This window comes from Streptomyces sp. NPDC008079, from assembly GCF_042957385.1.
Lineage (GTDB): Bacteria > Actinomycetota > Actinomycetes > Streptomycetales > Streptomycetaceae > Actinacidiphila.
Map to the genome: position 1 here is coordinate 56,661 of NZ_JBIBIC010000015.1, position 115,343 is coordinate 172,003.

Sequence of the window (115,343 nt, forward strand, 5' to 3'; positions counted from 1 at the left end):
CCGTGTCGTCCGCGACGCCCATCACCTCGCCCTGACCCCATTTGTCGTGCAGGACCCGGACGCCGGGCGCGTACCGGCCGTGCGAAGCGGCCGCGGCCCCGGCGTCCGGCCGTCCGCGGTCGCGGCGCCAGATACGTGCCCGGCTCCCGCCCCGCGCGGCTGCCGCGGCTGACTCCCGGCCGCCGGAACCGCACTCCGCGTCCTGTCGGGAGTCGCCCCGCGAGCCCGTACCGCGCAGGACACCCGCGTGACGGTCCCTTCCGGAGGCCGGGGCGCCGGGTCCGGTCGCCGAACCGCACGTGTCGCAGTTGCCGCAGCCTCCGGGGAGCGCCTCGCCGAAGTAACCCAGCAGGAACGCCCGCCGACAGCCGTCGGTCTCCGCGAAGCCGCGCATCATGTCCACGCGGGACTGCTCCAACTGCCGGTGGCTGTCGGCGGTTTCCAGCGCCCGCTCCACAGCGGCCTTCCGCGCCGCGGCCGTCGCGCACTCCGGCGTCAGCGACACCTTCCCGTCCGCCGCCGTACGGACCGCGCCCGCCTGCCCCAGCAGATTGAGGACACCCGTCAACCGGCTCGCCGTCAGGCCGGTGTCGCCGCGCAACGCCGTCACGGAGACCGCGGCGGGCTCCTCGGCCGCCTTCTTCCCGGCCGCCTTGCCCGTCGTCTGCTCGGCCGACCGCTCGGCGAGCTGGTCCGCGACCAGGGTGAGGGCGTCGGCGTCCGGGCGGCCGGAGGAGAAGAACCGCCGCAGCCCCAAGTCCTGCGGCCGGTAGGCCATGTACGCCCGCGCCGGTTCCCCGTCGCGGCCCGCGCGGCCGATCTCCTGGTAGTACGCGTCGAGCGATCCCGGCACCGAGGCGTGCACCACGAACCGCACATCGGGCTTGTCTATGCCCATGCCGAACGCCGAGGTGGCCACGACGACCGCCAACTCCCCGCGCTGGAAACGGTCCTGGACGGACGACCGCTCCGCGGCGCGCAACCCCGCGTGGTACGCGGCGGCGGACACCCCCGCCTCCCGCAACTCCTCGGCGTACGACTCGGATTCGCGCCGGGTCGCCGTATAGACGATGCCGGAGCCGGCCTCGGCGCCGACGCGGTCGAGGACCGCGCGCCGCTTGGCCTTCTCCTCCTGAAAGTAGCCGACCGCCAGGTGGATGTTGGGCCGGTCGAACCCGGCGATGACCTCCTGGGCGCCGCGCATGCCCAGCAGTTGAAGGATCTCCGCGCGGACCGGCGCCGCCGCGCTCGCGGTGAGTGCCAGGACCGGCGGGCGGCCGATCCGTTCGCGTACGGCGCCCAACCGCAGGTAATCAGGGCGGAAGTCGTGGCCCCAGGAGGAGACGCAGTGCGCCTCGTCCACCACGAACAGCGCGGGACGGGCCTGCTTCAGCCGCAGGATGACGTCCTCCCTGGCCAGTTGCTCGGGCGCGAGGAAGATGAAGTCCAGGTCGCCGCTCTCCACCCGGTCCCAGGTCTGCGCGTTCTCCGCGTCGCGGTGCGTGGAATTGACCGATGCCGCGCCCGGTCCTTCGCGCTTGAGCAGCCCCTCGACCTGGTCGCGCTGGAGGGCGATCAGCGGGGACACCACGACCGTCGGCCCCTTCAGCAGGACGCCCGGCACCTGGTAGACCGCCGACTTCCCGGCACCGGTCGGCATCACGACCATGACGTCCTGGTGCCGCATCACCGCCTTCATCGCCTCCAGTTGCGGCGGGCGCAGGCTCGGCCAGCCGAACACGTCACGTGCGCAACGCCGTAGCCGACGGGCGGTCGATCCGAACATGCTGCTCCCTGCGGTCGTGGTGGTTGAGGCGGTCGGTCGATGAAGGTCGGGCGTTGGAGGGGGAGGGCGCCGGGGCGGTGTGGTGGGTGCGGGTGACCGTCGGCGGCGCGATCGGGCAGACGGAAGGCGCCCTTCCCGGGGTCGGGTTCCATGCGGAACTCCTCGAGGAAAGGCGCCTGCGTTCATATCATCCGGATGCCGGGTGTGGCCGGGACCAGGACTCATGGATCACCGACGGCGCGGGCTCGACCTGTCGAGAGCGGCGATACCGACAGCGGCCAGACCGATCTGGATGAGCCACTCGATCCAGTCGACTCCGCTGGTGTCGTCGACGTTGAGACCGTGGGCGATGGCGGCTCCGATGACGGCCGCCACGATGCCGATCAGGATGGTCCAGATGACGCCGATGTGCTGACGGCCGGGGACCACGAGCCGACCGAGCACGCCAATGATAATGCCGATGATGATGGCGCTGATGATGCCGGAGATCTCCATGACGTCCCTTCTTGTCGTACGTGGCCACCCACGTGCGTTCTCGGGGGTCGTCTGCCCTTGAAGGACACGAACACGCACTCGGCCCCGGGCGAGGGGGAGTTGGGCCCAAAGGGGTGCTTCGCGCGGCCGGGGCCGAGGAGTGCGGGCCCGCGGCCTCCCGGCGTGAAGCGTTCTGGCGTGCGGTGTTCCGGCAGGGAGCGTCCCGGCATGGAGCGTCCCGGCCGCCGGCCCTTGCGGGCGGCGACCGGGACGGGGTGCTCAGGAAGCGGTCCGACTACTTGCAGTCGTCCTTGGCCTCGGGGTGCCAGACGTGACCCTCGTGGCCCCAGTGGCCCATGCCGTCGTGGTTCGCGCCGTCCCAGCCGGCGCTCTCGTGGTGACCGCCGCCGTTGTAACAGGTGTTGCCGAAGGCGGGGTTCAGCGCGCCGATCAGGTTGATCGAGTTGCCGCAGGCGTTGATCGGCACGTCGATCGGGACCTGGATCAGGTTGCCCGACAGGACGCCGGGCGAGCCGATGGCCGCGCCGGTGGCGTCGGCGTCAGCGGCGGCGACGCCGCCACCGGCAAGCACGATCCCGCCGACGAGCGCGGCCAGGACGGCGCCGTTGCGCATGAGCTTCATGGGTACTCCTTTGGTGCTGGTGGTCTGCACTGAGCCCACCGGCATGCGGAGTGTGATCATCCGCCTTACCGGTGTCCGCACTCAGAGTTCGCCACCCGTCGTCGGCCCGGTGGCTGCCGCGCCCGCAAGTCACTCGTCCGGACGGCAGCGAACACCGCTCCCCGAGTGAGCCCGCGGCTCGACTGCGCCGGACGGCTCTACCGAACCCCTCTGCCGAACGCCTCTGCCGTATCGAACGGGCGGAACCCCTCGGCCCGGGGCCTCGGCGGTATCGAACGGTCGGAACGCGGGCGGACGGCGACGGTTCAGGAGTCGTCGGGGTGAGGCGGTGTCAGCTGGGCAGACGAGCCGACAGGCCAACCACCGGAGGACATCATGCCGCTGACGTTCCGTAAGTCGTTCCACATATTTCCCGGCGTACGTATCAACGTGAACCGGAAGTCGCTGTCCCTCACGCTCGGACGCAGAGGCGGCGCGCACCGCACCTGGTCGACCACGGGACGGCGGACGACCTCCGCGGACCTGCCGGGCCCCTTCGGCTACCGGCACACCGACCGGCGCAAGTGACCGGCGCGGGCGACCCGCCCCGCCGGTCTCGGAGACCCGTCTCAGAGACCGGAATCCCGCACGAGGGCTCGCGGCGCCTGGCAACGCCAGGCGCCGACGAGCAGCTCCCGCAGCTCGTCCTCGGCGACGGCCTTGAGCCGTACGAGCACGGCGGGGAATCCGTTGTAATGCGGCTCGGTGAAGAACTTCGCCGGGTCTGAGGCGAGGAGCGCCTCCTTCTCCTCCTGGCCCGCGACCCGGACGGCCACCACGTCGGTCCGCGGGACGCGGGCCTGCTTCGGGTCGGTCCGCTCCAGCCACACCCAGGCGAATTTCTTGTGCCTGCCGCCGTTCGGCACCGATACGGACATCCCGTCGTCCGCCGCCACCGCCTCCGGCAGGGTCAACGCGATCCGGCGCACATCGTGATGATCAGCCATCTCCGCATCCTCCATGGAATGCGGGTGCCCGCGCCCGTGGTGGCCATGCCCCGCCGGGAAATCCGCCGGGCGGCGTACCGGCGGCCGGTATGTGAGCGGCATGTGATCCGCGGGCGGGGGCACACGGAGCCTCAGAGGTCGAGGACCTGTCCGGTAGTACCGCCACCGGCCGCGTCCCGTCGTTCGGCGAAAAGAGACTCGATGCCCGACTCCTGCTGCCACGCGGTGACGGCGTCGATGCCGCTGCCCAGCGGCCACCGGCTGCGGATTCCGACGTGGATGGCCTACGACCCGCAGGACTGCCTCGCCGTGCGGATGACCTTCGGCCTCGGCGGCCCCGAGACCGCCACCTGGATCTTCGCCTGGGACCTGCTGGCCAGGGGCCTGACCGGAGCCGTCGGCCTCGGCGACGTCCGGGTCACGCCCTCGGCCGGAACCGGCTCCCGGCTGCTGATCCGCCTCGGCCGTCTCGGCCAGGACGCCCGCGTCGAACTGGACGCCGCCCCCGTGCGCCGCTTCGTCTCCTTCGCCCGGGAGCGCGCCCCGCTCGACACCCGGACCGTCCGGTCCGCCCTGGACGCCGAGCTCTCCCGCATCGTCGAACGCGCCTAGGGCCTGTCCAGCGGTCAGGTCTGGCGCAGCGGCACGTAGGCGTCGGCGGTCAGGCCGAACGTCCAGGCCACGCCCTCCTTCGCCGTGGTGGTGCCGGGCGGCACCCGCAGCCAGTACGTCCGGCTCGTGCCGTCCGGCTCCGGCGTGGAGTTGACGACCTCGACCATCGTCACGTCCTCGTCCCCGGTCAGCGCGATCCGCCAGAGGATGCCGGTCTCGTCCCGGTGCACGGGGACCGCGCCCGACTCGGTCAGATAGCGGTCGTAGCCGTAGTGCTCCAGCATGACGCGGCGCAGCTCCGCGTTCTCCTCGCCGCGTATCCGCTCCGGCGTGAGGGTGCCCAGCTCACGCAGGAACTCGGCGGGGACCGGCATGCCGCGCCAGGCGTGCAGCGCGAAGCCGTCGGGGAAGGCGAGCGCGGGACCGTCGGCCCGGTCGAGGCGGCCCGCCTCGTCGCGGTGCAGCTCGGCGGGGCGCTCGCAGACGATCGCGACCCGCTCGTACGGCCACCACCAGCCCGCCGAGCGGGCGACCGCCGCCAGCCCGTCCAGCGGGGAGCCCTCCCACGTGTCGAACGCGCACAGCCAGGCCGCCTCGTGCTGACCGAGGACCGCGTCGAGCAGCAGCAACCGGATCTCCGGCTCCTCCTTCCGCCCCCGCGCCAAATCCTCGACCACACCGGCCCTGATCCGGCCCGCCAGCGCCTGCGTCCCCTCCCACAGCCGCGCCCCGGTCGCGTTCCACCGCTCGCTCCAGCCCGCGGGGCCGAGCGCCGCGTGCAGCCGGGCCCGCTCCGCGGCCCACGGCCGTCCGCGCACCTCGTCCCGCACGCTGTGACCCTTGCCGCGCGTCCCCTGAAGCGCGGCCTCCGCGCGCAGCATCGCCACGGCCGCGCGCGGCGATCCGGCCCAACGGACGCGCTCCGGCTCCGCGAGACCCGCGCGCCGGTACGCCAGCCGCACCCCCGCCTCGGCCGCCGCGCGGTCCGCGGATCCGGTGGCCACGGCGGCCTGCCTCCACTGCTCGACGGTCGACATGCCGTCCCCTCCCATGAGTTCTGCTCCCTGCCCTCGACGTGCTGTCCTGCCGTGCCCGCGTGCCCGGACCCCGGGCGCCACCGCGGGACGCTCAGTCGGCGACCACGCGGACCGAGCCCGGTACGTACTCCCGCTGCCGCACCACGCGGTACCAGCCCTTGGGCAGCGATATCGCCGCGTGCTCCTCGTGCACGACCCGTCCGCCGTCCGGCAGATGCAGCAGCATCGGCGCGAACGGGGCCGGCGGGCTGAAGAGCCGTCCCGGTCCCATGACGGCGTGCGCGTGACCTGTCACCTCGCCCAGCGCGAGGACGAGCCGGCCGCGCGCGTCCCGCGGCTCCTGCGGCGCGTCGTCCATGTGCGGCGGCAGCGCCGACTCCTCGGTCGGCGCGATGAGCACATCACCCTGCCGGTACATCGCTCTCCCTCCGCGCGGCGCTCCGTGCACCGCGTCGACACCGACCGTAGGCGCGGGGTCTGACAACGGCTCAGAGTCGGCCCGGCCGCAGCCGTTGTCAGTGCGGCTTGGTAGAACTTGCTCACACATCGGCCGGTGATCGCCGCGGCCGAATTCGTACGGCCGTCGAATGTCGAACGTCAGGAGCAGGCGGACATGACCATCGGGAACCACATGCGGGAGCTGCACGGCCTGCCCGCCTTCGACTTCCCCGGACCCGACGACAAGGGCACCGACCTGCCGGAAGCGGACGCCGCCGCCTGGCGGATCGGCGTCGACTCCTACGACAGCGAGGAGAAGTGGGAGGACGCCTTCGCCCGGTTCACCCAGGCCGTCGACATCACGCGGGTGCGCGCGCTGATCGTCGGTTCCTGGAGCGACGCCTACGAGAGCGGACCGGAACCGCTGATCGCGGCCATCTTGTCCGTGAAGGACCGACTGCCCGCGCTGCGGGCCCTGTTCCTCGGCGACATCGTGGGCGAGGAGTGCGAGATCTCCTGGATCAACCAGGGCGATGTCACCCCGCTGCTCGACGGCTTCCCCGAACTGGAGTCGTTCGGGGTACGCGGCGGACAGGACCTGGCCTTCCCCGCCGTGACGCACGCCCGGCTGCGCTCGCTCACCGTCGAGACCGGCGGCATGCCCGCGCAGGCCGTCCGCGGCATCGCCGCCAGCGACCTGCCCGCGCTGGAACACCTCGACCTGTGGCTCGGCACCTCCGAGTACGGCGGGGACAGCGAGATCACCGACCTGGCGCCCTTCCTCACCGGCGCGCTGCTGCCCAAGCTCCGCTCGCTGGCCCTGCGCAACAGCGAGATGCAGGACGAGATCGCCGCGGCCCTCGCCTCCGCGCCCGTCGTGGCCCGGCTGGAGACCCTCGACCTGTCGATGGGCGTGCTGACCGACGAGGGCGCCACGGCGCTGCTCGCGGGCCAGCCCCTCACCCACCTCAAGACCCTCGACCTGCACCACAACTACCTCACCTCGCCGGTCGCCCGGCGCCTGCGGGAAGCCCTCGAACCGTCAGGCGTCCACGTCGAACTGGACCGCGACGACGCCGACGAGGAGGTCGATGACGACGACGAGACCGTGTGGCGTTTCGTCGCCGTCGGCGAGTAGCCGGTCGTTCCGTCAGCCGTCCAGCCGGTCGCCGACCGGCCGATGACCACCGCCGGGCGGCGGACCGGTGACCGGTGACCGTCCATCAGCGCCGGGCACGTGGGCGACCAGGGGAGAGGGGGAAGGTGACGTGAGAGACGAACCGCGCTTCGCGGTCGTCGGCAACCCGGAGAACCGGCGGGTCGGTCTCTTCGCGCGCGCCGCGACCGAGGCCGGGCTGCCCGCGCCCCGCGTCGTGCCCTGGCGCGACGTCCTGCGCGAGGGCGGCGCGACCTTCGCGGCGGACGAGGTCGTACGGCTCGACTCGCCCGGTGAGGACGCCGAAGTGGACCGCGCGCTGCGGGACATGGACGACCCCACGCGGGTGGAGGGCAGCGCCCGCTGGTACGCCCGATTCAACGCCGTCGTCCGCACCCTGGACGGCGGCAGGCGGCTGGACGACCCGGACGAACTGGCGGTGCTGTTCGACAAGCGGCGCTGCCACCGGAGGCTGGCCGAGGCCGGGGTGCCCGTGCCCGCCTCGCCCACCTCGGGTCGCGCCGCCCCCGCGGTGCGCGGCTGGGCCGACGTACGGGCGCTGATGCGCGAGCACGCCATGCCGCGCGCCTTCGTCAAACTCGCGCACGGATCGTCGGCCTCCGGGGTGCTCGCCGTGGAGACGGCGGGCGGCGGGCGCGTCCAGGCCACCACGTCCGTCGAGTCGGCGGACGGACGCCTGCACAATTCGCTGCGGGTGCGCCGTATCACCCGCGAGACCGAGATCGCCGCGCTGGTCGACGCGCTCGCACCGGACGGCCTGCACATCGAGCGCTGGCTGCCCAAGGCGTCGCTGCACGGGCGCGTCGCCGACCTGCGGATCGTGGTCGTCGACGGCCGCGCCACGCACGCCGTGGTGCGCACCAGCCGCTCGCCGCTCACCAACCTCCACCTGGGCGGCGCGCGCGGCGACCTCGGCGCCGCGATCGAGGCCGCGGGCGTCCGGTGGGAGCAGGCGCTGGAGATCTGCGAGCGGGCCGCCGCCTGCTTCCCCGGCACGCTGTGCGTCGGCGTCGACCTGCTCCCCGCGATCGGCTGGCGGCGCTTCGCGGTCGGCGAGGTCAACGCCTTCGGCGACCTGCTGCCGAGGCTCACCGGACTGCCGGGCAGCGGAGCGGAGGGCCTGGACACCTACGCCGCCCAGATCGCCGCCGTACGCGCCCGCGCCGCGTCGCCGACCGGAGTCCGACCGCCGTACGCACCGGTCGCGTACGCACCGGTCGCGTACGAACGGAGCGCGTACGAACGGACCGCGGACGAACCGGCCGCCGATGCATCCGCCGCGCCCGTACCGGCGCCGCACGAACCAGCCCCACCCGTACCGGCACCGCGCGGCGCGGCGCGGCACGTACCAGCAGGCCACGAACCGTCGCACCACCAAGCGCCGAGGACCCGACATGCGACCCTCTGACGCGTCCGCGCCCGCCCTCCTGGACGGCGGAGGCCCGGACATGAACGAGGTCGTGGGCCGCGACGACCTCCTCCTGATCACCCTCGACACGCTCCGCCACGACGTCGCGGCCGAGTTGGCCGCGGCCGGCCGCATCCCGCATCTGGCGCGCCATCTGCCGGGCGGGCGCTGGGAGCAGCGGCACGCGCCCGGCAGCTTCACCTACGCCTCGCACCAGGCGATCTTCGCCGGATTCCTGCCGACCCCGGCGGCGCCCGGACCACACCCCCGGCTGTTCGCCGCGCGCTTCGCCGGGAGCGAGACCACCGAGGCGGGCACGTACGTCTTCGACACGCCCGACCTGGTGTCCGGGCTCGCGGCGGCCGGATACCGCACCGTATGCATTGGCGGCGTCGGTTTCTTCAACAAGCGCGGCGCGTTGGGCGACGTCCTGCCGGGACTGTTCCAGGAGAGCCACTGGGAGCCGGAGTTCGGCGTCGCCTCGCCCACCTCCTTCGAGGCGCAGGTCGCGCGCGCGGAGCAGGTCGTCGCCGAACTGCCCGCCGACCAGCGGCTGTTCCTCTTCCTCAACGCGTCCGCGCTGCACCAGCCCAACTGGTTCCACACACCGGGCGCCACCCGCGAGGCCGGTGACACCCGCGCCACGCACGCGGCGGCGCTGGAGTACATCGACCGGCACATCGGACGTCTCTTCCACGCCATGGCGGCCCGCCGCCGCTGCTTCGCCATCGTCTGCTCCGACCACGGCACCACCTACGGAGACGACGGCTACACAGGTCACCGCCTCGGCCACGAGGCGGTCTGGACGGTGCCCTACGCCCACTTCTTCCTGGAGCCGTCCTCATGAACGCGCCGATCACCACGACCACACCGACCACCACGACCACCACGACCACACCGACCAGTACGACTACACCGACCGGCACGACCACACCGGTCTCCACGGCCACGCCCGCCGACGCGCCGTCCCCCGACCAGCCCGCGCCCCCCGCCGACAGTCCCTACCAGAGCTACGTCTACGCGTATCCGCACAAGACCGCCTACCGCCCGCTGCCCGACCGGCCCGCGCTGAGCGGACTGTGGCAGGCGGAGCCCAAGGACGCGCTCTCGCTCTATCTGCACATCCCGTTCTGCGAGGTCCGCTGCGGATTCTGCAACCTCTTCACCCGCATCGGCGCGCCCGGCGAGCTGACCACCCGCTATCTCGACGCGCTCGACCGGCAGGCCACCGCCGTCCGGGACGCGCTCGGCGACACCGAGCCGCTACGGTTCGCCACCGCGGCCTTCGGCGGCGGCACCCCCACCTTCCTGACGGCCGCCGAACTGGAACGGCTCTGCGACATCGCCGAGCGCCGGATGGGCGCCGACCTGCGCGCGATCCCGCTCTCCGTCGAGGCGTCGCCCGCGACCGCCACCGCCGACCGGCTCGCCGTCCTCGCCGACCGCGGCGCCACCCGGCTCAGCCTCGGTGTCCAGAGCTTCGTGGACGACGAGGCGAAAGCCGCCGTACGGCCCCAGCGCCGCGCCGACGTCGAAGCCGCGCTCGCCCGCGTCCGCGACGCCGGTATCCCGGTCCTCAACATCGACCTCATCTACGGCATCGACGGCCAGACCCCGGCCAGTTGGCGCACCTCGCTGGAGGCCGCGCTGCGCTGGCGGCCGGAGGAGCTGTACCTCTACCCGCTGTACGTACGGCCGAAGACCGGCCTGGAGAGCCGCACCGCCGTCAGCGACCCGGCCTGGGACGAGCAGCGGCTGCGGCTGTACCGACAGGGCCGCGACCACCTCCTGACGCACGGCTACGAGCAGGTCTCCATGCGGATGTTCCGCCGGGCCGACGCCGCGCCCCAAGGGCCCGACGACCACGCCTGCCAGACCGACGGCATGATCGGCCTCGGCTGCGGCGCCCGCTCCTACACCTCCACGCTGCACTACTCCTTCGACTACGCCGTCGACATGCGCGAGATCCGCGCGATCATCGACGAGTACACCACCACCGACGACTTCACCCGCGCCGCCCACGGCCGCCGGGTCGACGCCGACGAGGCCCGCCGCAGGCACCTGCTCCAGTCGCTGCTGCAAGCCGACGGCATGCCCCTGGCCGACTACCGCGACCGCTTCGGCACCGACGCCCACGCCGACTTCGCCGCCGAGATCGACCGCTTCGCGGCCCGAGGCTGGCTCGACGACGAGGCCCCCGCGACCGGCCGCATACGGCTGTCCCCCGAGGGACTCGCCCACTCCGACGCGCTCGGCCCCGAACTGTTCTCACCCCGGGTCCGGGCGGCGATGGCCGCGTACGAGCTGAAGTGAGGACGCCGCCATGGATCTGACACTGCTCTACCGCGGCCCGCTCGCCTCCTGCGACTACGACTGCCCGTACTGCCCCTTCGCCAAGCGCCGCGACAGCCCCGCGCAACTGCGCGCCGACCGCGCCGCGCTCGCCCGCTTCGCGCACTGGGCGCGAGAGCAGCGGGGCGACCGGCTGTCCGTGCTGTTCACCCCGTGGGGCGAGGGCCTGGTCCGCTCCTGGTACCGGAACACCCTGGCCGAGCTGTCGCACGAGCCGCACATCGACCGGGTCGCCATCCAGACGAATCTGAGCTGCCGCACCGACTGGCTCGCGGACGCCGACCCCGGCACCCTCGCTCTGTGGTGCACCTACCACCCCGGCCAGACCCCGTACGACCGCTTCCTGCGCAAGACCCGCGAAGTGGCCGACCGCGGCGTCCGGTTCAGCGTCGGCGTCGTCGGGCTGCCGGAACACCTCGCGGACGCCGCTCGGCTGCGCGCCGCGCTGCCCGGCCACGTCTACCTGTGGGTGAACGCCGCCGAGGGCCACACCTACACCGACGCGGAAGCCGACGCCTGGACGGCCCTCGACCCGCTCTTCCCCTACAGCCGCCACCCGCACCGCTCGGCCGGCCTGCCCTGCCGCACCGGCGAGTCCGTCCTGTCGGTGGACGGCGACGGCACGGTCCGCCGCTGCCACTTCGTCCGCGCCGAACTGGGCAATCTCTACGACGGCTCCTACCGGACCGCCCTGGCCCCCCGCCCCTGCCCGCTGGCCGTCTGCGACTGCCACATCGGCTATGTCCACCTGGAGTCGCTGCCGCTCTACGACGTCTTCGCGGGCGGAGTCCTGGAGCGTGTCCCCGCGGACCACCGCACGGCCACCGTGCCGGAAGCGGGCGCCGCGGGCGGCAGGGCCCTGCTGCCGCTGGTCTGACCCGCCGTCACCCTCGGAGGCCGCGGGGGACGGCGGCGGACCCACGGGGAGAACGGGCAGGTGGGCCGCGCGCCGGATAGTCTTGGGCGGTGGGCAGCGAACCGAGACCGCAGGCCGGAACGGCCGCTGAGCTGATGAAGGCCATGACCCGGCTCCGGGCCCGGCTCCGGGCCGAGTCGGCGACGGACGACATGCGGTGGACCTGGTCGCAGATCACCACGCTGGGGCGCATCGTGGACGAGGGCCCCACCACGGCGAGCGATCTGGCCGCGGCCGAACACGTACGGCGGCAGTCGATGGCCGAGACGCTCGCGGCGCTGCGCGACGGCGGGCTGATCACCTCGGGCAAGGACCCCGCCGACGGCCGCAAGACGCTCCTGCACGCGACGGCCGAGGGCCGGGCGCTGGTCGAGACCATCCCCGCCGTCCGGGAAGCCTGGCTGGAGGCGGCGGTACGCGATCTGCTCCGGGCCGACGAGCGCAGGACGCTGCTGAAGGCGGCCGAGATCATGAACCGCCTGGCGGACACCGACCGTTGACCCGCCGCCGGAGTCCGGCTCCTACAGCACGGCCCCCATGCGCCACGGCACGATCTCCTCGGCCCCGAAGCCGAGCGCCTCGGACTTGCTCGGCGCGCCGGAGGCCATGTCCACCAGCGTCTCGAAGAGCCGGGTGCCGTACCGCACGTGCTCGTCGCGGGACATCGCCGGGCCGGCGTCGAAGTCCATGTCGCCGCTCATGTGCTGGTAGAGCCGACTGGTGGTGCTGATCTTCAGACAGGGCACGGGCCGTGAGCCGAACAGCGAGCCGCGACCGGTGGTGAAGGCCAGCAGATTCGCCCCGCCCGCGACCATGCCGGTGGCCGACACGGGGTCGTATCCGGGCGTGTCCATGAACGTCAGACCGGGCGCCGTGACCGGCTCCGCGTAGCCGACGACTCCGTTGAGCGGGCTGCTCCCGCTCTTGAGCACCGCACCGAGCGACTTCTCCCAGATGGTGGTGATGCCCCCGGCCCTGTTGCCCTTGGAGGGATTGTTGTCCAGCGCGGCGCCGTGCCGGGTGACGTACCGCTGCCACCACGCGATCAACTCGTCGAGCCGTTCGGCGATCGCGGGCGTGGCGGCGCGGTCGCGCAGCAGGTGCTCGGCGCCGTAGATCTCCGGGGTCTCGCCCAGGACGACCCGCCCGCCCGCGGCGGCCAGCAGATCGGCGGCGACGCCCAGCGTCGGATTGGCCGTCAGCCCCGAATAGGCGTCGCTGCCGCCGCACTGGAGTCCGAGGGTGAGTTCGTGCAGGCCGACCGGCTCGCGGGCCAGCGTCGCCAGGCCCCCGACCATCTCGGCGACGCGGTCGAGCGCGGCGTTCACGGTCGCCGCGGTGCCGCCGAGCGCCTGGATGGTGAGCGTGCGCACGGCCGGATCGTCGCCGAAGACGTTCTCCGGCTGGTTCACCTCGCAGCCGAGACTGACCGTCAGCACACCGGCGATGTTCACATGGCGCGCGTAGCCGCGCAGGGTGCGCCGCAGCAGGTCGTCGCCCTCGGTGCCCTCGGCCATGCCGCAGCCGAGGTCGTGGGTCAGGGCGATGACGCCGTCCAGGCCCGGCGCCCCGGCGTGGCGGTCGTTGGCTGCCTGGGCGATCATCCGGGCCACGGTCGCCGAGCAGTTCACCGTCGGGAGCACGGCCAGGTAATTGCGGGTGGCGGCACGGCCGTCGGCGCGCCGGTAACCGAGGAAGTGGTCGCGGGTGGCCTCGGCCGGGGGCCGCCAGGCCGGGGGAGCGGGCCGCGGCGCCCCGGCGCGGGCGGTGGCGTCGCCGAGGCCGAGATTGTGGACGTGTACGTGTTCGCCGGGCCGGATGTCGCGGGCGGCGACACCGATGACCTCCCCGTACTTGCGGACCTCGGCGCCCGCGGCGATGGGGGAGACGGCCACCTTGTGGCCCGCGGCGATGTCGTCGGCGGCGGGGACCACACCCCGCGCGACCCGTACGGGCGTGCCCGCCGCCACGTCCGTCCGCACCAGCCCGATGTTGTCAATGCCGGGCCGTGCGACCAGCGGGACGGCCGGTTCACCGGCCGTCCGCGCGGGCGCCGCCGCGCCGGTGTCCGTTCCGCGCACGTTCGTCATGCGCACACCGGCCGGACGGAGTTCGGAAGGAGACCCGCGCCGGATTCCGGCGGGAGATCCCCGAACACCGAGGGAAAGCTCACCCACTCATCCGCTGTGTGCGCTGATTCAGGGTCCCGTTCCGTGAATCCACCGCGGCGGATTTCCGGCAACTCTTCAATTGCGCACAGGGGACTGGAAAGTGGGATGTCCATACCTCAGGACGATACGTGCGCACCGCGGCGACAGTGAAGCGTGGATGTCGGAACAGCCCTATTCGGAAAGCGGATCGGCCCAGTTCAGAGCCAGGAGGCGGGGCACTGCCCGGACAACACCGCCGACCCGTATCGCATATGGGCCCGATCCGATTTCCGGATACCGACTTCACGTCGGGAGCGGGGGCTCAAGCCTGCTTGCCGAGCGCGGACAGATCATCGGTGGTGATGACGTCCGCCTGGCTCGGGAACACCTTCTCGGTCAGCACGCGGTGGACCTCCGGATCGGGGTCGCCGGTCGCGTCCTTGAGGACATAGAGCCGGTAGTCCTCGTCGGCGGCGTGCCGCACGGTCGAGAGCACCACGCCCGAGGTGGAGAGCCCGGCGAGGACGAGCGTGTCGATCTCCTGGCCGAGCAGCGTCGGGTGGAGTCCGGTGGCGGCGGAGAACGCGCCGACCCTGACCTTGCGCACCACGATGTCGCCCTCCCGTACGTCGAGCGCGTCGTGCAGGTCCGCCTCCGGGCTGCCGTCGGCGAGGAATCCGTGCCGGGCGACGGGGGCGAAGGACTTGTTGCGGTCGGGCACGGCGGCGAAGTCCTCCGGTGCGAAGGCGACGCGGACGTGGACGACGCGGATGTCCAGCGAACGTGCCCAGGCCAGGGCCTGTTGGGCGCGGGCGAGCACGGCCTCGCCGTCGGGAACGGCGGCCAGGACCGCGGGCTGGAAGTCCATCAGCAACAGGGCGGTACGGGAGGCGACGACGGGCTGGGCGGGGGTGGTCATGTCGGTACTTTCTGAGAGACGCGGATCACCTGAGCGGTGCGGTTCAGCGGTGTGGTCGTGTGGGGCGGGGGGATCGACCGCCGCCGCGGAGCCCTGTCGGACACCGGCCAGGTGGCGGTCGAAGACGGTCATGAGGAGGACGACGGCGCCGATGGCGACCAGCGACCACGAGATGCGGTGCAGGCCGGTGTCGTCGACGCGGCTGTGGAAGGCGATCCCGGTGATGGCCGCCGAGGCGATCGAGCCGATGTACCCGAAGGTGCGCAGCAGCCCCGAGGCCGTGCCGACGCTCTCGGGCGGGGACTCGCGGTAGAGGACCGTCTGGTTGGCCACGGTGCTCGCCCCCGAGGTGAGGCCGAACAGCGCGGTGACGGCGACGACGGCGGCGACCGGTGTGTGCGCCGTGAGCGGCAGGGCGGCCGCCGCGCCGAGCAGCAGCAGGACCGCGGAGCCGATCAGCACGCCCCGCACCGATGTGCGGCGCGAGGCGATCCGGGCCGTGACGGCCGACAGGGCGCCCATCGGGACGAGGACCAGGCCCGCCTGGTACGCGGACAGCCCGTGCGCGGCCTCCAGCCACTGGGTCAGACCGTAGAGGATCACATAGGTGCCCATCAGAGTCAGCCCGTTGCGCAGATACGTGCGGGTCAGCGCGGGCTTCGAGGCGAGCAGCCGCACATCGAGGAACGGACGGGCGGCCCGCAGTTCCCAGGCGACGAGTGCTCCCGCCAGGACGATCGCGGTCGCCAGCGCGGTCCAGTCCGGCGTGGGCAGCCCGGTCAGGAAGACCAGGAGCGAGGTGAGGGCGCCCGCGAAGCCCGCCATGCCGACGACGTCGATGCGTACGGCCAGCTCGCGCGGTGAGCGGCCCCCGGCGCGGGCGGGGTCCTTGTCGATCCACAGCAGCGCCATCGCGAAGGCGGCACCGGCGGCCGGGACGTTGACCAGGAACGCGGTCTGCCACCCGAGCCCGCCGACGAGCAGCCCGCCCACGGCCGGGCCGATCGCCACGGTGGCCGCACCGGCGACCGCCAGACCGCCGAGGACGTTGCCCGGCGGATCCTGGAGACCGACCGCGGTCGCCCGGCGGCGGATCAGCAGCATCGCGGAAGGGTAGGCGGCGGACGTGCCCGCGCCGATCAGGACGCGGGAGAGCACCAGGACGGGCAGATTCCAGGCGATCGCGCCGATCACGCCCGCGGCGAGCACGATGAGCGTGCCGGTCAGGAACACCCGGCGCGGGCCGAACACCTCCGCCAGCCGTCCGGCCGCGGGCTGCGCTATCGCACTGGTCAGATAGAGGCTCGAAATCAGGATCGCGGTCCGCCCGACCGGTATGTCCAGCGAGGCGGCGATGGGGACCAGAGCCGTCGCGATCACCGAGCTGTTGACCGGATTGAGCGCGGCCCCCATGTACAGCGGGGTCACGAAGCGCGCGCCGAAGGGCTTTACCCGCCCGTCGCCGTGCGCCCCGCTGACGGGTACCGGTACGGCACCGCGTGCGATGACCTTCACCGCGTGACTCCTCTCGCTTCCCGCGCCCGCCGGTCCCCTGCCGCCCGCGTTCGGGCGTGGTCCAGGGCGGATCACAGCGGCCCCGAATAGGCAGGCTGCCTGTCGAATAGATTAGCAGGTTGCCTGCCTATCTGTGAGGGGTCCCCGTGCAGGGTCCTGCTCGGGTTCTCGTGCGAGGTCCCCGTGCGGGCTCAGGACCTGGTGAGGGCCTCGGTGGCATTCCGAACGGCCGCTGGGCGCGGCGGCCCGCGCCTTCATCAGGGCGGTGCTGCACGCACCCCGGCCGGAGGGACTCCTTCCCACCGCTGTGAATTGGGCCGTGCGCGACCACGGGAAACGGCCCATTCGCAGCCCGGATCCCCACTATCCGCTATCCGCCGTTGACAGTGGCCACAGCCGCGGGCGAGGTTGTCCGGCAGGGGCCGCCGCGACCGCCCGGAACAGCACGCAGAAGAGCACGCGGCCGAAGAACACGCGGGAAAACGTGGACGTCACGCGGAAACGGAGTCGTCATGGGCAGTGTGCGGACCTACACCGATCTGGATGTCGCGGTGCGCAGCGACACCTCCGAGGTGGGGGAGGGCCCTGTCTTCGACCCCAGGACCGGCAGGCTGGTGTGGGTCGACATCTACGGCGGCACGGTCTACGAGGACGACCTGGCCACCGGGCGGCAGACCGTGACGGAGGTCGGTGTCATGGTGGGCGCGGTCGCGCCGCGGGCCCACGACGACGGGTTCGCCGCCGCCGTGGCCGGCGGATTCGGCTTCCTCGTCGACGGCGTGACCACCGTCGTCGACCCGGTCCTGCCGGAGCCGAACCTGCGGATGAACGACGGCAAGGTGGACGCCCGCGGACGGTTCTGGGCGGGCAGCAACGACATGCGGTTCGCTTCCGGCCAGGGACGGCTCCACCGCTGGGACGCAGACGCCCCGAGCGTCGTCGTCGCGGACGGGCTGGTCCTGCCGAACGGACTGGGCTGGAACGCCGACAACACCGTGATGTACCTGGCCGACAGCTACGCCCGACTGCTCTACCGCAGCGCGTTCGACGCCGACTCCGGGGAACTGGGCGGCCTTGAGGTCCTGACGAAGACCGAGGGCTCCGGGGTCCCCGACGGCCTGGCGGTCGACGTCGACGGCTGCTTCTGGACAGCCATGCACGGCGGCGCCGAGGTACGGCGCTACGACCCGGCGGGCCGCGTGACCGGACGCGTACCGGTGCCCGTCCCGCAGCCCACGAGCTGTGCCTTCGGCGCCGACGGCAGGCTGTACGTCACCTCGGCCCGCGAGGGCCTGTCCGCCGAGGATCTGGAGCGCTCCCCGCTGTCCGGCTCCGTCTTCGTCGTCGCCACGGACACGCGCGGCGTCCCCGTGGCGGCCTTCCGCGGCTGAGACGGGAAGGCCGCTCCGGGCGCGTACGGCGGCGGCGTCCGGGCGACCGGCTCAGGCCGTCGGCGGAAGGGGCCGTACGCTCGCCGGGAGCGGCGTGCGGCCCTGCGCGTTGAGAAAGGCGCAGACGGCCGCGTTGCTCGAACGCCGGCGGGGCCAGAACAGCGCGACGTCCCGGTGGGCGGTGGGCGACTCGATACGGCGGACGGTGAGACCGTCCGTCGTCGTTGTCTCCACGGCCAGTTGGTTGATGATCCCGATGCCGAACGCCGACCGGACAAGGGCGATGAGCGTGGCGGGATGATCGGTGAGATAGGCGATGTCCGCCTTCGACTCGTACTCCCCGAGCATGTGCCGCAGGTCGTAGCCGCCGCCCTCCTCCTCGGAACCGGCCGGATTGCCGATGAGGGGCCGGGAGAGGATGTCGTCCACGCGGACGGTCGCCTTGGTCGCCAGCGGATCGTTGTCCCGCATGACCGCGACGATGTCCTCCCGCCAGATCGTCCGGTGGCACAGCGTGGGCTCGCGCATCTTCGGCAGCGTCGGCCGGAAGGCGATGTCGACCGTGCCCGTCGCGACGGCCTCCTCCAACGTGGCCGCGGTCCCTTCCCAGAGCTCGACGGTGAGACCGGGATGGTCGGCCTTGAGGACCTGGAGGAGCGTCGGGAGATAGGTGGAGCTGACCGACGGGTAGCTGGCCACGGTGAGGTGGGCGACGATCTGGTCCTGCGTACTGCGGGCGGCGTCGACACCGCGCTGGAGTTCCTGGAGCGCCGCCCGCGCGTGACCGTAGAAGAGGTCACCCGCCTGCGTGGTGCAGACCGGGCGGGCCTTGCGGTCGAAGAGCGTGACCCCCAGGGCGTGTTCCAGCGCCGCTATGTGCGCGCTGACCCGCGACTGCGAAAGGTGCAGAGTATGCGTGGCGGTGCCGAATCCGCCCCGGTCGGCGACCGCGAGGAAGCTGCGCAGCCACGCTGTCTGCAGAGACATCGCGTCGCGGGGAACCGTGGTCCCCTGCTCGGACGGGACGTCGTTGTCACCTGTGGACAGGGTCACTGACGGTTCCTTTCGTGTGCGGCCAAATTACCCGATCGCCCCCCGGGCCACTACGGGCGTGCAGGACATCAATGCCTGATCAGCGCGGTCCGGCCGGGTACCGGGGCCGCCTCTCTCGGACGGCGTCGTCCGCGAGAGGCGGCCCCGGCGGACCCCGGACCGTCACTCCCCGGCGTACGGCCGGTCCCCTTCCGAGGACGGCTCACGCCGCGGTCAGGCCGCCGTCGACGATCAGCGCCGCGCCATTGATGAAGCGGCCGTCCGGGCCCGCGACGAAGGCGATCGTGGCGGCGATCTCCTCGGGCGAGCCGAGCCGTCCGTCCAGTTGGCGGGCGGCCATCGCCTGCCGGGCCGCGAGCGGATCGGGGGCGTTCGCGACGATCTTGTCGATCCACTCGGTTGCGACGGTGCCGGGGCAGACCGCGACGCACCGGATGCCGTCCTTGGCGTGGTCCACCGCGATGGCCCGGGTCAGCCCGACCAGCCCCGCCTTGGAGGCGCAGTACGCGGCCCGCCGGGCGAGGCCGACCTGGCCCGCGACCGAGGCGACGTTGACGACCACGCCACCGCCGTTGTCGAGCATGAGCGGCAGCATCGCGCGGGTGGTGAGGAAGGGCCCGGTGAGATTGACCGACAGGACGCGGTCCCAGTCCTCGTCGCTGGTCTCCAGCACCGTCGCGGCGAGTCCGGTGCCCGCGACATTCACCAGCAGCGCGGGCGTCCCCAGCGTGACGGCGACTTCCCTGGTGACCGAGCCGACCGCGTCGGGATCGCGCAGGTCGACGGGGAAGGCGCGGGCCGTACCCCCCGCCTTCTCGATCTCCGCGCAGGTCCGCGCCAGCCCGTCGGCGTCGATGTCCAGCACCGCGAGGTCGTATCCGGTGTCCGCCAACCGGAGCGCCGTGGCCCGGCCGATGCCGGACGCAGCCCCGGTGACCACCGCGACCCGCGGCTCCCGGGCGCTCACGAGTACGCCAATCCGGGAAGCGCGCCGTCCATCGCGTACCCTCCGTCGACATCGAGACCGGCTCCGGTGGTGTAGCACGCCTCGTCGGACGCCAGGTAGCAGATGGCCGCCGCGATCCACTCGGGCGGCGCGATGCCCAGCGGCACGCGGGACTCCAGCGCCCGCTCGACGGCGGGTGTGTAGATCGGGTCGCTCATGCCGGTACGCACCGGCCCCGGCCGTACGCAGTTGACCGTGATGCCGTGCGGGGCGAGTTCGGACGCCATGGTCCGCGTCATCGCCTCGAGACCGCCCTTGGTCGCGGTGTACGGCGCGGCGCCCGGTTCGGAGACGACGGCGTGCACCGACGAGACGTTGACGACGCGTCCGGGAGTCTTCGTGTCGACCATCATCCGCGCCACCGCCTGGGCGAGGAAGAACGGCGCCGTCAGGTTCACCGCGAGGACGCGGTCCCAGTCGGCGCGGCTCACGTCGAGGAAGGGCGCGATGCGCAGGATGCCCGCCACATTGGCGAGCACGTCGACGCGCCCGAAGCGCGACCGCAGGGTGTCGGTCAGGACGTCGGCGGCGTCCGCCGCCGCGACATCGAGGGTGAGCGTGCTCAGCCGGTCGCGGTCGGGCTCGGGCCACGGTGCGTCGTGGCGGAGGTCGACCGCGAGCACCTGGGCGCCTTCGGCCAGCAGCCGCACGGCGGTGGCCCGGCCGATACCGGAGTTGGCGCCGGTGACCACCGCGACTTTGTGGGTGAATCTCATTGATCGCCTGCTTCTTCGTCCATGGGTCGAGTTGTTGAGTGAGGTACGGCGGCTGTGACGGCGGCGGTCAGGCGGTGGCCGATCGTGGGCGTACCCAGCGCACCAGACCGTCCCCGCAAGCGGCGACGAAGATGAGCGCGCCGGTCACCATCTGCTGGTCGTAGGAGGCCAGTCCGAGCAGGCTCATGCCGTTGGAGAGGAAGCCGAGGAACAGCACCCCTGTCGCGGTGCGCAGCAGGCTGCCCCGACCGCCGAACAGACTGGTGCCGCCGAGGACCACGCCGCCGACGACGTTGAGCAGCAGGGGGCTGCCCATGCTCGCTCCCGCCCCGGCCAGTTCCGAGGTCAGCACGACACCGGCCAGCGCCGAGAACAGACCGGCCACCGCGTACACGCTGGTCTTCATGAGGGGGACGTTGACCCCGTTGATCCGGGCGACCTCCTCGCTGGCTCCCAGCAGCAGGACCCGGCGGCCCCACGCCGTCCGCGTCAGGGCGACCTGTGCGACCACGTACAGCCCGACCGTCATCCACACGGCGTACGGCACACCGCCGGGCCCGTCGATGCTGAAGTCGACGAAACCGGTCGGGACGGGGGCGATCGTCCTGCCGTGGCTGAGCAGCGTCGTGGCGCCGCTGACGACGTACAGCGCCGCGAGCGTCACCGCGAACGGCACGACGGGCAGCCTGGCGACCAGCAGTCCGACCAGCACACCGATGGCCGCCCCGGTCAGCAGCGCGAACGTGATGCCCGCCGCGACGCTGTCGGTCGTGGTGATGACCCACGCCCCCGCGACGCCGCTGGCGCCGATCACGCTCCCGGTGGACAGGTCGATGCCGCCGGTGAGGATCACGAAGGTCGCGCCGATGGCGGCGATCGCGACGACGGCCGACTGGCTGAACACATTGGTGATGTTCGACGACGTCAGCAGGCCGTCGGTGGTCAGGCTCAGGACGGCGATCAGCACGGCGAGGGCCGGCAGCATCGACAGATCGCCGAACCAGGCGGGACGACGGGCCGGATCACGCAGCCACGACAGGCGGCCCGGACGCGATCCGGTGTCGGCGGTCTCAGGCACCGCAACCCCACACCTGGGAGCTGACGGCCGCGAAGTTGGCCTGGTCGAGGGTCACGCCCGCGCTCTGGACCGTCTTGGGGTTGACGGTCTGCTTGGCCAGCGCCGTGGCGATCGACGCGACGGCCTCCTTGCCGAACTGGTCGACGCGGGTGGCTATGTCGGCGTCGAGGGTCTTGTCCTTGATGGCCTTGCAGCCGTTCTCGTCACCGTCGATCGTCACCAGGAACACATGCTTGGGGTCGCCGACCGGAGCGAGCCGCTTGGCGGTGGTGAGCGCCGACTGCACCGACGGCAGAAGGAAGTCCGACGGAACGAAGATCGCGTTGATGCCGGAGTCCTTCTGCAGCGCGTTGGAGGTGCCGTCCAGCGCCTGGGACGGGTCCCAGTTGGTGGGGACCCGGCTGACCACCGTGACGTCGGGGTTGCCGTCAAGTGTGTGGTCGAAGCCGTCCCTGCGGCCGATCGCGTTCTGGTCGGTGAGCGCGCCCACCAGCTCCAGCACCTTCAACGGCTTGGACTTGGCCGCCGCGGCGAACTCGTCCGCCGCCAGCTTGCCGTCCGCCTTGGGGTCGCCGGTGATCTGGAACGTGATGTCCTGTTCGTCGGCGACCGCCCGGTCGATGGTCACGAAGGGAACGCGACGGGCCTTGGCCAGGCTGATCGAGGAGGCGATCTGCTTCCCGTCCTGCGCGATGACGATGAGCGCGTCGACCTTGCGGGTCTGGATCAGATCCTGGATCTGCGACGCCTGCTTCTGCGCGTCCTGGTCCGCGACGGAGAAGACGACCTTGTAACCGGCCGCTGCCGCCGCCTTCTCGATGGAGACCTTCTCCGAGGTGCGGATCGCGTTGAGCAGATCGAAACTGACCCCGATCGTGCCGTGCTTGCCCCCGGACGTCGATCCCGCCCCGGATTTCGAGGACGAGCCACAGGCCGTCAGCGCCAGGCAGGCCACGGCCGCGACGGCCGCGCATCTTGTGATCAGGTTCGGCTTCATCTGAGCTCCTTCAGTTTCGTTGCGCCGGCCTCCGCGGGCACGGTCCGGGGGCCGTCCGACGGAGAGGTACGGGTCGGACCGAACAGCCGGACCGGATTGCGCCACCGGACGGCGGCGGCGAGAACAGCGACGAGTAGAACGGCGCCCCGGACGATGTCGAAGACATAGGGAGAGGCCCCGGAGAACACCAGTCCGGTCTGCGCGGTCGTGAGGACGAGGGCGCCCAGGACGGTGCCGGTGATGCTGCCGCGGCCACCGAACAGACTCGTCCCGCCGAGGACGACGGCCGTGATGACCGTCAGTTCGTAGCCCTGGCCGATGGACGGCTGAACGGCGCCGAGGCGGCCGGTCTGGGTGAGGGACGCGAGCGCGGCCAGCAGCCCGGCCAGCGCGTACGCCCCGACGGTCACCCATTTCACCGGCAGGCCCGCGTTGACGGCGGCGTCGCGGTGGGAACCCACCGCCTGGAGATACCGGCCGAACAGCGTGCGGCTGAACACCCAGCCCCCGCCGAGCGCCGCGGCCGCGGCCAGCCAGACCGGCGCGGGAACCCCCAGCACCGCCGATGTGCCGATGTGCCGGAGATTCGCCGGGAGGTTGATGTTCTGCTGGCCGGTGATATGACCCCCGGCGCCGCGGAACACCTGGAGAGTGGCGAGGGTGACGATGAGGGCGGGCACCCGGCTCGTCGCGACCGCGGCGCCGTTGAGCAGCCCCATGCACACCCCCGCCGCGGCGACGGCGAGGAACACCACGCCCGCGGGCCTGCCGATCAGGGCGTCGCTGGACTCGACGGCGGCGGCCAGGAACAGCATCGAGCCGACGGACAGGTCGATTCCCGACGTGATGACCACGTAGGTCGCGCCGACCGCGGCGATGGTCAGGGGACTCGCCTGTACGGCGATGTTGCGGAAGTTCGCCGTACCGGCGAAGCCGTCGTAGGACACCGACAGAACGATCAGCAGCACCGCCAGCACGGGCAGCAGCGGCTGTCGCCGCACCAGCGCGCGGGGGCCGTCGTACAGCCACGAAGGGGTTCTCATCGGACGCCGCCCGTGGCGAGCCTGATCACCGTTTCCTGAGTGGCCTGGGGCCTGTCGAGAATGTCAACCAATCTGCCGTCGTGCATGACCCCGACGCGGTGGCTGAGGCCGAGCACTTCCTCCATTTCCGAACTGATGAGCAGGATGGACGATCCGCTGTCGGCCAGGTCGATGAGAAGACGGTAGATTTCCGCCTTGGCGCCGACGTCGATTCCCCGGGTCGGCTCGTCCAGAATGATCAGACGTGGTTTCCTGGCAAGCCACTTGCCGATGACGACTTTCTGCTGGTTTCCGCCGCTGAGTGAATTCCCGCCGGATTCCAGGCCGCCGCGGGCGACGAGCCCGACCTTGGCGGCGAGTTCCTGGGCCAGACGCCGTTCGGCCCGGTGGTCCAGCCAGCCGCCCTTTCGCGCGGCGGAGACCGAGCCGAGGTCGACATGGGAGAGACTTTCCCGAATGGGCCGCTCCAGAAAGAGCCCTTCGTGCGCGCGGTCCTCGGTGACGAACGCGATTCCGGCAGCGATGGCCGCGCGGACGTCGCCGCGGCGCAGCGGCTGCCCCGCGATCTCGATGCGCCCGGTCCTGCCGCCGAGCCCGAAGACGGCCCTGGCGACCTCGGTGCGACCGGAGCCCATCAGCCCCGCGAGCCCGAAGATCTCGCCCTTGGCGATGTCGAACGAGACCCCGCTGACGCGTGCGTCGTCGTCGAGGTCCCGCACCGAGAGCATGGTCTCGGACCGCGGACGCGGAAGCGCCGGGTATCCCCGGGCGAGTTCGCGTCCCACCATGAGGGCTTCGAGCGCGCTGCGGTCCAGTTCGCTCGTCGGGCGGTCGCCGACGACCTGTCCGTCCCGCATCACCACGATGCGCTGGCTGAGCCGCGCGATCTCCTCCAGATAGTGCGAGATGTAGAGAACCGCCACTCCGTCGGCGCGCAACTGCTCGATGATCCGCATGATCAGTTCGCGTTCCGCGAGGTTGAGCGAAGCGGTCGGCTCGTCGAAGACGATGGCCCGCGGTTCGGTGGCCAGCGCCTTGGCGATCTCCACCAACTGCCGCTGCCCGGCGGACAGGTCCCGTACGAGCGCCTCCGGGCCGAAGCGCGCGCCGACGCGGTGCAGGACGGGCGCCGCGAGCCGCTTGAGGTGTCCTGGCCTGACGGTCAGCGAGCGGCCGTCGCGCAGCCGGCCGATGAGGATGTTCTCGGCGACCGTGAGATCCGGGAAGAGACTGGTCTCCTGGTGCACCGTGGCAACACCTGAGCGCTTTCTCGCAGCGCCCGTTCCGGCACCGCCCGTCCCGCCCGCCGCACCCGCCTTGTCGGCGTCGGCGCCGGGCCCGCCGAAGTCGACCCGCCCGGTGTCGGGACGCAGGATTCCGCCGATGATGTTCTTCACCGTGGATTTCCCCGCGCCGTTTTCACCCGCCAATGCGACGACTTCGCCGCCCGATACGGTGAAGGACACATTCTGGACCGCCGCGACACCGTCGAACGTTTTCGACACATTGCGCACCACGATCGCCGGCGCCCCGCCCGTCATCCTCGGCTCGCAATTCCGGCAGACATGTTTCCTCCGTGAAGTGATGGGGACGTCCCGGTACACCTGATCTGACGCCCCGGTACACCTGATCTCCGGACGCCGTATATCGGCCTGTCAGGATGCGGATGACGCTAAGGCCAAGAGTCGTGCGTGTGAAGTTCGTGTTTCGGGAGGCGTCAATCCGTTAAGCGAATGGCCCGGAGCGGCGGCTTCCGCCGCCTCCTGCACGGTGCCGCCGCCCGCCGACTCGGCGAGCGCCGCCGGCCGCGGGGTGGAGTCTCCGCGACCGGCGGCGCATGTGCCCGGCAGGCGTCCTCGTCACAGGAGCTGCCATTTCTGGTTGGTGCCGTTCCCGCAGGACCAGAGCTGGACGTTCTGGGCGCTGTAGAGGTCGGCGTCCAGGCAGAGGTGCGAGTCGACGCCGCGGACCGTGCCGTCGGAGAAGAACAGCCACTGCTGGTTGGCGGTGCCCAGACAGTCATGGCTGATGACATGAGTGCCGTTGGTCTTGCCGAAGCCCTGGGCGTCCAGGCACTTCGTCCCGTTGTAGACGCTGATCGCGCCGTTGGACTGGCGTGTCCACTGCTGGTTGTCGCCGGCGCCGCAGCCCGCCACCTGGAGCTGGACGTCATTGACGTGGGACGCGCCGGGGACGTCGAGGCACGCGGTGTACCCGACATCGCGCAGCCGGGTCGTGCTCGCGCCGGACGCGCCCCAGGCGTATTCGAGGCGGTTGACGGCCGTCTGGTTCGGGACCCACAGCGGCAGATTCTGGGTGCCGCCGCCGTACGCGCTGTAGAGCCTGAGGATGTTCAGCGAGTCGTGGTCGGAACTGGTGGTCCTGCCGCCGATGCCGTGGCACCAGATCGTGCCCAGGTTGTACTGGCGGGCGACATCGGTGACGGCCCGCAGGAAGGCGACTTCCTTGGGCGTGGTGCTGCTGGGCGTGGCGTCGTAGTTGATGCCGTTGTCGGCGTCGGCGCCGAACTCCTCGATGACGGTGCGCGAGGAGCAGTTGCCCATGTAGGTCTTGATGTCGTTGACCCAGTCGCTGTACGACCGCGCGCCGTAAGGGAAGGCGTAGCGGTGCATCGCGAGATAGACCCCGTTGAAACGGGAGTCGTTGCACAGCGGCCTGAGGTCGCTTCCCCAGCCGCCGCCGTCGGCCTGGGCGCCCTCGATGAACATCCGGCTCCTGGGCAGCCCGGCCGCGCTCGCCCGGGCGATCCAGTTGGCGGCGAAGTCGAGCCACTGGGGAGTGGTCATGCCGACGGGCTCGTTCATCGGGTCGAAGTAGATGAGCGGATTGCTCAGATACCGGGCGATCTCCGTGTCCCACATCTGATTCCAGGTGGGCAGGTAAGCGCTGGTTATCGTGTTGCTGCCGTCCTCCGACCAGTAACAGAGAATGACCTTGAAGCCCTTGGCCGTCGCCGCGTCGATCACGGCGTTGTAGGTGTTCCAGTTGACCGTGGCGGGATTCATCGGCAGCCGCACGGTGTTGGCGCCCAGAGTGCTCTGGAACGCGGCGAACATACCGTCGGCCTTGGTCCTGGCGGAGTTGTAGTCGTCGTTGGCCGACAGGCCCTGGAGCACGAGCCTGTCGAAGGTGAAGTTGTCCCCGAGGCGCGACCAGTGCACGCCGTGGAACTGGCTGGGGTTCAGGGGGGTTTCGGCGGCGGTGGCCGATGTCGCGGCGGTCACCGTCATCAGCGGGACCACGGTGAGCATGGCCAGGGCGATCAGCACCCAGGTCAGCAGACGGCGGCTCATACGGGGTGGAGCGGGTGCGATCACCATGGGGTGGGGGGGTGGCATGACGTCCTCTCCGGCGTGGCGCGAATTGCCGAACACGGCCCGACGTGGGCGGCAACGCGCCGTCGACAAGTTGGGGATGAACGTATCGACGCCTCCCATCTGCGTCGATCGCGTCTTTCGGAAGGCGGTCATCCGCGGGACGAATAGCGGGAGTTCTCGACGGTCGGGCCGCCGATAAATCCGCACCCGTTATGCGAATGGCGGCCATTCGGAATGCGAAATGCCCGCTATTCGGCGCGACCGCATCGCGTCATCGGGGCCGTACGGGACCCGGCGGAGGGGACGCGGCGGCCCCGCGCGCGGATCTGTCCGGCGGCCCGCCGACGACACCCCCCTGGACACCCGTGCCGGGGCGCGGCGAGGATGGCCGTCGAAGATCCAGCAGCAGGAGGAAGCCCGATGACCGCTCACCCGCTGCCCGTCAGCAGCCCGGCCGCGCAAGGCGTCGACGCCCGCGGAGTCCAGGCGTTCCTCGACGCGATCGAGGCGGCGCCCGGTGTCGAACCGCACGGCCTGATGATCCTGCGGCACGGCCGCGTGGTCGCCTCCGGCTGGTGGGCTCCCTTCACCGCCGACCGGCCGCACCGGCTCTACTCGATCAGCAAGAGCTTCACCGGATCGGCCGTGGGCTTCGCCATCGAGGAGGGACTGCTGGACCTGGACGCCCGGGTCATCTCCTACTTCCCCGAATTCGACGCCGACATCACCGATCCCGGAAGCCGCGCCATGAAGGTGCGGCACATCGCCTCCATGGCCAGCGGTCACCTGTCCGAGACCGTGGTCCAGGCGCACGCGATCGACGCGGAAGAGCCCGTCCGCGGCTTCCTGCTGATCCCGCCGGACCGCGAGCCGGGCTCGGTGTTCGCGTACAACCAGCCCACCACGTACACCCTCGGCGCCATCATCCAGCGCGCCACCGGACAGACGCTGACCGAGTACCTGCGGCCCCGGCTGCTCGATCCGCTCGGCATCGGCGAGACGCTGTGGGAGCGCGACAGGGCGGGCCGCGAGCTGGGCTACAGCGGGCTGCACGCCGCCACCGACGCGGTCGCCCGACTCGGCCAGCTCTACCTCGACAAGGGCGTGTGGGAGGGCGAGCAGCTCCTTCCGGCGTCCTGGGTCGCGCAGGCGACCCGCGCGCACGTCGACAACAGCGACGGCTCGCCCGAGGCGCGGAACTCCGACTGGGCGCAGGGATACGGCTTCCAGTTCTGGATGTCGCGCCACGGCTACCGCGGTGACGGGGCGGTCGGGCAGTTCTGCGTCGTGCTGCCCGAGCAGGACGTGGTGATCGCGATCACCGCGAACACCGATCTCATGCAGTCCGTGATGGACATGATCTGGGAGCACCTGCTGCCCGCCTTCGGACCGGAGCCGGTGAGCGCCGCGGGGCAGGACGCGGCGGAGAGCGCCGAGGACGCGGCGCTGCGCGAGCGGCTGTCCCGGCTCGTCCTCCCGACGGTCGAGGGGGAGGCGGCGCCCGCCGACACCGAGGCGTGGTCCGGGGTGCGGTTCGCGCCGCGCGACGGCGAGGCCGAGGCCCAACCGAGCCTGACGGCGGTGCAGTTGACGGCCGACGGCGACGGCTGGATCCTCACGCTCGACCAGGCGAAGGACGAGGACGAGCCGCCGTTCGCGCTGCGCTTCGCAGGGACCGGCTGGGCGGTCGCCGAACGGCCCGCCGTCCCCGTACCGACCGCGGTCAGCGCGGGCTGGACCGACGCCGACACCTTCGTCGCCGAGCTGGGATTCCTGGAGACCCCGCATCACTTGACGCTCACGTGCTCGCTCGCCGCCCGCGACTTCACGGCGTCCTGGCAGGGGAAGCCCCTGCGTCCGACACCGCTCAGCTCGTTCGGCGTGCCCCGCTGACCGCGCCGCGTCCGGCCCGGCGGCGAGGCCGCGTCCTCACTCGCTGACGGCGGAGACCTTCGACGGAGGCGGGGCGGCGGGGACGGCGGGCGCGTCCGGGACGCCGCCGTCCCGCCGGTCCCACAGCGCCAGCAGCGGCGTGGCCATCACCGTGGTCACCAGCGCGACCAGGACGAGCACGGTGAACATCGACCGCGTCACCACGCCCTCCGCCAGCCCGACGTTGATGGCGATGAGCTGCATCAGCCCGCGCGCGTTCATCAGCGTGCCGACCCGCAGCGCCACGGGACCGCTCTGCCCGGCGAGCCTGGCGGCCAGCCAGCACGCGCCGAACTTCCCGACCACGGCGGCCAGCGTGCAGCCCGCGGCGAACAGCAGCAGCGTCGGGTCGGTCAGCAGACCGGTGTCGGTGTTCAGCCCGGAGTACGTGAAGAACAGCGGCAGCAGCAGGACGCGGCTGACCGGCGCCGCGGCCTCCAGCGTACGGTCGATCCTCGGCGCCCTCGGATACGCGACGCCCAGGCTGAAAGCGCCGAAGACCGCGTAGAGGCCGATCCGGTCGGTGTACCAGGCCGCCAGGCACAGCAACAGCAAGGTCACCAGCAGCAGTTGATCCGAGGGCAGCCGCTCCGCGATCCGGATCGCGGGACCGCGCAGCCGCACCAGTGCGAACAGTACCACCGCGAGACCGGCCGCGCCCGCCACCGCGAGCACGACGGGCCCGGAGGTGCCGCGCGACAGGCTGAGGACGCCCGCCAGCAGAATCCACGCGACGACGTCGTCCAGCGCGCCGGCAGCGAGCGAGATGGTGCCGAACGCCGTGTCGGTCAGGCCGCGTTCGGTGATGATCCTGGCCAGCATGGGGAACGCGGTGATCGACAGTGTGACGCCGACGAAGGGCGCGGCCACGTACATCGGCACACCGGCGGGAGCGGTGTGCACCGAATCGCGCACGGCCCACACCAGCGCGGTGCCCAGTGCCAGCGGTACGAGAATCCCGGCCGTCGAGATCAGCGCGGCGGGTCTGGCCACCGGTTTGATCCGGTCGACGCGGAATTCGTACCCCGCCTGGAACATGAAGAGCACCAGACCGAGTTGCCCGGCCACGTACAGCACGGGCCGCAGGTCGGCGGGGAAGACGGCGTGCTCCCACGAGGGGGCGACGAGGCCGAGTACGGAGGGACCGAGGAGCACGCCCGCGATCATCTCGGCCACCACGGGCGGCTGGGCGAGCGGGCGCAGCGCCCAGGCGGCGATCCGGCAGGTGAGGAGGATGACGACGACGGCGAGCAGGAAGGCGGGGCCGAGCGCGGTCGCGGACATGGCGGGCTGCCCTTCGGCGGGTGCGGATTCATGGGGGGAGGCAGTGCCTGTGACTGCCGGGGTCAGTGGGGGTGAGGACAGCGGTCCGCGGGCCCGCCGGACGCGTCGTCGTCCGGGCCGTGACCGCCCGGACGCGCGTCGGTCAGCGGGCGGCCCTGCGTGTCGTGCGCGGCGAACCACCGCTCTGTCGGCCGCTGCCGCCGCGCGTCCAGCACCATCCAGGTGCCGAAGGCCAGTTGGAGCAGACTGCGGCCGACGTCCTCCCAGCGGTCGCGGACCCGTAGGAACGCCCGGACGGCGAAGATCCGGTACCGCGGCAGCGGCCGGTCGCGGCGCACCAGCAGGCAGGGCGCGCGGTGCGGGATGGAGCGGGTGTGCGACACCGCGGTGTGCAGGGTGAAGCGGGCCAGCACCTCGCGGGTCGCGGCCCGCATGATCAGCGGGGCGAGCCGCCAGGCGGGGCAGGGCCGGTTCGCGGCCACCCCGAAGGGGATGTGGTGCGCGTGCTTGGCGGACGTCCGATTCCACCGCTCCGGGTCGAACGTGTCCGGATCGGCGTACCCCGTCGCGTGGTAGGCGGGATAGTCGAAGCACAGCACCGTGCCCGCCGGATAGCGCGCGCCGCCGCCGAGGTCGATCTCCTCGGCCGTGACGCGGTGCGCGATGCCGAACAGCGGGTACATCCGCAGCGTCTCGTTCATCACGTGGGACAGGTACCGGTCGTCCTCGGGGTGGTCCGCCAGCCGCTGCTGGACGTCGGATTCCGCGGCGAGCATCAGCAGCAGATGCGCCATCGCCTCCGACATCTGCACGACCGCGGTGTTGAAGAAGGTGCCCTGGAGGTAGTGCGCGCGGTCCTTCGGCGACGCCAACTCCGCGGGCAGCGCGTGCGGTACGTCCCCCGCGGCCAGCCTGCGCAGCAGGTAGCGGGTCAGCCGCTCGCGCCGCCGCATGTGCCGAAGGCGGGTGTTCTTCAGGGAGTTGATGACGTCCTCGGCATTGGCCACGATGAGCCGGCGCGCGTGCGGCGGGCACGGCTCGCGGAAGACCAGGCCGTAGAAGAACTCCGCCCAGACCGGCATCATCAGATCTCGCAGCCGCACCAACGCGGCGTCGCCCGGCACGAGTTCGTCCAGCACCCGCGCCGTCCGCCGGGCCGCGGCCGCGGCGAGTTCGGCGCTGGTCCCGGCGAGGATCGCGGCGGTGGTCCGGGCGACGGCGTCGTAGCGGGGCCCCGGCTCCAGATGCTCCTGGTGGACCTCGGGACCGGGGGAGAGCCAGTACCAGAACAGATCGGACAGTGCCGCGCCCTTGCTGCGACCGCTGGCGGCCGGATGCTCGTACAACTCGGTGAAGCGGTCCGCGGCCACCTCCGCGTTGGGGACGACCACGCCCTCCGGGCCGTTGATCCGGGCGAAGACCCTCACCCGCAGGGCGACGACGGTCCGCGGCAGCCAGTAGGGGACGGACAGCGCGAGCGCCGCCGCCCCGGCGCGCCTCAGCACGCCCTCGCCCCCCGCGCCACGACCTGATCGCGTGCCGGGCCGCGGCAGTCGGCGCTGCCGCAGAGCGTCAGCACATGCGCCAACTCGGCCCGCAACTCCTCCAGTACGGCGGTCACGCCCGCCTCGCCGTCCGCCGCGAGGCCCCACAGCACGGGCCTGCCGACGCCGACCGCCGCCGCGCCGAGCGCCAGCGCGACCACCACGTCGCAGCCGCCGCGCACTCCGCCGTCCAGCAGCACGGGGACGCGCCCGCCGACCGCGTCGGCCACCGCGGGCAGCGCCTCGACGGTGGCCGGTGCCGCGTCGAGCTGACGGCCGCCATGGTTGGAGACGATCAGCGCCTGTACGCCCTCGTCGACCGCGCGCCGGGCGTCGGCGGGGTGCAGAACGCCCTTCAGTACGACCGGCAGGCCGGTGACGTCCCGCAGGCGGCGCAGGTCGTCCCAGGACAGGGCCGGTGACATCGCGATGTCGCGGGTGCGGCCGGGCGGCGTGCCGGGCAGATCCCGCATGTTCTCGGCGGCCAGTCCCGGCGGCAGGTCGTGGAAGCCGTTGCGCTCGTCCCGGCCCCGGCGGCCGAAGACCGGCGAGTCCGCCGTGACCACCAGCGCCGTACAGCCCGCCTTCTCCGCGCGCCGGACGAGCGCGGCGGTGACCTCGGCCTCCGGCTGGAGATAGAGCTGGAACCACACCACGGCGTCGGACCGCACCGAGCGGGCGGCGGCGGTGACCTCGTCCACGGCGGTGGTGGCCGCCTGCGAGGTGATCAGTACGGTGTCGGCCGCCGCGGCAGCGCGCGCCGTGGCGCGTTCGCCGTCCGGATGGGCCAGCCGGTGGAAGGCGGTGGGGGAGACCACCACCGGCATCGACGCCCGGCCGCCGGGCAGCGACACGTTGGTGTCCGGGTGGCCCGTGCCGGTCAGCACCCGGGGCAGCAAGGCCAGCCGGGCGAAGGCGCGTTCGTTCTCGGCCAGGGCGGTCTCGGTGCCCGCGCCGCCCTCGTAGAAGTCCCAGTGGACCGGGTCGAGTCGGGCACGGGCCCTGTCCCGCAGCGCCGACAGCACCCCGTTCACGACGGGTCGGCGGCGGGGACGGGGGCGTCACCCGTGACGGGATGGTCCGTCAGAAAACGGACGAGCGGGGCGCGGTGGACCTCCTCGCTGTCCCACTCGTTCTCCAGATTCTCCGTGATGTGGTGCTCCGCGACCGGCTTGCCGTTCTCGAACAGCCGGACCACCGGGTGGAGATAGCGGCCGTCGAGCCCGGCAGTCGCCTGCTGCGACACCCGGCCCACGGAGATGTCGAACGGATTCACCTTGTCGTGGTCGGCGCCGTATTCGAGGGTGACCGTCAGATAGCGGCCGACGTCTCCGAAGACGCCGTCGCCGACCGCCTGGTGGAGATGGTCGACCGGCACCTCCTCGTGATAGCCGACCGATTCGCCCGACGGTCCTCGGGAGGCGATGACCGCGTCGCCGAGGAAACCGAAGAGCTGCCACAGGGCGGAGCTGCGGTTCACCCGCTCGATCACCGCTTCGGCGATCGTCCCGGGGAGTCCGGCGGGGTCGGTGCGGTCGGTGCGGTCGCCGGGACCGGCGGGATCGGCGGCCAGTTCCCGGCGCGGCCACGGCCGGTCGTGGTAACGCTGTTCCAGGATGCGGTGCAGCGCGCGGACACCGTAGCGGAAGCCGTGAATGAAACCGCTGGTGGACTTCTTGAAATCCCGCACCTGAGTGATCGTGCCGGCGAAATACAGATCGGGTACGTTCGGGGATTCCCAGGCGTCCGTCTGCGCCGGGAATCTGTCCTTGATGGTCAGTTCCGGGCGGCATTCCTCGGCGAAGACCGAGGCGTCGAAGCGGAAACCGGTGGCAAGGATAACCCGGTCGTAGGTGATCTCCTTGACCACCTCGTTCACCCGCGCGAATTTCACCGGGACCCGGTAGGGGCCGTCCTCGCCGCCCCTGGTGATGCGCATGATCTCCCCGTCGAGCAGGGCATTTTGCGACTTGAGCTGATACGTGTCCAGGAAATTGTTGTTCACCGCCCGCAGATGCCCCACGAAATGGGTCTGCCAGGCGAGCCGCAGCGAGCCGGGTCCCGCCACATGGATGACCGAGGCCGTCTCGATGAGGTTGTCGGCGGTCTCGAAGGCCGAATTGCCCCGCCCGATGATCAGTACCCGCTGCCCGGTGAACCCGGCTGGGTCGACCGGCATCAGGTCGTACCGCTCGGCCAGTTCCACGCCCTCGATGGGCGGGATGTAGGGGCGGGACACGCCGGTCGCCATGATCAGCCGCCGGGCTCTGCGGACGGTGCCGTCCTGGTCCACGGTCTCGAAGTCCCCGCGCGGGCCGCCGTCCTGCGCCGGTCGCCGGGAGATGCGGGTGATCCGCGTGCCGTAGCGGATCCGCAGGCGGTGGGTGCCGGCGAAGTCGGCGAGATAGCCGACCATGTCGTCGGCGTCGGGGAAGTACCGGGGCGTGACCGCGGTGAACAGCGGCGAACCCTCGTCGGACAGCAGTGAGTTCCAGTCGGTGCGCAGATTCAGCTCGGGATCGTCCCAGCCGGTGTGCACCTTGTTGATGGATATGAGTTTCCTGTGTCTGGGAAACCTCGTGAAGAAGGTGCCGGGAGCCGCGCCCGCCTCGACGACCAGATAGTCGCGTCCCGCGCGTTCCAGGAAATATGCCGCCTGGATTCCCGCGGGTCCCGCACCGACGACGAGGTAATCGATCCGCTCTTCTCCGGACACTGGGCCTCCCGGCTCCTGAGATGGACGGAGTCACCGTAGTTGAGAGTTAAAGGAGACATCTATAGGCAGGGATGTGATCCATATCACACCATGGTCCTTGGTCTTCGGGCGGATAATTTCAGCTTCGGCGCAAGTGCCCGACGTGTGCCGTGCGAGCCGTGCACACATATGCCCGCCGAGGTTTCCCTCCCGGCATTGCAGTTGTCCGCGGCCGAAACGCGACCCCCGTGACCGCCCCACCGGATCGGAGAGCGCCGTGAACAATCCGGCCGAATCGGTATTTCCCCAGCCACTCGTGGACGCTTTCCTGCGCGATCCGGGCACCCCGGCCTTCGAATTCCGGTCACATCCCGTCAGCCGCGGCGAGGTGCTCGACCTCGTACGCCGCTGCGTCGCGGGACTGCGGGCGGCCGGACTCGGACCCGGCGGGGGAGTGGCCGTCACCACCGCCGTCACCCCGCGCGGCTTCGCCGCCCAGATCGCCGCCCACCTGCTGGGATGCCGCGTCACAGGGCTGCGCCCCGGACTGACGCCGAGCCAGCTCGCCCATGTGCTGTCCACCGGAATCGACGCGGTCGTCGCCGACGACTCGACCGCGACCCCCGCGCTCCTGGCGGCGGCGGGCACCCGCCCCGTGCTCGACGTGGACCGCGACCTGTCGGCCGCACCGGCGGACACATCGCCCGACGCCCTGACCGCGCACGGCCGCCCCGACGACATCGGCCTCATCACCCTGACCAGCGGCAGCACCGGCCACCCCAAGGGCTGCGCCCAGACCTACCGCGCGCTCAGCGAACACTGGTCGTGGCAGCCCGCGCGGTGGAGCGCGACCACCGCCCGACTCGCCGCCGGATACCGCCGCTACCTCGTCTTCGGCACCCTCACCAGCGCCGTCATGCTCGAACACCTCTCCCTGTGTCTGCTGGACGGCGGCACCGCCGTGATCCCCGAACCCCCGCTCACCTTCCCGGAGATCTGGCAGCGCCACCGCATCACCGCGTGCCTGTGCACCGTCCCCCGGCTCTACCAGATCCTTGACACCCTGCGCACCGAGGACATCGACACCAGCAGCCTGCGCGTCCTGCTCGTCGCGGGCTCACCGCTGCCGCCGCACCGGCTCGCCGAGGCCGCCGACCGGCTCGGCCCCGCCGTCCACCAGGGGTACGGGCAGACCGAGACGGGCATGCTCGCGCTCCTCACCCCCGAGGATGTGGCCGAGCGGCCGGAGCAAGTGATGGACTCGGTCGGCCGGCCGATGCCCGGCGTCGATGTCAGCGTGCGCGATCCCCAGGGGCGCCCCGTGCGGCCGGGCACACCCGGCGAGATCTGGGTCCGCAGCGCGGGCGCCATGTCGCGCTACTGGCAGGACGAGGAACAGACCCGCGAGGTAGTGAGCGACGGCTGGATCCGCACCCGCGACCTCGGCACCCTCGCGGACGACGGCTATCTGCGCCTGGTCGGCCGCGCCCGCGACGTCATCTTCGTCAACGCGATCCTGCACTACGCGGGAGCGATCGAGTCCGCGCTCGCCGCCCACCCGGACGTCGACCAGGCCTATGTGGTCGGGGCCCCCGACGAGACGACCGGTGAGGCCGCCCACGCCTTCGTCGTACCCGTCGTGGGGCGCACGCCGACCGCCGACGTCCTGCGCGGCGCCGTACGCGCGGAGTTGGGCGAGGCGGCCGTGCCCGCCACCGTCACCGTGCTGGACGCGATGCCGGTCGCACCCAGCGGCAAGCCCGACAAGCGGGCCCTGCTGGCGCTCCTCCCCGGTGCGCACGGTGTCCCGGGTCCGCCCGGTGCCCCGGTGACGACGACCGGCTGAGCGGACTCGCGCCCGCCCAGCCGTCAGTCCGCCCAGCCGTCAGTCCACCCGGCCGTCAGCCCGCCCGGCCGGCCGTCAGTCCACCGGGCCGGGCGTTCGGCTCGCCGCTCAGTCGGTTCAGTCGGTGCGCGGACGGATCAGGACGGTCATCGACCGCGCGTGCACCGGCACCACCGCGTTGGCCGGGATGCCCGGTCCGTCCGGGCCGCCCGTGTCGGACTCGACGGCGGTGTCCACGACGATCTGCCAGCCGTCGCCGAAGGCACCGGCCGGGATGGTGAAGTCCACTTGCTCGTCATGGCTGTTGACCAGGACGAGGAAGGAGTCGTCGGTGACGCGCTCGCCGTGCGGGCCGGGCTCGGGGATGCTGTCGCCGTTGAGGAAGGCGCCCACCGCGTGCGCGTCCTCACGCAGCCAGTTGGCCTCCTCCATCTCGCGGCCGTCCGGGCGGAACCAGACCAGATCCGGCGTGCCCTTGCCGTCCCCGCCGCGGAAGAAGCGCCGTCGGCGCAGCACCGGATGCCGGGAGCGCAGGGCGATGACGCGCTGGGTGAACGCCAGAAGATTGCGCCGGGGCTCGTCCAGGTCCCAGTCCACCCAGGCGATCTCGTTGTCCTGGCAGTAGACGTTGTTGTTGCCGAGCTGGGTGCGGCCCAACTCGTCGCCGTGGGCGAGCATCGGCACGCCCTGGGACACGAAGAGCGTGGCGAGGAAATTGCGCTGCTGCCGGGCCCGCAGGGCCAGGATCTCCTTGTCCTCCGTCCGGCCCTCGGCGCCGCAGTTCCACGAACGGTTGTTGCTGTCCCCGTCGTTGCCGTTCTCGCCGTTGGCCTCATTGTGCTTGTCGTTGTACGAGACCAGGTCGCGGAGGGTGAAACCGTCGTGGGCGGTGACGAAGTTGACGCTGGCGCGCGGGCGACGGCGGCTGCCCTCGTACAGGTCGGAGGAGCCGGTCAGCCGGGAGGCGAACTCCGGCAGGGTGGAAGGGGCGTTACGCCAGAAGTCCCGTACCGAGTCACGGTACTTGCCGTTCCACTCACTCCACAGAGCGGGGAAGTTGCCCACCTGGTACCCGCCGTCGCCGACGTCCCAGGGCTCGGCGATGAGCTTGACGCGGCTGATCACCGGGTCCTGCTGCACCAGGTCGAAGAAGGCGGACAGCCGGTCCACCTCGTGGAACTGCCGGGCCAGCGCGGACGCCAGGTCGAACCGGAAGCCGTCGACATGCATCTCGGTCACCCAGTAGCGCAGCGAGTCCATGATGAGTTGCAGCACATTGGGGTGCCGCATCAGCAGGCTGTTGCCGGTGCCCGTCGTGTCGAAGCAGTGCCGAGGGTCGTCGTCCACCAGCCGGTAGTACGAGGCGTTGTCGATACCGCGGAAGGAGAGCGTCGGGCCGAGTTCGCTGCCCTCGGCGGTGTGGTTGTACACCACGTCGAGGATCACCTCGATGCCCGCCTGGTGCAGGGCCTTGACCATCTCCTTGAATTCGGTGACCTGCTGACCGCGCGTGCCACTGGAGGAGTACGCGTTGTGCGGCGCGAAGAAACCGATGGTGTTGTAGCCCCAGTAGTTCGACAGACCACGGTCGCGCAGATGGCCGTCCTGCACGAATTGGTGCACCGGCATCAATTCGACGGCGGTGACGCCCAGTTCGGTCAGGTGCTCCACGATCGCCGGATGCGCCATTCCCGCGTAGGTGCCGCGCAGCTTCTCCGGCAAGGCCGGGTGACGTACCGTCAGGCCCTTGACGTGCGCCTCGTACAGCACCGACTCGTGGTACGGCCGCTTCGGCAGATGGTCCTCGCCCCAGTCGAACGCCGGGTCGGCGACCACCGAGAGCATGGTGTGGCCGAGGCTGTCGGCGGTGTCGGGCTCGTCCGAGCCGTCGTCGCGGTAACCGAGCAGCGACCGGTGGCTGTCGGGCTGGCCGTCGATGGCCTTCGCGTACGGGTCCACCAGCAGCTTCGCCGGATTGCACCGGTGCCCGCTGTCCGGCCGGTACGGGCCGTGCACGCGATATCCGTACGCCTGGCCGGGACCGACGCCCGGCAGATACGCGTGCCAGACCGATCCGTCCACCGACGCCAGCGGGGTGCGTTGCTCACGCCCGCGCGCGTCGATGACGGCCAGATCGACTTTCTCCGCCACTTCCGAGAAGAGGGCGAAATTGGTGCCTGAGCCGTCATAGGTCGCGCCCAGGGGATACGGAAGTCCGGACCATTTCTGCATTCGCCGAAGCTAACCGCTCCACGGCACGACGGCGCCGACGCACGCCGCGTCCGTACGGGTGACACCGCGCCCGGGCCCATAACGTCGAGCCCGCGCCTACAACGTCGTGCCCTTGACCGCCGGGCCCGGGCCCACCACGCCCGCGCTCACTTCTTCTGCGGCGTGATCACGGTGACGCCGCCGGCCGACCCGTCGCTGAGGGCGGCCAGCGCGCCCGGTGCCGCGTCCAGGCCGATGACCGAGCCGACCAGCAGATCGGGGCGGAGCGTCCCGGCCGCGACCAGCCGCATCATCTCCGGATACGCGTGCGCGGCCATGCCGTGGCTGCCCAGAATCTCCAGTTCGAGCGCGAGCACCCGGTCCATGGGGACGGCGACACCGCCCGACGGCAGCAGCCCGACCTGCACATGCCTGCCCCGCCGCCGCAGCCCCGCCACGGAGGCCGCACAGGTGGCGGGGGAGCCGAGCGCGTCGACCGAGACATGCGCCCCGCCGTCGGTCGCCGCGCGGACCACCTCCGCCGTGTCGACATCGGACCGCGAGGCGTCGACACCCACCGAGGCGCCGAACTTCCGCGCCAGGCCGAGGGCTTGGGCCGAGGTGTCCACCGCCACCACGCGTGCCCCGCAGGCCACCGCGATCATCACCGCCGACAGGCCGACCCCGCCGCAGCCGATCACCGCCACCCACTCGCCCGGCCGCGTACGGCCTTGCGCGACCACCGCGCGGTACGCGGTGGCGAAGCGGCAGCCGAGCGACGCGGCGGTCGCGTACGGCATGGCGTCGGGCAGCCCCACCAGGTTGACGTCCGCGTGCGGGACGGCGACGTGCTCCGCGAAGGAGCCCCAGTAGGTGAAGCCCGGCTGCTCCTGCCGCTCGCACACTTGCTGGTCGCCGCGGGCGCAGGCGGCGCAGCTCCCGCAGGCGCAGACGAACGGCACGGTCACCCGGTCGCCGACCCGCCACCGGCTGACCCCGGGACCCACCTCCTCGATCCGGCCCGCGAATTCATGACCCGGCACATGCGGCAGCGTGATCCCGTCGTCATGCCCGAGCCACCCGTGCCAGTCGCTGCGGCACAGCCCGGTCGCCTCCACCCGTACGACCACCCCGTCGGGCGGACATCCCGGATCGGCCACCTCCCGAACCTCCGGCACCCGCCCGAATTCCTCGAACACCACAGCCCGCACGTCCGCCACCACCTTGCCGTCACATCGGTCGTCCCGCCCTGCCGTTGCGCCCTACCCTCGCGCACGGCCGCACTTCGCCGCACCCCGCCGCACCCCGTGGGCGTCAGGCCGCGCCCGTGACGGTGACCTCGGTGAGGTGGAAGGAGGTGTTGGCGGTGTTGCTGAGGCCGTCGACACGGATGTAGCGCGCCACGGCCGTGAGAGAGAACGTGTCCCCGGCGTCCGTGGCGACCGCTGCGGTGTTCTTGCCGCCTAGGGCGAACCAGTGGACGCCGTCGAGACTGCCGGTCAACGTATAGGTGTAGGCGCGCTTGCCGTCCACGTAATTGCGGACGTTGACCGCCGACAGGTCGTGGGCCGCGCCGAGGTCGACCTGCCACCAGGTGTCGCCGCCGGCCATCGCGCTCGCCCAGTACGTCTTGTTGGTGCGGTCGCCGTCGACCGCCGCGGAGGGCGGGCTGCCCGCCTCGTAGGACAGGGCGGTCGTCGGCCTGCCGAGGCTCAGTACGGTGTCGCCCGAGGTGTCCCGCGCGGTGAACGGTGTCAGCGTCAGCCCGTCGAACCGCGCGGCGCCCTGACGGTGGGTGGACGCGTTGACCGCGGAGAAGAGCAGACCGGCGTCCTCGGCTGGCGCGGCGCCGGGCAGCGGCGCCGACCCCACCCGGGTCCAGTCGGTGCCGTCCTGGCTGCACCAGCCGGTGAAGGTGTCGCCGTCGCGGCTGATCCGCAGGTGAACAGGACCGGTGAATCCGCCGCTCGACGCGGAGTGCTCAAGGGTTCCGTTGCCGTCGGCGTCCCACATGAACACGCAGCCGTGCTCCGGCGTGACGGCCAGATCGGCGTAACCGGGGCTTCCCGGCCGCGCGAGGTCGGCGCGCACGACGAGTCCGGCGCGCGCCCAGGGGCCGCTGTCGTCCTGCTCCAGCACCTCCGTGCCGACGGCCTGCCCGGAGGTCAGCCACCGCGGGCGGTAGACGGCGCCGTACTGGTCGGTGGACGCGCCGATGTCCGCGCCGCCACCGGCCATGCCGAAGACGTCGCCGTGCTGGGCGAAGGCGATCGACGCGGGGGAAGCGGAGGACGCCGTGCGATACGGCTCGGCCACCGGTCCTGACACCAGGACGTCGGTCGTGTCGGCCGCGGTCGCCGACACCGCGTCGTCGGCTCCGCCCGACGACCAGCGCACGGTCGCCGTCAGACGCGCCAGGCCGGCGGGTGCGGCGCCGCTCGGAATCGTCACGTCCCAGTCGGCGGTGGCCGTCCCGCCCGCGGGCACCGACGGCGTGGCACCGCCGACCGGGCGGACGGTGTAGCCGCCCGGCGCGGTCAGCGCGAAGCTCGCGGCGCCGGTGGACCACAGGGCGTTGTCGTTGGTGAAGACCGCGGTCAGCCGCACGGTCGCGCCGGGCGGCCCGGCCTTGGGGTCCGCGGCCAGGTCCACATGCCCCGCCGGGTACGCGGCGACCTTCCGCGCCTGCTGATAGGCGTCGTCGGTGGGCGTGCTCCGATAGCGCGCCACCTTGTGGACCCATGTCGAGGCGACCGCGCGCCAGTCGACGGCCCGCGGCGGACCGCCGGTGCTGAGCGCGGTGCGGAGCGAGTCGAAGAACGTCCGCCAGCGCGCCCCGTAGTAGTCCCCGACCAGGCCGTTCCACTCGCGCCCCGCGTAGTCCTGGATCGGATGGGTCTCCGTCCAGTCGCTGACCAGCGTGCGCAGGTCGTACTCGAGGCGCCTGGCCTCCGCGGGAGTCGGCGCCTGCGCGGCGGCCTCCTTCTGCCAGACGCCGAACAGCGACGTGCCGTCGGCGCCTAGGAGCGTGTCCAGCAGATTCAGCTTGGTCATCCACTGCCCGCTGAGCGCGTCGAAGGCGGCGGTGTCGCGGGCGGTGTACGCCTGGCGGATCCGCGGCAGCAGGGTCCGGGTGTCGTTGGACAGCACCTGACGGCCGAGGTCCACGAGGTCGTACGTGTACGCGGTGCTGCCGCGCGACGGCTGTCCCACCTGGAGGAGTTCGCCGAACGCCCGCTGGACGTCCTTCGGGTCGTACGGGACCGAACCGGCCGTCGCGGACAGACCGGGCTGGATCGAGAAAATGCTGCTGGTGTGCCTGGTCCCGGTGTCGCCCGGCCAAGAGTACGCCGTACGGCCCAGGATCTGCCAGGCCGCCACCGCGTGCGGGTCGGCGGCCCCGTAGCGCGCCGTGGCGTACGCGGCCATCCAGGTGTCCATGTCGACCGCCGACGACTCCCACGCCAGATCGGCGAAGAACTCCACGGCGACCGGATTGTTGTCGATCGCCTCCGGCATCAACGCGATACCGCTCAGGGCCGTGCGGGGCTTGGCGAGCCACGCATGGAACTTCGTGTTCCACAGCGCCATGCTCGCGCCCATGTTGGTGTTGCCGCCGAAGTTCCAGATCGTGCCGAAGGCGTACGGGGTCCCGAGGTAGTCCTGGTCGCGGTCGGTCGCGCCCGTGGTGTCGGAGTTGCCGTCGAGGACGAGCATGCGGGAGGTGTCGACGGCCCGGAGGGTCTCCTCGCGCGGGTTGCTCTCCCAGCCGAGGATGGCCCAGATCGCTCCGGGGTGGGCCCGGTCGAGGGCGTTCTGTACGGCCCGGGAGGCGTCGCCGACGTTGACGTCGCCCGCCTGGCCACCCTCGTGCAGCAGGTCCATCTTGTACATCGAGCTGTCGCCGAACAGCTTGCTCTGCTCGCCGTAGAACGCGTCGGCGACCTGGCCGAACAGCGCCGTCGTCGGGTCCAGCCAGTCGGACCGGGGAAAGCCGTTCCAGGTTCCCTGCGCGATCACATGGGCTTCCGCGTTCTTCGCGGCGAAGCCCGGCGGGACGGTGCCGAAGTAGCCGGGCAGCACCGGAGTGAGGCCGAGCTGCCGCAGATAGCCGGTCATCCGGCGGCCGAGCGTCACCCGCTGGTCGAGGAGTTGCGCGCTGATCGGGCCGTTCTCGCAGCACATGTTCTGGAGCAGCCACCACGGCTGGTGGCCGGGCTGCGGGATCCAGGCGCGCATCTCGGCGTCGGAGTAGCCGAAGTGCTGGAAGGTCTTGTCGTAGACGGCCTCCTGCCCCTCGTAGACCAGCATCTCGTTGATGCCGTCGAGCGCCAGCACGTCGATCCGCCGCTGCCACTGCTGCCAGGTCAGATACGCGCCCGCGTACCCCTCGTCGGTGTCGTTGAGGGCGAAACGGTGGGCGACGTTCGCGGACCGGCCGATGGGGGAGGACGGCAGGGGCAGCCGGTCGGGCAGCCGCAGTTGCTCCCCGTTGAGTGAGATGTCGGCGTGGGCGACGACGCGCAGGTACTGGCCGAGTCCCGCGAGGAGCGTGCCCGGTGTGGTGCCGCTGATCCGCACCCCCCCGCCGGCCGCCTCGATCAGATAGCGGTCCTGGCCCGATCCGGCGGCGATGCCCCGCAGGTCGATCTGGCGCGCGTGATCGGGGCCGAGCAGGCGCGTGACGGCGGCTTCGGCGACCGAGGTGTCGACGGCGGGGGGCGCGGCGAGGGTCGCCGTCCGGGCCTTCCCCGTCGTCGCGTCATTCCCGGTGGGAAGCTCCCTCGGCCCGCTCGGCCTGTTCGACCCGCTCGTCCCGGCGGACGCGGCGGGTCCTGCCACGACGGCGCCCGTCACGAGGGCCAGGAGAGTCGCCAGGACGGTGAGGAACGCCCTGACGCGTAAGGATCGGCCGCTGACGGCACGCGGGGCGAAGAGACGTGTGGACACGGATCTCTTTCCTGTCGAGGACCGGAACCGTAGGCAAACCGCTCGCAGAGTGAACTCCCCACCCGACCGTCCGTCAACAGGTACCACTCCCGTCACAGGGAGCTGATCTGACGCGCCGTAGGCGACGGCCACCACGGTGACCGGGATGTCCCGGCCAGGACCGCATCCGGCGGCGAGCCGCGCGGGCGCCGTGCCGCCGCGCGTGTGCCGGGCAGGGCCGTACGGTCGCTCAGCGCTCCTGCCGCGACGGCGTCGGCGCGGTACGGGGGCGGTCATGTCGAGCAGGAGCGTCGCGTCGTGGTCGGGGGTGCCGGCGGTGCCGGGGCGGCGGTGTAGATGCCCATGCGCTGGCCCGCGGTGCCTTCGAGGGCCATGCCCTGGAACGCAAGGGTGATCCTGCCGACCTGGGGGTGCCTTGCGGCCGGTGACGTCGTAGCGCTCCCACAGGCTCGCGAAGTCCGGGCTCTTGAGCAGGAGTTCGCCGACGAGCCGGGTGAGGCCGGGGGCGTCGGGGTCGGTCCCGGCCAGGGCGCGCAGCCGGGCGAGACAGCCGCGGGGTCGCCGGTCTCTCTCCCCGCCGCCGTGACACGCGCTCGGAGGGGAGCCCTGTCGCACCCCCGCCGGCCGTCCCCCGGCAGATCCCGGCCTTCCTGGCGCGGGCGCGGCGGGGCCACAGTGGCGCGCGTCCCCGCACCCGCCGGTCCGACCGGGCGCCCTCCTCGGATGGCGTGCCCCTCGCGCGCGGTGAACGGTGGACGTGACGGCCGACGACTCGGCCGGACCGAGCACCGGCGCTCGGCTCGACGTGACGGAGAGGGAACGACGATGGCGGACTGGAACGCGTCGGATCTGACGAAGATCGCCGAGGCCGAGGAGCTGAACCTCGCCTCCGAACGGGCCGACGGCACCCTGCGCGATCCAGTGACCATGTGGGTGGTCCGCTCGTGCGACCGGCTGTACGTCCGCTCGGTCAAGGGCACCGACGGCCCGTGGTACCGGGGGCCCGGGCCCGGCACCAGGGCCGTATCGACGCCGGTGGCGTACGCAGGGACGTCACCTTCCACGAGGCGGAATCCGGCCAGTACGCGGAGGTGGACGCCGCCTACCGGCAGAAGTACGGGCACTACACGAGCATCGTCGAGCACGTACTGACCGACCGGGCCCGCGCCTCCACCCTCAGCCTCGAACCGCGCTGAGCGGCCCACCGGCACTCGCCCTCGCCCCGCACCAGCCGCTGTTCAGGCTCAGTAGCCGGAGGCCGAGCCGTAGTACGTCGGCTCGCGCAGCGTGTAGTGCTCCTCCAGCGCCGTGACCTCCTTGTCGGTGAGGTGGACATCGAGCGCGGCGACCGCGTCGGTGAGGTGGTGGGGCTTGGTGGCACCGACGATCGGCGAGGTCACCACCGGGTGGTGCAGGACCCAGGCCATCGCGACCTGCGCCATCGAGATGCCGCGGGACTCGGCGATGGTCTGCACGGCGTCGACCGTGCCCTTGTCGCTGTCGAGGAACAGCGGCCTGCCCGAGGAGTCGGTGGTCGGGTTCTGCCCGCCGCGGGTCGTGCTCCGGTCGCCCCACGGCCGGGTGACCAGACCCCCGGCGAGCGGCGACCAGGGCAGGCAGCCCACGCCCTGGTCGGCCAGCAGCGGGAACATCTCGCGCTCTTCCTCACGCGCGATCAGGCTGTACTGGTCCTGCATGGACACGAACGGCGTCCACCCGTGCATCCGCGCCGTGTACTGCATCTTCGAGAACTGCCACGCCCACATCGAGGACGCGCCGAGATAGCGGACCTTGCCCGCTTTCACCACGTCGTGCAGGGCCTCCATCGTCTCCTCGACGGGAGTCCGCGAGTCGAAGCGGTGGATCTGGTAGAGGTCGATCCAGTCGGTGCCCAGCCGCCGCAGCGAGGCGTCGACCTGCTCGAACACCGCGCGCCGTGACAGGCCCTGGCCGCCGGGGCCGGTGCCCATCTGGCCGAACATCTTGGTCGCGATGACGACCTGATCGCGGCTGGTGTATTTCCTCACCGCCTCGCCGGTGATCTCCTCCGAGGTGCCCGCGCCGTATGTGTTCGCGGTGTCCCAGAAGGTGATGCCGGTCTCGACGGCCTGCCGGAAGAGCGGTTCAGCCTCGGGGCCGTCCAACGCCCAGCCGCGGCCGGTGCCCGACCGCCCGAAGCTCATGCACCCCAGGGTGATACGGCTGATCTTGAGTCCTGAGCTTCCCAGGTTGGTGTACTCCATGGGTCCATGGAATACGCGGAGCACGCGAAGAGGGAGGCCGTGACACGGCCTCCCTCCGTCCCTCACCGCGTCGGTCCCGCGGGGGAGCGGCTACGGAATGACGAGCGTTTTGAGCGCGGCGCGCTCGTCCATGGCCCGGTACCCCTCGGGTACGTCCTCCAGCGACACGGTCTGGTCGAAGACCCGGCCGGGGTCGACCGTGCCGTCCAGCACCCCGGGCAGCAGCTCCTCGATGTAGGCGCGCACGGGAGCCGGGCCACCGGTCAGGGTGACATTGGGGCCGAAGAGGCTGCCGAAACCGACCGGCGCGTTCGCGTACTGCGGGACGCCGACCCGGCTGATCACTCCGCCGGGGCGGACGACCCCGACGGCCGTCTCGTACGCGGGCATGTGGCCGACCGCCTCCAGGACGGCGCGGGTGCCGTGTCCGCCGGTCAGTTCGCGGACCTTGGCGATCCCTTCCTCGCCGCGCTCGGCGACGACGTCGGTGGCGCCGAATTCACGGCCCAGGTCGGTGCGGACCTTGTGGCGGCCCATGAGGATGACGCGCTCGGCGCCGAGCCGCCTGGCGGACAGCACCGCGAGCAGGCCCACGGCCCCGTCACCGATGACGGTGACGCTGTCGCCGGGACGTACCCGCGCCTGCTTGGCGGCGTGATGGCCGGTGCCGTACACGTCGGCCAGCGTCAGCAGCGACGGAAGCAGCGCGGTGTCGACTCCGGTGGGCAGCTTCACCAGGGTGCCCTGGGCCTGCGGGACGCGGACCGCCTCGGCCTGGGCGCCGCCGACGCCGCCCGCCGCGAAGAAGCCGCCGTGCGGGCACGAGGTGTGCAGGCCCGCGCGGCAGAATTCGCAGGTGTTGTCGGCGAAGGCGAACGGGGAGACCACCAGGTCGCCCACGCTCAGTCCCGAGACCTCGGCGCCCAGGTCCTCGACGACGCCCAGGAACTCGTGCCCCATGGGTACCGGGCCGTCCGTGGCGGACAGGCTGTGGAAGGGGTGCAGGTCACTGCCGCACACACAGGAACGGACGACGCGTACGACCGCGTCGGTGGGCTGCTCGATCGTCGGGTCCGGCGCGTCCTGCACGCGCACGTCCCCGGCCTTGTACATGAACGTTGCCCGCATGGGGGTACGTCTCGCTCTCTGCCTGGAAGGGTGCATTCGCAGACCTGCTGATCAGGTCTCTTTCAGCGTGGCACCCACGCGCGGACGGGCCCAGGGAGAGATCTCTCCCCCCTAGGCCGTGTCGTTCGGATCATCGTGCTGACCAGATGAAGATGGCGGCGAGGTGGAGTCCGGCGAGGTAGATGGTGGCGGTCTTGTCGTAGCGGGTGGCCAGGCCGCGCCATTGCATGAGCTTGTTGATGCAGCGTTCGACGGTGTTGCGCTGTTTGTACGCGTCGCGGTCGAAGGACGGTGGCCTGCCGCCCCGGCTGCCGCGGCGTTTGCGGTTGGCGGCCTGGTCAGCGGGCCGCACTGGCCGTCGGCGGCCAGGTTGATCTTCGTGGTCAGTCCACCGCGGGACCGGCCGAGGGCGTGATCTTTCGGCTCGCAGGCTGGGGCCCCTTTTGACGGGCCCCGGCGGCGTGCTGGTGAGCGCGTACGATCGTGGAGTCGACGGCGACGACCCAGTCCAGGTCGCCTTCGGCGTCGGCCTGGGCGAGCAGCGCGGACAAGACCCTCTCCCAAGTGCCGTCCGCCGCCCAGGTCCGCAACCGGTTGTGGACGCCCTTCCAGAACCCGAAGCGTTCGGGCAGGTCCATCCACGGCGTGCCAGTGCGGTTCTTGAACGCGATCGCATCGATCACCTGCCGGTGATCACGCCACCGCCCACCCCACTCCGGCGTCCGGTCAGGAAGCAACGGCTCAATCCGGGCCCACTGAGCGTCAGTTCACGACACACATCAATCAACGATCAGATGATCCTCAAGAAGCGCCCTAGACGAGGGGCAGGCCGCCGCCGAGGTGCACGCCGAAACTGCGGTGGCGGAGAGCAGGACGGGCAGGGTTCGCCGCAGCCGGGATTATGCCGCCTGGGGCGGGGCTCGCCCGCAACACCGTGTTCAGTTCGGCGAGCAGGACGCGGTGACGCCGGAAGGCAATCAGGAGGCGGGAGTTTTAGTCAACATCGTTGCAGTTGACACTGGCGCCTTGGTCGCTGCCATCTGAGTAGTCCCAGCCCACTACGGCATAGCACTCTGCTATGTGGCTGCCCGTCCAGTAGTAGAAATGAGTGCTGGCGTTGAAATACTCGCCGTCGGGCTGCTCGACCGAAACTGATCCGGCATCCCAGTACAGCGCACCGCGAGGAAGGTTGCGGTTGCTAATGCCCGGACTGCCGTCCGGAAAATGCTCGATTTCGATATCATTATCGGTGTATGGGTCAGTGGATGTGACCTCGCTCGATGCGTGTGAGGTATCGAAGTGAAGCTCCGCGTAGGCGGTCTTGTTGCACTGATCGAAGCCCTGGTAGAAAACGCCGATGTGTTGACCGTCGGCCACCAGACTTTTGATCTGACCCACCGTGCGAAGGCAGGATGCGGCGCTTGCGGATTCGGCCGTAAGCAGAGGCAGCGAGCCTCCGGCGAGGGCCGTAATCGCGGTGACGGCGAGGATGCCTGATGTTTTCCGGAGCCTGATCACGATCTCTGTTACCTCCTAGAGGGCGACAGGTCTGGCGGTAGTTCGCAGAGAAGCGCGGGTCCTGGGTGCGTCCGGTGCGTCAGCCAAGACGTTGTCCGGAGACCGCCCACCCGTGAAGACGCTAAGCACAGGGGTCCTTCGACCGTCCTAGATTCGTCCTAGTGCGTGGTCAGCCGGGTGCATCATCGACTTCTGGCAGCCAGTGAGCACGCCAGCTGTCACTCCACGGCGTAGTGTGAGCAGCTTGCGCGCCGCCGTACGCCTCGGGCGCCACGAGGCATACACATCGGTGCCGGTGACCGACGACCCGGAAGTGGCCCACATCTGGTACGAGTCGCTGCGGGCACAGGGGGTGGGGCCACCGTGGCTAGGTCATTTCCTTCGGATCATCTGATCGTTGGTTGATGTGTGTCGTTGACTGATGCGCAGTGGGCGCGGATAGAGCCGTTGTTGCCGGACCGGACACCGAGGCGGGGCGGGCGGTGGCGTGATCACCGGCAGGTGATCGACGCGATCGCCTGGAAGTTCCAGACCGGGTCACAGTGGGTGCATCTCCCCGCGGAGTACGGTTCGTGGAAGGGCGTCTATACGCGGCTGAGGAACTGGGCCATCGACGGCACCTGGGATCGAGTTTTCACCGCCCTACTGGCCCAGGCCGATGCTGACGGCGAGTTGACTGGGTCGTCGCGGTGGACTCCACGGTCGTGCGCGTGCACCAGCATGGTGCCGGGGCCCGCAAAAGGGGGCCTCGGCTGACGAGCCGGCCGACCACGCGATCGGACGGTCGTGTGGTGGGCTGACCACGAAGGTCCATCTCGCCGCTGACAGCCGCTGCCGCCCTCTGTGCTTCGTGCTCACGCCCGGCCAGGCAGGAGTCGCGCTGGCGTTCGACCACGTGATGGCTGCCATCCGGATCCCGCGTCGGGTTGGCAGGCCCAGGACCAGAGGCCCTTCATGGTGCTGGCTGACAAGGCGTACTCGTCACGGGCCATCCGGGACCATCTGCGAAGGCGCGGAGTACGGACCGTGATTCCTCAACCCGCCGACCAGATCGCCAACCGCAAGCGCAGAGGACGCGGCGGCGGGCGGCCGCCCGGATTCGACCGCGCGGCCTACAAGCGACGCAACACCGTCGAACGCTGCATCAATCGCCTCAAGCAATGGCGCGGTCTCGCCACCCGCTACGAGAAGACCGCCACGGTCTACCGCGCCGGCCTCCTCATCGCGGGCATCTTTCTCTGGTCCGTCCGCTGAAGGACAGCCCGCTCAGGGGCGGAGACGTTCTCCCTGCGGATCGAAGCAGACGAGCTCATGCTCGCGGGCCAGCTCAGCGGCGTACTCCGACACCTCCTCGGCCTTGCCGTAAGACATGGTCAGGTACACGATCGGCCACGATGCCTCATTGATGACCGGTGTCGACGCCCACACGATGCTGCGGTCGATGCCATCCGGGTACCGTGCGACGAGGGCTTCCACGTACGCCACGATGCGCGGCGCCGGAGGCGCGACGACATCGTCCGACTCCAGGTAGCGCTCATAAAGCTCGTCGTACATCGAGACCGCTTGGCGGTCATCGAATGGACGGGTCGCCGTCCCACACAGCAAGGTCATAGCTCACAGACGCATCGTCGCAGGCAGCAGTTCTGTCAACGCCAGCAGGTCCTGCGACCGAATCTCCGCCAGTGATCCGTAAGAGAGCTCCTAGAGCCGGACGCGGTCATGGCCGGGGCGCGGGGGAGGACGGGAGCGAGAACGCATGGCGTCCCGAGCCCACGCCGAAGGGCGCCCGGCCGTCGGGGAGGCGCACCTCGGCGCGGGTGTTCGGCGGGACCACGGCCGTGACGGTGAGGGTGCCCACCCTCGGTCCGCCAGCCGGCCTCCGCCCTGCCGTACGGCGTCTCGTGCGCGGCGGGGGCCCGGGTGAGACCGGCGCCGGGCACGGGCGCGACCCGGATGTGCCGCCAGCCGGGGGAGGCAGCGGCGAGCCCGGCGACCGTGCGGTGCAGCCAGTCGGCGACGGCGCCGAGCCGTTGGCGCTGGGTCGGCGGCAGCACGCAGCGGATCGCCAGCGCGTACGCCGTCTGCGTGTCGCAGGACAGCCGTCGGCCGGGCGGGACGAACTCCTCGGCGAACGCCGCCCGCGTGCGCGCCGCCAGCCTCCGGTACCCGCTCGCGTCCCGCTCCTCGCCCAGGATGTCGGCGATCCGCGCGAACACGTCGGCCGACCGTACGAGGTAGGCGTTGGCGACCAGGTCCCCGTCGGTCCTGGCCGGGCCGGGATCTTCCGCGGGCGCGGCCGGGTCGAGCCAGTCGCCGACCTGGACGTCCTGCCGCCACAGACCGCCCCCCTGCTCGGCCAGGGCGGCGGTCGCGCCCCCCCAGGCCGTCATGCCCGCGCCCCGGCCGCGCTGCCGCGCTTACACAACGACGGGGCTGCGGCGGGCGGATGACCGGGGGGCGGGGACACCGAGCAGGTGGGCGGGCGGCGGGGAATCGGGTCCTCCTCGGCCGGCTCTGGCGCACGAGCCTGCCCGTCGGGGCGGCTCGCAGGGGTGCGCGCTCCATGGTGACGGGAACACCTGCCCGCGGGCGGTGCGGAACGGGAAGCGGCGGCGGCCGGGTCCGGCAAGGGCGCTCGCCGCCGACCGGCGCCGTCGCGCCGCGCTCGCGGATTCGCACGCCGGACGCGGTCAGGGGACACCGACCTGGAAAACGTGCGCGAGCCGCGGTGCGGAACGTAGTCTCGAACACGTGAGTCGGCTGACGGGTGTTGAGCAAGAAGAGTGCGTGCGGTGCGCGGAGCTGGAGGCCCGGTTCAGGGATCCGTCGACCGTCAACCCCGGTGCGTATCTTTACGGTTGGGCCACCCACCAGCTCGACGACCACGACGCCGAGCCGGAACCCCTGCCCGACTGCCCCGAATGCGGCAAGTACGCGGCGGGACCCGGCACCGTCCACGCGCGGGTGTGGCAGCGCTGGGCGCAGACGCACTACATGCAGTGCGCGCTCGCCCCGTACTGGAAGCCGTAGCGGAAGTCCGGCGGAAACCGTTCGCACCGCCACTGAGCTGGGAAAACAGTGTGCTGGGAGTCGGCCGCTGCGGGCTCCGGAACGGTCTCGAATGGCGCAATATGGACATATCCGATGTCATGGTACTAAGCGTGTGTCTCTCGTGACGCACAGCGACCGCCGGGGAAGTCTCACCCCTGGTAGTTCGGCAAAGGAATACGCACCATGTCATCTGATCCCAGCTCATCCCCCGACGAGCGATCCCCCATAGCCACGCGCGACGAGCCCAGGCACACCCTGCTCCGCACCGCGGCGACCACCCGCCCGCTGGCCGAAGTGGCCAGTCTGGTCAACCTCCTCAAGCAGAACGGCGAGTCGCCGAGTCCGGCCGACGAGGCACTACGGCTGGCCGCCGTGTCCCGACCGGTCGACGAGGTACGGCAGTTGGTCGTCCTGCTCAACGAACCGCCGCACGCGGACGGCGAGGCCGGTACGACCCTGCGCGCGGCGGCGATGGGCCGTCCCATCGAGGACGTCGCCCACCTGGTCACCATCTTCGGCCCGGAGAGCGACGGCTCGCCGATCCGCGGCCCGGAGCCGACCGGCCCCGACACGTCAGGGCACGCCTGGCCGGAACAGCGACCCGAGGGGGAGGGGCAAGGCACCGACGAGCCGCCCGCCACGGGCGGCGGCACGGGCCGCCTCGCCGGGCGCCGCCCCGGCTCGGGCCCCGCGCGGACCCGCCGCGCGGCGCCCGCCCTGGCCTCCGTCCTGCGCTGGCCCGCCGCCGTCGCGCTCCTCGCGGTCGCCGCGATCCACCTGCCCACCGACATCGCGGGACTGCGCGCCGGCGACCTCGCGGCGGGTGTGTCCCTGGCCATCACCGTCCTCTGCCTGGTCCTGGCGGTCATGCTGACCGTGCAGGACACGGTCTGGACGTGGGCGGCCAGCGCGACCGCGGCCGTGGGCACGCTGGTGCTGCACTCGCTCGCCGCCGGCTTCGGGCCCGTGCACCTGCTCAGGGACAGCCTCGGCCGGTCCTTCGCCGGGTCCACCACAACGGTGCTGGCCTGCGCCGCGGTGGCGGCGGCCCTGGCGGGCTCCGCGCTGCTCCGCAGGCACAAGCCCGCGGTCGCCGCGACCGACGCCTGACGGCCCACAGGCGGTGCCAGCGGGCTGACGCTGACGGCCCACAGGCGGTGCCAGCGGGCTGACGCCCGGCCGGTGCCGCCACGAATGGCGGCGGTCATTCGCCCGTCGGCGTGCGTGCAGCCGCCACGTGTGCCAAGGTAGAAGAGGTCCCGCAGCCACCCCCCCCGGCTGCGGGACCTTCGCTTGTCCGTTCCGCGGGTCCCGCGACGCGACACCACGGCCCTCGGACGCGCCCTGTGCGGACGCACGTCCTCCGCATACGGTACGAACCGACACACCCCCTGCCCCGGCCCCCGCGCCGGGGCATCGTGCTGCCGCCCGGGCCCCCGCCGGACCCCGACACGCGCCCCCGCCGCGCCCCGTCCGCCCCTTCCCGCCCGTCCCTCCCGTGCCGCCTGGACGATTCGGGCGTTGCCGAGGCACGACAGGGCGTACGGTCACTGGTGCGCCGAGCGGGGCGGCGGCGACAATCTGCTGACCAGGCGATCGACGTGCACAGCGCACGACGGGCCACACCAACGCGCACCGCCGGACGCACGACCGGGCGCACCGCGAGGAGCAGCCGTGATATCCGAGCCGGAACTGACGGGCGGACTCGACGAGCCCACGCCCGCGGACATGGTCTCCGACGGGGACCCCGCCCCCCGACCGGCCGCCTTCGGCCCGGGCGGCAGGCGCCTGTGGGCGGTCGGCCTCGGCGGCGCCCTCGTCGCGTCCGCCGCGTGGGCGGGCGGCCTGTACGCGTACGGCCCGCGGCACAGCGCCGCACCGGACATGCACGGCTACGTCCTGCACGGCAGCCCGTGCGCGGGACTCACCCTCAAGCCGCTCACCGACGCGCTCAAGGCCACCGACACCCAGACCGTCTCACCCGCAGTGGTCCACCTCGGCCCCGCGCTCGACCAGATCCGCTGCACGATCGAGACCACGTCACCGATCCCGCTGCGCGGCGGCACGGCGCGTTACGAGGTGGTCGTCGGCGTCGACCTGCACAAGGCGACCGACCCCGCCGCCGAATTCGAGGACCAGCGCGATCTCGACACCGCCGACCTCATCCCCGTCACGACCACCGAATCCGTCCCCGACCTCGGGGACAAGGCGTACTTCCTCACCATCAACGCGGGGTCGCAGCAGCTCAAAGTCCTCGACGGCGGCGCGGTGTTCACCCTCACCCTCAACGGCTACAACTACCTCGCCACCAGCGTGGACGGGCAGCAGGGCGACAGCACCTCCGAGACCGACCTGCGGGCGTACCAGCCCGCGCTGATCGCCACGGTGCGCAACGTGATGAAGGGGCAGAAGTAGCGGGCACGGCGGCGGTGACGTCCCGGACGGACATGACAGTCGGGGCGGAGGCCGCGGCCACGCCGACCCGGGCCCCCGCCCCTATCGGGTGTCCTTGAGAGCCCCGCCGCCGGAGTACCCGCCGGGTCGCGGTCGCGTTGGGTAGTTTTGTGGCACGTCCTTCACAGCGGTCCAGGCCGGACCGCCTCCGGGCCGGCGACCGCCGTCCGGCGGCCCGGCCGCGCCGCCCACGATGCGGAGCAGCGCGATGACCACACCACGAGACCTGATCGTCGTCGCCATGGACGTGCCGCCCGACCTCCTCGTGGACCGCGGCGACCTCTCACTCGCCCTGGCCGGGGCCGAGCTGATCGACCTCATCGCGGCGAAGGAGCTGGCGCTGCGCGGCGACCGCGTGGTGCCCGTACCCCGGCCGAAGGGCGAGCGGCGCACCGCGGACCGGCTGCTGGAGGAGGCGCTGACGGCGTACGAGACGGCGACGCGCTCCGCGGAGGCCGCCGACCGCGACCCGGGCAGGGCGACGGACAAGGCGACGGAAAGAGCGGCGGGCGAGGCGGCGGACAGGCCGACGGGCAAGCGGGCGGAACCGGCCGCGGAGAGCGGCGCGGACGACAATCCGGGGGAGCGCGTCGAGGACTGGCTGTGGCGCCGGGGCCGGGACCTGCCGACCGCGTACATCGCCGCGCTTGAAGAGGACGGCACGCTGGTCCCCGAGCGGCACCGGCGCTGGGGCCTGCTCCCCACCAGCCGACGCGTCCTCGCCGACACGCCGGGTCGGCGCCGGGCGGCCCAGCACTGGGCGTCGGACGCGCCGGTCCTCAGGGCGCTCGCCACCCTCATCGGGGTCAAGGGCGACGAGCCGCCGCCGGACGAGGTCCCCACGGGCAGCCCGTCGCGGGTGGTGCTGCGCGCACTCCGGCACGCCGTCGAGGAGTTGGCCGAGGAGCGCCGTCTGCGCACCACCCGACTCGATCGCGCCAACGCCACCTACCGCAGCCGCGGTTACTGACGGTCTGACGGTCGGTCACCCGCTCCCGATCAATCACGATTTAGGGGAGTGGACGGCCTGTTACGGGGTAGGCGACTCTTGCCCCGTGACACGGGGTGAGCAATTTTCCACGAGAGGCTGTGACGATGTCGGCCCACCCTGCCGCGCTGCGTGAACTGGTCGAGCGGTACGAGCACTTGAATTCCCAGAGCCCCGAGGTCCGCTCCGAGCCGCGGATCCGCGACCTCCTGCGTGACACCGCCTACACACTGTGCGTGGCGACCGGCACCGGCGAGATCGGCGCCGCGCTGGCCGCCGCCCGCGCCCTGCTCGCCGAAGCCGGGGACACCGAGGCGCTGGACGACGAGGCCGGAGACGCGACCACCGCCCTCGAAGCGGCGGCTTAGGGCCCCTCCTGAACCCCACGTCACCTCCAGAACCTCACGTCACCTCCCGCGCCCACGGGCGGCGGTACGCGGACCGGCACATATCAGCTCCAAACCCGTTGTGAACCGGCCCGACGGGGCACACTCACCGCATGGCTGATCTTGACGACGACCCGGTGATGGTCTGCGCCGAATGCGGGCGCACCAGCGACTGGAACCCCACGACCTTCTGCTCGTGGGCGTGCTTCGACACCGAGCCGCGGCCGGGCGCACCCGAGGCGATGGCGTACTTCACCGGCGCGGCCCCCGAGGATCCGGCCGACAGCGAGGAGTGAAGGGCCGCTTACGCGCTGCCCGCGCGTCCCGGCGTGCCGACAAGTCGGTTTCAGGCCGCTGCCCGCGCGTCCCGGCGTGCCGACAAGGCGGTCCCAGGCCGTCGCCAGCCCGCCCCGCCATGCCGTCCTGTCCGCCGCGATACGAGCCCGGCCCCCGCCCCTGGCGTGACGCTCGCGGTCACCCCTCGACGCGACGGCCGCACCCGCCCCCCTGTCCGATCCCTTGACGCGCGGGAGAGCGCTCTCATATGTTCCCCACGCACCGCATGAATGAAACGATTCACTCGCGTCTGCCGTTGAGTCACCCCCCACCTCGCACGGAGGCCGGAGTCATGTCCTTCCCCCACCCGCCGGGGCGACGATCGCCCTTATCCGCTTCCCGCCGCTTCAGGGTCGCGCTGTTCCTCGCGACCCTGTGCGCCGCCGTCGGCCTGTCGACCACGCCGCCCGCGTCCGCAGATGCCCGCACCTCCGAGGCCCGTACCGCCGCGGCCCCCGCGGTTCCGGCCGCCGCCCCCACCGGGCTCGCCGGCCGGTCGGCGGGCGACGCGTACATCTACGCCCCGCACAGCAGGACGCTCGCCCCGGTCGCGGTCAAGGGCACGTCCGGGTCCGTCACCTCACCGGGGAATGTGCTGTCGGGCGCCTCGACCCGCATCTCCGGGACGAACGCGTATCTGGTCCTCGACTTCGGCAAGGAGGTCGGCGGGCTGGTGACGCTGAGATTCGCCGGGGCGAGCGGCAGCGGGCAGCGGGTCGGCCTGGCCTTCAGCGAGTCGTCGCTGTACGTCGGCCCGGTCAGCGACTTGAGCAGCGGCACCGTGTACTCCGGTTCCGGCACCGACGGCGCGCTGACCGCGACCGTCGACGGCGCGGGCACGTACACCATGCCGACCGACAAACTGCGCGGCGGCTTCCGCTACTTGACGGTCTTCATGGGGACGTCCGGCTGGGTGGACCTCAACGGGGTCTCGCTGGCGTTCACCGGCGCGGCCGGGATGAGCGACCCCGCCGCGTACGCCAACTACTTCTATTCGAGCGACCCGCTGCTGAACAAGATCTGGTACGCCGGGGCCTACACCGTCCAGATGGACACGATCGCGCCCGACACCGGCCGCGCCTATCCGCCGCCCGCCTCCGGGTGGGAGAACAACGCCGTGATCGGCACGGGAGCGGGCATCCTCAGCGACGGCGCCAAGCGCGACCGCGCCGTCTGGCCCGGCGACCTCGGTGTGTCGACACCCACCGAATACGTCTCGACCCATGACATCGCGTCCACCAAGAACGCCCTCAACAGCCTCTACCAGCACCAGAATTCCTCGACCGGTGAGCTGGAGTACGGCGGTCCGGCCGTCAACTTCTACGGCTCCGACACCTATCACACGTGGACGCTCATCGGGTCGGCGTCGTACTACACCTACTCCGCCGACAAGGCGTGGCTGGACTCGGTGTGGAGCCGCTACCGGCTCGGCATGTCCTTCATCACCGCGAAGATCGACGGCAACGGCCTGCTGAACGTCACCGGGGCCAACGACTGGGCGCGCGGCGGCCAGGGCGGCGAGAACATCGAGGCCAACGCGCTGCTCTACGCGGCCCTCACCAGCGGTGCGACGCTCGCGTCCGTCGAGGGGGACACGGCGGACGCCACCGCCTGGCGTCAGCGCGCGGCCACCGTGAAGTCCGCCGTCAACCAGCGGCTCTGGAACGGCGCGGTCGGCCTCTACCGCGACAACCCGACCAGCACGCTCTATCCGCAGGACGGCAACTCGCTCGCGGTCTGGTACGGGCTGACCGACAGCGCGGACAAGGACACCGCCATCGCGCACGCGCTCGCCGCCCGGTGGAACGACCACGGCGCGGCCAGCCCCGAGAAGGACGGCGGCGCCATCGGCACCTTCCCCGGATCGATGGAGGTCCAGGCCCACTTCGCGGCCGACGACGACATCAACGCGCTGGCCCTGATCCGCCGCGAGTGGGGCTACATGCTGGGCAGCCCCACGGGCACGGGAAGTACGTTCTGGGAGGGGTTCCGCTCCGACGGGTCCTTCGACTACGGCGGCACGTACATGAGCCTGGCGCACGGCTGGGGGACCGGACCGACCTCCGCCCTCACCTTCTACCTGCTGGGCCTGTCCCCGACCGGCACCGCTGCCTACGACTTCGTGCCGCACCCCGGCGACCTCGCCCACACCGAGGGCACCCTCACCATGCCGCAGGGCACGGTGACCGGCTCCTGGGACCGGGACACGGCCGCGGGCACCCTCACCGAGTCGCTGACGAGCCCGGCGGGGACCACCGGCCGGATCGGCGTACCCACCAACGGCTCCGCCGACGCCACCGTCACCGTCAACGGCGCCACCGTGTGGAGCGGTGGCGCCTTCCACCCGGGCGCGGGCATCAACGGCGGGTCGAGCGACGGCCGTTACGTCTACCTCACCGGCGTCCCCGCCGGGACGTACGCGGTGTCCGCCACCGGCCTCGGCGCCCCCGTGCCCTTCGCCACCTCGGTCGCGGGCACGACGCTGCCGACCGGCTACACCCTGTGCGCCGTCGAGGGCGGCACCTGCACCCCGTCCGGCAGCCAGGTCATGGCCTACGGCGCGGGCGCGTACGCCTACCGGTCCGTCAGCGGCGCGACGCTCTGCGCGGCCTCCGCCTTCGGCGGCGCCGACCCGGCCTACGGCGTACTGAAGTCCTGCTACCTCGCCCCGTCCGGCGGCCCCGCGGGCTACACCTCGTGCGCGGCGGAGAAGGGGACCTGCGCGGTCAGCGGCACCCGGGAGGTCGCCTACGGCGCGAACGGCGCCTTCCGCTTCCAGGTGGTCACCGGCAGCGTCGCCTGCACCAACGACGCCTTCGGCGCCGACCCGTTGTACAACACGGCCAAGAGCTGCTGGGCCGCCCCGAACGGGCCGCCCGCGGGCAACTGGACGCCGTGCGCGGCCGAGAAGTCCGTCTGCGCGGCCACCGGATCGCAACCCGTCGCGTACGGCGCCGCGGGCGCGTTCTGGACCGGCCGCTCCAACGGCCCGACGACCTGCGGCAACGACACGATGGGGGTCGACCCGGTCTTCGGCGTGGCCAAGAGCTGCTCCACGTACGCGGGCGCCCCGCCCGGCTTTCCGGCGACCTGCTCGGCGGAGAACGGCAGTTGCGCCTTCACCGGCCGCAGGACCGTGGCGTACGGGGCGGCGGGCGACTACCTCTACGCGACGTTCACCGGGGGCACGCCCTGCACCACCGCCGCCTTCGGCGGCGGTGACCCGATCCCGAACGTCGCCAAATCCTGCTACCTGACGTCGTAGGGCGGACCCAAGCGGCGGACCGCGCAAGGGAGTTGCGAAACCACGCAAGTGGAATCCATGCATCCTGCGCGGTCATTTCTCGACCACGTCTTCCCCAAGGCGAACTGACGAAGGCAAAGCGGAGGTAGAGACTTCGCCCGGTCCCTGTATTGACGTGACCGCGTCACCCATAGTGGCGGTTCGGTGCCTCAGTCACCCCATCTGGCACCGCAGGCACCACTGCATCCGCAGGCCCCCAGGTAACCCACCACAGGAGGCAGTTCGTTGCGCATCACCCTGAATCCGGCGATACGTCGCGCCGGTCTACCCCTCACAGCGGTCGCCGCTCTGGCCGCTTCCGCGCTGGCCCTCACCCCGTCCGCCGTCGCGCAGACGCCGGCCGCCGCGCAGCCCGTCCACACCGCGCGGGCCTGTGCCACGCCCGCCAAGGCGGGCGACATGGCCTGTAAGGCGCTGCGCGTCACCAGCGGCACCGTGCACGCCGCGCGGACCACCACGGTCTCGCCGGACGCGGCCACCGCCGCCACGCCGTCCGGCTACGGTCCCACCGACCTGCGCGCCGCCTACGGCCTCACCTCGGCGGCGTCCACCAACGGCAGCGGCGAGACGGTCGCGATCGTCGACGCGTACGACGACCCCAACGCCGCCAGTGACCTGGCCGCCTACCGGTCGTACTACGGTCTGCCCGCCTGCACGGTGGCCAGCGGCTGCTTCAAGAAGGTGAGCCAGACCGGCTCCACCACGTCCCTGCCCAGCGCCGACTCGGGCTGGGCCGAGGAGATCTCCCTCGACCTGGACATGGCCAGCGCCATCTGCCCGAAGTGCAACATCCTCCTGGTCGAGGCCAGTTCCGCCTCCATGGCCAACCTCGGCAAGTCGGTCAACGAGGCCGTCGCCCTGGGCGCGAAGTTCGTCTCGAACAGCTACGGCGGTTCCGAGTCGTCCTCCGACACCAGCTACGACTCCTCGTACTTCAACCACCCCGGTGTCGCGATCACCGTCAGCGCCGGTGACTCCGGCTACGGCGCCGAGTACCCCGCGGCCTCGAAGTACGTGACCGCCGTCGGCGGCACCAACCTCAAGAAGTCGTCCACGACCCGCGGTTGGACGGAGACGGTCTGGTCCGGCTCCGGGTCCGGCTGCTCGGCCTACGACGCCAAGCAGTCCTGGCAGAAGGACACCGGCTGCTCCAAGCGGACCATCGCCGACGTCTCGGCGGTCGCCGACCCGGCCACCGGTGTCGCGGTCTACGACTCCTACGGCGTCACGGCCGGCTGGTACACCTTCGGCGGCACCAGCGTCTCCTCCCCGATCATCGCCTCGGTCTACGCGCTGGCGGGCAACCCGTCCTCCGGCTCGTACCCGACGTCCTTCCCGTACGCCCACACCACGGCGCTCAACGACGTGACCAGCGGCTCCAACGGAAGCTGCTCCGGCAGCTACCTGTGCACCGGCAAGGCCGGTTACGACGGTCCGACCGGTCTCGGCACCCCGGCCGGGACGACGGCCTTCGCGGGCTGACCTCCCGTTCCTCGCGGGCGGGGCGGACCGACACCGGTCCGCCCCGCCTCTGCGCCGTCTTCCGGCCCCGCCCGTCAGCCTTCTGACGGCCCGTCGGACCGCGCGGCGGCCTCCGGAGCCATCGCCCAGCGGATCGTCCTGGTCAGACCGTGTCCCGCGAGCCGGACGCCGGTCGCCTCGGTGATCGGCAGATACGGCAGCCGCAGCGGGCTGCGGGCCCACGAAGGAAGCAGCCCCACCGCGCCCGCGGCCAAGATCGCGTACGGGCCGCGGGCGGCCCACGGCAGCGGCGGGTCGAGCAGCAGGAAACGCGCGGCGTCCCGCGCCTCGGCCGTGGACCGCAACTCCGGCCGGTACGCGGCGAGCCGGGCGGTCAGCGCCGCCTGGTCGCGCGGCGGGTCGAGGACACCGAGGGCCTCCGCGACCCGCGCGGTGTCCGCCACGTAGGCGTCGCAGCCCGCGGCGTCCAACGGCCGCGCCCCGTACCGCTGATGAGCGCGCAGGAAACTGTCCACCTCGGCGACGTGCACCCAGCCCAGCAGATGCGGATCCGACGCCCGGTACGGCTCCCCCTGCGCGGTCGTGCCGCTGACGCGCGCGTGCACCGCCCGTACCTGCTCGACGGCCTGCCGCGCGTCTTCGGCGGTGCCGAAGGTCGTGACCGCCAGAAAGGTGCTGGTGCGCTGGAGACGGCCCCACGGATCTCCCCGGTAGCCGGAGTGCGCGGCGACCGCGGCCATCGCCAGCGGATGCAGCGACTGCAACAGCAGCGCACGCAAGCCCCCGATGAACATCGACGCGTCACCGTGCACCACGCGGATCGGCCGCTCGGGGCCGAACCACCGCGGCCCCCGCGCGTCCTGGATCCGCGCCCGGTTCTCCGGCCCCGAGGGCCCCGCCACCCGCGCCAGCAATTCCGCGCGCAACCGCTGCCGCACGGCTGCGACGCCGGGAATGTCCAGAATACTGACGGCCATGTCGCCACTGTACGACTCGGGCGTGAACGCGGTCGCGCGGGGAGGTGTCGGCGAGGTCCCGCCGGAGATGATGTGGGACGGAACGGGCGGCCGGACCCCGGCGGTACCCGGGCGCGGCGGCCCACGGACGGAAGCACCTGCGCGGGAGAGGCGGAACGCGATGACGACGGCTGAGGCGGGCGCGCTCGGGGACGGGCTGCGCATCGAGCGGGCGCGCGCACTGGACCCCGGAGCGGCGCACGCGCTGCTGGCCCCGCTGGTCCGGGGCGGCGCCCCGCTCGGCTGGCTGGAGCCGCCCGGCCCCGACGAGGTCACGGCCCTCCTCGACCGGGTCCTGACCGCGGTACGGGCCGGTGACGGGTCGCTGCGCGCCGCGTATCTCGGCGAGGACCTGGTCGGTTTCGGCTACTGGCTGCGGTACACCCGCCCCACCCACCGCCCCCACGCCGACCTGGAGCGGCTCGCCGTGGACGGCGCCGCCCACGGCCACGGCATCGGCCGCGCCCTGACCGCGGCGCTGGTCGCCGACGCCCGCCGGGCCGGGATCGAAGTGCTCACCCTCGACGCCCGTGGCGACAACACCCGCGCCATCGGCCTCTACGAATCACTGGGCTTTCGCGAGTACGGCCGCCTGCCGGACTTCGTGGCGGTCGGGCCGCGCCGCTACGACAAGGTGTTCCACATGCTCGACCTGCGCCCCGGCCGCCACGGCGGCGGCGCGGAGGACGCCGCTCAGGGCAGCCGCAGCGTCACGTAACGGATCGTGTCGCCCGGCAGCAGATACCGCTCGACCTCGACGAAGCCCTGCGTGAGCGCGAAGCGCAGCCCGTCCTCATTGGACTCCAGCACCACCGTCTCGACGGCGCCCGGCCGCAGCTCCCGCGCGTGCGCGAGCCCGCGCGCGTACAGCTCCCGGCCGAAGCCCCGCCCCCGGTGTGCGCTGAGGACCCGCGCGATGACCGTGACCACCGGCTCGTCGTCGGTCGGCGGCCGTACCGTCGTGTTTCCGACCAGGACGTCGTCGAGGTAGGCGACCTCCAGGAGGTGGCGCCCGCTGCGCTCCCGGACGTCGTCCAGGGACAGCGGATGCGTGGGGATGACCGTGTTGTGGACGGCGCGCCAGTCCTGGACGAAGGCGTCGGGGCGCACGCGTTCGATGCGAAGTGTGCTCACCTGCACAGCGAAGCGGGCGCGCCCCGAGGCGTCAACCGTGATTCGGGGCGCGGCCCGCGGCTCAGGCGGTCGACGTCCAGCGGATCTGCGTGCTGCACAGGGACACGACCAGCGCCGAGGCGGCCACGGCGCCCAGGCCCCAGACCAGACCGGTCGCGTTGGCGATGAAGCCGATCACCGGCGGCCCCGCGAGCAGCCCCGTCGTGCCCATCGTCGCGACCAGCGTCAGCGCGTCCGAACCCTGACCGGCCGCCGCCACGTACACGCACGGCGTCACGGCGGCGATGCCCAGGCCGACCGCGGCGAAGCCGATCAGCGCCGGGACCACGCCGCCGCTGAGCAGCGCGATGGCCAGGCCCGCCGCGGCCAGGGCACTGCCCGCACGGACGATCAGGCCGTCACCCCAGCGGCTGCGCCAGCCGTCGGCGAAGAGCCGGGCGAGCACCATCATGACCGAGACGACGGCGATGCCCATGGGCGCCAGTTCGGCCGAGGCCTTGGCGACGTCCTTCATGTAGATCGCCGACCAGTCGTTCATCGCACCCTCGGTGACCGTGCCGAAGGCCATCGCGCAGCCCATCCACAGGGTCATACGGGCGGGCAGTGTCCACTTGCCGCGGCTCTTGGCACCCCGTTCCTCCGCGACCGCGACCGCGTCCTCCTTCTGCTCCTGCGCCTCGGCCGCCTCGTCCTTGGCCGCGATTTGCTCTTGCGTCAGCAGCCCGGTCCTGGCGTACGCGGTCAGCAGGAGCAACAGGACGGCGGCGGCGCCGAAGTGCACCGCCATCGTCGAGGTGACGGTGTTCATTCCGGAGGCGAGCAGGGCCGCGCCGAGCGAGCCGCCGCTGAAGGTCGCGTGCAGCTTGGCCATGGCGTTGCGCCGATGGACGGCCTCCAGCGCCGCGCCCTGCGCGTTCATCGCCACATTCAGGCAGGCCACGAGCACCCCGTCACAGCCCATGACGAGCAGCGCGACCGGGTAGTTCGGCATGACGGACAGCGGGATGAGCAGCAGCGTCAGGCCGACGGCCGAGAGCAGCGACAGCAGCCGCGAGCCCAGCCGCCGCATCAGCATCGCCACCAGCGGGAAAGCGGCGGCGGCGCCGATGCCGGTGGCCATCAGCAGCAGCCCCACCTGCGCGGCGGTCAGGTCCAGATGCGCCTTGATCGCGGGCAGCCGCGACGCCCAGGTGGCGTACTGGAAACCCAGCGAGAAGAAGAGCGCCCCGATCGCCAACTGCCCGCGCCGGAACGGATCGTGAACGTGCAACACAGGCGTTATCCCACTTCGTTTCGCGTTGGTGCCCCGCTCAGCAGGCCGCTGGTCGGCGTCGGACTCTCGACGGTCGGCGCGGTCGGCAGCGCCATGGACATGTACACCGAACCGGCCCCGTAGCTCTCGGAGTTCACGACCTCCTTCTGGGCGGCGAAGCCGTTCGCCGCCCAGAAGGTGTGACTGCCGCCGACCGCGACGAGCGACATCTGCTCGTATCCCTGCCGGAGCGCCCGCCCGGTGAGGTGGTGCAGCAGGCGTTTGCCCAGGCCCCGGCCGCGCAGATCCTCGGCGATGACGAGGTCGTGCACATGCAGATTGCGCGAGCGGAAGACCACCTCCTCGCCGCGGGCGAGGTCGGGCGCCTGCGAGACCGGGTACGGCAGCGCCAACAGATAACCGGCGAGCCGCTGTTCGACGTCGAGGACGAAGCACGTCGTCGGCGACGCCCACGCCTTCGACTCCAGCGCGGCCCGCCCCTCGGACAGACTGAGCGAGGTGTAGGCGGCGGCTTCGAGCGCGACGAGGTCCGCCCAGTCGCCGTCGCCGACAGGGCGGACGCGCGCGTGCTCCGTCACCGCGCGCCGGGGTGTCTCGCGGTCGCTCACCTGTCGTGCTCCTTCCGCGGGCGGCCCGGCCCGTCGCCCGCGCCGCGTACGCACACGTACGGCAGCGGGCTGAAGCCGTTGAACCCCTGGGTCATGTAACTGACGGCGTAGGCACCGCTGGACAGCACCCACACCGGGTCGCCCGACACGACCGACTCGGGTACCGGGACCAGGCTGTGCTCGCGCGAATAGGCGTCGTCGCTGTCACAGGTCGGACCGGCCACGGTGGCCTCGACGCGCGGGGTGTCGGGGTGGGTGGGGAAGACCAGCCGGTACTGCAACTCGTCCATCTCGTACAGGCCGTTGAACTTCCCGCAGCTCAGGTAGAGCCAGCGGTGGGCCGTGCCGTCCGCCGTGTGCCGGGTGGACAGCCGGGAGACGTGCGCCCGGACGGCCCCGTGGTCGGCGACCAGATGGCGGCCCGGCTCCATCACGAAGCCCAGGCCGTCGCCCGCCGCCTCCCGGCACCGCTGCATGCCCTCGCGGATGACGGCGAAGATCTTGTCGATCGGCGGGTCGAGCGGCCTGCCGCGCTTGTCGAGATAGCCGAGCGCGGGCAGGCCGCCGCCCAGATTGACGTACCGCGGCGGCATACCGCGCTCGCCGAGCACGGTCAGCGTGTCGACCAGTTGCTCGAACGCCCGCTGCCACGCCTCGGCCGTCATCTGCTGCGAACCGACGTGGACGGAGAGCCCGGCCGGCCGCAGCCCGGACTCCCGCGCCTTCTCCAGCACGGCCAGGGCGTCCTCGGCCGAGCAGCCGAACTTGTTGCTCAGACCCCAGAGCGCACCGTCACCGTCGGTCGCCAGCCGGCAGAACACCCGCGAGCCGGGGGCGTGCGCCGCGACGGCGGCGACGTCCTCCAGGCTGTCGGTGGCGAAGTCCCTGACACCGAGGCGATAGGCCGCCGCGATGTCCCGGTCCGACTTGACGGTGTTGCCGTAGTGAATTCTCCCGACCGCGACGCCGGAGCGTACGGCCTGCTCGATCTCGTTGATACTCGCCGCGTCGAATCCGCTGCCTTTCGCGACAAGACAGGCGAGCACTTCGTCCACGGGACAGGATTTCATGGCGAAGCGCACCGCGATTCCCGGCAGCTCGCGCAGCAGGGAATCGTAGCGTTCCTCGATACCGCTGAGATCGAGGACGATCCGGTCCTCGGCGCTGGCCGAAAGAGCGGCGAACAGTGAGGCGTTCTCGTGCGTCATGTGCGGCGTCAGCCAGGCAGCCGCTGGAGTGTGTCGAGACCCGTTTCTCTGCTCGCCCGAATCATCGCCGACCATGTTTCCGTCAACAGGGCGTAGTCCTCGATGTCCCCGCGGGCCTCGTCCAGCAACCGCTCGCGCCGCTCCGTGAGCGAGTCCGCGAATTCCGCGTACCTGCCGCCGAGCTTGCGGTAGGACCGGTCGAGGATGTCCAGCCGCTCCACATTCTCCGCACGGTCCAACAGAGCGCTGTCCCGCAGCAATTCGGCGACCGCGGCCACCCGTATCCGGTGGTCGTCGTCCAGCAGCGCGGAACCGGCCTCGGCTATCCGGTCGTACACGGCGTTGAGATACAGCATCGACAGGAAGAATTTGGCGAAGCGCAAGTGATACGCCATGAACCCGGCGTCCGTCTTCCGCTCACCGGTGTGGTAATTGACGATGTTCCGGTTGTGCAGGACACCGGGCAGCGTCGCGTCGTGGACGAGGTGGATCAGGAAGTAGTCACTGCCGATCGTGTCCGTCGCGGGCATCAGCGGGACCTGCTCGTGGACCCCGTGGAAGGCGATGTTGCACATGTCGACCCGCATCGGGTCGACCAGGGTGAGCGTCGAGTGGTCGCCCGCGAAGGGCTCGTGCCCCGCGCCCTTGAAGGACTCGTCGACCAGTTCGCGCTTCTTCCGCGACGACCAGTGGACCGGTGCCCACAGCCCGACCACGTCGTAGTAGGCGTCGCGGTCGAGCCGGTGCATCTCCTCGATGTCGACGGACATCTCGCCGATGAAGGAACTGCCCACCATGGAGACGGTCTTGCCGGTGTGCGCGTCCGCCAGATCGGTCTCGGTCACCCCGGCCGCCGCGTCGCCCGCCCGCTTGCCGAGCGACAACAGCTCATGGTGGACGGGGAAGACCGGCAGACCGTCCACGGACTGGTAGCGGCTGTCGGAGTCCCTGCGGTGCACGGACTCGCAGCCCAGCGCCGCGGCGATCAGGAACGCGCGGTTGGTGCAGGCGCCGTACGAGAGCCCGGCGGGCAGCATCAGATCGAGCAGCAACTCGGGCTTGTCCGGCGCGGCCCGCTCGATGACCCGCCGCAGGAAGTCGCGCTGCTCCGCCTCGCCGAGGTGGTGCACGACGACGCCCGGTACGGCCGGCAGACCGCGCACGACCCGAGCGTGCTGCTCGCGGGCTCCGGCGTCGGAGGAGTCCAGGACCAGCAGACGCACCTCGACGTCGAAGTGCGTGGCGGCGTGGGCCGCCTCCTCGTGCACCGCCGATATCGTTGTCGCGCAGGGCCTGTTGGTGGGCAGCGTCAGGCAGATTCGGCGCATGTCCGCTCCCCGGTCCCCTGCTCCGCGGACGGCTGCTTCCAGGAGTCGCGGCCCAGCAGCTTGGCACCCAGGTCGGTCAGCTCCGCGGGTCCGTACCGCAGGGACTCGTGCCGGGTGGCGTCGCCGACCAGCGTGCCGTTCCACTCCGGAGTGCTGAGCGTCCGCCAGGAGTTGACGCGCGAGTCCCGCAGTTCCTGGTGCGACTCCAGGGCGGGCATCATCGAGAGGTACTGGGCGGCGCGGACGCCGCTCTGCGAGGTGTTGGGCGCGACGCCGTGCGCGAGCAGCCCGTTCCAGATCAGCAGGTCACCGGCCTTGAGATCGGGCTGGATGACGGGGTATTCGGCGCGGTCGACGCTCGGCCGGATCGGGTCGCGGTCCTCCGGCTGGAGCGCCTTCCACTCCTCGAACCGGTGGAAGAGGTCGGGCGCGCACTGGAAGCCGCCCTGGTCGGGCTTGGTGTCGTTGAGCGCGATGATCCCCTGGACGCGCTGCGGGAGCACCTCCAGCGTGGTGTCGATGTCCCAGTGCAGCGTGATGTCGAAGCCGCGCTCGGTCGGCGCGATGTGGGCGCGGTCCCGGTTCTTGATGTTGGGCGGGTTGAGGTTGAGCCGGTCCAGCGTCACCCACAGCTCTTCGCAGTCCCATACGTCAACGAAGGCGTCGTAGACGCGCTGCGACTGCCGGCTGTCCCACATGAGCTGGTGCTGGTAAGCCTCGACGAAACCGTAGATGTGCAGTTCCCTGTCGAGATCCGAGCGGAACTCCCGCTCCTCGTACCAGGTGTCCGGGCGGGCCGGATCAAGTCCCTGGAAATTCCAGGCGAATTCCAGGAGCTCGTCGGCCGCGATGGCGGGTATCGCCTGCCGCACCACGACGTATCCGTAGGTCTGCCAGAAAGTGAAGTCCTCTTCCGACAGCACACGGAGTTTCTGTGTCTTGCGGAGGTTCCGCAGCGGAGTCGGTGTGAGGTAGGTCTCGCCGTCCGAGCTGAAGTACGGGCGTTCGGAAGAGGCTCGAAAAGAATGATCAGGCGCCGACAAAGCAGTCGCTCCAGGGTTCGGTTCTCTGATGCGGATCGCCCCCGGGCTTTCCTTCGGCCGGGACGGATCGGCCGTGTGGGGACAGGCAATCGCGTCCGGTGCCGAGAGTGGTTCTGGGCGACCGCCACTACATGTGCCTACGCCAAAGCACGGCGGAACCGTGCGTTGCCGTCGGTGGGCGAGTGGATGCGTACGGCAACGGACGTTCGCAACTTGCCCATCATTCATGGCACTACGCCGCGCTTGTCGCTCGCTGAACTCGCGTCCCACTAAAATGGATTAGACCAACCGCCCATGTCAACCGTGGAGTTGACGTGTCGCGGCGCCCGAAGGCGGCGATTCGGCCACCTCGTCGCCGTGCGCGATCCGGGCCCTACCACGGGTGACGCGGCTTCCCCGGCGGCGACGGACCAGGTCAGGCGCGGTCTCCCGGACGCCCCGGCCGATGTGGCCGGTGTACGTGCGTCAGGCACTTGACACCCCAGATCACGCTGGGCGAGTATCCGGATGGTCTGTACCAATGTCCGCCGTGTCACAAATGCGTTGGCTCTACGTGGAAGGCCCAGTTGATGTCCTCCAGCACGCCCGACAAGGAGCTGCGACGACTCGCGCTCTCCGTTCTCCAGCCCGGCTTCGTGGGGACGGAGGCGCCGGAGTGGGTGCTGCGGGCCATCGGTGACGGCCTGGCCTCCGTCGTCCTCTTCTCGCGCAACATCGCCTCGCCCCAGCAGGTGGCCCGGCTGACCGCGCAACTGCGCGCCGAGAACCCCGCGTTGATCATCGCGATCGACGAGGAAGCCGGGGACGTCACCCGTATCGAGTCCTCGACCGGCTCCACCCGGCCCGGCAACTTCGCGCTCGGCGCCGTGGACGACCCCGACCTCACCGAGTCCGTCGCCCGCGACCTCGGCCGCCAACTGCACGCCGCCGGCGTCAGCCTCAACTACGCGCCCAGCGTGGACGTCAACTCCAACCCGGACAACCCGATCATCGGGGTGCGCTCCTTCGGCGTCGACGCCGGTCTGGTCGCCCGGCACGCGGGCGCCTGGATCCAGGGCCTCCAGTCGGCCGGAGTCGCCGCCTGCGCCAAGCACTTCCCCGGTCACGGGGACGTCGCCGTCGACTCCCACCACGGCCTGCCCAGCTACGACGCCGACCTCGCGACCATCGCCGCCCAGGCCCTGCCGCCCTTCGAGGCCGCCGTCCGCGCCGGCGTGCGCGCCGTGATGAGCGGTCACCTCCTCGTGCCCGCCTACGACCCGCACGTTCCGGCCACCCTCAGCAGCCGCATCCTCGACGGGCTGCTCCGCAAGGAACTCGGCTTCGACGGCCTGATCGTCACCGACGCCATCGAGATGGGCGCCGTCACCGACCGCTACGGCATCGACGGCGCCACCGTGAAGGCCGTCGTCGCGGGCTGCGACGCGGTCTGTGTCGGCGGCGAGAACTCCGGGGCCGACACCGTCGACCTGCTCACCGACGCGCTCGCCGACGCCGTACGGTCGGGCGACCTCACGCAGGCGCGGCTGGAGGAGGCGTCCGAGCGGGTCCGCGCCTTCGCCGAGTGGTCGACCGGCCTGGCGCGGGCGGTTCCGGTCAATCCGGTCAGCGGCGACATCGGTTACGTCGCCGCCCGCCGCGCCATACGCCTCGGCGGCTCCGCGGGCGACGTCCTCCCGCTGACCGCGCCCCCGCACGTGGTCGAACTGGTGCCGTCCACCAACCTGGCCATCGGCAAGGAGACCCCCTGGGGCGTCGCGGCCCCGCTGCGCGAGCGGCTGCCCGGCACCACCTTCGTCCGCGTCCACCACCAGGAACTCGCCGCCGACGCCGCCCTCCTGGAGTCGTACGCGCTCGCGCCCGCCGCCGGGCGCCCGCTGGTCGTCGTCGTCAGGGACGCCTCCCGCAACAAGTGGATGGGCCGCGCGCTCGCCGAACTCGCCGGGGCACGTCCCGACGCGATCGTCGTCGAGATGGGCCTGCCGGGCGACTCCGTCCAGGGCGCCGCGCAGATCTTCACCCACGGCGCGACGGCCGCCTCCGGTGTCGCCGCGGCGGAAGTCCTGGTGGGCGCGCGGTAGTCGGGCCGGGCCCCGGCGGGGTCCGCGCCTTGGGCGGGTCCGACGACCACCGGGGGATACTTGGCCCGAGGCGGTCCGCGGCCGGAGACTCCGGGACGCGGCCACCGCGGTCCGAGGGGGAGCCATGATGCGGACGATGTTCGATCGTGACGATCTGTCGCCACCGGACCGGCTGGCGGCCCTCAACGAGCTGTTCGTCACCAGCGAGCACCCGATGAGCCTGTCCAGTCGGGAGGCGGAGGACTTCAGGGCGTCGGCCAGGACCGTCGACCTCGCGGCGGTGAACGTGGTCGAGCTGAGGGTCTCGCCCTCGCAGGTCGTCCGCACGCCGAAGATGGTCCGGCAGGCGGATCCGGAACTCCTCTGCCTGGCCATGGCGCCCTCGGGCAAGCTCGTCATGAGCCAGCTCGGCCGCGAGGCGGTCCTGGAGGCGACGGACATCGTCCTCTACGACAGCTCGCGCCCCTTCGGACTCCAACTCGGCGCGGGCGGCGAGCCCACCACACTCGTACGCGTCCACATCCCGCGCGCACAGCTCGGACAGCCCGCCGACCGGATCGAACGCCTGCTGGCCCGGCCCTTACCGGGACAGGCCGGATTCGCGGGCATGCTCGTGCACTTCCTCACCGGCCTGACCACGCAGGCGGCCTACCGCCCCGACGATCTCGGGCGGCTGGCCCGTATCTCCGAGGACCTGCTTACCGCCGTCGTCGCCCACCACCTCGACGCGGAAGCCGCCCTCCGCGAGGACTCACGCCGACGCACACTCCTGCTGAGCGTCGAAGCCTTCGTCCAGCAGCATCTGCACGACCCCGACCTCTCGCCGACCCACATCGCCGACGCCCTGCACGTCTCCGTCGGCTACCTCCACCGGCTCTTCACCACGCGCGAGACCACCCTCGCCGCCTGGATCCGCCGCCTCCGCCTGGAGCGCGCCCGCCGCGACCTGCGCGACCCCGCCCTCCGGGACATCCCCATTCACCGCATAGCCGCCCGCTGGGGATTCAAGGACCACTCCACCTTCACCCGTTCCTTCCGCACCGCCTACCACCTCTCGCCCCGCGACTGCCGCCACGCGACGGGGAGCAGCGAACCGTAAACGGCTGGGCTCAGCGGCACCGTGTCGTGCCGCATGCCTGAGGTCGCCATGGCTGAGGACGCGGTGGCTGAGTGCGCCATGCCTGAGCGCGCCTCTTACGCGTCAGGACTGCCCCCTTCGCCTTCGCCGTCGCCGTCCCCGTCCGCCGCGGCGATCTCGCCCAGCGGCACGGGGAAGGCCAGCGGGCGGGTGGCCAGGCCGCGGTGGTCGGCGGCGGTGGCGGGGCGGCCGGTGAGGGCGGCGCTGATCGCGGTGGTCGCGAAGCCGCACACACGGCCCTGGCACATGCCCATACCGGGGCGGGCGAGCTGCTTGAGGGTGCGCGGGTCGTCCGCGCCCAGCGTGCGGTGGGCCTCGTCGAGCGCCGCGAAGGTGACCTCCTCGCAGCGGCAGACGACCGTGTCGGGCGTGAGCCACGCCGTCCAGTGCGCCGGGACCGGATGGGCGGTGTGCATCGCCGCGGCGAAGCGGCGACCCCGCCGGATGCGCGACCGCAGACGGCGTACGGCGCCGCGGTCGTAGGACCGGCCCAGGTCGGCGGCCACGGCGAGCCCGCTCAACCGGCCCTCGCGCAGGGCGAGCGCGGCGCCCCCGACCCCGGTGCACTCCCCGGCGAGGTAGACGCCGGGCACGCTCGCGCGCTGCCACGCGTCCACCACCGCGACCAGCGAGCCGTCCACGTCCACCCGCGTCCGCGCGCCCAGCGCCAGCGGCAGTTCGAGAGCGGGGGTGAAACCCCAGCCGAGCGCCACCAGATCCACCGCGACCTCGGTGGCGCGCGCGGTGACGGGGCGGCCGTCGCGGCCCAGCGGCGCCACCCGGACCGCGCGGACGCGCGTCCCGCCGAGGATGTGGGTGACGACGGTCCTCGTCCGGTACGGGATACGGTGGCGCGCAAGCAGCGCCGCGTACCGCGCCGCCTCCACCGCCTTGGCCGGTTCCCGCGCCGCGCCGCCGGCCTCGCGCAGCCAGCCGCGCAGCGCGTTCGCCTCGCAGACCAGGGGTACGTCCGCCCCGGCCGCGGCGAGGCCCGTCGCCACCGGGAGCAGGAAGGGGCCGGTCCCGGCCACCACCGCCCGCCGCCCGGCCAGGGTGCCGTCCGCCTTGAGCAGCGCCTGCACGCCGCCCGCCGCCATGACACCGGGCAAGTCCCAGCCGGGAATGGGCAGTTGGCGGTCGTATCCGCCCGGACAGAGCACCAGGGCGCGCGCGGCCACCGTCACGGCCGGTGCGCGGGCCGTGTCGTGCGCGGGCCGGGTCCTGAGAATGAAGCCGTCGGCCCCGCGTTCGGCCCGCCAGACCTGCCGGCCGTACAGCGTCCGTACCCCGGCTCGGGACAGCCGCTCCGTCAAGTCCGCGTACGTGCCCAGGTGGTGGTGTCCCTCGTCGGCGCGCGGTCCCCCCGGTCCGTGCCGCCAAAACTGGCCGCCGGGGCGCGCCGCCGCGTCGACCAGGACGACGCTCAGCCCCGCCTCGGCGGCGGTCGCGGCCGCGGCCAGCCCCGCGGGACCCGCGCCCACCACCGCGACCTCGGCCCGCGCGACCTCGGCCTCCGCCGTTGTGGCGGCGCCCGTCATCGGTCGGCGCCTTCGTACGTGGCGGGCGCCGTCTCCAGCCGCATGCCGTCGGCCGCCGGCACCTGGCAGGCGCGCTGGTCGCGGTGGCCGTCCACGGTGATCAGGCAGTCGAAGCAGACGCCGATCCCGCAGAACAGGCCGCGCGGTCGGCCCTCGACGCGGGTCGACCGCCAGGCGACGATGCCCGCCGCCATCAGGGCGGAGCCGACGCTTTGGCCCTCGCGGGCAGGGACGGGCCGGCCGTCGAGGAACACGGTGCAGGGCGCCGCGAGGTCGTCAGCGTGAGGGGGCACGGGGTTCCTCCTGCGGTTCCTCGGTGGGCGGGCTGGTGTCGAAGCGCTCGGGGGCGAAGGGCGCGAGGTCCAGCGGTACGGCCTGGCCGGTCAGCGCACCGACGAGCAGGCTGGCCGTGCCCGCCGACAGACCGATCCCGGCGCCCTCGTGCCCGCAGGCGTGCCACAGCCCCGGCGCCCGCGGGTCGGGGCCGATCACCGGCAGGTGGTCGGGGCAGTAGGGGCGGAAGCCGACGTAGGAGCGCAGCGCCGGGACCGAGGCCAGGAACGGGAAGAGCGCGATGGCCTTGCGGGCCAGCGCCGCGGGGACGGCGGGGGACAGCCGCCGGTCGAAGCCGACGCGTTCGCGCGAGGAGCCGATCAGGACGGTGCCCGCGCGGGTGCCCTCCACCACGGGCGACGTCTGGAGTGCGGCGTCACCGCTGGCCACATCGGCGACGTACTCGGCGGCGTAGACCTTGTGCCGGATGACCAGGGGGAGCGGTCGGGTGACCAGGACGGCGCCGCGCCGGGGGAGCACCGGCACCCGTACTCCGGCCAGCGCCGCCACGTCGCCCGCCCACGGCCCCGCCGCGTTGAGCACGGCCGGGGCGTGCACCGGACCGCGGTGGGTGTCGACGCCGGTGATCCGTTCCCCGGACGTGCGGAAACCGGTCACCTCCGTGCCGGTCCTGACCCGCGCGCCCGCCTCACGGGCCAGGCGCAGCAGGTGCGCGACGACGAGCACGGGCTGCACCTGGGCGTCCTGCGGGTAGAACGCGCCGGAGACCAGCTCCCGCGACAGCAGCGGTTCGTAGCCGGGCAGTTCGTCGCCGGACACCTCGACCGCCTCGACGCCGAGGGTGCGCTGATGCCGTACGAGCGTGGCCAGCGTCCCCGAACCCTGCGCGGTGGCGGCCACGACGAGACCGCCCTTGGGCTCGTACTCCCACAGGCCGGCGTGTTCCGCGAGGTCGTCACGCCACACGCGCAGTGAGAGCAGGGCCAGATCGAGCTCGGGGCCCGGCTCCTTGTCGGAGACCAGCAGATTGCCCTCGCCCGCGCTGGAAGTGCCGCCCGCCAGCGGACCGCGGTCCAGGACCGTGACGTCGAGACCGGCGCGCGCCGCGAAGTACGCGGCGGCGGCCCCGATCACGCCCGCGCCGATGACGACCAGGTCCGCGGTGTCGGACGCCGTGGCCGGGCGCGGCGCCGTTCGCGAAGCGGGCGGGTGCGGTGTGCGCATGGCGGCCTTCCCGGTCGCAGGTCAGGGGCGGGGCGTGGGGTTCACGGGCGGGTGCGGACGCGGGGTCCACCGGCGGGTGCGGGCGGGGGGGTCCACCGGCAGGGCACTACAGGAGGAATCCCGCGGGAAAGGGGTCGTCGGGGTCGAGCATGTACTGGGCGGTACCGGTGATCCATGCCCGCCCGGTGACGGTCGGTACCACCGCGGGGACGCCGCCGACCTCGGTCTCCTCCACCAGACGGCCGACGAAGCGGGTGCCGATGAACGACTCGTTCACGAAGTCGGTGTCCAGCGCGAGCTCCCCGCGGGCGTGCAACTGCGCCATCCGCGCGCTGGTCCCCGTACCGCACGGGGAGCGGTCGAACCAGCCGGGGTGGATGGCCATGGCGTGCCGGGAGTGGCGGGCGGTGGAGCCGGGCGCGGTGAGATAGACGTGGTGGCAGCCGCGGATGTCAGGGCGCTCCGGATGGACCGGTTCGTCGGCCTCGTTGATCGCCGCCATGACGGCCAGGCCCGCCTCCAGCAGCCGTCCGCCCTCCCGCCGGTCGAAGGGCAGGCCGATCCGCTCCAGGTCGACGACGGCGTAGAAGTTGCCGCCGAAGGCGAGGTCGTAGCCCACCTCGCCGAGGCCGGGCACGGTGACGGTCCGGTCCAGCGCGTGCGCGTAGGAGGCGACATTGCGCAGCGTCACCGACCGGGCGGCGCCGTCCTCGACCGCCACCTCCACGGTGACCAGCCCCGCCGGGGTGTCCAGCCGGATCACGGTGACCGGCTCGCGGACCTCCACCATGCCGGTCTCGACCAGCACGGTCGCCACCCCGATGGTGCCGTGGCCGCACATGGGCAGCACCCCGGACACCTCGATGAACAGCACGCCCCAGTCGGCGTCGGGCCGGGTCGGGGGCTGGAGGATCGCACCGCTCATCGCGGCGTGCCCGCGCGGCTCGTACATCAGCAGGGTGCGCAGATCGTCCTTGTTGGCCATGAACCACGTACGCCGCTCGGCCATGGTGCCGCCCGGCAGGACGCCCACGCCGCCGGTGATCACACGGGTCGGCATGCCCTCGGTGTGGGAGTCGACGGCGTGGAAGACGCGCCGCGCCCTCATCGGCAGCCCTCCGCGACCGCGGCCTTCGTCAGCTCGGTGATCCGCGCGGCGACGTCGTCGGGCAGCGGACCGCGCGGCGGACGGCAGGGGCCGCCGTACCGTCCGGCCACATCCATGGACAGCTTGATGGCCTGGACGAATTCCGTCTTGGAGTCCCAGCGCAGCAGCGCGTGCAGCGAGCGGTAGAGGGCGATTCCGGCCGGTACGTCGGCGGGGTCGTCCGACGTGATCAGGCGGAACATCTCGACGGTGGTGGCCGGGAAGGCGTTGGTGTAGCCCGCGATCCAGCCGACCGCGCCCGCGAGCCCCAGTTCCAGCACCATGTCGTCGGCGCCGACGATCAGGTCCAGGCCCGGCGCCGACTCGGCCAGCCGATAGGCGCGGCGCGGATCGCCGCTGAACTCCTTGACCGCCACGATCAGATTCTCGGCGTGCAGTTCGGCGAGCAGGCCGGGGGTGAGGTCGACCTTGGTGTCGATGGGGTTGTTGTACGCGACCACGGGCAGCCCGACCCGCGCGGCCTCGCGGTAGTGGGCGACGACGTCGGAGCGCGAGGCCCGGTAGGAGTTGGGCGGCAGCAGCAGGACGGATGCGGCGCCGGCCTCCGCCGCCCGCTCGATCCACTCGCAGACCTCCCGTGACCCGTACGCGGCCACGCCGGGCATCACCCCGAAGCCCTCGGGGGCCGCCTCGATCGCGGTCCGCATCACGCGGGTGCGCTCGTCGATACTGAGGGTCTGGTACTCGCCGAGCGAACCGTTGGGGCACACGCCGTGGCAGCCGCCGTCGGCCAGGAACCGGACGTGCTCGCCGTACGCGTCGAGGTCGACCGAACCGTCGGGGCGGAACGGGAGCGCGGTGGCGACGTAGACCCCGTGCCAGGGCTGCGCCTGGGTGTCGGGCATGCGGTTCTCCTCACGGGAAGGGCGGACGCGCCGCCTCGGCGGTGCGAGGACGACGGGGGCCGGGCGGGCGAACGAGGGCTCGCGGGCCGCGCGTTGGGCGCCTGGACGCTGACGGGGGCGCCGCGACGGGAGCCCGGATCGGTGGTGCGCAACGGGCTACGGACCGGCCGCCGGGACCGTGGGCGCTGCGCTGTCACAGTAGCTGTGCAATGGCACTGACGCCAGACCTCGACGGATCTTCGAGTGAACAGCGCGGGGACATGCGCCTTTGCCCCTTTCGTTCCCGGCTCGCGCGTCCTTGGATATCATTGCGCCGCACAATGAAACCTCATTGACCCTCCGCCCTGTCGCCGCCGTACCCCGCCCGGCTGTCATCCTGACCTCGGACAGGCGATGCGCCGGCCGAGCGGCGGGGCGCGGGAGAGCCGAAGGGCGGGGCACGTGAGCGGTGGGCAGAGCGCCGACGGCCGGGAGACGCAGCGGGACCGGGTGCGCGACGAACTGCGCGCCGCCGTGGTCTCCGGGGACCTGATCCCGGGCGCGGTCTACTCCGCTCCCAGCCTGGCGGCGCGCTTCGGCGTGTCCTCCACCCCGGTGCGGGAGGCCATGCTCGACCTGGTCAAGGAAGGGCTCGCGGTGGCCCAGCCCAACAAGGGCTTCCGGATCACCGAGGTCTCCGACCAGGACCTGGACCAGATCACCGCCGTCCGCCTTCTGATCGAACCGCCCGCCGTACGCGCCGTCGTCCCGCTGGTCCCCGCCGCCGACCTGCCCCTGCTGCGCACGCTCGCCGAGCACATCGTCGTCGCCGCGCGCGCCGGTGACCTGGTCGGATACGTCGAGGCCGACCGGATCTTCCACCTCACGCTGCTGGGCTACACCGGCAACCGGCACCTGGTGAACGTCGTCGCGGGTCTGCGCGCGCGGACCCGGCTGCTGGGCCTCGCGCCGCTGCTCGCCGACGGCAGCCTCGTCGAGTCGGCGATGGAGCACCACCAGCTCACGGACTTCGTGGAGTACGGCGACGCGGTGGGCGCCGAGCTGATGATGCACCGGCACATCGGGCATGTCCGGGGGCTCTGGGCGGCGCGCTGACGTCCCTTCCGTCCGCGTAACACAGGTTTTACCGGGCGGATCGGACGAAATTTTCTCCCCGCCCGGCGGCGCTCCGCGCGGGCTCGGCCCCGTGCGGCCCGGGGGAGTCAACTCGCAGGTGGCGGGCGGGCGTTGAGCGCCCGGGCGACGATTTCCCGACCCGCTCGCGAGCCCGGTCGGATGGCTTGAACGGTGCCCTGTGCGTCGTCGCCGATTCAAGAACTTCGTGATCGACCGTTGACCGCACCCTTGTCGCTCACTTAGCGTCCTGCTCACCCCAGTGGAAGCCAAGTTCCAATGAATGGAAGTTCAGGTGAACGCTGTGAACCCGGACGATCCGTCGGCCCTCGACGCCCGATTGACCGATGTCAGCAAGACCTACCCCGGCGGCGAGACCGCGGTGACCAGCATGAACCTCGGTGTCAGGCGAGGCGAGTTCTTCTCGCTCCTGGGACCGTCGGGATGCGGCAAGTCCACCACGCTGCGGATACTCGCCGGTCTCGAACAGCCCACGGAAGGCACCGTCGCCATCGCGGGCAAGGACATGACCGGAGTGCCGCCCAACAAGCGGCCGACCAACCTGATCTTCCAGAGACTGGCGCTCTTCCCGCACCTCACCGTGGCCGAAAACATCGCTTTCGGTCCGAAGATACGCCGCCAGTCACGGGCGGAGATCCGGTCGACCGTCACCGACATGCTGGACCTGGTCGACCTCGCGGGTTACGCCAACCGCAAGCCCGCCCAGTTGTCCGGCGGCCAGCAGCAGCGGGTGGCGATCGCCCGCGCCCTGGCCAACAAGCCCGCCGTACTGCTGCTCGACGAACCCCTGGGCGCGCTGGACCTGCGGCTGCGGGTGCAGATGCAGCGCGCCCTGAAGCAGATCCAGCAGGAGTCAGGGACCACCTTCGTCTTCGTCACCCACGACCAGACCGAGGCGTTCACCATCTCCGACCGGATCGCCCTGATGAACCAGGGCCGTGTCGAGCAGGTCGGGCGGCCCGACGAGCTCTACGACCGCCCCGCCACCGAATTCGTCGCCACGTTCCTCGGCGACACCAACATCATCCGCGGCGCCGTCGCCGACCGGGTGCTGCGCGCGGACGGCTTCACCTGCCGCACGCCGGGGCCCGGCACGGCGCTGTCGGTCCGGCCCGAGGCCATCGCCATGCGGCCCCGGCTGACCAGCGACTTCGACAACCGCTTCACCGCCCGCGTCACGGACCTGACCTTCCAGGGAGCCAGCATCCGCTTCCAGGTGGCCGTCGCCGACTCCAGGCAGGAACTGGTCGTACAACTCCCCGCCAAGGATGCACGGGGGATCGCCACGGGGGACGAGGTCGAGATCGGCTGGCCGTCCGACGCCGCCGTCATGCTCGGCGCCGACTCCTAGGACTCGTCCGCGCGACGGGCCACCGGGCCTGTCCGCGCGACGGTCCCGGCCGAGCGCGGGCCCACCACCAGAAGTGCTGTGACCACCCAGGGAGAGACCATGCACAGCAACACGGGCAGATCGAACGGGGACAAGGCGGCGGCGGCCGGAGCCGCGTCGCCCGCAGGGGAAGGCACCGGCCGTACCCCGGTGTCGCGGCGCTCGCTGCTGACCGGCGGCGGCGCGGTGGCGGCCGGACTGTTCCTGGCCGCCTGCGCCTCGAACAAGCAGCCCGGCACGTCGGCGAGTTCGGGCACGGGCAAGGGAGCGGGCAAGAAGCTCACCATCACCATGACGCCCTTCGCGGGCGCCGACCTCGGCCTCATGCCCAGGGAGTTCGCCAAGGAGTACCAGGACAATCACCCCAACGTGCAGATCAAGATCGACGACACGCTCAACCTCGCCAAGCAGACCGCCGCCTACCAGGCGAACCCGCACAAGCCGCTGAACAACCTGGTCTTCTCCAACGGCGGCGCGACGGCCACCGGCAAGGCCACCGGTATGTACCTCAAGCTGGACTACAGCAAGATCCCCAACACCTCGCAACTGCACGCCCAGTTCGTCGAGCGCGACCACTGCGGTGTGGTGTTCGGCGCCGACCAGATGGGGCTGGTCTACAACACCAAGACCTACCCCAAGGGCTTCGCGTCCTGGACCGACCTGTGGTCGCCCGACCAGCGCGGAAAGCTCTGTTTCTTCACCATCCCCTGGTGGGCCATCGGCATGGCCGCCAAGCTCAACGGCGGCGGCTGGGACAACATGGACCCCGGCTTCAAGCTGTGGATCGAGCACGCCAAGAACATCCGCACGATCGTGACGGCCAACCCCCAGTTCCTCAACGTGCTCTCCACCAGCGAGGCCCCGCTGACCTCGCACTACCTGGGCACCTCGACGGCCTGGCACGCCCAGGGCGCGCCGCTGGGCTTCAGCCGCCCCACCGAGGGCGCCTTCTTCGACCCGGTCGGCGTCAACATCAACTCCGGTTCCTCCGACGACCAGCTCGAGGTCTGCTACGACATCGTCAACGAGATGCTCCAGCCCAAGTGGAACCAGCGCTGGGTGGACACCTCGGTCGAGATCCCCGCCTCCAGCACCTCCAAGCTGACCCCGAAGCTCCAGGCCATCCCGGCCATCGCCGCCGGCGCCGACCAGAAGTTCGTGGACGTCGACTGGGACACCGTCGGCAAGAACATGGCCGCCTGGACCGCGCGGTGGAACGAGGAAGTCGTCTCCAAGATCTGACGGCCCCGTTCGTACGACTCGGTTCCGACGGCTCCAGTTCTTACGGCTCAGCCCTCACGGACCGGTTCCGACAGCCCGGTTCTCACGGCTCAGCCCCGACGACGTCCACCCCACGACCGGAAGGACCTGCACGATGGCGGACAACCCTCCAGGCGGCATACGAGAAGCCGCCCCGGTGAGCGGGGCGGCGACGGCCACGGCGGAGCGCCCGGCCCCGGAGAAGCCGGGACCCCGCCGAGCGCAGCCCAAAGCCTTCACCGGCAAGGGCCGCGACCGGCGCACCGCACTGCTCCTGCTCGCGCCCAGCATCGTGCTGCTGCTCGCGGTGTTCGCCTTCGCCATGGAGTCGCTCGTCGAGTACTCCCTGCAGAAGTACCAACCCGGTGGCGTCAACACCACCAACACCCTGGCCACATGGACGAAAGTCCTCACCAGCTCCTACTACTGGTCGGTGATCTGGCAGACCGTACTCGTCGGTCTGCTGGTCACCGCGATCACCGCGGTCGTCGGCTACCTCACCGCCCTGGCACTGCACCACACCAAGCGGACCGGCTGGCGCAACGCCGGATACGCGGTGGTCTTCTCCTCGCTGGTCTTCTCCGGCATCGCCAGCGTCTACGCCTGGCAACTGCTGCTCGGCCAGGAGGGTTTCCTCAACTCCGCGCTCGGCCTGTTCGGCATCGGCCCCGTCCACCTGCTCTACGAGCGCAGCGCCGTCGTCATCGCCCTCGTGCACACCCTGCTGCCGCTGATGGTCCTGCCGATCAGCAGCACCTTCCGGCAGATCGACGGCACCCTCGCCGACGCGGCCGACGACTTCGGCGCCTCCCGCTGGCGCACCTTCCGCTCGATCACCCTGCCGCTGAGCGCGCCGGGCCTGATCGCCGGATGCCAGCTCACCTTCGCCCTGACCATCTCCAGCTTCACCGCCCCCAGCCTCCTGGGAGGCGGGCGGGTCGCGACCCTGTCCACCAGCATCTACTCCCTGGTCGGCACCACGGACTATCCGGGCGCCTCCGTCTGCGCCCTGGTGCTGCTGATCCTCGCGCTGGTCTCCACCGGAGCGTTCGTCCTCCTCCAGCGCCGGTTCGCCGAGGCCGACCAGGGCGGAGTCACCATCAGCCCCTCGCCGCCCCGTGGCATCCGCGGGCTCGGCGTGTGGATGGCCGTGCTGTACGCCTTCCAGCTCGTGCCCGCCGCGATCGTCGTGATCAGCTCGCTGTCGTCGGTCTCCTACGGGGTATGGCCGCCGCCCGGCTTCTCCACCCGCTGGTACACCAACCTCTACCACCAGGACGGCGTCATGGACGCCTTCGTCGGCAGCCTGTGGATCGGGGCGCTGGTCGCGGTGCTCGCCGTCCTGCTCGGCTCCGCCGGCGCGGTCGCCCTGGTCCGCTACCGCTTCCGGGGCAGCGGGGTGGTGCAGTCGGCGCTCTTCTCACCCGTCGTGGTGCCCAAGATCGCCTTCGGCTTCGCCGTGTTCATGCTGCTCGCCCGGGCTGGTCTGCCCTCCGGCAGGTGGGCGGTGGTCCTCGCCCACACCGTGGCGACCGTGCCGTTCGTGATCGTGCTGCTGTCCGCCGCCCTGACCCGGGCCGACCGCACCCTGGACTACGCGGCGATCGACCTCGGCGCCTCGCCGCTGCGCGCCTTCCTGCGCACGACGCTGCCGCAGATCGCGCCCGCCCTGCTCATCAGTGGCGTCTTCGCCTTCCTCGTCAGCTTCAACGAGATCGACCTGTCGATCTTCCTGCTCACCTCCGACCAGCAGACCCTGCCGGTGTGGATGTACGGCTACCTCAACAACTACCAGGACCCGACCCCCGCGGCCCTGTCCACGATCATGACCGCGCTGTCGGTGCTCGTCGTCGGACTCGGCGCCCTGCTCCTGCGCGTCGTCCAGCGCGGCCGACGACTGGAGCTGTGACCGACCGCCACCACCGCATCGGGCCGCACCCGCACCCGCACCCGCGTCCGCGTACCCGCACACCACCCGCCTTCGTACGACCAAGGAGACCCCCGATGGCTGAGCTGTTCCCACGGCTGCGCCACGTCTGCGACCTGGACGCCGCCTACCTGCGCGAATACTCAGGACTGCACGACGAGTACGACGGCACGATCGTCGACCTGTCGCCTGCCGGGGTGGCCTCGGCGCTGGCCGCGCTGGGCGGTCCCACGCTGGACGACGCGCACGACGAAGCACAGCTCGCCGCCACCGAGAACGCGATGCGGACCCGGTTCGGCCGTATCCGCCAGCACCGCTGGGACCCCTGGGTCCACATCGAGGCGCTGGACCTGTCGCCGTACGACCGGCCCTACGACGACGAGGCGGTACGCGTGCGGGCCAGGCGCCGCCACCTGCGGCTCTGGCCGGACGCCGTGGACAACGCGATCGAGGCGCTGGACGAACTGTCGTCCTCCGTCGCCGGGATGTTCCTGCCCGCGGCGCGCGGGATGTCCGCCGAGGTCCGCGCCGACGACGGCGAGGACGGCGTACGCGCCCTGGCCGCGCTGGAACGGCTGACCGCCCACCTCGAACGCGCGGCGCGCGAGGCCGCTCCGGCAGCGGGACTCGGCAGGGCCGACCTCACCGCGCTCCTCGGCTGCGAGGACCGCGTCCCGGTGGACCTGGACGAACTGGCCGCCATGGCCGACAGCGAGTACGCGCGGATGAGCGACATCCTGGACGACGCCGCGGCCCGGCTCGACCCCGCGGGCGCCGACGACCCGGCCGCCAGGACCCGGCGGCTCAGCGCCCGGGTGCGCGCCGACCACGGAGACTTCCCGCGCATCCTCGCCGACACCCAGGCCCAGGTCGCGCTGGCCGCGCGTTTCGTGCGCGAGCGCGAACTGGTGCCCGTCGTCGACGAGGCGTGCGTCATCGAACCCAGCCCGCCCGCGCGGAGTTGGGCGGCGGGCCGGGTGAGCTGGACCGCGCCGTGGGAGACGCGCGGCCACTCGCTCTTCCACGTGACCGGACCCTCGCCGCACTGGTCGCTCGACGACCACCGCGCCTGGCTGTCCCGGTTCAACCGGCCCGCGATGGCCGTGATGGCCGTCCACGAGATCGGCCCCGGCCACTGCAGCCACGCCCTGATGATGGGCAAGGTCGACCGGCCGATTCGCAAGACGCTCTGGTCCGAGCTGTTCTTCGAGGGCTGGGCGCACTACGCCGAGGAGATGATGTGGGAGGAGGGCTACCAGGACGACAGCCCCCTCTACCAGTTCGGCATGGCGCAGGAAGCCATGATGCGGGTCGTCCGCGTCCAGGCCGCGCTCGGCATCCACACCGGCGCCCTCACCCTCGACGACGCCATCGCCCTCTTCGAACGCAAGGCGTTCCTGGCGGGACCGGCCGCGCGGGCCGAGGCGCTGCGCGGTGTGTGGGAGCCGACGTACATCCGCTACACCTGGGGCAAGGTCCTCATGCGGCGGCTGCGCGACCAGGCGAAGACCGCGTGGGGCAGCGGCTTCACGCTGCCGCGCTTCCACCGTGAGCTGATGGCCTTCGGCTCCCCGCCGGTCGGCCTGGTGGCCTCCGCGATGGGCATCGGCCCGGCGCCGCTCCCGCAGCCGGGTCCGGGCGCACCGGCGGACCAGGGGAGCGGACCGGCATGACGGCGGGCCAGCGGCCGGTCGTGGACCGGGCACTCGAACAGGGGCGGAAGGATTCCGCCCACGGCGGCACCGCCATGGTCTCCGCCATGCACCCGGCCGTCGCCGACGCGATGCTCGACGTCCTGCGGCGCGGCGGCAACGCCATGGACGCGGTGCTCACGGCCGTCCCCCTGCAAGGCGTGGTCGAACCGCAGATGACCACCCTGGCCGGTGGCATGTCCGTGCTCTACTACGACGCCGCCCGGCGCGCTTACGACTACATCGACGGCGAACTCGACCACACCCGCGACAGCCCGCCGGTCTCCGCCACCTGGGACCACTACGTGACGGTGGACGGCGCCCTCGGCGCCTCCTCCGGCCGCCGCGTCGCGGTCCCCGGCGCGGTCGCGGGCATGCACCTGGCCATGGAACGCCACGGCAGCATCCCCTGGGCCGACTACTTCGCACCCGCCGTCGAGGTCGCCGCCGCCGGCTTCCCGATGTACTCCTTCCTGTACGGCGAGGCATTCGAGGCCGCCGCGGGCCGGTTGGCGGCGCACCCTTCGGGCCGCGCCGAATTCCTGCCCGACGGCCACGTACCGCCCGTCGGGGAGCGGCTGGTCCGCCCGGCGCTGGCCGAGACGATGCGGCGGATCGCCGCCGACGGCCCCGACCACGTCTACCGCGGCGCGTGGGCGTCGCGCTTCGTGGCCGCGGTCCGCGAGACCGGCGGCACCGTGACCGCCCGCGACCTCGACGACTACACCGCCCGCGCGAGCCGCCCGGTGCGGCGCGCCTACCGGGACCACGAGATCGTCGGCGCCCCGCCCCCGTCGTCCGCGGGCGTCCTCATCGGCCTCGTGCTCGGCATCCTGGAACACTTCGACCTGCCCGCCCTGGGCCACTACACCCGCGACGCCGAAGCCCTCGAAGTGCTGCGACGCGCCATGGCGTTCGCCGAATTCTTCACCGAGCGCTTCGTGAAGGACCCGCTGTCCTTCGACGTCCCGGTGGACGAACTCCTCTCGCCCGACTTCACGGCGTCGCTGGCCGCGCTGATCCGCGGCAACACCCGACGCGACCCGGCGCCCGCGAGCGGCGGTACGGTCCGGCCGCCCGGCGCGCCGCACACCCACAACACCGACCACGTCGTAGCGGTGGACGGCGCGGGCAACATGGCGTCGCTCACCCACAGCGTCTACGGCACCACCTTCGGCACCGGCCTGGTCGTGGACGGCGTCCACGTCAACAGCGGCAACAGCTTCCCCGGCACCGGCGACGGCGACGGGCGGCGCGTCCTGTCGCCCTTCCCGCCCACCATGGTGGCCCGCGACGGAACCCCGCACCTGGCCCTCGGGTCACCGGGCCTGTCCGCGCGCGCCACCGCGATCGTCCTGGCCAACCACTTCGGATACGGCCTCGACCTGGCCGACTCGATCGACGCGCCGCGCTTCCAGGGCGTCCAGACCGACCAGCCGTTCACCGTCGAGGCACGGGTCGACCCGCGGGTGCTCGACGCGCTCGCGACCCGCTACGGCGCCGACGTACGACCGACCACCCCCTACTTCTGGCACTTCGGATCCGTCCACGCGGTGGAAGTCGACGCGGACGGCCACCGCCACGGATACTGCGACCCGCGGCGCCCGGGACGGGCCACGGGATGGTGACCGACCCGCCCGAACAGCCGCCCAAAGCAACCGACTTGGGACGACAGGAGACGCACGTACCCATGGCAGAGGACACCGAAGTCCCCGTACCGGCCCCCAGCGAGAACACCAAGTCACCCAGCTACATGGGGCGCATCCTCAACTTGCTGGAGCAGTCCGTGGTCGCCGAGGGCGCACCGCTGACCCTCACCGAACTGGCGGCGGCGGCCGACGCGCCGCTGTCCACCGTGTCCCGGCTGACGGCCCAGCTCGTCACCTGGGGCTTCCTCAACGAGACCACCTCGCACCGCTTCGTGCCCGGCCGACGGCTCGCCGCCATGGCCGCGGCAGTCAGCGAACACCTCTACAGCAACGACCGCCTCCAGCAGGCCACTCGGCTGCTCACCGGCGTCACCGGCGAGAGCACCACCGCCGGACGCATCGTCGGGAACAGCATGTTCATCATCGCCCGCACCGAGTCCGAGCAGCCGCTGCGCGCGGTGAACCGTATCGGCGAGTTCATACCGCCCGACAACTCCGCGCTCGGCAAGGCCATCATGTCCCGGCTGCCCCGCGCCCGGCAGCTCGCGCTGCTGCGCGGCGCCGACGTGGCGGACCCCGAGGCCACGCTGGAGAAGATGCAGCCGGAGCTGGAGGAGGCCAGGCGGCGCGGCTACGCCGTGGACGAGGAGACCTACAGCGTGGGCCTGCGCTGCCGGGCCGCCGCCGTCGTCGGCCCCGACGGCGTCGCGGTCGCCGGACTCTCCATCAGCGGACCCGCCGCCCGCTTCACCCTCGACCTCGCCGAAGGAGCCGTTCCCGCGCTGCGCCAGGAGGCGTCCGCGATCGGCGACATGCGGTGACCCCCGCCGGGGCCGGGGACACCGTCCCCGGCCCCGGCGACGACAAGAACCCGAGCACCGATCCCCGTATCAGTACCCGTATCAGCAAGGAGACACAGCGGATGAGCGACACCACAGCCACCGGTACCCCGGCCGCGCAGCCCGGCCACACCGTCGAGACCGTCCCCGTCACCCGCGTGGACAACGGGCACGACCTCGCGCTCACCGTCCACCGCCTGACCGGCGCCCGGCCGGGGCCCACCCTGGTCGCCTTCGGCGGCGTCCACGGCGACGAGGCCATGGGACCCGAGGAGATCCGCAGGTTCGTCTCGTCGGTCGACCCCGCCGAACTGGCGGGCACGATCGTCGCCGTACCGGTGGCCAACCCGTACGCGTACGCGGCGATGTCCCGCTTCACCCCGCAGGACGGCCTCAACCTCAACCGCATCTTCCCCGGCGACCGCAACGGCTCGGTCACCGAGCAACTGGCCGCCGTGCTCGCCGAGATCATGCTCCAGGCCGACTACTTCGTGGACTTCCACTCCAGCGGCCTGTACTCCACGGTCGAGTACTCCTACATCATGGACGACGGCCGGGAGATGGCCACGTCCTTCGGCGCCGCGCTGCTCTACCACCACGAGCCCTACGAGGGCACCTCCAACGCGTGGGCGATCAAGAACGGCATCTCCTCGACCGTCTGCGAACTGGGCGGCGGCGGGCAGCTCACCGACGCCTTCCTCGACAAGGCCGTACGCCAGGGCCGCAACATGCTCAAGGGCATCGGGATGCTGGAAGGCGCCCCCGAGGCGATCGTCGAGCAGCAGACGGTGATGACCGAACTCGTCACGCTGCGCCCGACCAAGGGCGGCACGATGATCTCCCACTTCACCCCTGACCGGCTCGGCGAGGTCATCAAGGGCGGCACGGTGCTGGGCGAGGTCGTGGACCCGTACACCTTCGAGACGCTGGAACAGCTCGTCGCGCCGTACGACTCCAACATCCTGGTGCTCAGCCGCGAGGGCTACTCCCGCACCGCGCCGGGCGACTACGGCTTCATGGTCGGCAACGCCGGCACCACGACCACCGTCGACGAGCTGTTCGGCGCCTGAGCGCAGGGGCGCGAGCCAGCGGGCGACCGGTGTAGCGGAGACGAGGAGCGGCGTACCGGCATGGACATCAGACACGTCCACGTGGTGGACCCCGAGAGCGAACAGATCCTCAGGGACCGGCGGATCACCCTGGAAGGAGACCGGATCACCGCCGTCACGGCCGACACCCCCGACCCACTCGCGCCCGGCGACGTGGACGGCACCGACCTGTACGCGGTCCCCGGCTTCATCGACTGCCACGTGCACGTCACCTCGGTGACCGCCGACGAGTGGGCCGACACCGGGATGGCGCCCAGCTACGTCACCGCCCACGCGCTACGGGAACTGCGCGCGATGCTCGAACGCGGCTTCACCACCGTCCGGGACGCGGGCGGCGCCGACGCCGGGCTGGCCGACGCCCTGGACGAGGGGCTGGCGCCAGGACCCCGGCTGTACGTGTGCGGCAAGGCGCTGTCGCAGACCGGGGGCCACGGCGACCTGCGCCCCCGTGGCCGTTACCACGCCGACGACCATCCGGCCGTGCCCGGCATCGGCCGGATCGTCGACGGACCCGACGCACTGCGCACCGCCGTACGCGAAGGCGTACGGTCCGGGGCGTCGTTCGTGAAACTCATGCTCTCCGGCGGGATCTCCAGCCCCACCGACCGGATCGACACCCCGCAGTACAGCGAGGACGAGATCCGCGCGGCGGTCGACGAGGCCGCGCGGGCGGGCGTCTACTGCGCCGGGCACGCCTACACCCCGCAGGCGGTGGCCCGCGCGCTGCGCCTGGGCGTACGCACCATCGAGCACGGCAATCTGATCGGCCCGGACGAGGCCCGGCTGTTCGCCGAGCACGACGCGTACTACGTGCCGACGCTGGTGACGTACACGGTGCTGGCGCAGGAGGGTCCGCTCCACGGGCTTCCGCCCGCGAGCACCGCCAAGGTCGCGGCCGTCCGGGACAGCGGCCTCACCGCGCTCGCCCACGCCCACGCCGCCGACGCCCCGATCGCCTTCGGCACCGACCTGCTCGGCGCGATGCACGTCCACCAGTCGCGGGAGTTCGCGCTGCGGGCCAGGGTGCAGCCGGGCTGGGCGGTGCTGCGCAGCGCCACCACCACCGGCGCCCGGCTGCTCGGCGCGGCCGGTGAACTCGGTGTGCTCGCGCCCGGCGCCCGCGCCGACATCGTCCTGACCCGCCACAACCCCGCTGTCCACGTCGAGCGGCTGGCGGACCCGGAGGCCGAGGTCGCCGCCGTCTTCTCACGGGGCCGCCTCGCGGTACGCCGCTAGGCGCCGCCAGGGCCCCGGCGCCGCACGCGGCAGCACCATCACACGAGACAGGGAGCCGTATGCACCACCCACCGCACCTCACCAACCCGACCCGCGCGTGCGGGAGTTCGAAGGTCTTCCCGGTCGGCCTTGGCGGCATGCTGCTGTCCATCGAAGGGCGCCCGGACCGCGCCCGCGCCACGGCGACGATCCACACCGCGCTCGACGCCGGAGTGACCCTCATCGACTCCGCCTCCGCCTACCACACAGGTGCCGACGAAGTAGGGCACAACGAGACGCTGATCGCCGACGCGCTGGAGAGCTGGGACGGCGACGCCTCCGGAGTCACGGTGGTGACGAAGGCGGGCCGGGTCAGACCGGGCGACGGGCGGTGGCTCACCGACAGCAGCCCCGACCACCTCGTCCGCTCGGCCGCCGCCTCCCGCGACCGGCTCCGCCTGGACCGTATCGAGCTGTTCTTCCTGCACGCCCCCGACCCGGTGGTGCCGATCGCCGACTCACTGACGGCGCTGCTCCGGCTGGTCGCCGACGGGACCGTCACCTCGGTCGGTGTCTCCAACGTCACCGTCGCCGAACTCGACCAGGCACACGAGCTGTTGGGTGACGCCCTCGTCGCCGTGCAGAACGAGTTCTCACCCAGCGCCGTACAGCACCGCGCGGTACTGCGCCGCGCGGAGGAACTCGGTCTGGCGTTCCTGGCCTGGCGGCCGTTGGGCACCATCGGCACGAAGGACGACGAACTCACCGCCGCCTTCACCGAGATCGGCCGCGCCCACGACGCCAGCCCGCAACGCACCGCGCTGTCCTGGCTGTTGTCCACCAGCCCGGCCCTCATCCCCATACCGGGCGCCCGCCGCCCCGAGACGATCCTCGACTCCGCCCGCGCCGCCGAACTGCACCTGGGGGAGGACGAAGTGAGCCGACTGGACGCGGCGGTCGCGAGCCGCGTGCCGTCCTAGGGAAGAGGAGTTCCGAAAAGGCCCCGCCTCAGGAGTGGGGCCGCGCCATCCGTACGACCGCGGTCCCGCGCTGGAGATCGACGGTCGTACGGTTCGCGGGCGCGCCGTCCTCCTCGTCGTCCCGCAGCACGAGGGCCGACTGCCGCTCCTTCAACTCGTTCTGCTTGCCCGGCGAGAAGCTCGCGTGCAGCATCTCGAAACCGGTGGACGAGATCTGCCCCTGGCGGCCAGGACCGCGCCACGGCAGGATTCCGGCCCGCCCGGCCCGCATGAGCATCTGATCGGCGAAGGCCACCAGGGTCAGCAGGATGACCAGACCGGGCAGGGTCATGAAAACGACGAACGTCATGCCCCCAGTATCGCCGTCCGGGCGCCGGTGATCCATGGGCCGGCAGGGGCCGGTCCGGCCCGCGCGCCACCGCGTCGGCCGCGCGAGGCGCCCGGCGGGAGGCTCCCTCTGAGCATGGTGCTGGGCGGTCTCGTGACCGCGGGGACCGCTCACGCCGACGTGGCACCGGGGGTGTCGATCGACCTCGGCGGCGCGGGCGGCGGCGACTTCATCGCGGACACCGGCACCGGCGGCAGGCCCGACACCATTCCCGCGGGCGCTTCCAGCTTCCCGAACTGGGGACGGACCGTGGCCCACCCGATCCCCGCCGACATCTGGAACACCTCACGCGTCGGGGACTCCTCCTACAGCGTCCCCGGTCTCACGCCGGGCGCCGACTACCAGGTCCGTCTCTACTTCATGGACTGGTACTACACCCACTCCGGTCAGCGTGAGTTCGACGTCACGATCGACGGCGCCAAGGTCCTGACCGACTTCGACATCATCGGCGCGGCCGTGGCGGCGGGCGCGGACGGCCAGGAAGCCTTCGGCGTCGAGAAGGACTTCCCCGTCACCGTGGACGCCTCCGGCACCCTCTCCCTCGACTTCACCCGCGGCTCCGCCAATCAGGCCCAGGTCAACGCCATCGTCGTGACGCCCGCGAGCTGACGACCCGCCTCCGGCACGCATCGTCCACGTGATCGCGGTCGGCCGGGTGGTGCCTCGATGGCGGGTCCGGCCCGACCGCGCTGCCGTACGGGGGACCGGGACCCCGGTCCGGCTACGGGCGGCGGCGGGGCTTGCCGCGCTTCGCGCCGCCCGTACCGCCGCTCTTGCCGCCCTTGCCTCCGGCACCCCGGCCCGGCGCGGGCTTGCGGCGCGCCTGCGACACCTTGTCCGGGCGCTTGTCCTTCGCGTCCTTGGCCTTCGCGGCCTTCGCCCCCGGTTCGGACCGCTCCGGGAGCGGCCGGCCGCGCGTGCTGTTGACGGTGCGACCGCGCACGATGCCGATGAGGTGTTCCACCAGATCCGTGGTCTCCTCCTGCGGCCAGGACAGGGCGACGCGGGACTCGGGCGCGTCCGGGACCGGCCGGTAGGTGAGGTCCCTGCGGTGGTGCAGCCGCGCGAGCGACTGGGGGACGATCAGCAGGCCCACACCCGCCGCGACCAGTTCCACGGCGTCCGCCGTGGTGGCGGGCCGCTCCTTCGCGGGCCGCCCCGGCGGCGTCTGCCAGGTGAGGGTGTCGTCCAGGGGACGCAGCACGATGTCGTCCCCGAGGTCGGCCAGCGACACCTCGTCGACCGCCGCGACCGCGTGGTCCTTGGGGACGACGACCACCGTCGTCTCCGTGTAGAGCGGGATCGCGCTGAGGTCCGCGCCGTCGACCGGCAGCCGTACGAATCCGGCGTCCGCGCCGGACCCGCCGCCGTCCCGCAGCGCGCCGAACGCCTCGGCGGCGGGCACCGGGACCAGGGTGAGCGGGACCTCCGGCAGTCGCTCGTTCCAGATCCGCACCCACTTGGTCGGCATCACGCCCGGAACGTATGCGAGCCGGAACGAAGGAGGTACTTCCGAACCTGTCACCCCAGCAGGTTATCCGCTGGTGGTCGGAGGCGGCGCACGCGCTCGTTACCCTTGACGGCATGACGTCGCAGCAGACCGCCCAGACCATGAAGCCCGCGACAGCGGCGAAGAAGCTGGGTGTGTACCTCCAGGCCACACCCGCCGAGTTCCAGGAGGGTGTCGTCTCGCGCACCGAGCTCAACGCGCTCCAGGCCGATCCCCCCGAGTGGCTGGTGGAACTGCGGCACAACGGACCGCACCCCCGCCCTGTCGTCGCGTCCAGGCTCGGCGTGTCCATCGCGGGTCTCGCGCGCGGCGGCGTGACCGAGGCGCTCACCACCGAGGAGATCGAGGCGCTGAAGCAGGACCAGCCGCAGTGGCTGGTCGAGGAGCGTGCCGTGCAGGCGGAGGTCCGCAAGGAAGCGGTGCGGATCAAGGAGAAGAACGCGGAGCGCGCCGCCCGTACCCGCTGACCTTTTTCCGCTGACCCGTACCCGCTGACCTTTGTCCCCCGACCTTTGTCCGCTGACTCCGGCGCGGATTCGTTGACCACATATTGACCAGTGGTAAGAACGGGGTCCATCATCGGTGCGTCGCCGAACACCTCGGCGTCCGGACGCCGAGACACCGGCACCCGCCCCGCGCGGACAAAACTGGTGGGCCCATGGTCAGCAGCGAGAGCCGCTGGGAGAAGCGGCAGCGGATCCGTACGCACCTCCTCGACCTCGTCGAGGAGACCGCGACCGGACGACCGCTGCCCGGTGAGCGCCAGCTCTGCGAGACCCTGGAGGTCTCCCGCCCGACGCTGCGCTCGGTGATGGACGACCTGGTGCGCGACGGACTGCTGATCCGGGCCCACGGGCGCGGCGTCTTCGTCGCCGAGGACAAGGTCGCCCAGCGCCTGGGGCCGGCCGCGGGGCCGGGACCGAGCCTGGGCGTCGGCGGTGTGGACGGCGCGTGGACCAGCCGCACCGTGGAGTTCACCGCCATGGCCGCCGGACCCAGGATCGGCCGCCGCCTCGGCACGGCCCCGGCCGACCGGATCCTGCGGATCGCCCGGCTGCGGCTGGTCGACGGCGACCCGATGTGCGTCGAGACGCTGCACGTACCGCTGGCGCTGGTCCCCGGCCTCACCGCCCACGACCTGGAGACCGACTCCTTCTACCGCCTGCTCGGCAGCCGGTACGGCATCCTGCTCACCCGCGCCTCACAGCTCATCGAACCGACCGTGGTGGACGAGGCCGAGGCCGAACTGCTCGGCGTGCCCGTCCACACCCCGGCCCTGCTCTTCGAACGCGCCGCCAGGGAAGCGGACGGGCGCGTCGTGGAGTTCACCCGCTCCGTCTACCGGGGCGACCGGTACCGCATCCTCACCGAACTGTCGCTCGCCCCCGAGCCCGACAGCGGACGCGTCCTGGGCGGCTCCTGGTCCGCGGCCTCGCGCGTACCGGGCGCCGACACCCTGGTCCTCGACCCCTACTGGAACGACAACGGGTAGCCCCCGCGCCCCGAAGGGACGGATCATGCTTCGTCGCAGGCTCATCCTCGCCACGGCCGCCGCCTGTTCGGCCGCCCTCGCCGGTGCCATGGCCGCGGGCGCCATGACGACCGACAGCGGTACGTCCGGACCCGGTACGTCGGCCGCCGCGTCGAGCGGCGCCGCCCACCGGCAGCCCGCCGCCCGTACCGCCGCCTCCGCCGTACAGCTACAGACCTGGCTCTACCCCGGCTCCGCAGGCGACTCCACCTGCACCGCGCCGAGCGAATACGCCGACAACCGGGTCAAGAACGGCGCGCTCAAACCCGAGTACTGGAGCGTCACCGGCAAGGGCAAGGTCAGCCTGGAGACCACGGCCGCCGGGCTCTGCAACACCTACAGCGCCGCCAACGTCGCCGACCTCAAGGCGCACTCCGCCTACCAGTACCCGACCGTCTCCGGCATGACCACCGCCGACGTCCACGCCCTGGTCAGCAGCAGTGCCAACCGAAGCGACGCCGTCTCGCAGCTCACCTCCTTCGTGGTGACCAACCAACTCACCGGCGTGGACGTCGACATGGAGGACTACTGGTCCTGGAGCGCCGCCGACTTCACCAACTACAAGACCTTCCTCGGCCAGCTCGCGACCTCCCTGCACGCGCAGGGCAAGAAACTCGTGGTCGACGCGCCCGCGATGACCGAGGACGCCGCCTTCTACGACTACGCCGCCGTCAGCGCCAAGGGCGTCGACGAACTGGACATCATGGCGTACGACGAGGAGTTCGACACCGCGCCCGGCAGCCGCTGCCTGCCGATCACCCCGCTCGCCTGGCTCAAACAGGTCACGCGGTACGCGCAGAGCAAGATCCCGGACCCGTCGCGGCTGGTCATCGCCCTGCCCTCGTACGGCATCAGCGCGCCCGACCCGTGCGACCTGGACGCGGTCACCGGCAACATCCAGTTCAGCGACATGAAGCACAGCCCCGGCTTCTCCACCGACCCGAGCACGATCGCCGCCCGTCGCGACGCCTCTTCCGGAGAGATCCGCTGGGTCTCCGGAGGAAAGCTCTACGACTACGTGGACAGCACCGCGCTCAACTCCAAGCTGGCGGCGCTGACCTCACTGGGCGTCACCAAAGTCTCCGTCTGGTCCCTCGGCGGCGGGAACCCCTGGTTCACCGGGTGACTCTCCGTCAGTGCGGGTGAAGCGCGCGACCCGCGGGACCGGCCCGAGTCCGGTTCCGCGTACGCCGCCTGACGCGCCCTCATAGGGCACTCGCGCCGAGCTTCACCACGACGGCCCGTTTCCCTCCGCGGTCGGTCGGTGTCAGGCTGTGGCCATGAAGGGGCACATTCCGCAGGAGACAACGAGTTTCGTCGGCCGTACGGCGGAACTCGCGCGGCTGGACATGGCGTTGGCACACCGCCGGCTGATCACCCTTACCGGGCCCGGCGGAGTCGGCAAGACACGGCTCGCGCTGCGGGCGGCGGCGCGCGCGTCGGTCGGCCGCGTCGCCGTGGAAGTCGCCGCGGAACAGGAGCCGGGCGCGGACCGGCGAATCGGTTCTGCGGAAGACACCGACTCCTCCCGCTTCCCCGACGGCACCTGGTGGGCCGACCTCGCCACCCTCGACAGCCCCCACCTGCTGCTCGCCACCGTCAGCGACGCCGTCGACCTCGCCGACCACTCACCGCGGATGCCCGTCGAGGCACTGTGCGAATGGCTCGCCGACAAGCGCCTGTTACTCGTGCTCGACTCCTGCGAGCACCTGGTCGAGGCGTGCGCCCACCTCGTCGGAGAACTGCTGACGGCCGCGCCCGGCCTGACCGTACTGGCCACCAGCCGCCGCCCGTTGGCCTCCGCCGTGGAGGAACTGATCGACGTCGCACCGCTGTCGGCCGAAGGACAGGACGCGCTCGCCCTCTTCAACCAGCGCGTCACCGGCCGCCTCGGCCACACCCCGCTCGCGGAACCCGGCGCGGCGGAGGCCGCCGCGACCATCTGCCGCCGCCTCGAAGGGATACCGCTGGCCATCGAACTGGCCGCGGCCCAGGTCGGCCCCGCCACCGTCGCCGACGTCGCCGACCGCCTCGGCTCACGCTTCGACGTCCTGTCCCGCACCGGCTTCGTCTGGCCCCGGCGCCACCAGACACTGCGCACCGCGATCGGCTGGAGCCACGAGCTGTGCACCCCGCAGGAACGGCTGCTCTGGGCCCGGCTCAGCGTCTTTCGCGGCGCCTTCGACCTGGCCGCCGCGGAAGCGGTCGCCACCGGCGGCCCGCTGCGCGCCGCTGACGTCGCGCCGACCCTGGAACGGCTGGTCACCCAGTCGGTGATCATCAGGGCGGCCCCCGCCGACGACGCGTCGAGCGGCGCAGGACACCGCGAGCGCTACCGCATGCTCGACACGATCCGCGAGTACGGCGGTGAGTGGCTGCGCGAGCTGGGCGAGTCCGCCGCGACCGCCCGCCGTCACGCCGACTACTTCACCGGCCTCGCCCGCTGGGCTGACGGGAGCTGGTCGAGCCCCGACCAGCTCCTCGGCTACCGGGTGATCGAGGACACCCACCCCGACCTGCGCTCCGCCCTCGACCACTGGCTCGTCCACGACCCGGCGCAGGCCGCCGAACTGGCCGGGCTGCTGGTCTACTTCTGGACCTGCTGCGGCCACCTCAAGGAAGCCCGCTCCTATCTGGAGCGCGCCCTGGAACTGCACACCGCGCAGGACCGGGCCCGTGCCCGCGCGCTCACCGGCCTCGGGGCCACCGTCACCCTCCAAGGGGACTACGCCCTGGCCACCGAGATCAGCGCCGAGGTGGAGGCCGCGGCCGAAGCGGGCGGCGACCAGGAGGAGCGGATCGCCGCCGCCTGCCTCACCGGCCTGCTGGGCCTGCTCATGGGCCAGCCGCGCAAGGCACTGGACGCGGTACGCGCGGCGCTCGGCGGCGCGCCCGGCTTCGCCTTCGACTCCCCGGACCGGCTGCGCTGCAACCTCGTCGAAGTGCTCTCCCTCACCGCCCTCGGGGACTTCGCCGAAGGCCGCGAGCGGGCCCTCGAACTGCGCGAGCACTGCGTACGCACCGGCGAGGTCTGGACCCGCTCCTACCTGGACTACCAGCTCTCCGTCGTCGCCCTCTTCTCCGGCGCCCCCACCGAGGCCATCGGCTACGCCCGCACCATGCTGGAGAGCAAACGCCTCATCGGGGACGCCTTCGGCATCGCGCTCGGCCTTGACCTGCTCGCCGCGGCCCTGGCCGCCGAGGGCCGGGCCGAGCAGGCCGCGTCGGTCTACGGCACCGGCGGCGCCTATTGGCGCAGCGTCGGCCACCCGCAGCGCGGCGCGCCGGAACTCCAACTGGTGCGCGAGCGCTGCGAGGAGACGGCCCGCGCGGCGCTCGGCGACCAGGCGTACGCCGCCGCGTACGCCCAAGGGTCCACCGCCCACGGCCCGACCGCCTTGGCCGCCGCCCTCCAGCCGGACAACCACACCGCGTGAGCGGCCCGTTCACCCCTGCCGGAGACCCGCGAGGGAACGGGGCGGCCGGTCGGACATCCGTCGGCCGGGGCCGGGGGGAGGTCGGCCCCGGCCGACGGGAACGTGCCGCGCTGTGGGGTTCGCGGCACCGGGCGGGAAGGAAGTAGGAGGCGGCGACGGTCAGTTGGAGAAGTCCTGCGTCATCCAGACCGTGCCGGAACCGTCGCGGTAGACGTCGATGCCGATGTGCGTGTAGCCGCTGCTGAGGATGTTGCGGCGGTGGCCGTCGTCAGGGGCCTTCTCGTCCAGCATCATCTGCGTCAGACCGACCGCGCTCGCGGCGATCGCGGAGGCGGAGGAGCCCACACCGCCGCCCTCGCCGATGTTCTCGCCCGCCGACGTCCAGTGCACCCCGGCGGCCGTCTCGCGGTCCCCGAAGGCCGGTTCGCCCGGGCACTGGTGGGACAGGCCGCAGCCGGACGCCATCACCTGATTGTGCGCGGCGGCGCTCTTGTTGAGCCCTTCGAGCAGCGTGTACGGGGCGAGGCCCTCCGCGGCGCGATTGCGGTTGATCAGGTCGAGCACCTGCCGCACGGCGTCCCCGGCGCTCGGCGGGTTCGTCGTGGCGGGCGGTGCGGGAGTCGTCGCCGAGGGGCTGGGCGCCGCCGTCGTGGGCGCGGTGGTCACCGGGGCGCCGGTCGGCGTGGCCGTCGGCTTGGGGCTCGGCCGGCCGGGGCGCGGGCGGTGCGTGGTGGAGATGGTCGCGGCGGGGGCGGTGGGCCGGAAACCGGCCGGCTTGCCGCCGGGCCTGTGCCCGGCCGACGCGCTCGTGTCGCCGGAGCCGGAGCCGGAGCCGCTGTGCCCGGCGGTGGGCGACCCCTGATGCGGTGCCCCGAGGCAGGCGAAGGCGGTGCCGCCACCGAGTACGGCCAGGGCCGCGGCTCCGGTCACCGCCATGCGTATCCGCGGCTTGCGCCTCGCCCTGTGCTGGCCATGGGCGGAGTTACGGGAGTGGGCACGGCGGGACGAACTCATCGCTGGCACCTCGTGGTGGGGGAGACATGTCGTGAGGGGGGACCCGCTCACAGGAACGGTCCGGCGGGCACGACCCTAGGCCGCCGGAGCCGTCCGATCCGCCGTCCGAGCCCAACTTCACGTTCCCCTAAGGAAAGCCGCAGATTCCGCTGAGCCCCGCCCCCGGCCGGGCGGGCGAAGAACCGCGGACACCGCGCCTCACCAGGACACCTCGCTGGTGACCTCCTTGGCCTGCGGACGCAGCGTCGCCGTCAGCTCCGAGCGGTGGCGCGCCCCGGTGAAGGTGATGGTGAGGGTGTCCGGCGCGCTCTGCCGGGTGCTCGTGGTGAAGCCGATCGCGGGCACCGCCGAGACCAGGCACACCGCGTCCGCGCCGAACCGTATCGACGCCTGACCGCCGGTCGACTCGAAACTGTGCGTCCCGGCACCTCCTTCGCAGTCCGGCGGCCGGGAGGCGGTCGACGCCGGCGCGGCCGGCGCTGAGGACGGGCTGGTCGCGGTCGCCGTCGGGCGACGGGTCGAGGGGGACGGCGACACCGTGGGCTTGCGGGTCCGCGTCGGCGACTGCCGGGGCGTGGCCGTCGGCGAGCCGATCACCACGGAACTGGGCGAGTTGGTGGCGATCCCGGCCGCCACATCCCGCGCGGACGGTGGCAGCGGCGCCGTCGAACCCACCACGAAGCGCACGGTCAACGACACCGCCGTGACGGTGAGGATCGTGCACGACAGCCAGATCAGGAAATGGCGCAAGGACCGGGGCACCGGGCCATCATGGCCGATCCGTTACGGTGTGCCGCATGGCGAGCGTCCTTGTCGTAGAAGACGATCCCGGCATACGTGCCGAACTGATCGGGATACTCACCCGCGACGGGCACGAAGTCCGCAGCGCCGCCGACGGATTCAGCGGATTGCGCGAGGCGACCAGAACCCCGTTGGACGCGGTGATCCTCGACCTCGGCCTGCCCGACCTCGACGGCGGCGACGCGCTGCGCATGATCCGCGGCATCTCCCGCGTACCGGTCCTGATCGTCACCGCCAGGGACGACGAGGCCGAGATCATCCGGCTCCTCAACGCGGGCGCCGACGACTACCTGGTCAAACCCTTCTCCGGCGGACAGCTCACCGCCCGCCTCGGCGCCGTCCTGCGCCGCTCCGCGGGCCCCGACGGCAGGACCGGCGCCCCCAATCTGCGCGAGCCCGTCACCCTCGGACCGCTGCGCATCGACCCCGGACCCCGCACCGTCCACCTGCACGGACACGAAGTCCCGCTGACCCGCCGCGAGTTCGACCTGCTGTCCTTCCTCGCCGCCAACGCCGACACCGTCGTGTCCAAACGGCACATCCTCACCGAGGTCTGGCGCGACCCCTACGTCGAGGACCAGACCATCGACGTCCACCTGTCCTCCCTGCGCCGCAAACTCGGCGAGAGCGCGGCGGCGCCGAGCCTGCTGCGTACGGTGCGCGGCGTCGGCATCAAACTGGTGACCCCGCGGTGAGAGGGACCCTGGCCAGGGTCGCCCTGGCCGTCACCTCGATGGTGGCCCTGTCCTTCCTCATCCCGCTGGGCCTGCTGGTCCGCTCCGAGGCCCGCAACCAGGCGATCACCGCCGCCGAGCAGCGCGCCGCCGCCCTGGCGCCGGTCCTCACGCTCACCGACGACCCGGCCGCCGTACGGCAGGCCGTCTCGGGCCTCGACCCGTCGGGAAACCTGGCGGTCCACCAGCCCGACGGCCGCTCCATCGGCGCGGGCCACGCACCCCACTCCCTGCTGGTGCGCGCACAGCACGACGGCGAGTCACTGGCGCAGGACCTGCCGGGCGGCGGCTGGGTCTACCTCCAGCCGGTCGTGCTGCCGCAGGGCCGGGTCGCCGTCGTCGAGGAATTCGTCCCCGAAGCCGAGCTGAACCGCGGGGTGAACGCGTCGCTGACCGTGATGGCGCTGCTCGCCGTCGGCCTGGTCGTCGGCTCCGTCCTGGTCGCCGACCGCCTCGCCTCCCGCGTCGTACGGTCCTCCCGCAACCTCTCCTGCGCCGCCAACGCGCTCGGCCGCGGCGACCTGGAGTCCCGCGTCGACCCCATGGGGCCGCCGGAACTGCGCGAGGCCGGGCAGGCGTTCAACGCCATGGCCGCACGCATGCTGGAACTCCTCGCCGTCGAGAGGGAATTGGTCGCCGACCTGTCCCACCGGCTCAGGACACCCCTGACCGCCCTCCAGTTGGCCACCGAACGCATGGGTACGGGACCGGACGCCGCCCCCGTGGCCGCCGCGGTCGCCCAGCTCGAAACACAACTGCACGCCGTCATCACCGCGGCCCGTACACCGCTGGCCGTCGGACACATGGGCGCGCCCCAACTCGACCGGCCCGAGCAGGTGTTGTGCGCCGCCACGGTGATCGTCCGCCGCCGCGCCGGATTCTGGACGACGCTCGCGGAACAGCAGGGCCGCCCCTGCCTGGTGGAAGTGACCGGCGAGGACGCCCAGATCGACCTGCCGGAGGACGACCTCGCCGCCGTCATCGACGCGCTCGTCGGCAACGTCTTCCGGCACACCGCGCCCGGCACCGCCTTCGCGCTGCGCCTGGTGCGCGCCGCCCAGTCCGTCACCCTCACCGTCGAGGACGCGGGCCCCGGCATTCCGGACCCCGACGACGCCCTCGTCCGCGGCGCCAGCACCGCGTCCACCGGCCTCGGCCTCGACATCGCCCGCCGCGCCGCCGCCGCGACCCGCGGCGCGCTGGACATCGACCGCGGCCCGATGGGCGGCACCCGCGTCGCCGTCCGCTTCGGCCTCGCCTCACCGCCGCCCAAGCGCGGACCGCTGCACCGCAGGCGGGCCCGCCTGCGCAAGTCGCCGGTCTGACGCGGCGGCCACGAAGAAGTCCTGCCCCGCGGCCGAGGGCGTGGGCCGCGGTGGCCGATTCAGCGCTCGGGAGCCGGTACCGCTCGCGCGGTGAGCCGGGTCCAGCCGGCGGGCGGCGCCAGAAGCGTACGCACATGCGGCCTGCGCGTGCGCAGCCGCACCTCGCCCCGGTAGCCGCTCAGGATGAGGTGGCCGAGGTGTTCGAGCGCCCTGACGGCGAAGCCGCTCGCCGGACACATGCCCTCGCCCTTGCCGAACGGCAGGTAGGACCGCCGCTGTTCGTCGGTCGGCCGCTCCCAGCGCGAGGGGCGGAAGTCCAGCGGCGCCTCCCAGACGGCCGCCGACCGGTGGATCGCGTGCGTGCCGATGAGGACGTGCTCGCCCTCGCGGACCTCGGCCCCGGCGATCTCGTGGTCGGCGGCGGCCACTCTCATCAGCCGCCAGGCGGTCGGATACAGGCGCAGCGCTTCCCTGACCAGGCGGTGGACCTGCTCCCGCCGCACCGTCGGGGTGTTGTAGCCGTGCCGGACCCCGAGCAGCACCACCCATTCGAGCGTCACGCCGGTGAAGCCGACCGTGGACAGCACGAGGCGTTGCAGCACCTGCGCGCGATCGGCCGTCGACAGCTCGCCGGGCAGCCCCAGCACGAGGTCGACCAGATCCCGCGCTCCGTCCTCCTGAGCGGACAGCCGCCCGAGCTGTTCGGCGAGCCCGGCCCGGACGGCGGGCACCGTACGGTGCGAGCGTCTCAGCACATGGCCGACGACGTCGTCGGCGACCACACTCGACGTCACATACGTGTCGACGAGCGCGTTGATCGCGGTGTGGCTCCGGTCCGCGATGACGGGGGCGAAGTACCGCCGGACCACCTCGACGCCCCAGTGCTGGTGCCGCAGACGGCCGCGACCGTCACACACCTCGCCGAGAGCCGCGTCGAGGTCGAAGGACGACGCGGGATCGTGCCGGGCCAGGACCCTGAGCAGTTCACGCGAGGCTTCGCCCCTGACCGCCGGGGGCAGGGACTCCGGCCCGAGGCGGAAGAATCCGGACTGGGACAGATAGTCGCCCGCCTGCTCGACCAGCACGTCACGGGCCGCGCCGCCGTCGGCCACGAACAGGGTGCCGAAGCGCAGCCGGAACGGCCCGTCACGGCCCGCCGCCTGCTCCTCCCACCGCCGCAGGTCCGGCCACAGACTCTTCCTGTCGAGGAACACGGGTCGCCCGCCTTGTCGGATACGGGACGGAACGCGCGCCGCGTACGGCCGCCCGTCCCGTCCCCGCGCGGAGAAGACGTCAGGCGTTGTGCCCGTACCTGTCGCCGTACTGGTTGCGCCGCGCACGCGCCTCACCGCTGAGCGCGCGAAGGCTCCTGACGATCCATGACATCGTGGCCGTCCTCCTTGTCGGTCCGAGTGGTGCCCGGTCCTGCTGCGGGCGTCAGTCCTGCTGCCCGTAGCCGACGAAGTACCCGTGCCACCGTGCGCGCATCTCGCCGCTGAGCGCCCGAAGGCCGCTGGTCACCCATGACATGGCGTACTCCTTGTCGGTCGGTGCTCCCGGAAGGTGACGGTACTCCCACGAGCGAACCGGGCGAACCGCCGAAACCGGCCAAAGACGGCGCGGGGCGCGCCCGGTGGACCGGGCACGCCCCACGCCGTCGGACCAGGGGTCAGCCGAAGATCCACTTCTGGTTGGCGGCCCCGCCGCACGTCCAGGTCTGCAACCGCGTCCCGTCCGCCGACGCGTTGTCCTTCGCGTCAAGGCACTTGTCCGCGCCCGTGTTCGTCAGGTCGTGGGCGTCGGTGTACTTCCACTGCTGCGCCTTGGTGCCGTTGCACGTGTAGAGCTGCACGACCGCGCCGTCCGCCGTCGAACCGCCGTCCACGTCGAGGCACTTGCCCAGCGCCCGTACCGTCCCGTCGGCGCCGAGCGTCCACTGCTGGGCCACATTGCCGGTGCAGTCGTGGAGCTGGACCGGCGTACGGTCGGCCGACGCGCCGCCCGCCACGTCCACGCACATGCCGCCGATGCCCTTGATCGAGCCGACCCGGTCGGAGCCGCCAGACCCGCCAGACCCGCCGGTGCCGCCGTCCGCCGTCGTGCCGGAGCCGCTGTCCCACTGCGACGCCCGTACGTAGTCGACCGTCATCGTCTGCGGGAAGGACGTCGCACCGTCGGGCGAGCCCGGCCAGTCACCGCCGACCGCCAGGTTGAGGATCAGGAAGAACGGGTGGTCGAACACCCACGTGTTGCCGCCCGCGTCCGACGGCGTACGCGTCTGGTAGACCGTGCCGTCCACCGTCCAGGTGATCGCGCTCGGGCTCCAGTCCACACCGAAGGTGTGGAAGTCGTCCGCGAAGGCCGCGCCGCCGGGCAGTGTGTACGGGGACCCGATACCGGCCGCGCCCGAGTAGCCGGGGCCGTGGATCGTGCCGTGGACGGTGCCGGGCTCCCGTCCGATGTTCTCCATGATGTCCAGCTCACCGCTGTGGGGCCAGCCGACGCTGCCGATGTCGCTGCCCAGCATCCAGAACGCCGGCCAGATGCCCTGGCCGCGCGGGATCTTGATGCGGGCCTCGAAGTGACCGTACGCCTGCGTGAAGGTCGAGGCCGTGTTCAGCCGCGCCGAGGTGTACTTACAGGGTCCGTACCAACAGGACAGTCCGGTGTCGGAGTTGGGCCGTGCGGTGATCACCAGGTGCCCGTCGCCGTCGAGAGCGGCGTTGGAGGTGCTGTCGGTGTAGTACTGCAACTCGTTGTTGCCGTTGCCCGAACCACCCTTCTCATGCGTCCACTTGGCGGGGTCGGGCGCGCTGCCCGCGGGGCCGTCGAACTCGTCGGACCAGGTCTGCCGGCCCTCGGCGGCGTCCGCCGTCGACGTGCCGGGACCGGTCGTCGCCACCAGGACGGCGGCCACCAGAGCGGCGGCGACCAGGACGACCAGTCCGCCGAGCGACCATCTGCGTGCGCGGTGTGCAGCCATGGGTTACGTACCTTGTCTGTGGGGGAGATCAGGGTTCGCGTCGGCGGCGGCCGGGCGTACGGCGTCGGGGGAGGCGGGGGCCGTGGCCGGGGGAGCGCTCTCACGGGAGCGACGACCGCCGCCGACGGCCCCGATGCTACGCACGGTCACCCTGCCCGCCAACCCGCCCGGACAGCCGCCCGCACGCCCGTGACGTGCCCGAACTGCGAGGACGCCGATCGGCCCGAGGCGCTGATAAGCCGCTCTTAACCGGCCCTTAAGACACGGCGTTCGTGATCGTCCGTCACCGGCCGGACCTCCCGCGCCGCCGGACCGGCACCGACCCTCGGCGTGCCCAGGAGGACTCGGCTAGGGTACGGACGAGTCCGGGCCCCGAGACGTGACGGGCAGACCGGCCGCGGGCCGAACGTGGGGGAGACAAGGTGGGCGCAGCCGTTCCGAGCGGCACGGATGAGCCGAAGGCGCCGTCCGCCGCTGAGTCCGAGGTGACCTCCGTCGTCGTGCACGCCTCCGGAGCGGTCGTCACCCGCCGCGCGCGCGTCACGGTGCCAACCGGAACCGCCGAGACCACCGTCCGCGTCGAGGGCCTGCCGCCCACGCTCTACGAACAGTCGCTGCGCGGCCGGGTGGTGAACGGACCGCACGGGCTGCGCGTGACCGACGTACGGCTGGACGTGGGCGCCACCGTGCACCGGGGCGAGCAACTGCCCTCGCTGCGGCTGGATCTGGAGGACGCCGAGGACCAGCAGTCCCGGCTCCAGGACCGCAAGTACCGTCTGGAGAGCGAGATCGAGGAGGTGGCGGCGCTGCGCGCGGAGCCGCCGCAGCCGCGCAGGGGCGACCCGCCTCGCTGGGCGCCCGTCGAGTCCTTCCTCGCCCTGGCCGGATTCGTCGACACCCGACTCGGCTTCCTGCACGAGCGGTTGCGGGCCACCGAGGACCAACTGGCGCGCGCCGACCACGACGTGGACGTCCTGCGGGCGCGACTGCACCAGTCGTCCACCGCCCTGAGCGCCGAGCGCACCGACCCGGCCGTCGGCGCGGTCGTGACGCTGGCCTCCGAGGTGACCGACGCGACCGACGTACCGGACGCGTCGGCCGACGAACCGGACGCGCCCGAAACCCGCGAGGACACCTCCCCGAACGACGAGGCCTGGACACCCGCCGACGCCCCGGCCGAGATCGACGTGGAGGTCGAGGTCGAGTACCACGTCCCCGGCGCCACCTGGGTCCCCACCTACCAACTCCGCCTGGACGGCACCAGCGGCGCGGGCACGCTCGTCCTGCGCGCCTGCGTCGCCCAGCGCACCGGCGAGGACTGGTCGGGCGTACGTCTCGCGCTGTCCACCGCGGACCTGCTGCGCCGCTCCGACCTGCCCGAACTGCGGTCGCTGCGGATCGGCCGCGCCCAGCAGGAACCGCAGACCCCCGGATGGCGCGAACCGCCGCCAGGGCTCGCCGAGTTGTTCACCGGCTATGACGGCGCCGCCGCGGCGCACCCCGCCGCCTCGCGCGGTCCGGCCCGGCCGTCGGGCCCGGGCGCCCCCAGGTCCATGAACGCGTGGCTCGGCGGCGTCGAGGACGACCTGGAAGAGGCCGACCTCTCGCCGGACCTGGCGGCGGGCGGCGCGTACGGACCCGCGGAGCCCGGCGGCGCGGCCGAGGCCGTCGGCTACGGCGGTTCGTTCGGCGGCCCGGTGCCCGCACCGGGAGCGGCGCCGCCCCCGGCTCCGCTCCCCGCCGCGGCGCCCATGTCCCAGGCGCACGCCGAGCCCGCGACGGACCGCGCACGCGGCAGGTCGGCGCCCGTCGCCCGCAGCGCCCGGCGCAAAACCGCCGCGCCGCCCGTACCGCCGCCGTCCACCGCGCCGTCCGTGGACATGCTCGACTACGGCCGCCTGACCGTCGCGGGTCCCGACGCGGGCGCCGAGCGCGGCACGCTGCGACCGGAAGCCGCCCCGATCGCCACCGTGGTCACCGAGTACCGGCGCAGGGCCGAGACCGTCGGCCGCCTCCCGCGGCCCGCGCACGCGGTCGACGTACGGACCTCGGCCGGCTCCTTCGACTACCGCTTCGACACCGCCGCGCCCGCGGACGTGGTGTCCGACGGCGCGTGGCACATCGTGCCGGTCAGCGAGGTGCCGGTCGTCACGGAGTCGCTGCACGTGTGCGTCCCCGCGGTGGACACGGCCGTCTTCGGCACCGTCCTGGTCACCAACACCTCCCCGCACGCGCTGCTCGCCGGTCCGGCCGACGTGATGGTGGACGGCGACTTCGTCCTCACCGCGGCCCTGCCGACCCTCGCCCCCGGACAGCGGCAGGCGGTCGGCGTCGGCGTGGCCGAGAGCGTCCAGGTGGCCCGCCGCACCCACATGCGCGAGTCCACCGCGGGACTGCGCGGCGGCACGACCGTCCTCGACCACACCGTGGAGATCGAGGTCGCCAACCGCCTGCCGTACCCCGTCGTCGTCGAGGTCCGCGAGCGCGTACCGGTGTCGACCGACAAGGACGTCCGTATCGAGGAGCACCGGGCGCGACCGGCCTGGACGGAACCCGAGGAACCGCTCACGGGCCAGGACGGCTCGTACGTCCGCGGAGCGCGCGTGTGGCGCGTGGAGTTGGCACCCGGCCGGACCACGACGCTCACCGGAGGGTTCGAGGTCCGCCTCCCCGCGGGCAAGTCGGTCGTCGGCGGAAACCGGAGGAAGTGAACCGTGACCACCCCGGAGACCCTGACCGACGGGACCGGCGCGCCCCGCGCCGATGACACGCCCGCCGAGCCGGACGCGCTCTTCCTCCCGGTCACCACCGTGACCTGCCTGGAGGACCGCGCCCAGGTCGAACGCACCGGCACCGCGCGGCTCACCGCGGGCGTCCAGCGCCTGCGGATCGGCCCGGTCACCCCGCTGACCGTCGACCGGTCCCTGCGCGCCGAGATCTCCGCGCACGCCGAGGGGGACGACGACACGGACCTCGGCGCGGACGGTCCGCGCGTGTTCGACGCCCGCGTCATCCGCACCTACACCCCCGCGCCTCCCGGCGGGCCGGGTCCCGACGCGTCCGACCTGCGCCGCGAAGTCGACTCCCTGGAACGTGAGATGCGCGAGGTCGGACAGCTGCGGCAGCGCCTGGAGAGCGCGCTGGCCGTGGTCCACCAGGCCAAGGCCGATCTGCACCGCGATATCGTGCAGGGCGCGGGAGCGGGCGCCGCCGACCCCGAGCGCTGGGCCGACCGGCTGGAGCGCGTGGACGAGGACGCCGAGACCCGGATCGGCGAACTCCACCGGCTGCGCCGCCGCGAGCACGACCTGAACGAGGAACTGCGCACGGCGCGTACGGCGTTGGCGGCCACCGAGACCGAACCCCCGGTGCTCACGGCCTTCGTGGAACTCGTCGTGGAGGCGCCCGAGGCCGGTTCCGCGCGGATCCGCGTCGTGAGCCTCGTCCCGTGCGCGCTGTGGCGCCCCGCCTACCGCGCGACGCTCGCCGCCGACCGCGACAGCGTGACCCTGGAGACCGACGCCTTCGTGTGGCAGGACACCGGCGAGGACTGGAACGGCGTACGGCTGTCCCTGTCCACCGCGCGCCCGACGCTCGCCGCGGCCCCGCCGGAGCTGACCGAGGACGTCCTGACCCTCAGGGAACGCACCGTCGAGGAGCGCCGGACCGTCGAGGTGGACCTGCGCGAGGAGGACGTCACGACCGTGGGCGGCGACTCGGCCGCCGACACCGCGGGCGGCGCGGGACCGCTGCCCGGCCTGCACGACGGCGGCGCGGTCCGCGTCCTGCACGCGCCCCGCCCCGTCACCGTCCCCTCCGACCGGCGCCCGCACCGCGTCCACCTGTCGGCCTTCACCGCCGCGTGCCGCACCGAGGACACCTGCGCCCCCGAACTGTCGCCGCTGGTCGTGACCACCGCGCGGTTCCCCAACGCCGCGGGCCACGTCCTGCTGGCCGGCCCCGTCGACCTGGTGCGCGACAGCGGCTACACCGGCCGGGCCACGATGTCCTTCGCCGGTACGGGCGAGGACGTACGCCTGTCCTTCGGCAGCCAGGACACCTTCCGGGTCGTCCGCCACACCGAGGAGCAGCGCGACACCACCGGTCTCGCCGGGATCAACCAGCGCACCGTGATCACCCGTCAGGTGCGGCTCTTCGTCTCCCGCCTGGACCAGCCGAGCGCCGAGCACCCCGGCGACACCGGCCGGCCGGGCGCCGACCTCACCCGCGAGGTCGTGATCCGCGAACGCGTCCCCGTCTCCGAGGTCTCGGCCGTCGAGGTCCGCACCCTGCCCGACCGCTGCCGCCCGGCGCCCGACGAGACCGACGACGACGGCATCGTCCGCTACGTCCAGCGCCTGGCTCCCGGCGAGCGCCGCGAGATCACCCTCGTCTACGAGGTCAGCGCGTCGAGCGCGGTGACCGGTCTGTGACGCGACCCTGACGCCCTCACGCAGGACCGCCGTTCAGCCCGCCGCCGCCCGGTAGGGGCGGAAGAATTCGCGCAACTCCCGCGCGTACAGCTCGGGTTCCTCGAACGCCGCGAAGTGGCCGCCGCGCGCGGGCTCGGTGACGCGTACGGCGTTGGCCGTACGCTCGAGCCAGGCCCGCGGCGGGCGGGCGATGTCGCCGGGGAAGAGCGAGAAGCCGGAGGGCACTTCGACGCGGCGGGTGAGCTGGGCCGACGGGATCGCGGAATTCGCGTGGTACATCCGCATCGACGAGGCGATCGTCCCGGTGAGCCAGTAGATCGTCACGTTGGTGAGGATCTCGTCCTTGGTGAAGCTCCGCTCGATGTTGCCGCCGCAGTCGCTCCACGCCCGCAGCTTCTCCACGATCCACGCGGCCAGCCCTGCGGGCGAGTCCTGGAGCCCGACGGCCGCGGTCTGCGGCTTCGTACGGTGCATGGCGGCGTATCCGCCCTCGGCCGCGCCCCAGGCGGCGGTCTGCTGGAACCAGGCGCTCTCCTCGGGTGTGAGCTCCGCCGGATCGCCCGCGAAGACGGGTAGGCCGCCGTCGGTGCGGTGGACGGCCACCACCCGGTCGGGGTGGTCGAGCCCGAGATAGCGGCTCACATGGCTGCCGATGTCCCCGCCCGCCGCGCCGAACCGCGCGTAGCCGAGGACGTCCATCAGCTCCGCCCACAGGCCGCTGACGGCGACGGAGTCGAGCGGCCGTCCCGCGGCGGGGCGGTCGGAGTACCCGTAGCCCGGCATGTCGGGCACGACCACGTCGAAGGCGTCGGCCGGGTCGGCGCCGTGCGCGGCCGGGTCGGTGAGGAGCGGGACGACCTTCGCGTACCGCCAGAAGGAGTCCGGCCAGCCGTGGCTGAGGACCAGCGGCAGGACGGGCCCCGTGGGCGCGACGGCGCGGGCGTGGACGAAGTGGATGCCGAGCCCGCCGATCGGGGCCCGGAACCGGGGGAGCCGGGCCAGCGCCGCCTCCTGCGCCCGCCAGTCGAAGCCGTCCGCCCAGTAGGCGACCAGTTCGCGGAGGTAGTCCAGGTCGGTTCCGAGCGACCAACCCGCGTCCTCGGGCGCGTCCGGCCAGCGCGTCGCGCGCAGCCGGGTCCGCAGGTCGTCGAGCGCGGCGGCGTCGGCCCGCGGGGCGAAGGGTTCGGGGCGGGGCGGGGCATCGGGCATGGGACGCATGCTAACGCCGCGTACCCCGGCGGCCCCGGAACGGGGAGCGTGGCGAATCCGGACGTCGGCCACTGGTAGCCGACCGTTCAACAGGTCGTCTCCCGCAGGGGTCTGGCCTCCGCCCATGCGTCACGGAAAGATAACAGGTATGGACCGAACGGCCTCGATGTTCCGGGGCGTTCGGTCCCACTGGTGCCCTCCCGCACCGCGCGTCTCCGCCACCTCCGCCATGTCGAACGGAGCAACAGATGTCCGACCACGGGATCTCCCGCCGCAGCGTCCTCGCGGCCACCGCCGCCGTCGGCGCGACCGTCGCCGTCAGCGGCGTCACCGCCGCGACCCCGGCCGCCGCCGCGACCCCGGCCGCCGCCGCGGCCCCCACGCTGCCGAACGGCACCAGCAAGGACAAGGTCCTCGTCGTGGGCATGGACGGCCTGCGCCACGACAGGATCGACGCGGCCACCGCCCCCCACCTCAAGTCCCTGATGGCGAACGGCACCTACGGCACCAGCCTGCTCTACGCGAGCCCGATGGCGGCCACCGTCTCCGGCGCCGGCTGGTCGACCATCGCCACCGGCGTGTGGCCGGACAAGCACGGCGTGAAGGACAACACCTTCGCGGGCAAGAACTACGGCGCCTACCCGGGCTTCATCAAGCGCATCGCGTCCGTGAAACCGGCCCTGTCCACCTACGTGGCCGTCGACTGGAAGCCGCTCGACGCGCAGGGCACCTTCACCGACGGCGCGGACGGCAAGGTCGTCTACGACGGCGACACAGCCGACTACACCGTCACCGACGCCCAGATCGTCGCCGACTCCGAATCCGTCCTGCGCGATCAGAACCCGGATGTCGCCTTCGTCTACTTCGGCAACACCGACGAGGTCGGGCACGCCTCGGGCGCCGCCAGCCAGGCGTACCTCAAGGCCATCGCCACCCAGGACGGCTACCTCGGCCGCCTGCTCGCCGCGGTCAAGGCCCGTCCCACCTACGCGAGCGAGCGCTGGACGGTCATCGTCGCCACCGACCACGGACACCTGGACGCGGGCGGCCACGGCGGCTCCACCATCGAGGAGCGGCGCACCTTCGTGCTGGCCCAGGGGCCCGGCATCGCGGCGGGCCTGCGGCCCATCGACACCCGCCTGGTCGACGTGGCCGCCACGGTCTTCAAGCAGCTCGGCATCGTTCCCGCCGCCTCCTGGGGCCTGGACGGCAAGCCCATTCAGGAGCGCTCGACCGATCCCTTCGACGCGTTGACGCTCTCACCGCGCACCGACGAGACCGGCATCCCCGCCGGGGTTCTGGGCTACACGCACACCACGCCCAGCGGCTGGTCGATCATCAACTCCGCGATGGGCACCGGCGGTGTCACCGAGTGGCGCGGCTGGTCCTTCGCCACCGACGAGTTCTGGTCCCGCGCCCAGGCCGACCAGTCGCGTGAACTCAACGTCCGCTCGCGCGGGGTCTTCGCGGTCGCCGACTCCGACGAGTGGGCCGACAAGTCCTTCTCCGGCACGTTCGACTCGACGCTCGTCACCCCCGCCCACGCGGTCACCGCGGGCTCCAAGGTGACCCTCGACTACGTCACGCACTACCTCCAGGAAGGCAGCCAGAAGGCCGAGATCCTCGCCTCCTGGAACGGCGGCACCCCGACGGTCGTCAAGACCTACACCACCGACACGGTCGCCAAGGTGGAGTCCCTCACCCTGACCGCGCCCGCGGGCGCCTCCAGCGTCAGCTTCCGCTTCCACTACACCGGTTCCAACAACTGGTACTGGGTGATCGACGCGGTCAAGATCACCGCCTAGCCGCCCGATGTCCGGGCAGGGGGCGCCGCCACCGGCATCCGCGCCCCCTGCCCGCCCGACCCGGCACCTGAAAGTGCGGGAGAAGACGCAGGTCAGCCCTGGCCGAAAGCCGGATGCGAGGCGATCGGCCGAATGGCAGACTCCGCACATGCCCCATGCAGACGTCGCGCCCGGAGTGTCCCTCGCCTACGAGACCTTCGGCGACCCCGCCGATCCCGCCGTCCTGCTCGTGATGGGCTTCGGCGCCCAGATGATCTCCTGGCACGAGGACTTCTGCCGCGCGCTCGCGGACCGTGGCCGCCACGTCATCCGGTACGACAACCGCGACTGCGGGCTGTCCACCTCCTTCGACGCCCACCCCGTCGACATGGGCCGGTTCATCGCCGCGGTCGGCTCGGGGGACATCGCCTCCGCCCTGGCCATGGTCCCCTACACGCTCCAGGACATGGCCGACGACGGCCTCGGCCTGCTCACCGCGCTCGGCATCGACCGGGCCCACGTCTTCGGCTCCTCGATGGGCGGCATGATCGCCCAGACGATGGCCATCCACCGGCCGTCGCGGGTGCTGACCCTGACCTCGATGATGTCCTCGACCGGCGAGTCCGAATACGGCCGGCCGACCCCCGAGGCGCAGGCGGTGCTCTTCGCCCCGAAACCGGCCGACCGCGAAGGCTACGTCGCCGCGGCGGACAGGGAGTTGGTGTGGGCCTCCCGGCGCTACGGCGACGCCGACGCCCTGCGCGACCTGGCCGCCCGCAGCTATGACCGCGCCTATCACCCCTCCGGCGTCGGTCGGCAGCTCGGCGCGATGATCCTCGGCGGCTCACGCGCGGACGCACTCCGGAAGCTCGAGGTGCCGACCCTCGTCATCCACGGCCTGGACGACACCCTGATCGGCCCCAGCGGCGGGGAGCGCACCGCGGAGTTGGTGCCAGGGGCCGAACTCGTCCTGATCCCCGATATGGGCCACGACCGCCCCCGTGAGCTGTGGCCCGAGATCATCGGCCTCGTGGCGGAGCACACCGCCTGAGCGATGACCGCGCCGCGGTCGCGCAGCGTCCGTCAGGTCGCGGAGCCCCGGCGGACCGGCCTCGCCCCCGGCGGCCGTACGGGCGCCGCTCCAGGACGCCCTCGTCGACGAGGCGGTTCAGCCGCTCGGCCGGCGCCTCGCGCGGGATGCCGAGGTCGCGCGGACCTGGCAGGGTTCTCAGTGTGCACGCGTGTCGGTCCACGGATACGTCCCCGGACGCGGCCCTGGGCGGCCGTCCGCGTACACCACCAGAGCCGCCGACCCGTTCACCGGCGCACCCGCACCAGCCATCAGGAGCTGACCACGATGCTCGACCCCGACGTCCGCCGCGTCCTCGACGGCACCTCACTCGCCCACATCGCGACCGTCCTGCCCGACGGCGCCCCGCACACCGTCCCCGTCTGGATCGGCACCCATGGCGACCGCGTCACGATCTTCACCGGCCCGCGGTCCCGCAAAGCCCGCAATCTGCGCCGCGACCCGCGCGTGGCGCTCTCCCTCACCCCGGCCGACAACCCCTTCCAGCCGGTCGTCATCCGCGGCAAGGTCGTCGAATGGCTGGAGGGCGACGCCGTCTGGGAGATCATCGACCGGATGGCGACGAAGTACACCGGCGGCCCCTACTCGCGCGACAACGAGCTCGTCGTCGCGCTCATCGAGCCCGAGCACCAGAGCGTGGGCATGGGCTGAGGATTCCGCAGGGCCGCGCGCCGCCGTCCGGACGCGTCAACGTCCCACGGCGTAGCCCTGCATGCCGCGCGGATTCGCGGCGGCCGACAGCACGCCCGTCTCCGGATCGCGCGCGACGGCGGAGATCCGCCCCTCCGACCAGGCGCCGCCGACGCTCACCGCGTGCCCCCGGCGGCGCAGTTCGGCCACGACATCGGGACCCGTCCGCTCCTCGACGGTGAGGCTGCCCGGCGCCATGGCCCGCGGGTAGAAGGAGCCGGTGAAGCTGTCGGTGTGCCAGTTCGGCGCGTCGACGGCGCCTTGCAGGTCGTAGCCGCCGCGCACCCGGTCGCGGAGCGCCACGGCAAGGAAGAAGTGCACCTGCCACTGGTCCTGCTGGTCGCCGCCGGGGGTGCCGAAGGCGAGGACGGGCACCCCGTCGCGCAGCGCCAGCGACGGACTGAGCGTCGTGCGCGGCCTGCGGCCGGGGGACAGGGAGTTGGGCAGACTCTCCTCGACCCAGGTCATCTGGAGCCGCGTGCCGAGCGGGAAGCCCAGCTCCGGTATCACCGGATTCGACTGGAGCCACCCCCCGCTGGGCGTCGCCGAGATCATGTTGCCCCAGCGGTCCACGACATCGATATGACAGGTGTCGCCGCGCGTGCCGCCGTCCACCGCGACCGTCGGCTCGCCCGCCCCGGCCCCGGCCGGCACCAACCGCGCACCCGCGCCCTGCCCCGCGGCGGTCGCGTACGCGCTCAGCTTCGGCGTCCGACCCTCGGGGCCGCCGGGCCGTAGTTCGTACGAGGCCCGGTCACCGATGAGTTGGCGGCGGCCGGTGTTGTACGCGGTGGACAGCAGCGCGTCGAGCGGGACGTCCGACGCGTCGCCGTACCACGCCTCGCGGTCGGCCATGGCGAGCTTCGTGCCCTCGACCAGCCGGTGGACATACGCGGCGGACCCGTACGCGGGCAGGTCGGCGGCGCGCGACGGCAGCAGGGCGAGTTGCTGGAGGAAGGCCGGGCCCTGACTCCACGGACCCGCCTTGCAGACCGTCCAGCCGTCCCACTCGTAGGTGGCGGGCTCCTCGTACGACGCGGACCAGCCCGCCAGATCGGCGGCCGTGAGCGTCCCGGTGTGCCGCTCGCCGCTGGTGTCCATGGTCGGACGGGCGGCCTGGGCGACGATCGCCTCGGCGACGAAGCCCTCCCGCCAGATCCGGCGCGCGGCCTCGATCTGCGCGACCCGGTCCCCGCCGCCGTCCGCCTCCGCCTCGGCGATCAGCCGCCGCCAGGTCGCGGCGAGCGCCGGATTGCGCCACAGCTCGCCGGGACGCGGCGCCTCGCCGCCCGGCAGATACAGCTCCGCGGACGTCGTCCACTCCGTCTCGAACAGCTCACGCACCGTCTCGACGGTCGCCGTGACGCGCTCGACCGGCGGATGACCGTCCGCCGCGTACCCGATCGCGTAACGCAGCACCTCGGCGAGGGACGCGGTGCCGTAGTCGCGCAGCAACGTCATCCAGGCGTCGAACGCGCCGGGCACGGCGGCGGCCAGCGGCCCGGTACCGGGCACCAGGTCCAGGCCGAGCGAGCGGTAGTGGGCGACGGTCGCGCCCGCGGGCGCCACCCCCTGCCCGCACAGCACCCGTACCTCCCCCTCGGCGGGCCCGACGATGATCGGCACCTCGCCGCCGGGACCGTTGAGGTGCGGCTCCACGACGTGCAGCACGAAAGCACCGGCCACGGCGGCGTCGTACGCGTTGCCGCCGCCCTCCAGTACGGCCATCGCGCTCTGGGAGGCGAGCCAGTGGGTGGAGGCCACCATGCCGAAGGTGCCTTGGAGGGTCGGCCTGGTCGTGAACATGCGCTGCGCCTCTCTCGGGTCGGGCAACTCCCGTCAGGGCGCGTCCCGTTGCCCGCTTCGAGGGCCGTCCGCCGCCATGACCTGGCACATCACGGTGCCGCGTCCTTGCACGCAGGCTAGCGACCGGGAAGCGGCGGGTCCGCGGCGGTCCACCATCCGGGCCCGCGCGGGCCCTTGACGGTGCGTCAGGCGACCGGCCGTCAGCGCCGCACGGCGCCTATGGTCAGCGGGTGGATGCCCGTACCGGCGCAGTGCTCGGTCTTGTCGGCGAGGAACAGCGCCGCCTTCTGGTTCGGCGGATAGATCCGCAGCCCCTCGACCTTCGTCAGCTTGCACTGGTCGGCGCTGTAGCCGCCCTGACCGTTGCTGTCGTGCAGCTCCGCGTACGCGGTCGCCTTCGGCGCCAGAGAGACGGTGCCGTGCGAACCGCCGTCACGGTCGGCCGCGGGACCGGCCTGCGCCCCGGCCGTCTTGACGTACGAGACGCCCGGATAGCCCGTCAGCGTGCACGCCGTACTGCCGGTGTTGGTGAAGACGACCTTCGCGTGGTACTGCCCGGCGCCGACCTCGGCGTCCTTCAGCGCCACGCTGAGGTGGTCGCTGGCGCACGCGCTCGGCCCCGCCGCCTCGGCCGACGCGCCGCCGGAGCCGTCCGCCGACGAGGTGGGCGTACCGCCCGGCGCGCTCTGCGTACCGTCGTCCGTCGTGGACGGCGCACCGGCGGACGGGGAGTCGGACGGCGCCGCGCTGACCGAGACGGACGAGCCCGCCGGAGCGGCGGACCCGCCGTCGTCCGAACAAGCCGTCAAGGTCAGGGCCGCCGTGGCCAGAGCCGCGGCGGGCACCATCACGCGTACGGACAGGCTGCGCATCGTGGGACCTCCGTGCGTCCTGGGGCCGGAAGACCGACCCCGTCGTACTCATTCACCGTGTGATGCCACGCCTGCCCCTGTCCTCCCTGGCTACACAGGCGCCCCAGGTCCTGGGGCACCTCGGGGCATCCGCCCCGACGGCCGCGGGCGCTACGCGTTCGGCGCCGGGGCCGCGTCCCGATCCTGCGCGTTCCCGGCCTGTTCGCGCATCGCCCACGGGGACCCGTACGCGACGAGCAGGTCGAGGAAGGGCCGCG

At 72.1% G+C, this 115,343-nt stretch carries 94 protein-coding genes and 4 pseudogenes (2 of these 98 cut by a window edge); 46 read left to right on the forward strand and 52 right to left on the reverse strand.

Translation table 11 applies throughout. The annotated features are described in order from the left end of the window. From ACFZAM_RS26785 to ACFZAM_RS26795, 3 genes are all read right to left on the reverse strand, one after another. A protein-coding gene (locus tag ACFZAM_RS26785) for a RecQ family ATP-dependent DNA helicase (protein ID WP_391049867.1) crosses the window boundary here: on the reverse strand, window positions 1-1,786 show its 5' portion. 98 nt of this gene lie to the left of the window's left edge; 1,786 of the gene's 1,884 nt are visible here — the first part of the coding sequence; its start codon is at window positions 1,784-1,786; its stop codon lies beyond the left edge, outside the window. A gap of 228 nt (window positions 1,787-2,014) precedes the next feature. Beyond that, window positions 2,015-2,281, reverse strand: coding sequence for a GlsB/YeaQ/YmgE family stress response membrane protein (locus ACFZAM_RS26790; RefSeq protein ID WP_391049869.1), 267 nt, complete (start codon window positions 2,279-2,281; stop codon window positions 2,015-2,017). A 274-nt stretch (window positions 2,282-2,555) separates the two neighbouring features. Continuing rightward, complete coding sequence (locus ACFZAM_RS26795; RefSeq protein ID WP_391049870.1) at window positions 2,556-2,903, reverse strand: chaplin family protein; 348 nt, start codon at window positions 2,901-2,903, stop codon at window positions 2,556-2,558. Window positions 2,904-3,278: 375 nt separating this feature from the next. Here ACFZAM_RS26795 and ACFZAM_RS26800 point away from each other — a divergent pair, with 375 nt between their 5' ends. Continuing rightward, window positions 3,279-3,470, forward strand: a complete 192-nt coding sequence (locus tag ACFZAM_RS26800; RefSeq protein WP_188283018.1) for a DUF4236 domain-containing protein — start codon at window positions 3,279-3,281, stop codon at window positions 3,468-3,470. Between the two features lie 41 nt (window positions 3,471-3,511). On the opposite strand, the gene ACFZAM_RS26805 is transcribed toward ACFZAM_RS26800, so the two are convergent. Then, window positions 3,512-3,889: an MmcQ/YjbR family DNA-binding protein gene (locus tag ACFZAM_RS26805; RefSeq protein ID WP_188283019.1), complete on the reverse strand. Its 378-nt coding sequence runs from the start codon at window positions 3,887-3,889 to the stop codon at window positions 3,512-3,514. 201 nt (window positions 3,890-4,090) lie between these two features. Here ACFZAM_RS26805 and ACFZAM_RS26810 point away from each other — a divergent pair, with 201 nt between their 5' ends. Beyond that, window positions 4,091-4,501 (forward strand): SsgA family sporulation/cell division regulator, encoded by a 411-nt coding sequence (locus ACFZAM_RS26810; RefSeq protein ID WP_391049873.1) that lies wholly within the window; start codon window positions 4,091-4,093, stop codon window positions 4,499-4,501. Window positions 4,502-4,515: 14 nt separating this feature from the next. On the opposite strand, the gene ACFZAM_RS26815 is transcribed toward ACFZAM_RS26810, so the two are convergent. Both ACFZAM_RS26815 and ACFZAM_RS26820 read right to left on the reverse strand, forming a co-directional pair. Then, complete coding sequence (locus ACFZAM_RS26815; protein WP_391050055.1) at window positions 4,516-5,538, reverse strand: DUF6745 domain-containing protein; 1,023 nt, start codon at window positions 5,536-5,538, stop codon at window positions 4,516-4,518. A 91-nt stretch (window positions 5,539-5,629) separates the two neighbouring features. Then, window positions 5,630-5,956 (reverse strand): hypothetical protein, encoded by a 327-nt coding sequence (locus tag ACFZAM_RS26820; protein WP_188280697.1) that lies wholly within the window; start codon window positions 5,954-5,956, stop codon window positions 5,630-5,632. A 195-nt stretch (window positions 5,957-6,151) separates the two neighbouring features. On the opposite strand from ACFZAM_RS26820, the gene ACFZAM_RS26825 reads away from it, so the two are divergent. The 6 genes from ACFZAM_RS26825 (at window position 6,152) to ACFZAM_RS26850 (ending at window position 12,329) form a co-directional block, all read left to right on the forward strand. Further along, window positions 6,152-7,114, forward strand: coding sequence for an STM4015 family protein (locus ACFZAM_RS26825; RefSeq protein WP_391049875.1), 963 nt, complete (start codon window positions 6,152-6,154; stop codon window positions 7,112-7,114). A 130-nt stretch (window positions 7,115-7,244) separates the two neighbouring features. Further along, on the forward strand, window positions 7,245-8,561 hold the full coding sequence (locus tag ACFZAM_RS26830) for an STM4014 family protein (RefSeq protein WP_391049877.1): 1,317 nt from the start codon (window positions 7,245-7,247) through the stop codon (window positions 8,559-8,561). 40 nt (window positions 8,562-8,601) lie between these two features. Continuing rightward, window positions 8,602-9,408 (forward strand): STM4013/SEN3800 family hydrolase, encoded by an 807-nt coding sequence (locus tag ACFZAM_RS26835; RefSeq protein WP_355349018.1) that lies wholly within the window; start codon window positions 8,602-8,604, stop codon window positions 9,406-9,408. After that, window positions 9,405-10,874 carry an STM4012 family radical SAM protein gene (locus ACFZAM_RS26840; RefSeq protein ID WP_391049879.1) on the forward strand — a complete coding sequence of 490 codons (1,470 nt, stop codon included), beginning with the start codon at window positions 9,405-9,407 and terminating at the stop codon, window positions 10,872-10,874. The genes ACFZAM_RS26835 and ACFZAM_RS26840 overlap by 4 nt, the downstream gene beginning before the upstream one ends. Before the next feature lie 10 nt (window positions 10,875-10,884). Beyond that, on the forward strand, window positions 10,885-11,790 hold the full coding sequence (locus ACFZAM_RS26845; RefSeq protein ID WP_391049881.1) for an STM4011 family radical SAM protein: 906 nt from the start codon (window positions 10,885-10,887) through the stop codon (window positions 11,788-11,790). 89 nt (window positions 11,791-11,879) lie between these two features. Further along, the gene (locus tag ACFZAM_RS26850) at window positions 11,880-12,329 is read left to right on the forward strand and encodes a MarR family transcriptional regulator (RefSeq protein ID WP_391049883.1); all 450 of its coding nucleotides are present in this window, start codon (window positions 11,880-11,882) and stop codon (window positions 12,327-12,329) included. Window positions 12,330-12,350: 21 nt separating this feature from the next. Here the strand turns inward: ACFZAM_RS26850 and ACFZAM_RS26855 are convergent, their stop codons facing one another. Then, window positions 12,351-13,919: a UxaA family hydrolase gene (locus ACFZAM_RS26855; RefSeq protein ID WP_391049885.1), complete on the reverse strand. Its 1,569-nt coding sequence runs from the start codon at window positions 13,917-13,919 to the stop codon at window positions 12,351-12,353. 382 nt (window positions 13,920-14,301) lie between these two features. Further along, a complete protein-coding gene (locus ACFZAM_RS26860) occupies window positions 14,302-16,413 on the reverse strand; it encodes an MFS transporter (RefSeq protein ID WP_391049887.1) in 2,112 nt (703 codons plus the stop codon). A gap of 512 nt (window positions 16,414-16,925) precedes the next feature. On the opposite strand from ACFZAM_RS26860, the gene ACFZAM_RS26865 reads away from it, so the two are divergent. Further along, window positions 16,926-17,804 (forward strand): SMP-30/gluconolactonase/LRE family protein, encoded by an 879-nt coding sequence (locus ACFZAM_RS26865; protein WP_391049889.1) that lies wholly within the window; start codon window positions 16,926-16,928, stop codon window positions 17,802-17,804. 51 nt (window positions 17,805-17,855) lie between these two features. Here ACFZAM_RS26865 and ACFZAM_RS26870 read toward each other — a convergent pair whose 3' ends face one another. The 8 genes from ACFZAM_RS26870 to ACFZAM_RS26905 all read right to left on the reverse strand — a co-directional run bounded on the left by ACFZAM_RS26870 (window position 17,856) and on the right by ACFZAM_RS26905 (window position 27,011). Continuing rightward, on the reverse strand, window positions 17,856-18,857 hold the full coding sequence (locus tag ACFZAM_RS26870) for a LysR family transcriptional regulator (RefSeq protein WP_355349039.1): 1,002 nt from the start codon (window positions 18,855-18,857) through the stop codon (window positions 17,856-17,858). Window positions 18,858-19,059: 202 nt separating this feature from the next. Continuing rightward, the gene (locus tag ACFZAM_RS26875) at window positions 19,060-19,824 is read right to left on the reverse strand and encodes an SDR family oxidoreductase (protein WP_391049891.1); all 765 of its coding nucleotides are present in this window, start codon (window positions 19,822-19,824) and stop codon (window positions 19,060-19,062) included. After that, window positions 19,821-20,579, reverse strand: a complete 759-nt coding sequence (locus ACFZAM_RS26880; RefSeq protein ID WP_355349045.1) for an SDR family oxidoreductase — start codon at window positions 20,577-20,579, stop codon at window positions 19,821-19,823. The genes ACFZAM_RS26875 and ACFZAM_RS26880 overlap by 4 nt, the downstream gene beginning before the upstream one ends. A gap of 67 nt (window positions 20,580-20,646) precedes the next feature. Then, window positions 20,647-21,657, reverse strand: a complete 1,011-nt coding sequence (locus ACFZAM_RS26885; RefSeq protein ID WP_391049893.1) for an ABC transporter permease — start codon at window positions 21,655-21,657, stop codon at window positions 20,647-20,649. After that, on the reverse strand, window positions 21,650-22,654 hold the full coding sequence (locus ACFZAM_RS26890; protein WP_391049895.1) for a substrate-binding domain-containing protein: 1,005 nt from the start codon (window positions 22,652-22,654) through the stop codon (window positions 21,650-21,652). Before ACFZAM_RS26890 ends, ACFZAM_RS26885 begins: the two co-directional genes overlap by 8 nt. After that, window positions 22,651-23,697, reverse strand: a complete 1,047-nt coding sequence (locus tag ACFZAM_RS26895; RefSeq protein WP_391049897.1) for an ABC transporter permease — start codon at window positions 23,695-23,697, stop codon at window positions 22,651-22,653. Before ACFZAM_RS26895 ends, ACFZAM_RS26890 begins: the two co-directional genes overlap by 4 nt. Then, window positions 23,694-25,301 carry an ATP-binding cassette domain-containing protein gene (locus ACFZAM_RS26900; protein ID WP_391049899.1) on the reverse strand — a complete coding sequence of 536 codons (1,608 nt, stop codon included), beginning with the start codon at window positions 25,299-25,301 and terminating at the stop codon, window positions 23,694-23,696. The genes ACFZAM_RS26895 and ACFZAM_RS26900 overlap by 4 nt, the downstream gene beginning before the upstream one ends. A gap of 255 nt (window positions 25,302-25,556) precedes the next feature. Beyond that, window positions 25,557-27,011: a ricin-type beta-trefoil lectin domain protein gene (locus ACFZAM_RS26905; RefSeq protein WP_391049900.1), complete on the reverse strand. Its 1,455-nt coding sequence runs from the start codon at window positions 27,009-27,011 to the stop codon at window positions 25,557-25,559. A 444-nt stretch (window positions 27,012-27,455) separates the two neighbouring features. Here ACFZAM_RS26905 and ACFZAM_RS26910 point away from each other — a divergent pair, with 444 nt between their 5' ends. Beyond that, a complete protein-coding gene (locus ACFZAM_RS26910) occupies window positions 27,456-28,928 on the forward strand; it encodes a serine hydrolase (RefSeq protein ID WP_391049902.1) in 1,473 nt (490 codons plus the stop codon). A gap of 36 nt (window positions 28,929-28,964) precedes the next feature. On the opposite strand, the gene ACFZAM_RS26915 is transcribed toward ACFZAM_RS26910, so the two are convergent. The 4 genes from ACFZAM_RS26915 to ACFZAM_RS26930 form a co-directional block, all read right to left on the reverse strand. Then, entirely contained in the window at window positions 28,965-30,251 is a 1,287-nt protein-coding gene (locus ACFZAM_RS26915) for a cation:proton antiporter (RefSeq protein WP_355349063.1), read from the reverse strand. Window positions 30,252-30,313: 62 nt separating this feature from the next. Then, window positions 30,314-31,756: a cytochrome P450 gene (locus tag ACFZAM_RS26920; RefSeq protein WP_391049903.1), complete on the reverse strand. Its 1,443-nt coding sequence runs from the start codon at window positions 31,754-31,756 to the stop codon at window positions 30,314-30,316. Beyond that, window positions 31,750-32,829, reverse strand: coding sequence for an alpha-hydroxy-acid oxidizing protein (locus ACFZAM_RS26925; RefSeq protein ID WP_391049905.1), 1,080 nt, complete (start codon window positions 32,827-32,829; stop codon window positions 31,750-31,752). Before ACFZAM_RS26925 ends, ACFZAM_RS26920 begins: the two co-directional genes overlap by 7 nt. Then, on the reverse strand, window positions 32,826-34,511 hold the full coding sequence (locus tag ACFZAM_RS26930) for an NAD(P)-binding domain-containing protein (protein WP_391049907.1): 1,686 nt from the start codon (window positions 34,509-34,511) through the stop codon (window positions 32,826-32,828). The genes ACFZAM_RS26925 and ACFZAM_RS26930 overlap by 4 nt, the downstream gene beginning before the upstream one ends. A 295-nt stretch (window positions 34,512-34,806) precedes the next feature. Here ACFZAM_RS26930 and ACFZAM_RS26935 point away from each other — a divergent pair, with 295 nt between their 5' ends. Further along, on the forward strand, window positions 34,807-36,336 hold the full coding sequence (locus tag ACFZAM_RS26935) for an AMP-binding protein (RefSeq protein ID WP_391049909.1): 1,530 nt from the start codon (window positions 34,807-34,809) through the stop codon (window positions 36,334-36,336). A gap of 117 nt (window positions 36,337-36,453) precedes the next feature. On the opposite strand, the gene glgX is transcribed toward ACFZAM_RS26935, so the two are convergent. The 4 genes and pseudogenes from glgX to ACFZAM_RS26955 form a co-directional block, all read right to left on the reverse strand. Next, window positions 36,454-38,568 (reverse strand): glycogen debranching protein GlgX, encoded by a 2,115-nt coding sequence (gene glgX / locus ACFZAM_RS26940; RefSeq protein WP_391049911.1) that lies wholly within the window; start codon window positions 38,566-38,568, stop codon window positions 36,454-36,456. A 146-nt stretch (window positions 38,569-38,714) separates the two neighbouring features. Beyond that, window positions 38,715-39,758, reverse strand: coding sequence for an alcohol dehydrogenase catalytic domain-containing protein (locus tag ACFZAM_RS26945; RefSeq protein ID WP_391049913.1), 1,044 nt, complete (start codon window positions 39,756-39,758; stop codon window positions 38,715-38,717). Window positions 39,759-39,861: 103 nt separating this feature from the next. Further along, window positions 39,862-43,497 carry an alpha-N-acetylglucosaminidase TIM-barrel domain-containing protein gene (locus tag ACFZAM_RS26950; protein ID WP_391050057.1) on the reverse strand — a complete coding sequence of 1,212 codons (3,636 nt, stop codon included), beginning with the start codon at window positions 43,495-43,497 and terminating at the stop codon, window positions 39,862-39,864. 396 nt (window positions 43,498-43,893) lie between these two features. Next, a pseudogene (locus ACFZAM_RS26955) lies at window positions 43,894-44,286 on the reverse strand (hypothetical protein); the annotation flags it as partial. Between the two features lie 36 nt (window positions 44,287-44,322). Here ACFZAM_RS26955 and ACFZAM_RS26960 point away from each other — a divergent pair. Continuing rightward, window positions 44,323-44,693: pseudogene (locus tag ACFZAM_RS26960) on the forward strand (DUF2255 family protein). Window positions 44,694-44,741: 48 nt separating this feature from the next. Here the strand turns inward: ACFZAM_RS26960 and ACFZAM_RS26965 are convergent. The 4 genes and pseudogenes from ACFZAM_RS26965 to ACFZAM_RS26980 form a co-directional block, all read right to left on the reverse strand. Continuing rightward, a complete protein-coding gene (locus tag ACFZAM_RS26965) occupies window positions 44,742-45,740 on the reverse strand; it encodes an aldo/keto reductase (RefSeq protein ID WP_391049915.1) in 999 nt (332 codons plus the stop codon). Window positions 45,741-45,830: 90 nt separating this feature from the next. Next, the gene (locus ACFZAM_RS26970; RefSeq protein ID WP_391049917.1) at window positions 45,831-46,868 is read right to left on the reverse strand and encodes an alcohol dehydrogenase catalytic domain-containing protein; all 1,038 of its coding nucleotides are present in this window, start codon (window positions 46,866-46,868) and stop codon (window positions 45,831-45,833) included. A gap of 130 nt (window positions 46,869-46,998) precedes the next feature. After that, window positions 46,999-47,614: pseudogene (locus ACFZAM_RS26975) on the reverse strand (IS5 family transposase). Window positions 47,615-47,861: 247 nt separating this feature from the next. After that, complete coding sequence (locus ACFZAM_RS26980; RefSeq protein WP_391049919.1) at window positions 47,862-48,386, reverse strand: hypothetical protein; 525 nt, start codon at window positions 48,384-48,386, stop codon at window positions 47,862-47,864. 408 nt (window positions 48,387-48,794) lie between these two features. On the opposite strand from ACFZAM_RS26980, the pseudogene ACFZAM_RS26985 reads away from it, so the two are divergent. Next, a pseudogene (locus ACFZAM_RS26985) lies at window positions 48,795-49,640 on the forward strand (IS5 family transposase). A gap of 12 nt (window positions 49,641-49,652) precedes the next feature. Here ACFZAM_RS26985 and ACFZAM_RS26990 read toward each other — a convergent pair. Then, window positions 49,653-49,940 (reverse strand): hypothetical protein, encoded by a 288-nt coding sequence (locus ACFZAM_RS26990; protein ID WP_391049921.1) that lies wholly within the window; start codon window positions 49,938-49,940, stop codon window positions 49,653-49,655. 92 nt (window positions 49,941-50,032) lie between these two features. Further along, a complete protein-coding gene (locus ACFZAM_RS26995) occupies window positions 50,033-50,776 on the reverse strand; it encodes an alpha-L-rhamnosidase C-terminal domain-containing protein (RefSeq protein ID WP_391049923.1) in 744 nt (247 codons plus the stop codon). A 361-nt stretch (window positions 50,777-51,137) separates the two neighbouring features. Between ACFZAM_RS26995 and ACFZAM_RS27000 the strand changes: the two genes are divergently transcribed. The 8 genes from ACFZAM_RS27000 (at window position 51,138) to ACFZAM_RS27035 (ending at window position 60,387) form a co-directional block, all read left to right on the forward strand. Further along, window positions 51,138-51,416: a hypothetical protein gene (locus ACFZAM_RS27000; protein WP_391049924.1), complete on the forward strand. Its 279-nt coding sequence runs from the start codon at window positions 51,138-51,140 to the stop codon at window positions 51,414-51,416. Between the two features lie 204 nt (window positions 51,417-51,620). Beyond that, the gene (locus tag ACFZAM_RS27005) at window positions 51,621-52,547 is read left to right on the forward strand and encodes a hypothetical protein (RefSeq protein ID WP_391049926.1); all 927 of its coding nucleotides are present in this window, start codon (window positions 51,621-51,623) and stop codon (window positions 52,545-52,547) included. Window positions 52,548-53,111: 564 nt separating this feature from the next. Beyond that, window positions 53,112-53,852, forward strand: coding sequence for a hypothetical protein (locus ACFZAM_RS27010; RefSeq protein ID WP_391049927.1), 741 nt, complete (start codon window positions 53,112-53,114; stop codon window positions 53,850-53,852). A gap of 247 nt (window positions 53,853-54,099) precedes the next feature. Then, window positions 54,100-54,861 (forward strand): GPP34 family phosphoprotein, encoded by a 762-nt coding sequence (locus tag ACFZAM_RS27015; protein ID WP_391049929.1) that lies wholly within the window; start codon window positions 54,100-54,102, stop codon window positions 54,859-54,861. A 125-nt stretch (window positions 54,862-54,986) separates the two neighbouring features. Further along, the gene (locus tag ACFZAM_RS27020) at window positions 54,987-55,247 is read left to right on the forward strand and encodes a DUF5133 domain-containing protein (RefSeq protein ID WP_355349105.1); all 261 of its coding nucleotides are present in this window, start codon (window positions 54,987-54,989) and stop codon (window positions 55,245-55,247) included. A 131-nt stretch (window positions 55,248-55,378) separates the two neighbouring features. After that, complete coding sequence (locus ACFZAM_RS27025; protein ID WP_355349108.1) at window positions 55,379-55,561, forward strand: hypothetical protein; 183 nt, start codon at window positions 55,379-55,381, stop codon at window positions 55,559-55,561. Between the two features lie 332 nt (window positions 55,562-55,893). After that, entirely contained in the window at window positions 55,894-58,866 is a 2,973-nt protein-coding gene (locus ACFZAM_RS27030; protein WP_391049932.1) for a trehalase family glycosidase, read from the forward strand. Window positions 58,867-59,130: 264 nt separating this feature from the next. After that, a complete protein-coding gene (locus ACFZAM_RS27035) occupies window positions 59,131-60,387 on the forward strand; it encodes a peptidase S8 (RefSeq protein WP_391049934.1) in 1,257 nt (418 codons plus the stop codon). Between the two features lie 74 nt (window positions 60,388-60,461). On the opposite strand, the gene ACFZAM_RS27040 is transcribed toward ACFZAM_RS27035, so the two are convergent. Then, on the reverse strand, window positions 60,462-61,364 hold the full coding sequence (locus ACFZAM_RS27040) for an oxygenase MpaB family protein (protein ID WP_391049936.1): 903 nt from the start codon (window positions 61,362-61,364) through the stop codon (window positions 60,462-60,464). Between the two features lie 160 nt (window positions 61,365-61,524). Here ACFZAM_RS27040 and ACFZAM_RS27045 point away from each other — a divergent pair, with 160 nt between their 5' ends. Then, window positions 61,525-62,121 (forward strand): GNAT family N-acetyltransferase, encoded by a 597-nt coding sequence (locus tag ACFZAM_RS27045; protein WP_391049938.1) that lies wholly within the window; start codon window positions 61,525-61,527, stop codon window positions 62,119-62,121. Here ACFZAM_RS27045 and ACFZAM_RS27050 read toward each other — a convergent pair. The 6 genes from ACFZAM_RS27050 to ACFZAM_RS27075 all read right to left on the reverse strand — a co-directional run bounded on the left by ACFZAM_RS27050 (window position 62,097) and on the right by ACFZAM_RS27075 (window position 67,997). Continuing rightward, window positions 62,097-62,537, reverse strand: coding sequence for a GNAT family N-acetyltransferase (locus tag ACFZAM_RS27050; protein ID WP_391049940.1), 441 nt, complete (start codon window positions 62,535-62,537; stop codon window positions 62,097-62,099). The two genes, ACFZAM_RS27045 and ACFZAM_RS27050, sit on opposite strands and share 25 nt — an antisense overlap. Before the next feature lie 61 nt (window positions 62,538-62,598). Then, entirely contained in the window at window positions 62,599-63,810 is a 1,212-nt protein-coding gene (locus ACFZAM_RS27055) for an MFS transporter (protein ID WP_391049942.1), read from the reverse strand. Between the two features lie 5 nt (window positions 63,811-63,815). Then, window positions 63,816-64,418, reverse strand: coding sequence for a GNAT family N-acetyltransferase (locus ACFZAM_RS27060; RefSeq protein ID WP_391049944.1), 603 nt, complete (start codon window positions 64,416-64,418; stop codon window positions 63,816-63,818). Beyond that, window positions 64,415-65,626 carry an alanine racemase gene (locus ACFZAM_RS27065; protein ID WP_391049946.1) on the reverse strand — a complete coding sequence of 404 codons (1,212 nt, stop codon included), beginning with the start codon at window positions 65,624-65,626 and terminating at the stop codon, window positions 64,415-64,417. The genes ACFZAM_RS27060 and ACFZAM_RS27065 overlap by 4 nt, the downstream gene beginning before the upstream one ends. An 8-nt stretch (window positions 65,627-65,634) precedes the next feature. Further along, window positions 65,635-66,954 carry a DUF6271 family protein gene (locus ACFZAM_RS27070; protein ID WP_391049948.1) on the reverse strand — a complete coding sequence of 440 codons (1,320 nt, stop codon included), beginning with the start codon at window positions 66,952-66,954 and terminating at the stop codon, window positions 65,635-65,637. Beyond that, on the reverse strand, window positions 66,936-67,997 hold the full coding sequence (locus ACFZAM_RS27075) for a phytanoyl-CoA dioxygenase family protein (RefSeq protein WP_391049950.1): 1,062 nt from the start codon (window positions 67,995-67,997) through the stop codon (window positions 66,936-66,938). Before ACFZAM_RS27075 ends, ACFZAM_RS27070 begins: the two co-directional genes overlap by 19 nt. 569 nt (window positions 67,998-68,566) lie before the next feature. Here ACFZAM_RS27075 and ACFZAM_RS27080 point away from each other — a divergent pair. Together ACFZAM_RS27080 and ACFZAM_RS27085 are read left to right on the forward strand one after the other, a co-directional pair. Continuing rightward, window positions 68,567-70,078, forward strand: a complete 1,512-nt coding sequence (locus ACFZAM_RS27080) for a glycoside hydrolase family 3 N-terminal domain-containing protein (RefSeq protein ID WP_391049952.1) — start codon at window positions 68,567-68,569, stop codon at window positions 70,076-70,078. A gap of 136 nt (window positions 70,079-70,214) precedes the next feature. Continuing rightward, window positions 70,215-71,177: a helix-turn-helix domain-containing protein gene (locus ACFZAM_RS27085; protein ID WP_391049954.1), complete on the forward strand. Its 963-nt coding sequence runs from the start codon at window positions 70,215-70,217 to the stop codon at window positions 71,175-71,177. A gap of 95 nt (window positions 71,178-71,272) precedes the next feature. Here the strand turns inward: ACFZAM_RS27085 and ACFZAM_RS27090 are convergent, their stop codons facing one another. The 5 genes from ACFZAM_RS27090 to ACFZAM_RS27110 form a co-directional block, all read right to left on the reverse strand. Then, window positions 71,273-72,754 carry an FAD-dependent oxidoreductase gene (locus tag ACFZAM_RS27090; RefSeq protein ID WP_391049956.1) on the reverse strand — a complete coding sequence of 494 codons (1,482 nt, stop codon included), beginning with the start codon at window positions 72,752-72,754 and terminating at the stop codon, window positions 71,273-71,275. Next, window positions 72,751-73,047 (reverse strand): 2Fe-2S iron-sulfur cluster-binding protein, encoded by a 297-nt coding sequence (locus ACFZAM_RS27095; protein ID WP_391049958.1) that lies wholly within the window; start codon window positions 73,045-73,047, stop codon window positions 72,751-72,753. Before ACFZAM_RS27095 ends, ACFZAM_RS27090 begins: the two co-directional genes overlap by 4 nt. Next, complete coding sequence (locus ACFZAM_RS27100; RefSeq protein ID WP_391049960.1) at window positions 73,031-74,272, reverse strand: FAD-dependent oxidoreductase; 1,242 nt, start codon at window positions 74,270-74,272, stop codon at window positions 73,031-73,033. The genes ACFZAM_RS27095 and ACFZAM_RS27100 overlap by 17 nt, the downstream gene beginning before the upstream one ends. Window positions 74,273-74,378: 106 nt before the next feature. Beyond that, window positions 74,379-75,380 carry a proline racemase family protein gene (locus tag ACFZAM_RS27105; RefSeq protein WP_391049962.1) on the reverse strand — a complete coding sequence of 334 codons (1,002 nt, stop codon included), beginning with the start codon at window positions 75,378-75,380 and terminating at the stop codon, window positions 74,379-74,381. Further along, window positions 75,377-76,285 carry a dihydrodipicolinate synthase family protein gene (locus ACFZAM_RS27110; RefSeq protein WP_391049964.1) on the reverse strand — a complete coding sequence of 303 codons (909 nt, stop codon included), beginning with the start codon at window positions 76,283-76,285 and terminating at the stop codon, window positions 75,377-75,379. The genes ACFZAM_RS27105 and ACFZAM_RS27110 overlap by 4 nt, the downstream gene beginning before the upstream one ends. A gap of 441 nt (window positions 76,286-76,726) precedes the next feature. Here ACFZAM_RS27110 and ACFZAM_RS27115 point away from each other — a divergent pair, with 441 nt between their 5' ends. The 10 genes from ACFZAM_RS27115 to ACFZAM_RS27160 all read left to right on the forward strand — a co-directional run bounded on the left by ACFZAM_RS27115 (window position 76,727) and on the right by ACFZAM_RS27160 (window position 89,479). Beyond that, window positions 76,727-77,380: a GntR family transcriptional regulator gene (locus tag ACFZAM_RS27115; RefSeq protein WP_355348412.1), complete on the forward strand. Its 654-nt coding sequence runs from the start codon at window positions 76,727-76,729 to the stop codon at window positions 77,378-77,380. Between the two features lie 313 nt (window positions 77,381-77,693). Beyond that, on the forward strand, window positions 77,694-78,770 hold the full coding sequence (locus ACFZAM_RS27120) for an ATP-binding cassette domain-containing protein (RefSeq protein WP_391049967.1): 1,077 nt from the start codon (window positions 77,694-77,696) through the stop codon (window positions 78,768-78,770). Window positions 78,771-78,869: 99 nt separating this feature from the next. Further along, window positions 78,870-80,051, forward strand: a complete 1,182-nt coding sequence (locus ACFZAM_RS27125; protein ID WP_391049969.1) for an extracellular solute-binding protein — start codon at window positions 78,870-78,872, stop codon at window positions 80,049-80,051. Window positions 80,052-80,184: 133 nt separating this feature from the next. Then, on the forward strand, window positions 80,185-81,978 hold the full coding sequence (locus tag ACFZAM_RS27130) for an iron ABC transporter permease (RefSeq protein WP_355348421.1): 1,794 nt from the start codon (window positions 80,185-80,187) through the stop codon (window positions 81,976-81,978). 95 nt (window positions 81,979-82,073) lie between these two features. Then, on the forward strand, window positions 82,074-83,669 hold the full coding sequence (locus ACFZAM_RS27135; protein ID WP_391049971.1) for a DUF885 family protein: 1,596 nt from the start codon (window positions 82,074-82,076) through the stop codon (window positions 83,667-83,669). Beyond that, the gene (locus tag ACFZAM_RS27140) at window positions 83,666-85,315 is read left to right on the forward strand and encodes a gamma-glutamyltransferase (RefSeq protein ID WP_391049973.1); all 1,650 of its coding nucleotides are present in this window, start codon (window positions 83,666-83,668) and stop codon (window positions 85,313-85,315) included. Before ACFZAM_RS27135 ends, ACFZAM_RS27140 begins: the two co-directional genes overlap by 4 nt. A 62-nt stretch (window positions 85,316-85,377) precedes the next feature. Continuing rightward, window positions 85,378-86,157: an IclR family transcriptional regulator gene (locus tag ACFZAM_RS27145; protein WP_355348430.1), complete on the forward strand. Its 780-nt coding sequence runs from the start codon at window positions 85,378-85,380 to the stop codon at window positions 86,155-86,157. Window positions 86,158-86,258: 101 nt separating this feature from the next. After that, a complete protein-coding gene (locus ACFZAM_RS27150; protein ID WP_355348433.1) occupies window positions 86,259-87,245 on the forward strand; it encodes a M14 family metallopeptidase in 987 nt (328 codons plus the stop codon). Window positions 87,246-87,305: 60 nt separating this feature from the next. Further along, entirely contained in the window at window positions 87,306-88,520 is a 1,215-nt protein-coding gene (locus ACFZAM_RS27155; RefSeq protein ID WP_355348436.1) for an amidohydrolase family protein, read from the forward strand. Between the two features lie 59 nt (window positions 88,521-88,579). Further along, window positions 88,580-89,479 carry an aldo/keto reductase gene (locus ACFZAM_RS27160; RefSeq protein WP_355348439.1) on the forward strand — a complete coding sequence of 300 codons (900 nt, stop codon included), beginning with the start codon at window positions 88,580-88,582 and terminating at the stop codon, window positions 89,477-89,479. A 28-nt stretch (window positions 89,480-89,507) separates the two neighbouring features. Here the strand turns inward: ACFZAM_RS27160 and ACFZAM_RS27165 are convergent, their stop codons facing one another. Then, window positions 89,508-89,828: a DUF6191 domain-containing protein gene (locus tag ACFZAM_RS27165; protein ID WP_391049977.1), complete on the reverse strand. Its 321-nt coding sequence runs from the start codon at window positions 89,826-89,828 to the stop codon at window positions 89,508-89,510. 132 nt (window positions 89,829-89,960) lie between these two features. Between ACFZAM_RS27165 and ACFZAM_RS27170 the strand changes: the two genes are divergently transcribed. Continuing rightward, the gene (locus ACFZAM_RS27170) at window positions 89,961-90,476 is read left to right on the forward strand and encodes a malectin domain-containing carbohydrate-binding protein (protein WP_391049979.1); all 516 of its coding nucleotides are present in this window, start codon (window positions 89,961-89,963) and stop codon (window positions 90,474-90,476) included. A 112-nt stretch (window positions 90,477-90,588) separates the two neighbouring features. Here the strand turns inward: ACFZAM_RS27170 and ACFZAM_RS27175 are convergent, their stop codons facing one another. Next, window positions 90,589-91,392 (reverse strand): LysR substrate-binding domain-containing protein, encoded by an 804-nt coding sequence (locus tag ACFZAM_RS27175; protein ID WP_391049981.1) that lies wholly within the window; start codon window positions 91,390-91,392, stop codon window positions 90,589-90,591. A gap of 59 nt (window positions 91,393-91,451) precedes the next feature. Here ACFZAM_RS27175 and ACFZAM_RS27180 point away from each other — a divergent pair, with 59 nt between their 5' ends. The 4 genes from ACFZAM_RS27180 (at window position 91,452) to ACFZAM_RS27195 (ending at window position 96,345) form a co-directional block, all read left to right on the forward strand. Then, window positions 91,452-91,844: a DUF5997 family protein gene (locus ACFZAM_RS27180; RefSeq protein ID WP_391049983.1), complete on the forward strand. Its 393-nt coding sequence runs from the start codon at window positions 91,452-91,454 to the stop codon at window positions 91,842-91,844. A 191-nt stretch (window positions 91,845-92,035) separates the two neighbouring features. Beyond that, window positions 92,036-92,869 carry a UTRA domain-containing protein gene (locus ACFZAM_RS27185; RefSeq protein WP_391049984.1) on the forward strand — a complete coding sequence of 278 codons (834 nt, stop codon included), beginning with the start codon at window positions 92,036-92,038 and terminating at the stop codon, window positions 92,867-92,869. Between the two features lie 25 nt (window positions 92,870-92,894). Beyond that, window positions 92,895-94,034, forward strand: a complete 1,140-nt coding sequence (locus ACFZAM_RS27190; RefSeq protein WP_391049986.1) for a glycosyl hydrolase family 18 protein — start codon at window positions 92,895-92,897, stop codon at window positions 94,032-94,034. A gap of 154 nt (window positions 94,035-94,188) precedes the next feature. After that, on the forward strand, window positions 94,189-96,345 hold the full coding sequence (locus ACFZAM_RS27195) for an ATP-binding protein (RefSeq protein WP_391049988.1): 2,157 nt from the start codon (window positions 94,189-94,191) through the stop codon (window positions 96,343-96,345). A 159-nt stretch (window positions 96,346-96,504) separates the two neighbouring features. On the opposite strand, the gene ACFZAM_RS27200 is transcribed toward ACFZAM_RS27195, so the two are convergent. Together ACFZAM_RS27200 and ACFZAM_RS27205 are read right to left on the reverse strand one after the other, a co-directional pair. Next, the gene (locus tag ACFZAM_RS27200) at window positions 96,505-97,281 is read right to left on the reverse strand and encodes a CAP domain-containing protein (RefSeq protein ID WP_391049990.1); all 777 of its coding nucleotides are present in this window, start codon (window positions 97,279-97,281) and stop codon (window positions 96,505-96,507) included. Between the two features lie 276 nt (window positions 97,282-97,557). Next, window positions 97,558-98,121: a hypothetical protein gene (locus ACFZAM_RS27205; protein ID WP_391049992.1), complete on the reverse strand. Its 564-nt coding sequence runs from the start codon at window positions 98,119-98,121 to the stop codon at window positions 97,558-97,560. A 35-nt stretch (window positions 98,122-98,156) separates the two neighbouring features. Here ACFZAM_RS27205 and ACFZAM_RS27210 point away from each other — a divergent pair, with 35 nt between their 5' ends. Together ACFZAM_RS27210 and ACFZAM_RS27215 are read left to right on the forward strand one after the other, a co-directional pair. Then, window positions 98,157-98,855 (forward strand): response regulator transcription factor, encoded by a 699-nt coding sequence (locus tag ACFZAM_RS27210; RefSeq protein WP_355348469.1) that lies wholly within the window; start codon window positions 98,157-98,159, stop codon window positions 98,853-98,855. Then, window positions 98,852-100,219 carry an ATP-binding protein gene (locus ACFZAM_RS27215; RefSeq protein WP_391049994.1) on the forward strand — a complete coding sequence of 456 codons (1,368 nt, stop codon included), beginning with the start codon at window positions 98,852-98,854 and terminating at the stop codon, window positions 100,217-100,219. Before ACFZAM_RS27210 ends, ACFZAM_RS27215 begins: the two co-directional genes overlap by 4 nt. A gap of 59 nt (window positions 100,220-100,278) precedes the next feature. Here ACFZAM_RS27215 and ACFZAM_RS27220 read toward each other — a convergent pair whose 3' ends face one another. Both ACFZAM_RS27220 and ACFZAM_RS27225 read right to left on the reverse strand, forming a co-directional pair. Next, window positions 100,279-101,433 carry a cytochrome P450 gene (locus ACFZAM_RS27220; protein ID WP_391049996.1) on the reverse strand — a complete coding sequence of 385 codons (1,155 nt, stop codon included), beginning with the start codon at window positions 101,431-101,433 and terminating at the stop codon, window positions 100,279-100,281. A 455-nt stretch (window positions 101,434-101,888) separates the two neighbouring features. Further along, the gene (locus tag ACFZAM_RS27225; protein WP_391049998.1) at window positions 101,889-103,202 is read right to left on the reverse strand and encodes a family 16 glycosylhydrolase; all 1,314 of its coding nucleotides are present in this window, start codon (window positions 103,200-103,202) and stop codon (window positions 101,889-101,891) included. A 422-nt stretch (window positions 103,203-103,624) separates the two neighbouring features. Here ACFZAM_RS27225 and ACFZAM_RS27230 point away from each other — a divergent pair, with 422 nt between their 5' ends. Further along, window positions 103,625-105,913 (forward strand): DUF4139 domain-containing protein, encoded by a 2,289-nt coding sequence (locus tag ACFZAM_RS27230; RefSeq protein WP_391050000.1) that lies wholly within the window; start codon window positions 103,625-103,627, stop codon window positions 105,911-105,913. Window positions 105,914-105,916: 3 nt separating this feature from the next. Next, the gene (locus tag ACFZAM_RS27235; protein ID WP_391050002.1) at window positions 105,917-107,635 is read left to right on the forward strand and encodes a mucoidy inhibitor MuiA family protein; all 1,719 of its coding nucleotides are present in this window, start codon (window positions 105,917-105,919) and stop codon (window positions 107,633-107,635) included. Between the two features lie 33 nt (window positions 107,636-107,668). Here ACFZAM_RS27235 and ACFZAM_RS27240 read toward each other — a convergent pair whose 3' ends face one another. Continuing rightward, window positions 107,669-108,844 carry an alpha/beta fold hydrolase gene (locus ACFZAM_RS27240; protein WP_391050004.1) on the reverse strand — a complete coding sequence of 392 codons (1,176 nt, stop codon included), beginning with the start codon at window positions 108,842-108,844 and terminating at the stop codon, window positions 107,669-107,671. Between the two features lie 248 nt (window positions 108,845-109,092). On the opposite strand from ACFZAM_RS27240, the gene ACFZAM_RS27245 reads away from it, so the two are divergent. The 3 genes from ACFZAM_RS27245 to ACFZAM_RS27255 all read left to right on the forward strand — a co-directional run bounded on the left by ACFZAM_RS27245 (window position 109,093) and on the right by ACFZAM_RS27255 (window position 112,369). Then, window positions 109,093-110,649, forward strand: a complete 1,557-nt coding sequence (locus tag ACFZAM_RS27245; protein ID WP_391050006.1) for an alkaline phosphatase family protein — start codon at window positions 109,093-109,095, stop codon at window positions 110,647-110,649. 148 nt (window positions 110,650-110,797) lie between these two features. Then, window positions 110,798-111,679 (forward strand): alpha/beta fold hydrolase, encoded by an 882-nt coding sequence (locus tag ACFZAM_RS27250; RefSeq protein WP_391050008.1) that lies wholly within the window; start codon window positions 110,798-110,800, stop codon window positions 111,677-111,679. A 306-nt stretch (window positions 111,680-111,985) separates the two neighbouring features. Further along, window positions 111,986-112,369 carry a PPOX class F420-dependent oxidoreductase gene (locus tag ACFZAM_RS27255; RefSeq protein WP_355348495.1) on the forward strand — a complete coding sequence of 128 codons (384 nt, stop codon included), beginning with the start codon at window positions 111,986-111,988 and terminating at the stop codon, window positions 112,367-112,369. A gap of 36 nt (window positions 112,370-112,405) precedes the next feature. Here ACFZAM_RS27255 and ACFZAM_RS27260 read toward each other — a convergent pair whose 3' ends face one another. The 3 genes from ACFZAM_RS27260 to ACFZAM_RS27270 all read right to left on the reverse strand — a co-directional run. Then, on the reverse strand, window positions 112,406-114,214 hold the full coding sequence (locus ACFZAM_RS27260) for a gamma-glutamyltransferase (RefSeq protein ID WP_391050011.1): 1,809 nt from the start codon (window positions 114,212-114,214) through the stop codon (window positions 112,406-112,408). Between the two features lie 200 nt (window positions 114,215-114,414). After that, the gene (locus tag ACFZAM_RS27265) at window positions 114,415-115,086 is read right to left on the reverse strand and encodes a DUF4232 domain-containing protein (RefSeq protein WP_391050013.1); all 672 of its coding nucleotides are present in this window, start codon (window positions 115,084-115,086) and stop codon (window positions 114,415-114,417) included. 150 nt (window positions 115,087-115,236) lie between these two features. Beyond that, window positions 115,237-115,343, reverse strand: partial view of a saccharopine dehydrogenase C-terminal domain-containing protein gene (locus tag ACFZAM_RS27270; protein WP_391050014.1) — the end only. The gene runs 1,159 nt beyond the window's last position; 107 of the gene's 1,266 nt are visible here — the last part of the coding sequence; its start codon lies off the right edge, out of view; the stop codon is at window positions 115,237-115,239.

What these genes read in the sequence shown, in the direction of transcription:
- ACFZAM_RS27185 (WP_391049984.1), top strand. Translation starts at nt 92,036, where the DNA reads ATGGTCAGCAGCGAGAGCCGCTGGGAGAAGCGGCAGCGGATCCGTACG.
- ACFZAM_RS26805 (WP_188283019.1), bottom strand. Translation starts at nt 3,889, where the DNA reads ATGGCTGATCATCACGATGTGCGCCGGATCGCGTTGACCCTGCCGGAG.
- ACFZAM_RS26910 (WP_391049902.1), top strand. Translation starts at nt 27,456, where the DNA reads ATGACCGCTCACCCGCTGCCCGTCAGCAGCCCGGCCGCGCAAGGCGTC.
- ACFZAM_RS27190 (WP_391049986.1), top strand. Translation starts at nt 92,895, where the DNA reads ATGCTTCGTCGCAGGCTCATCCTCGCCACGGCCGCCGCCTGTTCGGCC.
- ACFZAM_RS27180 (WP_391049983.1), top strand. Translation starts at nt 91,452, where the DNA reads ATGACGTCGCAGCAGACCGCCCAGACCATGAAGCCCGCGACAGCGGCG.
- ACFZAM_RS27210 (WP_355348469.1), top strand. Translation starts at nt 98,157, where the DNA reads ATGGCGAGCGTCCTTGTCGTAGAAGACGATCCCGGCATACGTGCCGAA.
- ACFZAM_RS27045 (WP_391049938.1), top strand. Translation starts at nt 61,525, where the DNA reads ATGACGACGGCTGAGGCGGGCGCGCTCGGGGACGGGCTGCGCATCGAG.
- ACFZAM_RS26790 (WP_391049869.1), bottom strand. Translation starts at nt 2,281, where the DNA reads ATGGAGATCTCCGGCATCATCAGCGCCATCATCATCGGCATTATCATT.
- ACFZAM_RS27100 (WP_391049960.1), bottom strand. Translation starts at nt 74,272, where the DNA reads ATGCGCACACCGCACCCGCCCGCTTCGCGAACGGCGCCGCGCCCGGCC.
- ACFZAM_RS27090 (WP_391049956.1), bottom strand. Translation starts at nt 72,754, where the DNA reads ATGACGGGCGCCGCCACAACGGCGGAGGCCGAGGTCGCGCGGGCCGAG.
- ACFZAM_RS27160 (WP_355348439.1), top strand. Translation starts at nt 88,580, where the DNA reads ATGCACCACCCACCGCACCTCACCAACCCGACCCGCGCGTGCGGGAGT.
- ACFZAM_RS26835 (WP_355349018.1), top strand. Translation starts at nt 8,602, where the DNA reads ATGAACGAGGTCGTGGGCCGCGACGACCTCCTCCTGATCACCCTCGAC.
- ACFZAM_RS26865 (WP_391049889.1), top strand. Translation starts at nt 16,926, where the DNA reads ATGGGCAGTGTGCGGACCTACACCGATCTGGATGTCGCGGTGCGCAGC.
- ACFZAM_RS27040 (WP_391049936.1), bottom strand. Translation starts at nt 61,364, where the DNA reads ATGGCCGTCAGTATTCTGGACATTCCCGGCGTCGCAGCCGTGCGGCAG.
- ACFZAM_RS27080 (WP_391049952.1), top strand. Translation starts at nt 68,567, where the DNA reads ATGTCCTCCAGCACGCCCGACAAGGAGCTGCGACGACTCGCGCTCTCC.
- ACFZAM_RS26990 (WP_391049921.1), bottom strand. Translation starts at nt 49,940, where the DNA reads ATGTACGACGAGCTTTATGAGCGCTACCTGGAGTCGGACGATGTCGTC.
- ACFZAM_RS26970 (WP_391049917.1), bottom strand. Translation starts at nt 46,868, where the DNA reads ATGCGGGCAACGTTCATGTACAAGGCCGGGGACGTGCGCGTGCAGGAC.
- ACFZAM_RS26820 (WP_188280697.1), bottom strand. Translation starts at nt 5,956, where the DNA reads ATGTACCGGCAGGGTGATGTGCTCATCGCGCCGACCGAGGAGTCGGCG.
- ACFZAM_RS26825 (WP_391049875.1), top strand. Translation starts at nt 6,152, where the DNA reads ATGACCATCGGGAACCACATGCGGGAGCTGCACGGCCTGCCCGCCTTC.
- ACFZAM_RS26855 (WP_391049885.1), bottom strand. Translation starts at nt 13,919, where the DNA reads ATGACGAACGTGCGCGGAACGGACACCGGCGCGGCGGCGCCCGCGCGG.
- ACFZAM_RS27255 (WP_355348495.1), top strand. Translation starts at nt 111,986, where the DNA reads ATGCTCGACCCCGACGTCCGCCGCGTCCTCGACGGCACCTCACTCGCC.
- ACFZAM_RS26840 (WP_391049879.1), top strand. Translation starts at nt 9,405, where the DNA reads ATGAACGCGCCGATCACCACGACCACACCGACCACCACGACCACCACG.
- ACFZAM_RS27145 (WP_355348430.1), top strand. Translation starts at nt 85,378, where the DNA reads ATGGCAGAGGACACCGAAGTCCCCGTACCGGCCCCCAGCGAGAACACC.
- ACFZAM_RS27015 (WP_391049929.1), top strand. Translation starts at nt 54,100, where the DNA reads ATGACCACACCACGAGACCTGATCGTCGTCGCCATGGACGTGCCGCCC.
- ACFZAM_RS27065 (WP_391049946.1), bottom strand. Translation starts at nt 65,626, where the DNA reads ATGACGCACGAGAACGCCTCACTGTTCGCCGCTCTTTCGGCCAGCGCC.
- ACFZAM_RS27260 (WP_391050011.1), bottom strand. Translation starts at nt 114,214, where the DNA reads ATGTTCACGACCAGGCCGACCCTCCAAGGCACCTTCGGCATGGTGGCC.
- ACFZAM_RS27135 (WP_391049971.1), top strand. Translation starts at nt 82,074, where the DNA reads ATGGCTGAGCTGTTCCCACGGCTGCGCCACGTCTGCGACCTGGACGCC.
- ACFZAM_RS27150 (WP_355348433.1), top strand. Translation starts at nt 86,259, where the DNA reads ATGAGCGACACCACAGCCACCGGTACCCCGGCCGCGCAGCCCGGCCAC.
- ACFZAM_RS27155 (WP_355348436.1), top strand. Translation starts at nt 87,306, where the DNA reads ATGGACATCAGACACGTCCACGTGGTGGACCCCGAGAGCGAACAGATC.
- ACFZAM_RS27125 (WP_391049969.1), top strand. Translation starts at nt 78,870, where the DNA reads ATGCACAGCAACACGGGCAGATCGAACGGGGACAAGGCGGCGGCGGCC.
- ACFZAM_RS26995 (WP_391049923.1), bottom strand. Translation starts at nt 50,776, where the DNA reads ATGACGGCCTGGGGGGGCGCGACCGCCGCCCTGGCCGAGCAGGGGGGC.
- ACFZAM_RS27070 (WP_391049948.1), bottom strand. Translation starts at nt 66,954, where the DNA reads ATGCGCCGAATCTGCCTGACGCTGCCCACCAACAGGCCCTGCGCGACA.
- ACFZAM_RS27140 (WP_391049973.1), top strand. Translation starts at nt 83,666, where the DNA reads ATGACGGCGGGCCAGCGGCCGGTCGTGGACCGGGCACTCGAACAGGGG.
- ACFZAM_RS27245 (WP_391050006.1), top strand. Translation starts at nt 109,093, where the DNA reads ATGTCCGACCACGGGATCTCCCGCCGCAGCGTCCTCGCGGCCACCGCC.
- ACFZAM_RS27025 (WP_355349108.1), top strand. Translation starts at nt 55,379, where the DNA reads ATGGCTGATCTTGACGACGACCCGGTGATGGTCTGCGCCGAATGCGGG.
- ACFZAM_RS27030 (WP_391049932.1), top strand. Translation starts at nt 55,894, where the DNA reads ATGTCCTTCCCCCACCCGCCGGGGCGACGATCGCCCTTATCCGCTTCC.
- ACFZAM_RS26800 (WP_188283018.1), top strand. Translation starts at nt 3,279, where the DNA reads ATGCCGCTGACGTTCCGTAAGTCGTTCCACATATTTCCCGGCGTACGT.
- ACFZAM_RS27240 (WP_391050004.1), bottom strand. Translation starts at nt 108,844, where the DNA reads ATGCCCGATGCCCCGCCCCGCCCCGAACCCTTCGCCCCGCGGGCCGAC.
- ACFZAM_RS27195 (WP_391049988.1), top strand. Translation starts at nt 94,189, where the DNA reads ATGAAGGGGCACATTCCGCAGGAGACAACGAGTTTCGTCGGCCGTACG.
- ACFZAM_RS26965 (WP_391049915.1), bottom strand. Translation starts at nt 45,740, where the DNA reads ATGGAGTACACCAACCTGGGAAGCTCAGGACTCAAGATCAGCCGTATC.
- ACFZAM_RS27005 (WP_391049926.1), top strand. Translation starts at nt 51,621, where the DNA reads ATGTCATCTGATCCCAGCTCATCCCCCGACGAGCGATCCCCCATAGCC.
- ACFZAM_RS27265 (WP_391050013.1), bottom strand. Translation starts at nt 115,086, where the DNA reads ATGCGCAGCCTGTCCGTACGCGTGATGGTGCCCGCCGCGGCTCTGGCC.
- ACFZAM_RS26890 (WP_391049895.1), bottom strand. Translation starts at nt 22,654, where the DNA reads ATGAAGCCGAACCTGATCACAAGATGCGCGGCCGTCGCGGCCGTGGCC.
- ACFZAM_RS26915 (WP_355349063.1), bottom strand. Translation starts at nt 30,251, where the DNA reads ATGTCCGCGACCGCGCTCGGCCCCGCCTTCCTGCTCGCCGTCGTCGTC.
- ACFZAM_RS27200 (WP_391049990.1), bottom strand. Translation starts at nt 97,281, where the DNA reads ATGGCGGTGACCGGAGCCGCGGCCCTGGCCGTACTCGGTGGCGGCACC.
- ACFZAM_RS26845 (WP_391049881.1), top strand. Translation starts at nt 10,885, where the DNA reads ATGGATCTGACACTGCTCTACCGCGGCCCGCTCGCCTCCTGCGACTAC.
- ACFZAM_RS27105 (WP_391049962.1), bottom strand. Translation starts at nt 75,380, where the DNA reads ATGAGGGCGCGGCGCGTCTTCCACGCCGTCGACTCCCACACCGAGGGC.
- ACFZAM_RS26810 (WP_391049873.1), top strand. Translation starts at nt 4,091, where the DNA reads ATGCCCGACTCCTGCTGCCACGCGGTGACGGCGTCGATGCCGCTGCCC.
- ACFZAM_RS26895 (WP_391049897.1), bottom strand. Translation starts at nt 23,697, where the DNA reads ATGAGAACCCCTTCGTGGCTGTACGACGGCCCCCGCGCGCTGGTGCGG.
- ACFZAM_RS27085 (WP_391049954.1), top strand. Translation starts at nt 70,215, where the DNA reads ATGTTCGATCGTGACGATCTGTCGCCACCGGACCGGCTGGCGGCCCTC.
- ACFZAM_RS27130 (WP_355348421.1), top strand. Translation starts at nt 80,185, where the DNA reads ATGGCGGACAACCCTCCAGGCGGCATACGAGAAGCCGCCCCGGTGAGC.
- ACFZAM_RS26815 (WP_391050055.1), bottom strand. Translation starts at nt 5,538, where the DNA reads ATGTCGACCGTCGAGCAGTGGAGGCAGGCCGCCGTGGCCACCGGATCC.
- glgX (WP_391049911.1), bottom strand. Translation starts at nt 38,568, where the DNA reads ATGCAGAAATGGTCCGGACTTCCGTATCCCCTGGGCGCGACCTATGAC.
- ACFZAM_RS27165 (WP_391049977.1), bottom strand. Translation starts at nt 89,828, where the DNA reads ATGACGTTCGTCGTTTTCATGACCCTGCCCGGTCTGGTCATCCTGCTG.
- ACFZAM_RS27020 (WP_355349105.1), top strand. Translation starts at nt 54,987, where the DNA reads ATGTCGGCCCACCCTGCCGCGCTGCGTGAACTGGTCGAGCGGTACGAG.
- ACFZAM_RS26795 (WP_391049870.1), bottom strand. Translation starts at nt 2,903, where the DNA reads ATGAAGCTCATGCGCAACGGCGCCGTCCTGGCCGCGCTCGTCGGCGGG.
- ACFZAM_RS26905 (WP_391049900.1), bottom strand. Translation starts at nt 27,011, where the DNA reads ATGAGCCGCCGTCTGCTGACCTGGGTGCTGATCGCCCTGGCCATGCTC.
- ACFZAM_RS26880 (WP_355349045.1), bottom strand. Translation starts at nt 20,579, where the DNA reads ATGAGATTCACCCACAAAGTCGCGGTGGTCACCGGCGCCAACTCCGGT.
- ACFZAM_RS27250 (WP_391050008.1), top strand. Translation starts at nt 110,798, where the DNA reads ATGCCCCATGCAGACGTCGCGCCCGGAGTGTCCCTCGCCTACGAGACC.
- ACFZAM_RS27110 (WP_391049964.1), bottom strand. Translation starts at nt 76,285, where the DNA reads ATGCCCGACACCCAGGCGCAGCCCTGGCACGGGGTCTACGTCGCCACC.
- ACFZAM_RS27225 (WP_391049998.1), bottom strand. Translation starts at nt 103,202, where the DNA reads ATGGCTGCACACCGCGCACGCAGATGGTCGCTCGGCGGACTGGTCGTC.